The 115343-nt window shown below is 72.7% G+C and carries 89 protein-coding genes, 8 pseudogenes and 1 riboswitch (2 of these 98 cut by a window edge); of the genes and pseudogenes, 52 read left to right on the top strand and 45 right to left on the bottom strand.

The features are described 5' to 3' along the window. Both NEH16_RS06635 and NEH16_RS06630 read left to right on the top strand, forming a co-directional pair. Window positions 1-2214, top strand: partial view of a S8 family serine peptidase gene (locus NEH16_RS06635; RefSeq protein WP_265540060.1) — the 3' portion only. Its footprint begins 378 nt before the window's first position; 2214 of the gene's 2592 nt are visible here — the last part of the coding sequence; the start codon falls outside the window, past its left edge; the stop codon is at window positions 2212-2214. Beyond that, window positions 2214-5129: a VCBS repeat-containing protein gene (locus tag NEH16_RS06630; RefSeq protein ID WP_265540058.1), complete on the top strand. Its 2916-nt coding sequence runs from the start codon at window positions 2214-2216 to the stop codon at window positions 5127-5129. Before NEH16_RS06635 ends, NEH16_RS06630 begins: the two co-directional genes overlap by 1 nt. Before the next feature lie 60 nt (window positions 5130-5189). On the opposite strand, the gene NEH16_RS06625 is transcribed toward NEH16_RS06630, so the two are convergent. Together NEH16_RS06625 and NEH16_RS06620 are read right to left on the bottom strand one after the other, a co-directional pair. Then, entirely contained in the window at window positions 5190-6110 is a 921-nt protein-coding gene (locus tag NEH16_RS06625) for a formylglycine-generating enzyme family protein (protein ID WP_265540056.1), read from the bottom strand. Beyond that, window positions 6103-6984: an alpha/beta fold hydrolase gene (locus NEH16_RS06620; RefSeq protein ID WP_265540054.1), complete on the bottom strand. Its 882-nt coding sequence runs from the start codon at window positions 6982-6984 to the stop codon at window positions 6103-6105. Before NEH16_RS06620 ends, NEH16_RS06625 begins: the two co-directional genes overlap by 8 nt. 229 nt (window positions 6985-7213) lie before the next feature. Between NEH16_RS06620 and NEH16_RS06615 the strand changes: the two genes are divergently transcribed. After that, window positions 7214-7855 (top strand): class I SAM-dependent DNA methyltransferase, encoded by a 642-nt coding sequence (locus tag NEH16_RS06615; protein WP_265540052.1) that lies wholly within the window; start codon window positions 7214-7216, stop codon window positions 7853-7855. Window positions 7856-7871: 16 nt separating this feature from the next. Here the strand turns inward: NEH16_RS06615 and NEH16_RS06610 are convergent, their stop codons facing one another. Then, a complete protein-coding gene (locus NEH16_RS06610; RefSeq protein ID WP_265540050.1) occupies window positions 7872-8150 on the bottom strand; it encodes a metal-sensitive transcriptional regulator in 279 nt (92 codons plus the stop codon). Window positions 8151-8332: 182 nt separating this feature from the next. Here NEH16_RS06610 and NEH16_RS06605 point away from each other — a divergent pair. From NEH16_RS06605 to NEH16_RS06595, 3 genes and pseudogenes are all read left to right on the top strand, one after another. Then, a pseudogene (locus tag NEH16_RS06605) lies at window positions 8333-10233 on the top strand (alkyl/aryl-sulfatase). A 35-nt stretch (window positions 10234-10268) separates the two neighbouring features. After that, window positions 10269-10724, top strand: coding sequence for an SRPBCC family protein (locus tag NEH16_RS06600; protein ID WP_265540048.1), 456 nt, complete (start codon window positions 10269-10271; stop codon window positions 10722-10724). A gap of 31 nt (window positions 10725-10755) precedes the next feature. Next, on the top strand, window positions 10756-12318 hold the full coding sequence (locus tag NEH16_RS06595; RefSeq protein WP_265540046.1) for a phytoene desaturase family protein: 1563 nt from the start codon (window positions 10756-10758) through the stop codon (window positions 12316-12318). An 8-nt stretch (window positions 12319-12326) separates the two neighbouring features. Here the strand turns inward: NEH16_RS06595 and NEH16_RS06590 are convergent, their stop codons facing one another. Beyond that, window positions 12327-13187 (bottom strand): SDR family oxidoreductase, encoded by an 861-nt coding sequence (locus NEH16_RS06590; protein WP_265540043.1) that lies wholly within the window; start codon window positions 13185-13187, stop codon window positions 12327-12329. 201 nt (window positions 13188-13388) lie between these two features. Here NEH16_RS06590 and NEH16_RS06585 point away from each other — a divergent pair, with 201 nt between their 5' ends. After that, the gene (locus tag NEH16_RS06585; RefSeq protein ID WP_265540041.1) at window positions 13389-14075 is read left to right on the top strand and encodes a HemK2/MTQ2 family protein methyltransferase; all 687 of its coding nucleotides are present in this window, start codon (window positions 13389-13391) and stop codon (window positions 14073-14075) included. Further along, window positions 14059-14307, top strand: coding sequence for a CDGSH iron-sulfur domain-containing protein (locus tag NEH16_RS06580; protein WP_073967653.1), 249 nt, complete (start codon window positions 14059-14061; stop codon window positions 14305-14307). Before NEH16_RS06585 ends, NEH16_RS06580 begins: the two co-directional genes overlap by 17 nt. Here NEH16_RS06580 and NEH16_RS06575 read toward each other — a convergent pair. From NEH16_RS06575 to NEH16_RS06545, 7 genes are all read right to left on the bottom strand, one after another. Continuing rightward, complete coding sequence (locus tag NEH16_RS06575; protein WP_073967654.1) at window positions 14255-15487, bottom strand: cytochrome P450 family protein; 1233 nt, start codon at window positions 15485-15487, stop codon at window positions 14255-14257. The genes NEH16_RS06580 and NEH16_RS06575 overlap by 53 nt on opposite strands. Before the next feature lie 10 nt (window positions 15488-15497). Next, window positions 15498-16610 carry a cytochrome P450 gene (locus NEH16_RS06570; protein WP_265540038.1) on the bottom strand — a complete coding sequence of 371 codons (1113 nt, stop codon included), beginning with the start codon at window positions 16608-16610 and terminating at the stop codon, window positions 15498-15500. Between the two features lie 94 nt (window positions 16611-16704). Next, window positions 16705-17331: a GTP-binding protein gene (locus tag NEH16_RS06565; protein ID WP_073967656.1), complete on the bottom strand. Its 627-nt coding sequence runs from the start codon at window positions 17329-17331 to the stop codon at window positions 16705-16707. Next, entirely contained in the window at window positions 17309-17635 is a 327-nt protein-coding gene (locus NEH16_RS06560) for a DUF742 domain-containing protein (protein WP_018105447.1), read from the bottom strand. The genes NEH16_RS06565 and NEH16_RS06560 overlap by 23 nt, the downstream gene beginning before the upstream one ends. 23 nt (window positions 17636-17658) lie before the next feature. Beyond that, on the bottom strand, window positions 17659-18087 hold the full coding sequence (locus NEH16_RS06555; protein ID WP_018105448.1) for a roadblock/LC7 domain-containing protein: 429 nt from the start codon (window positions 18085-18087) through the stop codon (window positions 17659-17661). A 2-nt stretch (window positions 18088-18089) separates the two neighbouring features. Further along, a complete protein-coding gene (locus NEH16_RS06550; RefSeq protein ID WP_265540033.1) occupies window positions 18090-18392 on the bottom strand; it encodes a hypothetical protein in 303 nt (100 codons plus the stop codon). After that, window positions 18389-19573, bottom strand: coding sequence for an ATP-binding protein (locus NEH16_RS06545; protein ID WP_265540031.1), 1185 nt, complete (start codon window positions 19571-19573; stop codon window positions 18389-18391). The genes NEH16_RS06550 and NEH16_RS06545 overlap by 4 nt, the downstream gene beginning before the upstream one ends. Before the next feature lie 395 nt (window positions 19574-19968). Here NEH16_RS06545 and NEH16_RS06540 point away from each other — a divergent pair, with 395 nt between their 5' ends. Continuing rightward, window positions 19969-21186 (top strand): FAD-dependent monooxygenase, encoded by a 1218-nt coding sequence (locus tag NEH16_RS06540; RefSeq protein WP_265540029.1) that lies wholly within the window; start codon window positions 19969-19971, stop codon window positions 21184-21186. Between the two features lie 42 nt (window positions 21187-21228). Here NEH16_RS06540 and NEH16_RS06535 read toward each other — a convergent pair whose 3' ends face one another. The 10 genes and pseudogenes from NEH16_RS06535 to NEH16_RS06490 form a co-directional block, all read right to left on the bottom strand. Then, window positions 21229-21957, bottom strand: coding sequence for an ABC transporter ATP-binding protein (locus NEH16_RS06535; protein ID WP_265540027.1), 729 nt, complete (start codon window positions 21955-21957; stop codon window positions 21229-21231). Between the two features lie 10 nt (window positions 21958-21967). Continuing rightward, window positions 21968-22773 (bottom strand): annotated as a pseudogene (locus NEH16_RS06530) (ABC transporter ATP-binding protein). Beyond that, window positions 22770-24740, bottom strand: a complete 1971-nt coding sequence (locus NEH16_RS06525) for an ABC transporter permease (RefSeq protein WP_265540025.1) — start codon at window positions 24738-24740, stop codon at window positions 22770-22772. Before NEH16_RS06525 ends, NEH16_RS06530 begins: the two are co-directional and overlap by 4 nt. Before the next feature lies 1 nt (window position 24741). After that, window positions 24742-25950 carry an ABC transporter substrate-binding protein gene (locus tag NEH16_RS06520; RefSeq protein ID WP_265547088.1) on the bottom strand — a complete coding sequence of 403 codons (1209 nt, stop codon included), beginning with the start codon at window positions 25948-25950 and terminating at the stop codon, window positions 24742-24744. Window positions 25951-26053: 103 nt separating this feature from the next. After that, window positions 26054-26449, bottom strand: a pseudogene (locus NEH16_RS06515) (roadblock/LC7 domain-containing protein); the annotation flags it as partial. After that, the gene (locus NEH16_RS06510; protein ID WP_265540023.1) at window positions 26446-28806 is read right to left on the bottom strand and encodes a sensor histidine kinase; all 2361 of its coding nucleotides are present in this window, start codon (window positions 28804-28806) and stop codon (window positions 26446-26448) included. The pseudogene NEH16_RS06515 and the gene NEH16_RS06510, both read right to left, overlap by 4 nt. A gap of 490 nt (window positions 28807-29296) precedes the next feature. Next, window positions 29297-31678, bottom strand: coding sequence for an excinuclease ABC subunit UvrA (locus NEH16_RS06505; protein WP_265540021.1), 2382 nt, complete (start codon window positions 31676-31678; stop codon window positions 29297-29299). A gap of 24 nt (window positions 31679-31702) precedes the next feature. Beyond that, window positions 31703-32152 carry a helix-turn-helix transcriptional regulator gene (locus NEH16_RS06500; RefSeq protein WP_073967666.1) on the bottom strand — a complete coding sequence of 150 codons (450 nt, stop codon included), beginning with the start codon at window positions 32150-32152 and terminating at the stop codon, window positions 31703-31705. Between the two features lie 53 nt (window positions 32153-32205). Further along, a pseudogene (locus NEH16_RS06495) lies at window positions 32206-33251 on the bottom strand (hypothetical protein). 90 nt (window positions 33252-33341) lie between these two features. Further along, entirely contained in the window at window positions 33342-34157 is an 816-nt protein-coding gene (locus NEH16_RS06490) for an SAM-dependent methyltransferase (RefSeq protein ID WP_073967668.1), read from the bottom strand. A gap of 194 nt (window positions 34158-34351) precedes the next feature. Here NEH16_RS06490 and NEH16_RS06485 point away from each other — a divergent pair, with 194 nt between their 5' ends. Together NEH16_RS06485 and NEH16_RS06480 are read left to right on the top strand one after the other, a co-directional pair. Further along, window positions 34352-35725: a lipase family protein gene (locus NEH16_RS06485; protein ID WP_265540019.1), complete on the top strand. Its 1374-nt coding sequence runs from the start codon at window positions 34352-34354 to the stop codon at window positions 35723-35725. Window positions 35726-35966: 241 nt separating this feature from the next. Next, on the top strand, window positions 35967-37151 hold the full coding sequence (locus tag NEH16_RS06480; protein WP_374215675.1) for a macrolide family glycosyltransferase: 1185 nt from the start codon (window positions 35967-35969) through the stop codon (window positions 37149-37151). A gap of 74 nt (window positions 37152-37225) precedes the next feature. Here the strand turns inward: NEH16_RS06480 and NEH16_RS06475 are convergent, their stop codons facing one another. Beyond that, window positions 37226-38188 (bottom strand): electron transfer flavoprotein subunit alpha/FixB family protein, encoded by a 963-nt coding sequence (locus NEH16_RS06475; RefSeq protein ID WP_265540015.1) that lies wholly within the window; start codon window positions 38186-38188, stop codon window positions 37226-37228. 59 nt (window positions 38189-38247) lie between these two features. After that, the gene (locus NEH16_RS06470) at window positions 38248-39033 is read right to left on the bottom strand and encodes an electron transfer flavoprotein subunit beta/FixA family protein (RefSeq protein ID WP_093705338.1); all 786 of its coding nucleotides are present in this window, start codon (window positions 39031-39033) and stop codon (window positions 38248-38250) included. A gap of 109 nt (window positions 39034-39142) precedes the next feature. Between NEH16_RS06470 and NEH16_RS06465 the strand changes: the two genes are divergently transcribed. Continuing rightward, a complete protein-coding gene (locus NEH16_RS06465; RefSeq protein WP_265540012.1) occupies window positions 39143-39895 on the top strand; it encodes a TetR family transcriptional regulator in 753 nt (250 codons plus the stop codon). 129 nt (window positions 39896-40024) lie between these two features. Beyond that, window positions 40025-40432: a Zn-ribbon domain-containing OB-fold protein gene (locus NEH16_RS06460; RefSeq protein WP_073966260.1), complete on the top strand. Its 408-nt coding sequence runs from the start codon at window positions 40025-40027 to the stop codon at window positions 40430-40432. A 4-nt stretch (window positions 40433-40436) separates the two neighbouring features. On the opposite strand, the gene NEH16_RS06455 is transcribed toward NEH16_RS06460, so the two are convergent. From NEH16_RS06455 to NEH16_RS06445, 3 genes are read right to left on the bottom strand one after another with little or no spacing between them, the layout of a single operon-like run. Then, entirely contained in the window at window positions 40437-41081 is a 645-nt protein-coding gene (locus NEH16_RS06455; protein WP_164638970.1) for a response regulator transcription factor, read from the bottom strand. Next, the gene (locus tag NEH16_RS06450; RefSeq protein ID WP_265540009.1) at window positions 41072-42304 is read right to left on the bottom strand and encodes a sensor histidine kinase; all 1233 of its coding nucleotides are present in this window, start codon (window positions 42302-42304) and stop codon (window positions 41072-41074) included. The genes NEH16_RS06455 and NEH16_RS06450 overlap by 10 nt, the downstream gene beginning before the upstream one ends. A gap of 14 nt (window positions 42305-42318) precedes the next feature. Next, on the bottom strand, window positions 42319-42993 hold the full coding sequence (locus NEH16_RS06445) for a DedA family protein (RefSeq protein WP_265540007.1): 675 nt from the start codon (window positions 42991-42993) through the stop codon (window positions 42319-42321). Between the two features lie 286 nt (window positions 42994-43279). Between NEH16_RS06445 and NEH16_RS06440 the strand changes: the two genes are divergently transcribed. Together NEH16_RS06440 and NEH16_RS06435 are read left to right on the top strand one after the other, a co-directional pair. Continuing rightward, the gene (locus NEH16_RS06440; protein ID WP_343299506.1) at window positions 43280-46009 is read left to right on the top strand and encodes a cellulose binding domain-containing protein; all 2730 of its coding nucleotides are present in this window, start codon (window positions 43280-43282) and stop codon (window positions 46007-46009) included. 106 nt (window positions 46010-46115) lie between these two features. Continuing rightward, entirely contained in the window at window positions 46116-46625 is a 510-nt protein-coding gene (locus NEH16_RS06435; protein ID WP_265540005.1) for a hypothetical protein, read from the top strand. 72 nt (window positions 46626-46697) lie between these two features. Here NEH16_RS06435 and NEH16_RS06430 read toward each other — a convergent pair whose 3' ends face one another. After that, window positions 46698-47582 (bottom strand): SIS domain-containing protein, encoded by an 885-nt coding sequence (locus NEH16_RS06430; protein WP_265540003.1) that lies wholly within the window; start codon window positions 47580-47582, stop codon window positions 46698-46700. A gap of 186 nt (window positions 47583-47768) precedes the next feature. Here NEH16_RS06430 and NEH16_RS06425 point away from each other — a divergent pair, with 186 nt between their 5' ends. The 21 genes from NEH16_RS06425 (at window position 47769) to NEH16_RS06325 (ending at window position 70765) form a co-directional block, all read left to right on the top strand. Then, entirely contained in the window at window positions 47769-48569 is an 801-nt protein-coding gene (locus NEH16_RS06425; RefSeq protein ID WP_265540001.1) for a DeoR/GlpR family DNA-binding transcription regulator, read from the top strand. A gap of 432 nt (window positions 48570-49001) precedes the next feature. After that, window positions 49002-50012 (top strand): ABC transporter permease, encoded by a 1011-nt coding sequence (locus NEH16_RS06420; protein WP_276104730.1) that lies wholly within the window; start codon window positions 49002-49004, stop codon window positions 50010-50012. Further along, a complete protein-coding gene (locus NEH16_RS06415; RefSeq protein WP_073966252.1) occupies window positions 50009-50959 on the top strand; it encodes a carbohydrate ABC transporter permease in 951 nt (316 codons plus the stop codon). Before NEH16_RS06420 ends, NEH16_RS06415 begins: the two co-directional genes overlap by 4 nt. 52 nt (window positions 50960-51011) lie before the next feature. Further along, window positions 51012-52652: a hypothetical protein gene (locus NEH16_RS06410; protein ID WP_265539999.1), complete on the top strand. Its 1641-nt coding sequence runs from the start codon at window positions 51012-51014 to the stop codon at window positions 52650-52652. A gap of 39 nt (window positions 52653-52691) precedes the next feature. After that, on the top strand, window positions 52692-53867 hold the full coding sequence (locus NEH16_RS06405; protein WP_265539998.1) for a Gfo/Idh/MocA family protein: 1176 nt from the start codon (window positions 52692-52694) through the stop codon (window positions 53865-53867). A gap of 271 nt (window positions 53868-54138) precedes the next feature. Next, complete coding sequence (locus NEH16_RS06400) at window positions 54139-55137, top strand: MBL fold metallo-hydrolase (protein ID WP_265539996.1); 999 nt, start codon at window positions 54139-54141, stop codon at window positions 55135-55137. Between the two features lie 62 nt (window positions 55138-55199). Continuing rightward, a complete protein-coding gene (locus tag NEH16_RS06395; RefSeq protein WP_265539994.1) occupies window positions 55200-56549 on the top strand; it encodes an ATP-binding protein in 1350 nt (449 codons plus the stop codon). Beyond that, window positions 56546-56971, top strand: a complete 426-nt coding sequence (locus tag NEH16_RS06390; protein WP_073966247.1) for a roadblock/LC7 domain-containing protein — start codon at window positions 56546-56548, stop codon at window positions 56969-56971. Before NEH16_RS06395 ends, NEH16_RS06390 begins: the two co-directional genes overlap by 4 nt. Continuing rightward, entirely contained in the window at window positions 56968-57321 is a 354-nt protein-coding gene (locus tag NEH16_RS06385) for a DUF742 domain-containing protein (RefSeq protein WP_073966246.1), read from the top strand. Before NEH16_RS06390 ends, NEH16_RS06385 begins: the two co-directional genes overlap by 4 nt. Then, the gene (locus NEH16_RS06380) at window positions 57299-57913 is read left to right on the top strand and encodes a GTP-binding protein (RefSeq protein WP_265539989.1); all 615 of its coding nucleotides are present in this window, start codon (window positions 57299-57301) and stop codon (window positions 57911-57913) included. The genes NEH16_RS06385 and NEH16_RS06380 overlap by 23 nt, the downstream gene beginning before the upstream one ends. Further along, window positions 57910-59184 carry a cytochrome P450 gene (locus NEH16_RS06375; protein ID WP_265539988.1) on the top strand — a complete coding sequence of 425 codons (1275 nt, stop codon included), beginning with the start codon at window positions 57910-57912 and terminating at the stop codon, window positions 59182-59184. Before NEH16_RS06380 ends, NEH16_RS06375 begins: the two co-directional genes overlap by 4 nt. A gap of 104 nt (window positions 59185-59288) precedes the next feature. Beyond that, window positions 59289-59687 carry a cell division protein SepF gene (locus NEH16_RS06370; RefSeq protein WP_073966243.1) on the top strand — a complete coding sequence of 133 codons (399 nt, stop codon included), beginning with the start codon at window positions 59289-59291 and terminating at the stop codon, window positions 59685-59687. A gap of 9 nt (window positions 59688-59696) precedes the next feature. Further along, the gene (locus NEH16_RS06365; protein ID WP_073966242.1) at window positions 59697-60056 is read left to right on the top strand and encodes a nucleotide pyrophosphohydrolase; all 360 of its coding nucleotides are present in this window, start codon (window positions 59697-59699) and stop codon (window positions 60054-60056) included. 146 nt (window positions 60057-60202) lie between these two features. Then, on the top strand, window positions 60203-60739 hold the full coding sequence (locus tag NEH16_RS06360; RefSeq protein WP_265539985.1) for a DUF6099 family protein: 537 nt from the start codon (window positions 60203-60205) through the stop codon (window positions 60737-60739). Window positions 60740-60782: 43 nt separating this feature from the next. Beyond that, window positions 60783-61706, top strand: a complete 924-nt coding sequence (locus NEH16_RS06355; protein WP_073966240.1) for an LLM class F420-dependent oxidoreductase — start codon at window positions 60783-60785, stop codon at window positions 61704-61706. A 13-nt stretch (window positions 61707-61719) separates the two neighbouring features. Then, window positions 61720-62643: a homocysteine S-methyltransferase gene (gene mmuM, locus NEH16_RS06350; protein WP_265539983.1), complete on the top strand. Its 924-nt coding sequence runs from the start codon at window positions 61720-61722 to the stop codon at window positions 62641-62643. 70 nt (window positions 62644-62713) lie between these two features. Further along, complete coding sequence (locus tag NEH16_RS06345) at window positions 62714-64192, top strand: 3' terminal RNA ribose 2'-O-methyltransferase Hen1 (RefSeq protein WP_265539981.1); 1479 nt, start codon at window positions 62714-62716, stop codon at window positions 64190-64192. Beyond that, window positions 64189-66756 (top strand): polynucleotide kinase-phosphatase, encoded by a 2568-nt coding sequence (locus tag NEH16_RS06340; protein WP_265539979.1) that lies wholly within the window; start codon window positions 64189-64191, stop codon window positions 66754-66756. Before NEH16_RS06345 ends, NEH16_RS06340 begins: the two co-directional genes overlap by 4 nt. 65 nt (window positions 66757-66821) lie before the next feature. Continuing rightward, complete coding sequence (locus tag NEH16_RS06335) at window positions 66822-68054, top strand: arginine deiminase (RefSeq protein WP_265539977.1); 1233 nt, start codon at window positions 66822-66824, stop codon at window positions 68052-68054. 111 nt (window positions 68055-68165) lie between these two features. Next, the gene (gene argF, locus NEH16_RS06330; protein ID WP_265539975.1) at window positions 68166-69167 is read left to right on the top strand and encodes an ornithine carbamoyltransferase; all 1002 of its coding nucleotides are present in this window, start codon (window positions 68166-68168) and stop codon (window positions 69165-69167) included. A 179-nt stretch (window positions 69168-69346) separates the two neighbouring features. Continuing rightward, window positions 69347-70765, top strand: a complete 1419-nt coding sequence (locus NEH16_RS06325) for an amino acid permease (protein ID WP_265539973.1) — start codon at window positions 69347-69349, stop codon at window positions 70763-70765. On the opposite strand, the gene NEH16_RS06320 is transcribed toward NEH16_RS06325, so the two are convergent. After that, window positions 70762-71181 (bottom strand): ATP-binding protein, encoded by a 420-nt coding sequence (locus tag NEH16_RS06320; RefSeq protein ID WP_265539971.1) that lies wholly within the window; start codon window positions 71179-71181, stop codon window positions 70762-70764. The two genes, NEH16_RS06325 and NEH16_RS06320, sit on opposite strands and share 4 nt — an antisense overlap. A 235-nt stretch (window positions 71182-71416) precedes the next feature. Between NEH16_RS06320 and NEH16_RS06315 the strand changes: the two genes are divergently transcribed. Both NEH16_RS06315 and NEH16_RS06310 read left to right on the top strand, forming a co-directional pair. After that, window positions 71417-72244 carry an enoyl-CoA hydratase family protein gene (locus NEH16_RS06315; RefSeq protein ID WP_073966234.1) on the top strand — a complete coding sequence of 276 codons (828 nt, stop codon included), beginning with the start codon at window positions 71417-71419 and terminating at the stop codon, window positions 72242-72244. Beyond that, entirely contained in the window at window positions 72241-74532 is a 2292-nt protein-coding gene (locus tag NEH16_RS06310; protein WP_265539968.1) for a bifunctional salicylyl-CoA 5-hydroxylase/oxidoreductase, read from the top strand. Before NEH16_RS06315 ends, NEH16_RS06310 begins: the two co-directional genes overlap by 4 nt. Here NEH16_RS06310 and NEH16_RS06305 read toward each other — a convergent pair. Genes NEH16_RS06305 through NEH16_RS06295 form a run of 3 tightly spaced genes read right to left on the bottom strand, consistent with a single transcriptional unit; the run spans window position 74519 to window position 77478 of the window. Next, the gene (locus NEH16_RS06305) at window positions 74519-74950 is read right to left on the bottom strand and encodes a hypothetical protein (protein WP_265539966.1); all 432 of its coding nucleotides are present in this window, start codon (window positions 74948-74950) and stop codon (window positions 74519-74521) included. The genes NEH16_RS06310 and NEH16_RS06305 overlap by 14 nt on opposite strands. A gap of 52 nt (window positions 74951-75002) precedes the next feature. Beyond that, entirely contained in the window at window positions 75003-75821 is an 819-nt protein-coding gene (locus NEH16_RS06300) for a PaaX family transcriptional regulator (protein WP_265539964.1), read from the bottom strand. A gap of 4 nt (window positions 75822-75825) precedes the next feature. Beyond that, on the bottom strand, window positions 75826-77478 hold the full coding sequence (locus tag NEH16_RS06295) for an AMP-binding protein (RefSeq protein ID WP_265539962.1): 1653 nt from the start codon (window positions 77476-77478) through the stop codon (window positions 75826-75828). Window positions 77479-77607: 129 nt separating this feature from the next. Between NEH16_RS06295 and NEH16_RS06290 the strand changes: the two genes are divergently transcribed. Both NEH16_RS06290 and NEH16_RS06285 read left to right on the top strand, forming a co-directional pair. Further along, window positions 77608-78735: an acyl-CoA dehydrogenase family protein gene (locus tag NEH16_RS06290; protein WP_265539960.1), complete on the top strand. Its 1128-nt coding sequence runs from the start codon at window positions 77608-77610 to the stop codon at window positions 78733-78735. After that, on the top strand, window positions 78732-79133 hold the full coding sequence (locus tag NEH16_RS06285; protein ID WP_265539958.1) for a RidA family protein: 402 nt from the start codon (window positions 78732-78734) through the stop codon (window positions 79131-79133). The genes NEH16_RS06290 and NEH16_RS06285 overlap by 4 nt, the downstream gene beginning before the upstream one ends. 66 nt (window positions 79134-79199) lie before the next feature. Here NEH16_RS06285 and NEH16_RS06280 read toward each other — a convergent pair whose 3' ends face one another. From NEH16_RS06280 to NEH16_RS06260, 5 genes are read right to left on the bottom strand one after another with little or no spacing between them, the layout of a single operon-like run. Beyond that, complete coding sequence (locus NEH16_RS06280; RefSeq protein ID WP_265539956.1) at window positions 79200-80333, bottom strand: FAD-dependent monooxygenase; 1134 nt, start codon at window positions 80331-80333, stop codon at window positions 79200-79202. A gap of 40 nt (window positions 80334-80373) precedes the next feature. After that, complete coding sequence (locus NEH16_RS06275; protein ID WP_073966228.1) at window positions 80374-80943, bottom strand: GTP-binding protein; 570 nt, start codon at window positions 80941-80943, stop codon at window positions 80374-80376. Window positions 80944-80949: 6 nt separating this feature from the next. Next, window positions 80950-81372, bottom strand: a complete 423-nt coding sequence (locus NEH16_RS06270) for a DUF742 domain-containing protein (RefSeq protein ID WP_079192913.1) — start codon at window positions 81370-81372, stop codon at window positions 80950-80952. Next, complete coding sequence (locus tag NEH16_RS06265) at window positions 81369-81806, bottom strand: roadblock/LC7 domain-containing protein (RefSeq protein ID WP_073966227.1); 438 nt, start codon at window positions 81804-81806, stop codon at window positions 81369-81371. The genes NEH16_RS06270 and NEH16_RS06265 overlap by 4 nt, the downstream gene beginning before the upstream one ends. Then, window positions 81803-84514 carry a sensor histidine kinase gene (locus NEH16_RS06260; RefSeq protein ID WP_265539954.1) on the bottom strand — a complete coding sequence of 904 codons (2712 nt, stop codon included), beginning with the start codon at window positions 84512-84514 and terminating at the stop codon, window positions 81803-81805. Before NEH16_RS06260 ends, NEH16_RS06265 begins: the two co-directional genes overlap by 4 nt. Window positions 84515-84851: 337 nt before the next feature. Here NEH16_RS06260 and NEH16_RS06255 point away from each other — a divergent pair. From NEH16_RS06255 to NEH16_RS06225, 7 genes and pseudogenes are all read left to right on the top strand, one after another. Further along, a pseudogene (locus NEH16_RS06255) lies at window positions 84852-87760 on the top strand (Na+/H+ antiporter subunit A). Beyond that, on the top strand, window positions 87757-88377 hold the full coding sequence (locus NEH16_RS06250; RefSeq protein WP_265539952.1) for a Na(+)/H(+) antiporter subunit C: 621 nt from the start codon (window positions 87757-87759) through the stop codon (window positions 88375-88377). Before NEH16_RS06255 ends, NEH16_RS06250 begins: the two are co-directional and overlap by 4 nt. Further along, window positions 88374-90028: pseudogene (locus NEH16_RS06245) on the top strand (Na+/H+ antiporter subunit D). Before NEH16_RS06250 ends, NEH16_RS06245 begins: the two are co-directional and overlap by 4 nt. After that, window positions 90025-90669, top strand: coding sequence for a Na+/H+ antiporter subunit E (locus NEH16_RS06240; protein ID WP_265539950.1), 645 nt, complete (start codon window positions 90025-90027; stop codon window positions 90667-90669). The pseudogene NEH16_RS06245 and the gene NEH16_RS06240 overlap by 4 nt, the downstream one beginning before the upstream one ends. After that, window positions 90666-91001, top strand: coding sequence for a monovalent cation/H+ antiporter complex subunit F (locus NEH16_RS06235; protein ID WP_265539948.1), 336 nt, complete (start codon window positions 90666-90668; stop codon window positions 90999-91001). The genes NEH16_RS06240 and NEH16_RS06235 overlap by 4 nt, the downstream gene beginning before the upstream one ends. Beyond that, the gene (gene mnhG, locus NEH16_RS06230; RefSeq protein ID WP_073966220.1) at window positions 90998-91351 is read left to right on the top strand and encodes a monovalent cation/H(+) antiporter subunit G; all 354 of its coding nucleotides are present in this window, start codon (window positions 90998-91000) and stop codon (window positions 91349-91351) included. The genes NEH16_RS06235 and mnhG overlap by 4 nt, the downstream gene beginning before the upstream one ends. Before the next feature lie 135 nt (window positions 91352-91486). Continuing rightward, window positions 91487-95542, top strand: coding sequence for a bifunctional nitrate reductase/sulfite reductase flavoprotein subunit alpha (locus NEH16_RS06225; RefSeq protein ID WP_265539946.1), 4056 nt, complete (start codon window positions 91487-91489; stop codon window positions 95540-95542). A gap of 3 nt (window positions 95543-95545) precedes the next feature. Here NEH16_RS06225 and NEH16_RS06220 read toward each other — a convergent pair whose 3' ends face one another. Both NEH16_RS06220 and modA read right to left on the bottom strand, forming a co-directional pair. Continuing rightward, complete coding sequence (locus tag NEH16_RS06220) at window positions 95546-97453, bottom strand: ABC transporter permease (protein WP_265539944.1); 1908 nt, start codon at window positions 97451-97453, stop codon at window positions 95546-95548. A 17-nt stretch (window positions 97454-97470) separates the two neighbouring features. Continuing rightward, window positions 97471-98250: a molybdate ABC transporter substrate-binding protein gene (modA, locus tag NEH16_RS06215; RefSeq protein WP_265539942.1), complete on the bottom strand. Its 780-nt coding sequence runs from the start codon at window positions 98248-98250 to the stop codon at window positions 97471-97473. 175 nt (window positions 98251-98425) lie between these two features. Between modA and cbiE the strand changes: the two genes are divergently transcribed. Together cbiE and cobM are read left to right on the top strand one after the other, a co-directional pair. After that, window positions 98426-99679, top strand: a complete 1254-nt coding sequence (gene cbiE / locus NEH16_RS06210; protein ID WP_265539940.1) for a precorrin-6y C5,15-methyltransferase (decarboxylating) subunit CbiE — start codon at window positions 98426-98428, stop codon at window positions 99677-99679. After that, a complete protein-coding gene (cobM, locus tag NEH16_RS06205; RefSeq protein WP_161206553.1) occupies window positions 99676-100425 on the top strand; it encodes a precorrin-4 C(11)-methyltransferase in 750 nt (249 codons plus the stop codon). The genes cbiE and cobM overlap by 4 nt, the downstream gene beginning before the upstream one ends. Before the next feature lie 17 nt (window positions 100426-100442). On the opposite strand, the gene NEH16_RS06200 is transcribed toward cobM, so the two are convergent. Further along, window positions 100443-101558 carry a cobalt-precorrin-5B (C(1))-methyltransferase gene (locus NEH16_RS06200; protein WP_265539937.1) on the bottom strand — a complete coding sequence of 372 codons (1116 nt, stop codon included), beginning with the start codon at window positions 101556-101558 and terminating at the stop codon, window positions 100443-100445. An 11-nt stretch (window positions 101559-101569) separates the two neighbouring features. Between NEH16_RS06200 and NEH16_RS06195 the strand changes: the two are divergent. Beyond that, window positions 101570-102327, top strand: a pseudogene (locus NEH16_RS06195) (cobalt-precorrin-6A reductase). Here the strand turns inward: NEH16_RS06195 and NEH16_RS06190 are convergent. The 3 genes from NEH16_RS06190 to cobG are packed head-to-tail and all read right to left on the bottom strand — an operon-like array spanning window position 102312 to window position 105830. Beyond that, window positions 102312-103820: a precorrin-2 C(20)-methyltransferase gene (locus NEH16_RS06190; protein WP_265539935.1), complete on the bottom strand. Its 1509-nt coding sequence runs from the start codon at window positions 103818-103820 to the stop codon at window positions 102312-102314. The pseudogene NEH16_RS06195 and the gene NEH16_RS06190 overlap by 16 nt on opposite strands. After that, window positions 103817-104443, bottom strand: a complete 627-nt coding sequence (locus NEH16_RS06185; RefSeq protein WP_018105780.1) for a precorrin-8X methylmutase — start codon at window positions 104441-104443, stop codon at window positions 103817-103819. Before NEH16_RS06185 ends, NEH16_RS06190 begins: the two co-directional genes overlap by 4 nt. A gap of 58 nt (window positions 104444-104501) precedes the next feature. Beyond that, a complete protein-coding gene (cobG, locus tag NEH16_RS06180) occupies window positions 104502-105830 on the bottom strand; it encodes a precorrin-3B synthase (protein ID WP_430523776.1) in 1329 nt (442 codons plus the stop codon). Window positions 105831-105910: 80 nt separating this feature from the next. Further along, window positions 105911-106011: riboswitch (cobalamin riboswitch) on the top strand. A gap of 86 nt (window positions 106012-106097) precedes the next feature. Here cobG and cobN point away from each other — a divergent pair. Then, a pseudogene (gene cobN / locus NEH16_RS06175) lies at window positions 106098-109750 on the top strand (cobaltochelatase subunit CobN). Window positions 109751-109753: 3 nt separating this feature from the next. Here cobN and NEH16_RS06170 read toward each other — a convergent pair. The 3 genes from NEH16_RS06170 to NEH16_RS06160 form a co-directional block, all read right to left on the bottom strand. Further along, window positions 109754-110449, bottom strand: coding sequence for a L,D-transpeptidase (locus tag NEH16_RS06170; protein ID WP_265539931.1), 696 nt, complete (start codon window positions 110447-110449; stop codon window positions 109754-109756). Between the two features lie 80 nt (window positions 110450-110529). Beyond that, entirely contained in the window at window positions 110530-112689 is a 2160-nt protein-coding gene (locus tag NEH16_RS06165) for a SpaA isopeptide-forming pilin-related protein (RefSeq protein ID WP_265539929.1), read from the bottom strand. Between the two features lie 144 nt (window positions 112690-112833). Beyond that, window positions 112834-114069, bottom strand: a complete 1236-nt coding sequence (locus NEH16_RS06160) for a ThuA domain-containing protein (protein ID WP_265539927.1) — start codon at window positions 114067-114069, stop codon at window positions 112834-112836. 398 nt (window positions 114070-114467) lie between these two features. Between NEH16_RS06160 and NEH16_RS06155 the strand changes: the two genes are divergently transcribed. Beyond that, on the top strand, window positions 114468-115343 hold the 5' end (the start) of the coding sequence (locus NEH16_RS06155; RefSeq protein WP_265539925.1) for an RICIN domain-containing protein. It continues 1260 nt past the right edge of the window; the window shows 876 of its 2136 coding nt (coding positions 1-876); it begins with the start codon at window positions 114468-114470; the stop codon falls past the right edge of the window.

Here is a 115343-nt window from a genome sequence, read left to right as displayed (position 1 = left end):
ACCGGCGACCAGGACCTCGTCGACGAACTGGCCAAGCGGTCGGACGTGGCCTCGGTCGTCAAGCGGCAGTCGTTCGAGCTGGACGGCATCGAGACCTCCGACAAGAAGGTCACCGCCTCGCGCGCCGCAGCCCTGGGCACCGACTCGTCCGCCGACGGCACCGACGCCCCGGCGTGGGGCGTCTCCGACATCAAGGCCGACCAGGTCTGGGACCAGTACCAGGACCGCGGCGAGGGCATCGTCGTCGCCAACGTCGACTCGGGTGTGCAGTACGACCACCCCGACCTCGTCGCGAACTACCGCGGCAACAACGGCGACGGCACCTTCACGCACGACTACAACTTCTACGACGCGAGCGGGCAGTGCCCCACGACCGCGCCCTGCGACAACAACGGCCACGGCACCCACACGATGGGCACCATGGTCGCCAAGAACGGCCTCGGCGTCGCACCGAACGCCAAGTGGATCGCCGCCAAGGGCTGCGCGTCCGACGTCTGCTACGACGACGAACTGCTCGCCGCCGGCCAGTGGATCCTCGCGCCGACCGACCACAACGGGCAGAACCCGCGCCCCGACCTGGCCCCCAACATCGTCAACAACTCCTGGGGCAACAAGGACACCAGCACCCCCTTCTACCAGGACATCCTGGCGGCCTGGGACGCGGCGGGCATCTTCGAGGCGTTCGCGGCCGGCAACGACGGTGACGGCGTGACCTGCTCCACGACCCACCCGCCGGGCGCGCAGGCCGACTCCTACGGTGTCGGCGCCTACGACGTGAACGGCAAGATCGCCGACTTCTCCGGCTTCGGCCCCTCACCGACCGACGGCAGCGAGAAGCCGAACATCTCGGCCCCGGGCGTCCAGATCCCGTCCACCTGGCCGGGCAACGACTACAACACCATCAACGGCACGTCGATGGCGACCCCGCACGTCGCGGGCGCCGTCGCGCTCCTGTGGTCGGCGGCCCCCTCGCTGATCGGAGACATCGAGGAGACCCGCAACCTCCTCAACGAGGGCGCGCGTGACGTCGACGACACCCACTGCGGCGGCACCGCCGGCATGAACTACGTGTGGGGCAACGGCAAGCTGGACATCCTCTCCTCCGTCGAGAAGGCCCCGCACACCGCGGCCACCGTCACCGGCAAGGCCACCGACAAGGCGACCGGCAAGGCGCTGCCGGGCATCACCGTGCAGTCCACCGACACGGCCGGCGCGGTCCGTACGGTCACCACGGGCGCGGACGGCACCTACCGCCTGCCGCTGGCCGCCGGCACGTACTCGTTCGCGTTCAGCGGCTACGGCTACGCGAACGGCTCGGCCGCCGACGTCGCCCTGGCCGAGGGCCAGACGCTCACCCAGGACATCGCGCTGACCGCGGTGCCGAGCCACCAGGTCTCCGGGGTCGTCCGGGACGTCACCGGCAAGCCGCTGCCCGGCGCCACGGTCGAGCTGAACGGCACGCCGCTGCCCGCCGCCACCACCAACGCCAAGGGCAAGTACACCTTCAAGAAGGTCGCCGAGGGCTCCTACGGCCTCGCCGTGAAGCCCGCCGCGCCGGTCCTGTGCAACGGCGTCCACACCGGCCCCGCCACCGTCGGCGCCGCCGACCTGACGAAGAACGTGCAGGTCCCCAACCGGGCGGACAACTCCGGCAACGTCTGCACCCCGGCCGCCTACTCCTGGATCGCGGGCTCCAAGAAGGTCGCCCTGTCGGGTGACGAGGACTCCGCCACCGTCTCGCTGCCCTTCTCGGTGCAGCACTACGGCGTCTCGTACTCCACCGCCTCGGTCACCACCGACGGCCTGGTCAACTTCCTGTCCCCGCGCGTCGGTGACTACAACAACACCGCGCTCCCGACCGCCGGCGTGAACGGTGTGAAGGGCGTCGTCGCCCCGCTGTGGGACGACCTAACGCTCGACAGGAAGTCCTCCGTGCAGACCGCCACCACCGGCACCAAGGGCAGCCGCAAGTTCGCCATCGTGTGGAACAACGCGGCTTACGCCGACGGCACTTCGGGCCGCGCCACCTTCGAGGCCGTCTTCGACGAGGCCACCGGCGCCGTGACCCTCCAGTACCAGTCCGTCGCGGACCGGGGCGCCGGCGCCACCATCGGCATCGCCGACCAGTCCGGCACCGACGCCTTCCAGTACTCCTTCAACCAGTCCGTGATCGCCGACGGCACCGCTGTCAGCTTCACCCAGGGAGCGAAGTAATGAGAGCCCAGCACTCCCGGCGGGCGCTCCAGCTCGCCGCCGGCCTCGTCGCGGCGGGCCTCTGCCTGACCGCCGCCCCGCAGGCCCTGGCCGCCGACAGCGGCAGCGGCACGCCGATGAAGCTGACCAGCGCCGAAGCGACGAAGCTCGCCGCCAACGTCACGCTCGACCCGTACGTCAAGGCCGAGGACACCACCGGCGCGCAGGGCAAGGCCACTTCGGACGCGGCGGGCCCGGCGGCCACCGCTGTCGACCCGGCAACCAAGGTCACCATGACCGCGAAGTCCACGCTCGAAGGCGTGCGCGGTCTGGGCGCCACGGTGCCGGTCGGCAAGAAGGGCGACTACTTCTCCGTCAATGCGATGGGCAGCGTCCAGCTCCACGCCGCCGACGGCAGCGAGACCTGGGCCCGGACCAGCAGCTCGTTCTACACGGACTGGCAGGTCAAGCCGCTCCAGGTGTGGCGCGTCGAGCCGTACCCGCCCCAGATCCTCATGGGCTACAACGCGGTCTCGCCCTTCTCGCCGAACTCGGACTCCGGCTACTCCGCCGGTGACCTGACCGGCGACGGCGTCCCGGACCTGGTGTTCTCGGCCAAGGTCGGCAGCAGCCCGTACCCCCGCCCCTTCACGTCCCCGGGCTCCGACCTGAGCACCGGCACCTTCGTGACGGTCCTCGACGGCAGGACCGGGGCCACGGTCTGGTCGAAGCTGTACAACTACGCCTCCATGGTCAAGATCGTGAACGGCACCCTGCTGGTCGCCGACGCGCCCCGGATGAGCGGGGACGCGAAGGTCCCGGCCGCCGCGACCGCCACCCTGACCGGCATCCGCTTCACGGCGGGCGCGGACGGGAAGCCGACCCCGGCCAAGACCTGGACCTTCGACACCAAGGAAGCCCGGTACACCAACTGGGGCGACATCCAGGACCTCGGCAAGGGCAAGGCCGCCGTCTCCTGGAACCTCGCCAAGGCCCAGGGCGTCGACGCACGCGGCCACACCGCCGTGCTCGACACCACCGACGGCTCGGTCACCTGGCGCACCGACAGCGTGCTGTACAGCCGCATCATGCGCCTGGACACCGGCCGCAAGCGGATCGTGGCCGTCGAGCAGGCGGACGTCAACGACGCGGTGCACTACGAGATCGCCGCGTACGACCTGAAGACCGGCCACCGCGCCACCCTGAGCGGCCGCGACAACGTGGTGCCCACCGCGCTGGCGGTCGGTGACCTCAACGCCAAGGCGGGCGACGAGTACGCGGTCTCGGAGTCCTCGTTCGACGAGAACATGGTCATCAACGCCGCCACCCTCCGCGTCGTCAACGGTGACAGCGCGGACAAGGTCCTCTGGTCGAGCACGACCAAGCGGGACCCCGAGAACGGCCACGACGCGCCCAGCACCTGGGGGCTCGGGGTGATCGACGGCAAGCTGGTGGCCTCCGCCCAGGACGACCGGAAGATGAACGACCCGGAGAACCGGGGCAGCCTGCGCTACGCCTCGCTGACGGTCTTCTCCGGCAAGGGCACGGTCGCCTGGCAGTCCAAGGGCGTCGCGGCCTCCCCGATGTTCCAGGACCTCTACACCGACGCCGCGGGCTCCCACGTCCGGGTCATCGACCAGGGCCAGAACATCCGCACGTTCAGGCTGGGCAACGGCAAGGCGGAGAAGATCACGCCGCTCCAGGGCGACATCGCGTACGCCAAGGGCGCCGACCTGAACAAGGACGGCAGGACGGACGTCGTCATGGGCGGCTCGTCCAACGGTGTCTGGGCCTACTCCGGCCCGTCGCTGGTCAACGGCCCGAAGCCGGAGAAGCTGTGGCAGGCCACGGTCCCCGGCGCGGTCCACGACATCGAGACCGGTGACGTCAACGGCGACGGCAAGCCCGAGATCGTCGTCGCGGCCGACACCGCGACGGTCGTCCTCAACGGGAAGACCGGCAGGACGCTCGCCACCATCGAGGCCGGCGAGGGCCAGTTCGTCCGCTCGGTCCAGCTGGCCGACCTCAACGGCGACGGCGAGCAGGACATCGTCGTCCCGACCGACGCGGTACGCGCCTACTACGGCGACGGCCACGCCCTCTGGACGTACAACGCGCCCAAGGAGGCGGGCGACGTGCGCTTCGGCGACACGTCGGTCAACGACGGCCGGGTGTACGCCGCGTACGCGACGCTCAACGCGTACCAGCAGCCCACGCCGGTGACGAGCGCGGTCGCGCTCAACGCCAAGAACGGCAAGGCCCGCTGGTCCGCCGCGCCCAAGGCCCCGGCGACCGCTAGCGGCGGCGTGCGCGGTCTGGACCCGAACCAGGGCGTCTTCGCGTCCAAGGAGATCCCGTACGCGAACGGCCATGCGGTGGTCTACGTGTGGACGGTCGTCGCGCCCATCAACTTCGACGGCCAGGACGCGCTCAGCCCGCAGAACTACTTCGAGATCCGCGACGGCCGCACCGGCGAGGTGCTGCACTCCCTGATGTCGGGCGGCCTGTGGACGCACAACAGCTTCTTCGCCAAGGACGGGGCGCTGTACGAAGCCGGCACGGCGTCGTTCCGGCGGTTCGGGGCGAACGGCGACGACACGACGCAGTTCCTCACTCCGCAGACGTACAACGGCGGATTCGTCACCGGCCCGGGAGGCCGTGAGCTGCTGATCTCCGGTGCCGAGGGCGGCATGTACCTCTTCGACCCGAGCATCCTCGAAACCGAGGACACCTGGGCCAACGCCGTCGGCAGCATCGGCGCGCTCAACGGTGCCCGCAACTACTTCGCGGGCGACCTCGACGGGGACGGTGTGGACGAGGCGATGACCCTCAACGGCGACGACGCCGGCCGGGACCGCGCGGCCGGTGAGTTCGGCGGCGGCTACTTCGTCACCGACAACGGCATCCATCAGGTCACGACGTACAAGCTCTCCTGACCCGGAGAGCCTTCCACCGGGCCCCTGGGACGATCCTCGTCCCGGGGCCCTCGGCATGTGTCACCACACCACCCGGAAGCCGATGTTGCCCGCCGAGCTGTCCACCGTGTTCGAGGTGCGGGCCGCGACGCGGTAGCGGTTGCAGTACGAGTCGTGGCACAGGTACGAGCCGCCGCGCATGGTCCGGCGGTCGTCGGTGCCGGGCTGCCAGGTGTCGGCGGACCACTCCCACACATTGCCGGCCGTGTTGTACAGCCCGAACCCGTTGGGCGCGTACGTGTGGACGGGCGCCGTGCCCGCGTAGCCGTCCTCCTCCGTGTTGCGGGTGGGGAAGGAGCCCTGCCAGATGTTGCAGCGGTGCTCGCCGCCCGGGGTGAGCTCGTCGCCCCACGGATAGCGGGCCCGGTCGAGCCCGCCCCGGGCGGCGTACTCCCACTCGGCCTCCGTGGGGAGCCGGCCACCGGCCCACTGGCAGTAGGCGAGCGCGTCCCGCCAGGTGACGTGGACGACGGGGTGGTCGCCCCGGTCGCGCAGGTCGCTGCCCGGCCCTTCGGGGACGTCCCAGCGGGCGCCGCTCACGCCGCACCACCAGGGGGTCTGCTGCGGGCGCGGCGAGACCTTGCGCAAATGGCCGGGCAGGAACTTCGCGAAGACGTAGCTCCAGCCGAACTCCTCCGCCTCCGTGCGGTAGCCGGTGGCCTCGACGAACGCGGCGAACCGGTCATTCGTCACGGCGTACGCGTCGATGGCGAAGCCCGCGACGCTCACCTCGCGCACCGGCCCCTCCGCGTCGCCCGCGTTCACATCGCGGTCCTCGCTGCCCATCCGGAACGTGCCCCCGGGCAGCTCGACCCGGTCCGCGTACGCCGCCTCCGGCGCACGCGGCGCGACCGGCCCGATGCTCAGGACCGGATCGGCGTCGGCGGCCTCGCCCCGGGACGGGGTGCAGCAGCTCTGCGGGGCGTCGGGGCGGTCACTCATCGTTGCCTTCTTCGTCGGGGAACCGAGGCACCGGGAGATCGTAACCACGGCCGGAAACGGCGGACCCGGCGCCTCGGGAGGGCCCGTCCAGGAACGCCGAAACCGCCCCGAACAGCGCGTCCGGCCGCTCCAGGTGCAGGTCGTGGCCCGTGCCGGGGACGCTCACCGCGTGCGTGTCCGGGCGCCGGCGCAGCATCTCGTCCACCTCATCGGCCGGGATGAAGCTCTGCTCGGCGACGACGAGCAGTGTGGGGCACGCGACCCGGTCCCACTCCTCGCGGAAGGAGCGCCGGGCGTTCTCCGCGAGGGAACCGGTCATCACATCCCGGTCGAACCGCGGCCACCAGCCGCCGTCGCGCTCCACGAGCCCCGCCGCCCAGCCGTCACCGCCCGGGCCGCCGCCGAAGAACGCGGCCGCCGCCTCCCGGGAGGGGAACGGCACCGGCCACGAGTCGAGCCACCGGCCGATGTGCTCGTCCACACCCGGGTTCGGCCCACCGGCCGCCGCCTCCACCAGCACGAGCGCGCCCGGCAGCTCCGGATGGGCGGCGGCCGTCAGCATCGCGGTGTGGCCGCCCAGCGACTGCCCCACCAGGACGGGCCGCTCAAGCCCCAGCTGCCGTACGACGGCGACGACGTCCGCCACGTACGCGGCGCGGGAGACGTCGTCCGGCCGGCGCTCGCTCGCGCCGTGTCCGCGCTGGTCGACCGCGACGACCCGGTGCCGGGGCGCCAGCCGCTCCGCGAGCGCGTCCCACTCGCCCGCGTGTCCGGCGAGGCCGTGCAGCAGGACGACGGGCCGACCGGGCCCGCCCCCGTCCCGGCAGACGAGCCGGACCCCTCCACGTACGACGGTGTGCTCGGTCCACGACATGGCGCCCCCCAGGCGTTCGGCTGCTTCCGACGATCATGCCCGGGGCCCTCCGAGCCGGGGGAGGAGGGTGGCCGGCGACTCGGGCGGTACCCCGGATAATCCCCGGCATGAGTGACCGCATATAACTGCCAGGCGCTCGCCGACTGGTGCTTCGTCGTCCGCTACGACGTCGAGACCCACGCCAGGCTTGCGACGGACCCGGCCCCCTGAGGGCGCTACCCTCGCCGCCATGGCCGAACACGAAGTCCTCTCCGTCACCCGTGCCGCCTACGACGACGCCGCGGAGCTGTACGCGCGGTTGTTCAGCGACTCGTTGCGCGACAGCCCGCTGGACCGGGCCATGCTGGACGTCTTCGCGGAGTCCGTCGGCGCGGGCGGACGGGTGGCGGACCTCGGGTGCGGGCCCGGGTATGTCACCGGTCATCTCGCGGGCCTGGGACTCGACGCGTTCGGGGTCGACGCCTCACCCGCGATGGTCGAGCTCGCCCGCCGGGCCTGCCCAGGACTGCGGTTCGAGGTCGGGGAGATGGCCGCGCTCGGCCTCCCCGGCGGCACGCTGGACGGTGTCCTCTCGCGGTGGTCCGTCATCCACACCCCGCCGACGGAACTCCCGCCCGTCCTCGCCGAGTTCGGCCGCGTACTCGCACCCGGGGGCCACCTCCTCATCGGCTTCTCCGCCACCGACGGACCCGACCACCCCACGCAGTCCTTCGACCACGCCGTCACGACGGCCTACCGGTGGTCGCCCGACCACCTCTCCGGCCTGCTGCGCGATCACGGGCTGACCGAGACGGCCCGGATGGTCCGCGAGCCCCGGCCGGACGACCGGCGCCGGTTCCAGGAAGTCCACCTGCTCGCCCGCAAGGCGTGACGCGGGGAGACGCCCCTCAGGCCAGGGAGAGGAACAGCTTCTCCAGGCGGGCCCGCATCCGGTCCCGGTCGACCACCGGCTGCCCGTCGTCGGTCATGCACTGCTGGAGGCCCGTCGCGATGATGGCGAAACCGGCCCGGTCCAGGGCGCGCGAGACGGCCGCCAGCTGCGTGATCACGTCCTCGCAGTCCCGGCCCTCCTCGATCATCCTGACGATCCCGGCGATCTGGCCCTGGGCCCGCTTCAGCCGGTTGAGCACCGACTTCAGCTCGTCGGCCGCCATGTCCAGCTCCACGGTTCCTCCCAAGTGCGGAGCCCGGTCGCGGCCCCGGTCACGGTGTCATACCCCTAGGGGTATATCCTACCGCGTTGACCTCCCCGTACGGCGTACACCCGCTTGTGGGGCCCGGTACGCCGGGTGAGGGTGGCGGTGCCCGCGCAGCGCGGAGCCGGGCCGTCGCCGCGAGGGAGACCGACATGACGCAGGACACCGACGCCAAGCCCGCCGAGCGGACGGTGGCCCGGGCGAACCAGGCCGTACGGCGCGACTACCCCTTCGACGACACCCAGGACCTGGAGGACGCCCGACGCGGGTTCATGGGCACCGCTCAGGACCCCCTGATCCGCGACGCCACGGGCACCGCCGTATGGGACCTGGAAGCCTACGGATTCCTCGACCAGGAGTGCCCGGACACCGCCAACCCCAGCCTGTGGCGGCAGAGCCGGCTCTGCTCCGAGCACGGGCTCTTCGAGGTCACCGAGGGCATCTACCAGGTGCGCGGCTTCGACCTGTCCAACATGACGATCGTCGAGGGCGACCGAGGGGTCCTCGTCATCGACCCCCTGGTCTGCGCCCCCACGGCCGCCGCCGGCCTCGCGCTGTACCGCGCCCACCGGGGCGAGCGGCCCGTGACCGGCGTCCTCTACACGCACAGCCACGTCGACCACTTCGGCGGCGTACGCGGCGTGCTGACCGACGAGGACGTCGCGGCCGGAGTCCCGGTCCTCGCCCCGCACGGCTTCCTGGAGCACGCCGTCAGCGAGAACGTCTACGCGGGTGCGGCGATGAGCCGGCGCGCCGCGTACATGTACGGCGCCGCCCTCCGGAAGGGGCCCCGGGGCCAGATCGGCGCGGGCCTCGGGCAGACCGTCTCGACGGGCGCCCCCGGGCTGATCCCGCCCACGCTCGACATCACCCGCACCGGCCAGACGGAGACCGTCGACGGCATCCGCATGGTCTTCCAGCTCACCCCCGGCACCGAGGCCCCGGCCGAGCTGAACATCCACTTCCCCGGCTTCTCCGCCCTGTGCATGGCGGAGAACGCCACGCACAACCTGCACAACCTGCTGACGCTGCGCGGCGCCGAGGTCCGCGACCCGCATGTGTGGTCCCGCTACCTCACGGAGTCGGTCAGCCTCTTCGGCGACGTGTCGGACGTCGCCTTCGCCTCGCACCACTGGCCGGTCTGGGACCGGGAGCGGGTGATCTCCTTCCTCCTGGAGCAGCGCGACCTGTACGCGTACCTCCACGACCAGGTCCTGCGGATGCTCAACCAAGGGCTCACCGGGCCGGAGATCGCCGAGGAGATCGTGATGCCGCCGGCCCTGGAGCGGGCCTGGCACACACACGGCTACTACGGCTCCGTCAGCCACAACACCAAGGCGATTTACCAGCGTTACCTGGGCTGGTACGACGGGAACCCGGCGCACCTGTGGCAGCACCCCCGGTCCCGGCGGCCCGGCGTTACGTCGAGTTCATGGGCGGCGCCGGCGAAGTGCTGCGCAGGGCCCGGCAGTCCTTCGCGGACGGCGACTACCGCTGGGTGGTGGAAGTCGTCAACCATGTGGTGTTCGCGGACCCGGACAACGCGGAGGCGCGCGCGCTCCAGGCCGACGCACTGGAGCAGCTGGGCTATGGCAGCGAGAACGGGACCTGGCGCAGCGTCTACCTGATGGGCGCCCACGAACTGCGCCACGGCAGCCTCGGCACCCCCACGGACACGGCGTCACCGGACGTCCTGGCCGCCCTCACCCTGGGCCAGCTGGTGGACTCGGTCGCCATCCGGGTCAACGGCCCCCGCGCCTGGGACGCGGACATCACCGTCCGGTGGGACATCGCCGGCGCCGAACCCCTCACGATGCGGCTGCGCAACGGTGTCCTCACCCATGTCGTGGGCACCGGTCCTGCCGCGGGCGAACCCGACATCGCCTTCGCCCTGACCGAGGCGGACCTGCGGGACGTCCTGGTGGGCGCGGTGCGGCCCGGCGACCTGGCGGCCCGCCCCGGCGTCGAGGTCACCGGGGACGCCGGCCGGCTGGCCGAACTGCTCGGGTACCTCGACGCCCCGGACCCGGACTTCGCGATCGTCACCCCCTGAGCGTCCGGCGCGACCCACGAGAACCTGGAGGACCGATGGCAGTACGGCATCGCCTGATCGAGGCCGCGGTGGCGGACGTCTGGCGCGTCCTCGCCGACCCCGCGCGCTACAGCGACTGGGTGGTCGGGACCTCCGGCTCACGCCCCCGCCGGGGCAACTGGCCGGAGGTCGGCGCCAGCCTCACGTACACCCTGGGCATCGGCCGGTGGTCCGTGCAGGGCCGGACGATCGTCCGGCGGTGCGAGGCCCCGCACATCCTGGAGCTGGAGGCCGACAGCGGGCGGATCGGCACCGCCCGGATCGCCCTGGAGGTGCGGCAGTGGGGCGACAACGCCCTGGTCACCCTGGATGAGCACCCCCTGCGCGGACCGGCGGGCAAGCTCCACAACACGGCCGTCGACGCCGTGATCCAGCTCCGCCACCGCAGCGTCCTCGCCCGTCTCGCGCAGACCGTCGAGGCGGCCCCGAAGGGCACCCGCGAAGCGGTCTGAAGCCCTTCCCACGACCCACCTGGAGGCATCGATGCCGGACGCCGTGGTCATCGGCGCGGGCCCCAACGGGCTCGTCGCGGCGAACCTGCTCGCCGCCGCGGGGTGGAGCGTCGAGGTCCTGGAGGCCCAGCCCGAGCCCGGCGGGGCCGTGCGCAGCGACCGAGGTGTGCATCCCGATTACGTCTCCGACCTGTTCAGCGCGTTCTATCCGCTGGCCGCGGCCTCCCCGGTCATCGACGGGCTCGACCTCCAGGAGGAGGGGCTGCGCTGGTCGCGCGCGCCCCGGGTCCTGGCGCACCCGCTGCCGGACGGGCGGTGCGCGGTGCTGGAGAGCGACGCGCGGGACACCGCCGCGGGGCTCGACGCCTTCGCGGAGGGCGACGGGGCGGCGTGGCTGGAGCTGTGCGACACCTGGGACCGGGTGCGCCGCGATGTGCTGGGCGCCCTCTTCACCCCCTTCCCGCCGGTGCGCTCGGGCGTCCGCCTCGCCGCCCGGCTCCGGGCCGCCGGGGGGCTCCGCCTGGCGCGGACCCTGCTGCTGCCCGTACGCCGCCTGGGCGAGGAGCGGTTCGGCGGCGAGGCGGCCAGGGTCCTGCTGGCGGGCACCGCGCTCCACGCCGACCTCGGCCCCGAGGCGGCCGGGAGCGGCGGCTTCGGCTGGCTGATGTCCATGCTCGGGCAGACCTACGGCTTCCCGGTGCCGCTCGGGGGCGCGGGCGCCCTCACGGCGGCCCTGGTGCGGCGCCTCGAACGGCACGGCGGCGTGCTCCGCTGCGGTGAGCGGGTCACGGAGGTCGTCGTACGCGGCGGACGCGCCGTCGGCGTACGCACCGAGAAGGGCGAGGCCGTGCCCGCGTCCCGTGCCGTGCTCGCCGACGTGTCCGCCCCGGCGCTCTACGGCGGACTGGTCGACGCCCACCACCTGCCCGGCCGGCTCCTGGACGACCTGCGCCGCTTCCAGTGGGACTTCGCGACGTTCAAGGTGGACTGGGCGCTGAACGGCCCGGTGCCCTGGACCGCCGCCCCGGCGGCCACGGCGGGCACCGTGCACCTGGCGGACGGGGTCGACGGCCTCACCCGGTTCGCGGCGCAGATCGCCACGGGGCAGGTGCCGGACCGGCCGTTCCTCCTCTTCGGCCAGATGAGCACCGCCGACGCCACCCGCTCACCGGCCGGCACCGAGGCCGCCTGGGCCTACACCCACGTCCCGCACCGCATCAAGGGCGACGCGGGCGAGGACGGGCTGACCGGGCGGTGGGACCGGGGCGAGCAGGAAGCCATGGCCGACCGCATGGAGCACGAGGTGGAGCGCTGGGCCCCCGGCTTCCGCTCCCGCATCGTGGCCCGCCGCCTGCTGGCGCCCCCGACCATCGAATCCATGGACGCCAACCTGCGCGGCGGCGCCATCAACGGCGGTACGACGGCGGCGCACCAGCAACTGGTGTTCCGCCCGACCCCGGGCACCGGCCGCCCCGAGACCCCGGTCAGGGGGCTGTACCTGGCCTCGGCCTCGGCGCACCCGGGCGGCGGGGTGCACGGTGCCCCGGGCGCGAACGCGGCACGCGCGGCGCTGCGGAAGCGACTGCGGCGCTGACGTGCGCCCTACGCGTCCTCCGCCGCGCGTCCCCCGGCCCCCAGCAGACCCGTGGCCGTGAACTCGGAGCGGGTCAGCTCCTTGCGGGTCGCGAGGGAGACCACCCCCGGGAGTGCCGCCCGCACGGCCTGGACGCCCCGCAGCCAGCCGGGGACGTACACCGACGGCGACCGCCGCTCGATCGCGGCCACCAGGCGCCGGGCCACGTAAGGAGCCGGGTAGGTCCTGCGGGCCGGCGGGGGCATGTGGGCGCGCAGCTCGCGCAGCACGGGGTACTGGTCGGCATCCCGGACCATGTCGGTGTCGATCCAGTTCAGATACGCGATGCCCACCCCGACACCGTTCGGCGCCAGCTCCGCGCGCAGCGAGTGGCACAGGGCCTCCACGCCCGCTTTGGAGGCGCAGTACGCGCTCATCATCGGCGCGGCCCCGATGGACGCCAGCGAGGCGACCTGGAGGTAGTGCCCCCGGGTGTCCAGGAGCTGCGGCAGGAACACCCGGGCGGTGACCGCGCTGCCGATCAGATTGACCTCGATCACGCGCCGCCAGCTCACCGGGTCGGAGTCCGCGAACGGCCCGCCCTCCGCCACGCCCGCGTTGGCGACGACCACCGAAGCGGGGCCCAGCCGTCGGCGCACCTCGTCGGCGACGCGGGCCATCGCCGCGTCGTCGGTGACGTCCACATGCCAGTGCCCGGAGGGCGCGGGGAGCGTGGCGGCCACCCCGGCGAGCGCTTCCTCCTCCAGGCCGAGCAGGGCCACCCGGGCGCCCCGGGCTGCCAGCTCCCGGGCCACGGCCTTCCCGAGGCCGCGCGCCCCGCCCGTCACCACGGCCGTGCGGCCGCTCAGCAGGTGCTTCCGGTCAGTCACGGGACTCCTTCGCGGTGACGGGAGGGCCGGGGTGCCCAGGGCCTGTCCGGCCATGGTCGCCCGGAGGTGCCGGATGTGCGCGGCGGGAGGCCCGGCAGACGGCCTCCCGGGTCGCGGTGGGCGGCGGGTCCGGCCACGCTGGACTGGATGAGGACGCGCCGGTGAGAGCGGGGACCGCCTTCCCCCTCATGGAGGATTCGGATGACGACTACCGCCGCACCGCCCGTCGACCTGGGCCGGCTCTGGACCCTGCCCGGCGTCTACGCCCCGCAGGCCGACACCCACCTGCTGGCGCGGGCGCTCCAGGCCGAGGGCCCGGCCGCCGGCATGGACGTCCTGGACGTCTGCACGGGCAGCGGCGCCCTGGCCCTGCTGGCGGCGCGCAGCGGGGCCCGGGTCTCCGCGATCGACATCTCGCGGCGGGCCGTCCTGACCACCCGCCTGAACGCCGCCCGCGCCGGCCACCGGGTCCGGGTGCTGCGCGGCGACCTCACCGGCCCCGTACTCGGCCGGCGCTTCCACCTGATCGTGAGCAACCCCCCGTACGTCCCGGCCCCGCAGGTCCGCCGCGTCCGCGCCCACGGCCCGGAGGTCGCCTGGGACGCCGGGCTCTGCGGCCGGCAGGCCCTGGACCGCATCTGCGCGCACGCCCACGACGCCCTGCACCCGAATGGCGTGCTGCTCCTCGTCCACTCCGGGCTGTGCGGGGCGGAGGAGACCCTGGCCCGGCTGACCGCGAGCGGCCTGCGCGCGGCGGTGACGAGCCGGTCCTCCGTACCCTTCGGGCCGGTCATGACCGCGCGCCTGCCGTGGCTCCGGGCGCGGGGCCTGCTCGGCCCCCGCGACGACACCGAGGAACTGGTGGTCATCCGTGCCGAACGCCCGTGAACCCCGCCGCCTGACCGTCGAGCCGGGCGGCCCGGTACTGATCGAGGGACCGGTCGAGATCGTCCGGGAGGACGGCTCGACCGTCACCTCCGACCGCTTCGTCGTCGCGGTCTGCACCTGCCGCCGCAGCCGGATGTACCCCTGGTGCGACACCAGCCACCGCCGTCACCGGCGGCCCGTCAGCCCGCCGTCGGGTGAAGGCGGACCGGAAGGGCCTGGTGGCCGTTGCTGATCAGGGACGGGAGCGGGAGCAGGTCCTCGGCGGGGACCGCGAGGCTGATGTCCGGGAAGCGCTCGAAGAGCTGACGCAGGGCCGTCGCGATCTCCAGCCGGGCGAGCGGGGCGCCGAGGCAGAAGTGCACACCGTGGCCGAAGGCCAGGTGGTCCTTGGCGGTACGGGTCACATCGAAGTCGTCGGCCGTCTCGCCGTGCCAGTCGGGGTGGCGGTTGGCGGGGGCGAAGGAGACCAGGATCGCCTCGCCCCGGGCGATCTTCTGACCGTCGGGCAGGGGGATGTCCGAGAGGGCGTAGCGCATCGGGATGTGCTTGACCGCCGGCTCGTGGCGCAGGGTCTCCTCGACCACGTCGTTCCAGTCGGCGCGGCCCTCGCGGAGGTGGGCGAGCTGTTCCGGGTGGGTCAGCAGGGCGGTGATCGCCTGGTCGATCACGTTGACCGTGGTGTCGTAACCGGCGGAGATCATCAGGAGCAGCGTGTCGCGCAGCTCCTCGTCGCTGAGGCGGCCGCCGTCGCCCTCCTCGTCGCGGGTGGCGAGCAGCAGCGAGGTCATGTCGTCGCCCGGCCGCGCCCGCTTGGCGGCGATGAGCTGGTCGAGCGCCCCGTACAGGGCGGCCGTGTTGGCGGTGGCCTCCTCCACGGTGAGCGTGGTGTCGAAGACGCCGTCGACCTTGGAGCGGAAGCCGTCGAGCTGGTCGTCGGGGACGCCCATGAGCCGGCCGATCACCGCGATCGGGAGCGGGTAGGCCAGCTCGGTGCGCAGGTCGACCGGTTCGCCGGCGGGCCGGGCGGCGATGCCGTCGAGGAGTTCGGCGACGACCTTCTCCACCGAGACGCGCAGGTCCTGGATGCGGCGGGCGCTGAACGCGGGGGCGATCATCCGGCGCAGCCGCCGGTGGTCGCCGCCGTACGCGGTGAACATGTTGTTCACCGCCACCCACAGCGCGAGCGGCCAGGTGGCCACCGTCTCGGCGAACGCCGGCCAGTGCGCCCGGGCGTCCTTCGAGACCTGCGAGCTGGTCAGCAGCTCCTTCAGCAGGACCGGGTCGCTGACGGACCAGGCGGTGACCCCGAGGACGTCGACGCGGGTGGCGGGACCGCGCTCGCGCAGCGCCCGGTACTCCGCGTGGCGGTCGGTGCCCGCGGGGTCGAGGACGATGATCGGCTGCTCGGACATGGGGTCTCCTTCAGTGGGAGGCGTGGAAGACGATGGGGAGGGATTCCAGCGCGCGGTGGAACGGGCCCGGGCGCCAGCGCAGTTCGGCGGCCGGGACCGCGAGGTCCATCTCGGGCAGGGCGTCGAGCAGATAGGTGACCGCGGTCTCCGCGATCAGGTACGCGTGCGAGCGCGCCGGGCAGGTGTGCGGGCCGATGCTCCACGCCAGATGGGCCCGGTTGCCCGCGATGCCGCCGGACGCCTCACTGATCGCCGGGTCGTTGTTGCAGCCGGCCATCGAGATCAGGACCGGCTGGTGGGCGGGGAGCAGCACCCCGTCGATGTCCGCCGGATAGGGCGGGTAGGTGATGCAGTAGTTCGCCATCGGCGGGTCGGTGTAGAGGACGGTGTCGAGCGCGTCCCGCACGGTGGAGTGCCCGGCGTGCAGCCCGGCGGAGAACTCCTCGTCGGTGAGGATCTTCAGCTGGGTGTTGGCGATGAGATTGGTCAGCGGCTCGATGCCCGCCCCGTACAGCGTGACCAGCTGGTGGCCCATCTCCTCGTCGGTCAGCTGCGCCGCGTGGCCGAGCAGCCGGGAGGTGATGTCGTCGGCGGGGTGGCGCCGGCGCAGTTCGACCAGGTCGGCGACCGCCTGGCCCAGGATCTCGTTGCCCCGCTGGGCGTCCGTCGCCTCGAAGATCCGGGACATCCCGTCGGCGATGCGCGCCCCGATCTCGTCGGGGCAGCCGAGCAGGGAGCTGAGCACGCGGAAGGCGATCGGCCAGGCGTACTGGGTGAGTACGTCGGCCCGGCCCGCCGTGATGAAGTCCCCGATGGCGGCCTCGGCCAGCTTCTCCACCCGGGCCCGCAGCTCGTGCTGGTCCACGGCGTCGATCGCGGTGGTGTTGGCGGACCGGTAGCGGGCGTGCGCGGTGCCGCTGCTGCGCAGGGCGTTGGGCCGCCACTCCATCATCGGCCGCACCGGGCAGGAGGCCGGCACCTGCTCCTGCCAGACGCGCGGGTCGTGCGGGAAGTACAGGGGGTCGTTGAGGATGCGCCGGGCCTGGAAGTAGCCGATCACCAGGGTGGCCGGGATGCCCGGGGACAGCTCGACGGGCACCAGCGGCCCGTACACCGCCCGCATCCGCTCGTACGCGGCATGCGGGTCGGCGGCGTACTCCGGGTCGTAGAGCGCGACCCGGCCCGAGGGGCCGACGGCAGGGCGGTGCTGGGGGACGTCATGGCGTGGGCTCCAGGGAGAGGGCCGATCGTTGTGCGGCGAGGTATTCCGTGAGCGTGATCAGGGCGTACACGCAGGAGGTGCGGTCCCGGGCGTCACAGGTGGTCAGGGGCGTCTCCGGGTCCAGGGCCAGGGCCTCGCGGATCTCGGCGAGGCCGTAGCCGGGCGCGTCCGGGAACACGTTGATCGCGACCGCGTACGGAATGCCCTGGTCCTCCAGGAGCCCCAGCGCCTCGTGGCTGGCGTCCAGGTCGCGCGTGTCGGCCAGCACCAGGCAGCCGAGCGCGCCGTGGGCCAGGTCCTCCCAGACCGGCTGGAACCGCACCTGTCCCGGCAGGCCGAACAGATAGAGGGCGAGGGCGCCGCCGGCCAGGTGGATGCGGCCGAAGTCCATGCCCACGGTCGTCGTGGTCTTGTCCGGCACCCCGCGCAGGTCGTCCACGCCGACGCTGTCCTCGGTGATCGGCTCCTCCATCCGCAGCGGCCGGACCTCCGAGACGCTGCCGATGAAGGTCGTCTTGCCGACGCCGAAGCCACCGGCGATCACGATCTTGGCGGACTGGGTCACCGTCGCCGGTACGTACGAGACGCCGTTCGCGGCGTCAGACCAGTTCTCGGAGTCCATCGAGCACCTTCTGGAGGAGGTCGTTTCGGGGCTGGTCCCCGGCGGCCGGGGCCGGGCTGGCCAGATGGCCGCTGTCCATCAGGGAGGACACGATGATCCGGACGGTGGAGGGCGGCAGCTGGAGCGCGGCCGCGATGTCGGCGACGGCCAGACCGCCCCGGCCCACCGCGAACAGGCTCATCACCCGCCGCGCGTCGGGCCCCAGCTCACCGGCCGGTCCCGGCGCGGCGACGACCACGCTCTCCAGGCGCACATCCCGGTCCGGGCGGACCCGCCCGCCCGTACGGACGTAGGGCCTGACCATGTCCGGATCGTGCCGTGGGCCGCTCATGCGGCGGGGCCGCCGTCCGGCTGGAGCACCGGGGTGCGCTCCCTGGTGCCCAGCTGCTCGCCCAGGCGGACGACGAGCAGGGCCATGTGGTGGCTGATCAGGCCGACGTCGGCGTGCGGGCCCGTGGTGACGACGGACAGCATGGTGTGGTGCCCGGCCGCGGTGGTCAGCCCGATCGTGGACACGGACTCGATCAGCTGCTGGCGCACGCCCTGTCCGCCGGTGAACTCGTCCCAGGCGCGGCCCGAGGCGCGCAGCGACGCGGTGAGGGCGGCCAGCTTCTCGCCGTCCTCCTGGCTGATGGTGCGCGTCCGCGCCTTCAGCAGTCCGTCGCCGCTCATCAGCACGGCGTACCGGACGCCCTCCACCGATCCGAGCTGCTCGTCCAGCAGCCAGCCCAGGGTGTTCGCGTGCGTGTCCGACATGATCAACGTCCTTCGTCCGTACGAGCGGTGTTCTGGTTGTCCCGGCTGCGGCGGCTGCCCGCCATCCACGCGGCGGCCACCGCGGGCCTGCCCGGCTCGACCTCCGGTTCCGGCCCGGGCCGCGCCCCGGTGGCGGGCCGCGTCCCGCGCCGGCGGACGGTGAGCCCGCTGGCCGTGGTCGCGGGCGCCGGACCGGACGCGGGCTCCTCGGCGGGCGGGGCGGGCGGGGCGGCTGCGGCGGGGGCCGCGGCAGGCGCGGGCGTGGCGGGTGCGGGTGCGGCGGGCTCGGGTGCGGTCCCGGTCATGGGCGGGGCCTCCGGGAGCGGGGCCGGCCGGGGGCCGGCGGGGCGGTGGCCTTCCGGGCCGTGGGCAGCGACTGCGCGGACACCGGCCGGGACGGCCCCGGCGTCGTCAGCAGCTCCTGCGGCAGCACGATGATCGCGCGGGTGCCGCCGTAGAGGTTCGGCGCGGTCAGCTCGACGCGGAAGCCGTACTGGTGGGCCAGGACCGAGGCCACCCGCAGACCCGTCTGCGGATAGGCGCCCAGCCGGGTGATGTCGTCGCGCTGCTCGCCGGACATCACCTCGCGGGCCCAGGTCAGCCGCTCGTCCTCCATCCGCAGACCGGCGTCGTCCACGACGAGGAACGCGGCGTTCGCCCCGTGCTCCAGGGAGACGTGCACCAGGGCGTTGGGCGGCGAGTAGCGCAGGGCGTTGTCCAGCAGCACCGCCAGGGTGTGGACGACCGCCTCCACGGACCGGCTGCGCACCGCGAAGGACTCCAGGTCGGTGTGCTGGACGCGCTGGTAGCCCTCCACCCGGCCCATGGCGGTGCGGACCACATCGGTCAGCGTGGTGGCGGGCCAGCGCCGCGACAGCTTGTCACCGGCCAGGACGCCGTAGCCGGACGCGGTGAGCAGCATCTGCTGCGCCAGGTGGTCCATCTCGACCAGGGTGGCGTACGCGTCGTCCGACACATGGCGCCGCACCCCGGCGCTGATCGTGCTGCTCAGCTTCGCCGCGCGGTGCACGGTGCTGGACGCGAAGGCGCGTACCGCCGCCCGGGCCGTGTCCACCGACTCCTGGCGGGCCTGGGCGACCTGACGCTCCGTCTCCGCCCATACCTGGGTGAGCTGTTCCTCGGCGGCGTTCTGCGCGAGGCGGCCCGTCATGGTGATCGCGGAGCGCACCTGGTTCGCCAGGGCGGTCAGCCCGTTGGCGAGCTGGGTGTGGGCCAGCTGCGGCGGGATGGCCGAATCCAGTTGGTAGGGGCGGCCGGTCTGCGCCTCGGACGCGGCCGCCTGGACGACGCTCTGGGCGATATGCGCCACGTACTGCTCGGCGGCCCGGATCTGCTGGGCCAACTGCTCGCGCTGCTGACGGAATTCTTCGGCCCGCCTTCTCTCGGCGCGGGCCCGGCGCAGGAACCACAGCGAGACGCAGGCCCCCGCCGCCAGCGCGAGCAGGATCAATATCGGTTCGGTCATGGGGTCCTCGCGGAAATCAGGGGGACGGTTCCGCCGGCCGCGCGGGCACCGGCGGGCAGGCCGGGCCACGGTCCGCCGCAGCCGGTCAACCCGCTGCCGAAGCCGGCCGCCGGGTGGGGGGTCGAGCAGTTCACCGGCGAGGGGGACATGACAGAACACTAATCAGAAATGACCAAGGTCCGCACACCGGACGACTGTTGACGATGTATCGGTGGCTGAAAACCACAAGCACCTGGCCGCTCACGCGCCGCACGCCCCTCGCTAGGATTCGGTGCGGGCCGCGACCGCGAAGGCGCGGCCGGCCAGCGCCCGAGCAAGCGTCATACCGCCCCGGCGCCCCGGCGGGAGAGCCGCCGGGCGGACGGCCGGGACATCAAGTGAGTGGAGAGCCAGTCATGCGTGGAGGCAGCATCGCCGTGGTCGGCGGGAGCATAGCGGGGTGTGCCACGGCCCTGGCCGCGTCGCGCGCCGGAGCGGACCGCGTCACCGTCTTCGAGCGCGCCGACGCCGAACTCCGGGACCGGGGCGTCGGAATCGCCCTCCAGAGCGACCGCTACGAGGAGCTGAGAGAGGCCGGATACGTGGCCCCCGAGATGCCCTGGGCGCCGCTGACCCGGCGGGTGTGGAGCGTACGGGACGGAGACGCGCCGCACGGCCGGGGCTTCGGGCAGCAGCCGTTCCCGTTCCGCGCCTACAACTGGGGCTCGCTCTGGAGCGAGCTGCGCAGCCGGGTCCCCGAGGGCGTCGACTACCGCTCCGGCGCCGTCGTCACCGCCGTGGAGCCGGCCGACGACGGGGTGGCGCTGCGGCTCGCCGACGGCCACCAGGAGCGGTTCGACCTGGTCATCGGCGCCGACGGCTACCGCTCCGTGGTCCGCGAGGCCATGTTCCCCGGCATCAGCCCCGAGTACGCCGGCTACATCGGCTGGCGCGGCGCCTCCGAGGACGTCGAGGGGCTGCCGTCGGACGGGCTCGACGCCCACAACATCGTCTTCCCCGGCGGCCACTGCATGATCTACCGCATCCCGGACGGCACCGGCGGCCACCGCCTCAACTGGGTGCTCTACACCACGCCCCCGCAGACCGACGGCCTCCACCCGGACCTGCGCACCCCCACCTCGCTCCCGCCCGGCCGCCTCAACTCCGAGCTGACCGACTGGCTGCGCGCCCTGGTCGCCGACCACTTCCCGCCGTTCTGGGCGGACAAGGTGCTCGGCACGCCCGCCGGGACCACCTTCATCCAGCCCATCTACGACCTGGTCGTCCCGCACTACACGTCGGGCCGGATGGCGCTCGTCGGCGACGCCGCCAGCGTCGCCCGCCCGCACGTCGGCGCCGGCAGCGTGAAGGCGCTCCAGGACGCGACCGCCCTGGAGGCCGCCTGGATCGCCGGGGACAGCTGGAAGGACGTGCTGGAGCGTTACGACGCCGGGCGCGGCGCGGTCGGCTCCGCCATGGTCGCCCTCGCCCGCCGCATGGGCAGCACCCAGGTGGAGAACACCCCGGACTGGTCGGCCATGCACCAGCCCGAGTTCGACGCCTGGTGGCAGGACCAGAACAGCGGCTCCGACCGCAGCAGCGGCTTCGGCGGCCACAGCCTGAAGGTGAGGTAACCCCGGGAGCGCGAGGGGGCCGTCACCGCCCCCTCGCGCCCGTCAGGACGCCGCGGGCGCGAGTTCCAGCGCCGCGTGCAGGGCCGTCGGGTCCTTGCGGGCCTCCGCCCCGTCCAGCCGCAGCGCCACCCGGCCCGACGTCAGGACCGTCAGCGTGTCCGCGCACCCGGCCGCCGTCGCCGGGCTCGGCGACACCAGGAGTACGGCGATGCCCTCGGCGGCCAGCGTCGTCACCAGGTCGTGCACCTGGCGGACCAGGGCCGGGGCCAGGCCCTCCGTCGGCTCGTCGAGGAGCAGCACGCTCGGCGAACCGAGCAGCGCCCGGGCCAGGGCCAGCATCTGCTGCTCCCCGCCCGACAGGTCCGTGCCCCGGTTCCCCCGGCGCTCGCCCAGCCTCGGCAGCAGATCGAGGACCCGCTCGGGCGTCCACACACTCGGCCGCGAGGCGTCGCCCCGGCGCGGCGGACGGTACGAGAGCCGCAGGTGCTCGGCGACGCTGAGGTTGGCGAACACCCGGCGCCCCTGCGGTACGAGACCGACCCCGGCGCGGGCGATCCGGTGCGCGGGCTGCCCCGTGACGTCCCGGCCGTCCAGCCGTACCGTGCCCGCGTCCGGGCGCATCAGACCGGCGACGGTGTGGACGAGCGTCGTCTTGCCCGCGCCGTTGTGGCCGACGACGGCGTGCACCGTGCCGGCGGGCACCGCCAGGTCGAGGCCGTGGAGGACCGTGCCGCCGTGGTAGCCCGCGGTCAGGCCCGTGAGTTCGAGCATCGGGGGTCGGTCATCCTCTCGCTTCGGGGCTGCCGGTGACGAGCTCCGGCACCGTGTTCTGGTACGCGTCGCGGACCTCCGGGTGGGCGAGCGCCTCCGCTGTCGGCCCGGTCACCAGCACCCGCCCGGCCGCCAGCACGGTCACCGACGTGGCGACCTGGGCGACCACCTCGACGTGGTGCTCGACCAGCACGACCGCCACGCTCTCGGGCAGCGCCCCGAGGATGGCGAGCAGCCGGCCGATGTCGCCGTCGGTCAGCCCGGCCGCCGGCTCGTCCAGGAGCAGCAGCCGGGGGTCGCCCGCCAGGGCCGCGGCCAGGTCCAGCATGCGGCGCTGCCCGTGCGAGAGCTCCGAGGCGGGGCGGTGCGCCAGGTGCGCGAGGCCGACCGTCTCCAGGTGCCGCCCCGCCGACTCGGTGTGCAGCCGGTAGCGGGACGGGCTGCGCCAGGCGCCCCGGCGCTTCGGGTGGTGCGCCCATCCGGCCAGCACGATGTTGTCCAGGACGGTCAACTCGCTGATGACGGACGGCTGCTGGAAGCTGCGCGCGATGCCCAGCCGGCTGCGCTTCGCGGTGGACGCCCGGGTGACGTCCGCCCCGTTCAGCGCGATCGTGCCCCGGTCGGGCCGGTCGGTGCCGGCGATGAGATTGAGCAGGGTCGTCTTGCCGGCGCCGTTGGGCCCGATGACGGCGTGCCGGGCGCCCGGGGCAGCCGCAGCGCGACGTCGTCCACGGCGGTGAGGCTGCCGTACCTGCGGGTGAGGTGGTCGAGGTCCAGCACGGGGACCGGCTCCACGGCTTCGGGTGCGGGTGTCATGGAGAGACCTTCCCGGAGGGGGCGGCGGGCACGGGGCGGCCGACGACGGTGCGCAGCCCGGCCAGGCCGCGCGGCAGCAGATACACGGCGGCGATGAACAACGCCCCGAGCAGCAACGGCCCGTGGCCGGGCCAGGAGCCGGCGACCCAGTCCCGGGTGAACACGATCAGCCCGGCGCCGAGCAGGGCGCCGATGACCGAGGTCGTACCGCCGATGACGACCGCGAGCAGCGCGAACGCGGCGATCTCGAAGCCCACGTCGGCGGGGGAGAGGTACTGCTGCACGGTCACCATCAGCGAGCCGCCCACCCCGGCCAGCGCGCCCGCGCAGACGTGGGCCACCAGGAGATAGCGCCCCACCGGGTGTCCGGACGCGCGCATCCGCGCCTCGGCGCCCCGGGTCCCGGTCAGCAGCTTGCCGGCCGGGGAGCGCAGCACCAGCAGGGTGAGGGCGACGGCGACGACCGCGACGACCGCCGCGTACACGTACAGCTCGCGCTCCTCGGTCATGCCCTCGCCGCCCCACAGCGCCCGGGTGGCCGGGAAGCCGACCAGCCCGTCGGCGCCGCCGGTGACGGACTTGACCTGGTTGATCACCGCACTGGTCAGCTCGCCCACCGCCAGGGTGATCATCAGCACGGTCGTGCCCCGGGCGCGGATGACCGCGGGCCCGGTCACCGCCGAGAACACGGCCGCCGCGAGCGCCGACAGGACGATCTGGACCGGGCCCACCGTCCACCCGGCGTCGGCCAGATTGGCGGTGGCGTACGCGCCCACGGCGAACGGGGCGGTCTGCCCGAGCGTGGGCAGACCGGCGTACCCGGTCAGCACGGTGACGCTGACGGCGAGCAGCCCGAGCGCCAGGGCGGACCCGGCGAGCGAGAGGCTGTACGAGTCGAGCACCCCCGGCAGCGCGAAGAGGACGACGAGCAGCACGAGCAGCGGGACGGCCTGACGCCATCCGGCCCCGTGCAGCCGGGAACCGAGCCGCCCGGAGGCCGCCGGAGCGGGCGCCGCCGCCGCGCGCGGCCGGTTCTCCCAGCGGGCGGCGAGGAGCCGGCGCAGCCGGGAGACCGGGTCGGAGGACGGGCCGCGCTCCTCGTGCGCCTCCGGCTCCGTGAAGCGGGAGCGGAACACCAGGACCGCCGCCATCGCGGCGAACAGCAGGTACGGCGCCAGGTCCGGCAGGACCGAGACGCCCAGGGTCTGGACCTCGCCCACGGCGACCGCCGCCGCGAACGTCGCCCACAGCGAGCGGAGCCCGCCGAGGACGACGACCACGAGGGACAGCATCAGCACGTTCTCGGAGGTGCCGGGTCCGGGGCCGATGATCGGCGCCCCGAGCACGCCCGCCGCACCGGCCAGCGCGCCCGCCGCGGCGAGCACCCCGGTGTGCACGGCGCGGGGGTTGTGGCCGGTGGCGGCGAGCATCTGGGGGTCGTCCGCCGACGCGCGTACCGCCGCGCCCACCCGGGTCCGGGTGAGCACCCACGTACCGAAGGCCGCCAGGGCGACGGCCATGGCGATGAAGCAGAGCCGGTACGCGGGATAGCGGTGGCCCAGCAGGTGGACCGAGGAGTCGAGCGCGCCGGGGACGCGCACCGGCAGCTCGTCGGCGCCGAAGAACTGGATCAGCAGGTCCCCGCCGACGAGGGCGATCCCGAACGTCAGCAGGGCCTGCGCGAGATGCCCACGCCGGGCGAGCGGAACCGTGGCGGCGGAGAGCCCCGCCCCGGCGAGGGCCGCGGCCGCCGTTCCGGCCGCGAGCCCGAGGACGAGGCCGCCCCACGTTCCGTCGCTCAGCTCGGCGCCGGTGTAGGCGCCGATCGCGTACAGCATGCCGTGCGAGAGGTTCAGTACGCCGGCCGTGCCGAACGCGAGACTCAGGCCGGCGGCGACCACGAACAGCAGCAGCCCGTAGGCCACGCCGTCCACCGCCGGCACGAGGTGGGCATCGAGCAGATCCATGTCAGCCGCCGAGGGTCGCCAGGTCCTGGACCATGACGTTGGACAGCTGGTTGCCGTCCGGGCGCACCTGGCGCAGGTACCACGTCTGCACCGGGGCGTGCGCCTTCTCGCTGAACTCCCAGTTGCCGCGCGGGCTGTCGATCTGGCCCAGGCTCGCGATCGCCTTGTTGATCGTCTGCGGCGTCACGTCACCCTTCTTCGCGGCGTCCGCGATGGCCTTGTCGAGCACGGCCGCGGCGTCGTAGGACGACATCGCGTACGTGGTCGGCTGGGTGTCGTGCTCGGCGGTCCAGTCGGCGGCGAACTTGCGGTTGGCCGCGTTGTCGAGGTCCGGCGCGTAGTTCAGGACGGAGTAGATGCCCTTGGCGGCCTGGCCCTCGGCCTGGAGCACGCTGCCCTCGGTGACGAAGGCGGTGTAGAGCGGCAGGTCGGCGACGTCGGACTGCGCGTACTGCTTGGCGAAGTCGATCGCGGCCTTGCCGGCGTAGAAGCAGTAGACCGCCTTGGCGTCGGTCTTGGCGATCTCCGCGAAGTACGGCATGAAGTTGGTCGTCTTCGGGAACGGCGTCCACTTGGTCTTGCCGTCGGGGTTGGCGAGCTTGCCGCCGATGCGCTTGAACTCGTCGGTGAAACCGCGCAGTTCGTCGTAGCCGCCCTGGTAGTCCGGTCCGATCGCGTAGACCGGGCCGTCCACCTTCTCCTTGACGTACGGGGCGATGGCCTTGCCCGGCTCGTCGGACATGAAGCTCGTCGTCCACACGTACTCGGGGTCCTTGACCTCGGGACGGGCGTTGGAGCCGAGGAAGGGGATCTTCGCCTGGCCGACCAGCGGCAGCACCGCGTTGACCGAGCCACCGCTGACCAGGCCGGTCAGCACGTCGACCTTGTCCTTCTTGACCAGCTTGGTGGCGGCCGGGACGGCGGTCGGCGGACCGTCGCCCTCGTCGGCCACGATGAGATCGACCTTGTACCCGCCCAGCTTGTTGTCGTGCGTCTTCAGATACAGGTCGAAGCCGTCGCGCAGGTCGGTGCCGACCGGCTTGTAGGTGCCGGAGAGCGAGGCGACCAGGCCCACCTTGACGGTCTTGTCGCCGGAGCCGCTGTCGCTGCTGCATCCGGTGACGGCGGCCAGGCCGAGGGCGAGGGCGGCGGCGCCGACCGGCCGGACGAATCTGCGGTGGCGGGCGCGGCGGGGTATGTCGAAGAACATGAGTGCTCTCATCGGGGGAGTGGTTGGGCAACGGTGTGACCCGACCGCGGAGTCGGCTCCGCGGACGGGTCGGTACGACCGGGGGGACGGCCGGGTCAGCGTGTGGGGGAGGTGTGCGGGGAACGGACCTGGGGGACAGCGAGTCGCCGACCTGGTTGATCAGCTCGGACATCATGTAGCTGACCTCGCCGATGTCCGCGTCCCTGGTGGTCATGACCAGGAGCGAGGCGCCGCTGGAGACGGCCATGGAGAACATGTAGCCGCCCTCCATCGCGGTGAGGCTGTGCTCCACCGGGTCGGTTTCGGTGAGCTGCGCGGCCGCGGACAGCAGGTTCACGACGCCGGAGGCGATGGCGGCCAGCCGGTCGGCGTCGTCGCGCTCCACGCCGGTGTACGCGAGCGCGAGTCCGTCCACGGACACGGCTATCGCCTGGGTGACTTCCGGGATGCGTCCGGCGAAGTCGCTCAGGATCCAGCTCAGGTCGGTGGGTGAGGTCATTTCTTGGTCCGTTCGGTGTCGTCATTGTTGGCGGGACGCCCGCGGGGGTTCGTGCTCCGGCTGATGCCCTGGGCGTAGGCCGCCAGGACGTCGGATACCTGCCGGGAGTCCCGGCGGCGGGGGGTCGGCCGCGGCGCACCGGCGCCGGACCGCTGTTCGGTACCGGCCCGCTTCTCCCGTGCGGGCCACTGCTGGGGCGCGGTGCGCTTGCGGACCGGGAGCCCGGAGGCGCTGACGCCCGCGATGCGCGAGGCCGGCTCGTCGTGCACGGGGTGCGGGGCGGGTGCGTCGGCGGCCTCGGTACGGGCCGGGGCCTCGTGCTCCTCGCGCGTGCCCGGGGCGCCCGCGCGGGCGCCGACGCCCGCGCCGACCGGGCGGCCGACCCGTCCGCGTACGGTGTCCTGCTTCCGGCGGGTGACGACCGTACGGGGCGACTCGAAGCCGTTCTCCGTGGGCGGGGTCGGTTCCTCGGACACCTCGGCCAGCACCTCCTTGGGGAGGGTGACCTCGGCGATGGTGCCGGGGCCCGAGGAGTCGCGCAGCTCGACAACGATGCCGTGCCGGGCGGCGAGGCGCGCCACGACGTGCAGACCCATGGACCGCACGTCCCCGATGCCCGCCTTCGGCTCGCGCAGACCGGCGTTGAGCACGGCGCGGCGGTCCGCCGAGATGCCCACGCCCTCGTCCACGATCTGGACGACGGCCCGGTCCCAGAGCCGCCAGACGGCGACCCCGACCTGGGCGTCGGGCGGGGAGAAGCGCGTGGCGTTGTCGAGGAGTTCCGCCAGGATGTGCGCGACGTCGTGCACGGCGCGGGCGGCGATGCCGATGCCGGCCTCGATCGCGCCGAGGGACACCCGGTCGAAGCGCTCGATCTGCTGGGCCGCCGCCACGATGACGGTGGAGCAGCCGATGTCGGCGGAGCGCACCCGGGCGTTGCCGTAACCGCCCAGCACCAGGAGGTTGTTGGTGTTGCGCTCCATGCGGATCGCGAGGTGGTCCAGCGCGAAGAGCGTCTTCATGCGCTCCGGGTCGGCCTCGTCGCGCTGCACCGTGTCCAGCTCGGACACCATGACGCTGGTCAGCTGGGCGCCCCGGCGGGCGACCCGGACCAGGGTCTCGGCGAACTGCTCGTGCACCCGGGCCTGTTCGGCCGCGAGGCGCACGGCCTCGTGGTGGACGGCGTTGAACGCCTCGCCGACCTCACCGATCTCGTCCCCGCTCGTGGTCTCGACGGGGTTGCCGGTGCGTTCGGCGACCTGCTCGGGCGTGGACCCGCTGAGCGCGCCGGGCTGGGACAGCTCGCTCATGACGGCGGGCAGCCGGGTGTGGGCCACCTCGTGCGCGGCGTTGCGCAGGTCGCGCAGCCGGCGGATCATGACCCGGCCGAGGCGGACGGCGACGAGGACGACCCCGACGAGGGTCAGCAGCACGAGGGCGACCTCGGCGCCGGCGGTCCACAGCAGCCTGGTGCGCTCCGCGTCGACGGTGGCGGCGACCGAGTCGTCGATCCGCCCCTCGACCTGGTGCAGCAGGGTCTGCCGGTCGTCGGACGCCTTCTGCCACTCCTTCGGGGTGACGCCGATCGGCTTGCTGGTGTCCGTGCGGCCGATCCGGTCCTCCAGCTTGCGGGACTCCAGGGCCTTCGGGCCGGACAGGGTGCGCTCCAGCCAGGACCGCCACTCGCTCGGGCCGAGGCTGAACATCACGCCCGTCGACTCGGTGTAGCCGAGCCGGCTCGCGTCGAAGGTGCGCTGGGAGGCCGCGGTGAAACCACCGGCGGCCTGCGCCCTCATGACGGTGATCTGCTGCTGCGCGGTGTGCTCGGCGGCCTCGGAGAGCGCGGCGGCCGCGCGGATGCGGTCGGCGATGTCGGCGTCGACACCGTCGGCCTGCGCGATGCCGTCGCGGTAGCCGTTGAGGTCCGCGATCACGATCCGGTAGCCGAAGGCGAGCGCGGAGATGGTGGTGCTGCCCGAGCGCACCTGGGCCCGCAGGGCGGGGAGTTCGTCGATGAAGCGGTCGATGCGGTCCAGCGCCTCCTGGGCGCTTCCGGGCACCTCGGAGAGACCGCCGGTGCGGCTCTTGAAGGAGGCGATGCTCTTGTCGGTCGCGTCGGAGCTCGCCTGGAAGGCGGACGAGTCCCCCTGATCGGAGACCAGTGCGGTGGCCGCGGCGCGCTCACGTTGCAGCTGGTGAGTTAAATCGGCTGCGCCGGCGGCGACGTCGACCATGTCGGCCAGCCGGTTCGCCTGGAGTGCCTGGTTGGTGGCGGGTGCGAGGGCCAGGGCCGAGAACGTGACCGCGACGGTGAGGGGAGCGGTGACCAGCAGGACGAGGCGGCGATTGATTTTCACTGCGCGGCTCCGTCGCCGGAACCGGGCTTGAGTATCGGTGACACGCAGATACCTGTTAACGGGTTGTGGGGTGTCGGTAGGGACGCTCGTACATCGTGCGCACAGTTACGGATGGGACGGGTGGGGTGGATGGGGCTCGCATTGCGCGGCTTGATCCTATGCCTAGTGCACAACGCCGGATGCGTGCAGCGCCGAAAATTTGCGTTCAGTTCGCTGCGCGAAAGCGGTCGGATTCGGTCAAGTGTGGCTGTCGGGCGTCTGATTGGCCCCAGTGTGCGCGGCTCAACGGCCTCCACACAGGTGCGCCACGTCGGGAGAAGTCGCGTCCGATTAGCGAAGGCGACGATTCGTCACCGCGTCCGCACCGAGGTGAACAGGCCATCCTGAAACGGCACATGACCTCCACGGCACGCCGCCTTGACCTGACGCATGACGGCGCCATGACAGCGCCCGCCCGGCCACCACGGGCCGGGCGGGCGAGGGGAGTTGCTCAGGCGCCCACGTACCGCGCCAGGTGCTCGCCCGTGAGGGTCGAGCGCGCCGCGACCAGGTCGGCGGGGGTGCCCTCGAAGACCAGCGTGCCGCCGTCGTGACCGGCGCCGGGCCCCAGGTCGATGATCCAGTCGGCGTGCGCCATCACGGCCTGGTGGTGCTCGATGACGACGACCGACTTGCCGGAGTCCACCAGCCGGTCCAGCAGCCCGAGCAGCTGCTCCACGTCCGCGAGGTGCAGTCCGGTGGTCGGCTCGTCCAGCACGTACACCCCGCCCTTCTCGCCCATGTGCGTGGCGAGCTTCAGCCGCTGCCGCTCACCGCCGGAGAGCGTGGTCAGCGGCTGGCCGAGGCTGAGGTAGCCGAGCCCGACGTCCACCAGCCGTTCGAGGACCCGGTGCGCGGCCGGCGTGCGCGCGTCACCGGAGCCGAAGAACTCCTCGGCCTCCGCGACCGACATCGCGAGGACCTCGCTGATGTCCCGCCCGCCCAGCCGGTATTCGAGCACCGACGCCTGGAACCGCTTGCCCTCGCACTCCTCGCACACCGTGGCGACGCCCGCCATCATCGCGAGGTCCGTGAAGACGACGCCCGCGCCGTTGCACGTCGGGCACGCCCCCTCGGAATTGGCGCTGAACAGCCCCGGCTTCACGTCGTTGGCCTTGGCGAACGCCTTCCGGACCGGGTCCAGCAGCCCGGTGTACGTGGCCGGGTTGCTGCGCCGCGAACCGCGGATCGCGCTCTGGTCGACCGTGACCACGCCGTCCCGCCCGGCCACCGAGCCGTGGATCAGCGAGCTCTTCCCGGACCCGGCGACACCCGTGACGACGGTCAGCACGCCGAGCGGGATGTCCACGTCGACGCCGCGCAGGTTGTTCGCGGACGCGCCCCGCACCTCCAGCGCACCGGTGGGCTCGCGGGTGTCCGCCTTCAGGGTCGACCGGTCGTCGAAATGGCGCCCGGTGACGGTGTCCGAGGCGCGCAGCCCGTCGACGGTGCCCTCGAAGCAGACGGTGCCGCCGCCCGTACCGGCGCCCGGGCCGAGGTCCACGACGTGGTCGGCGACCGCGATCGTCTCCGGCTTGTGCTCCACCACCAGCACGGTGTTGCCCTTGTCGCGCAGGCGCAGCAGCAGGTTGTTCATCCGCTGGATGTCGTGCGGGTGCAGCCCGGCGGTGGGCTCGTCGAAGACGTAGGTGGTGTCGGTGAGCGAGGAGCCGAGGTGGCGGATCATCTTGACGCGCTGCGCCTCGCCGCCGGACAGCGTGCCGGCGGGGCGGTCGAGCGCCAGATAGCCGAGGCCGATCTCCACGAACGAGTCCAGGGTCTCCCCGAGCGCGGTGAGCAGCGGCGCCACCGAGGGCTCGTCCAGCTCACGGATCCAGGCGGCCAGGTCGCTGGTCTGCATCGCGCAGGCATCCGCGATGCTGATGCCCGCGATCTTCGAGGACCTGGCGCCCTCGCTGAGCCGGGTGCCGTCGCAGGCCGGACAGGTGGTGAAGGTGACCGCGCGCTCCACGAACGCCCGGATGTGCGGCTGGAGGGAGTCCTTGTCCTTGGACAGGAACGACTTCTGGATCTTGGGGATCAGCCCCTCGTACGTGAGGTTGACGCCCTCCACCTTGACCTTGGTGGGCTCCCGGTAGAGGAAGTCCCGCATCTCCTTCTCGGTGAACTTCGCGATCGGCTTGTCCGGGTCGAGGAAACCGGACTCGGCGTAGACCCGGACGGTCCAGAAGCTGTCGGACTTCCAGCCGGGGATCGTGAACGCGCCCTCGGCCAGGGACTTGGAGTCGTCGTAGAGCTGGGTGAGGTCGATGTCCGAGACGGTGCCCCGGCCCTCGCACTCGGTGCACATCCCGCCGGTCCGCTGGAAGGTCGCCTTCACGGCCTTCTTGTTGCCGCGCTCGACGGTGATCGCCCCGCTGGCCTTCACCGACGCGGTGTTGAAGGAGTACGCGCTGGGCGGGCCGATGTGCGGGGTGCCGAGGCGGCTGAAGAGGATGCGCAGCATGGCGTTGGCGTCGGTCGCCGTGCCCACGGTCGAGCGGGTGTCGCCGCCCATCCGCTGCTGGTCCACGATGATCGCGGTGGTCAGCCCCTCCAGGACGTCCACCTCGGGCCGGGCCAGCGTGGGCATGAACCCCTGCACGAAGGCGCTGTACGTCTCGTTGATCAGCCGCTGCGACTCGGCGGCGATGGTGTTGAACACCAGCGAGCTCTTGCCGGACCCGGAGACGCCCGTGAACACCGTCAGCCGGCGCTTCGGGATCTCGATGCTGACGTCCTTGAGATTGTTCACCCGCGCCCCGTGCACACGGATCAGATCGTGGCTGTCGGCGGCGTGCGGACGCGTGCCCTTGCCGGTGGCCCTGCTCATCGTGCCTCCCTGGTGTTCACGGCCTCACGCTAGCGGCGTCCCGGGCAGCGGGGCTTCTCGATTCCTGACCGGCCGCGTCACCTGCTTCGCCACGCAGGACGGGATGCCCGCGGTGGCCTGCGCCGCCTTCTGCCGGTAGACGCTCGGCGCCATCCCGACCAGCTCAGTGAAGCGCGTGCTGAAGGTGCCGAGCGAGGAGCAGCCGACCGCGAAGCACGCCTCGGTGACACTCATGTCCCCCCGGCGCAGCAGCGTCATCGCGCGCTCGATGCGCCGGGTCATGAGATAGCCGTACGGGGATTCCCCGTACGCCTTCCGGAACTCGCGGCTGAGGTGCCCCGCCGACATGTGCGCGCCGCGCGCCAGCGCCTCGACGTTCAGCGGCTGGGCGTAGTCGCGGTCGATCCGGTCGCGGACCCGGCGCAGCCGCGCCAGGTCGCGCAGGTTCTGCGCCGCGTCGGGTTTGCTCGTCACGCTCGAAGCGTACGTCGTGGGGGAGTGCCCCGCCCGGGTATCGCGCCCCCGGATCAGGTGCGGGTGGCCGTGTCGCAGTCCGAGGCGTCCCGGCCGTTCACGCGCTCGTCCATGGAGGTGTCCCGCTCGTACGGGTCGACCTCCGCGGCGCCGTCCGAGGGCCCGGGCTCCTTCTCGAAATCGGGGCGGAAGTAGCCGGTGGTGTTCTCGCAGCCCCCGTTGGCGGCGTCCAGCCGGTACGACGTCAGCGAGAAGGTCCCCGGCGCCGTGATCACCTTGTCGGGGTCGTCCCAGCTCATCACGATCTCCCGGCGGGCGATCGTACGGGCGACCGCGTCGCTGTCCCCGGAGGCCCGCCCGACGGCGTAGACGAAGGTGACATCGGCGGTGATCTCGACCGCGCCCCGCTCGCCCTCCCGGTACCTCAGCTCGCCGCGCGTCTTGACCACGTCACCCGCCAGGCGCGCGTACGACGGGTCGAAGCGGCTGAACAGCAGCAGCGGGTCGTCCTCCCGGGTCGGGGAGTCGAAGGCGTTCGCCAGGTAGTCGCTGATGCCGGGCTGCTTCGTGTTGAGGGCCGCGATCGCCTTCGCTGGCCGTTCCCCGCGCAGCACCGCCGGATCGAGGCCGGCGTCGGAGAGGAAGGCCAGGCTGCTGTCGAGCGCGTCGGACACCTGCTTCTCGCTCATCCACCCGGTCGCCCGCGCCGAGGGCATCCTGATCCCGGCCGTCCCGGCGGCCCAGTGCTCCGCCGGTGACCCCTTGAACGGGTCGTCCGGCGTGGCGGCCCCGGGCGTCGCCGCCGTGGCGCCGCCCCCGCCGTGGAAGCCGAGCCAGCCCGCCGCCCGGCCCGGGACCAGGGCCACCACGAGCAGCGCGACGACGACCACCAGGCCCACCACGTACCCGACCCGGCCGCGCCGCCGGGGCGGCTGGTGGGTGCGCCACCCCGGGGCGGGCCGGTCTCCTCGCGCAGCCGCTGGGTCACCATCCGGGCCCGGGCGGACGGCTCCTCGGGGGCGCCGGGGGTCCCGGCCTCCGCCTCCCGCAGGAAGCGCTCCCACTCCTCGTCCGGTATGGATGACCCGTCCGTGTCCACGCTGTGCCCCCGCTGATCCGTTTTCCGTATCATCACACAGCCCGGTGGCACCGAAGTGCGCACCGGGCTGCCGTGGTTGGGCTCCGGGGGTTACGGCTTGCGGCCGACCGCGACGTAACCCGGGGTGACGATCTCGCCCGTGCCGGGGACCGGCTCACCGAGCTCGGGGTGCCATGCCTCGGCGGCGACGATGCCGGGCTCCACGATCTCCAGGCCGTCGAAGAACGAGGCGAACTGGTCGCGGGTGCGCGGCGCCAGCGTCAGGGTGTTGGCCTTGTACATCTTGTCCACCTCGCGCGCCTCCTCCGGGTGGAAGTCGGCGGTGATCTGCGAGATGACCATGTAGCTGCCGGGGGCGAGCACATCGGTCAGCCGGCGCACCAGCTCGTACGCGCCGTCCTCGTCGCTCACGAAGTGCAGCAGCGCGATCATCGACAGCGCGACCGGCTCGCTGAAGTCCAGGGTCTTGCCCGCGTGTTCGAGGATGGTGTCGACGTTCCGCGCGTCCGCCTGCACATAGTCGATGACGCCCTCGGGCGTGCCCTTGAGCAGCGCCTCGGCGTGCGCCAGCACGATCGGGTCGTTGTCGCAGTAGACGACCCGGGTGGCGGGGGCGGCCTCCTGGGCCACCTGGTGCAGGTTGGGCTCGGTGGGTATACCGGTGCCGATGTCGAGGAACTGGCGGACACCCTGGGTGGACAGCCAGCGCGTGGCGCGGTGCATGAAGGCGCGGTTGATCTTCGCCATGACCGGGACGTTCGGCTCGACGGCCAGCATCTGACGGCCCATGGCCTCGTCCACCGGGTAGTTGTCCTTGCCGCCCAGGAACCAGTCGTACATCCGCGCGGGATGCGGCTTGCTGGTGTCGATGAGCGGGGCGGTGGGGTCGTTCTCCGGTCGGGACATGGCCAACTCCAGGGTGCGGGAGGTGCTGCGGATGATCAGCTCGGGCCCACCTTAAGCAACTCCGTCGCCGAGCAGGGAGAGTTCGGCCGCCGATGAGAGTTACCAATGCGTAACTTACTCATGGGTTACCACCGGTAAGGCCCGCTGTTAGCTTGCGCTCACCCGTACTTCCGGAGCAGAGCGAGGAGTGAGCCTTGAGCCGCAAGGACCGTTCGCGTTCCACCCTTCCCCCACGCCGCGTCCGTCCCTTCCGCGCCGCGGCCGTCGCCGTGACCGCGGCGGCCTGCGTGGCCGCGTACGCCGCGCCCGCGTCCGCCGCCGACGGCACCGAGCCCGTCGTGTCCCGGGGCGTGACCATCCCCGCGTTCTACGACCCGCCCGCCCAACTGCCCGCCGCCAACGGGGCGCTGATCCGCACCGAGCCCCTGCCGCTCGCCCTGAGCCTGCCGGGCCTGGACGGCCGCCCGATGCCGGGCACCGCCACCCGCCTCATGTACCGCACGACCGACTCCAACGGGCAGCCGGCCGCGGTGACCGGCGCCTACATCGAGCCCTCGGCCGCCTGGAAGGGCGGCGGCGCCCGCCCGCTGGTCGCACTGGCCTCCGGCACCATGGGCCAGGGCGACCAGTGCGCGCCCTCGCTGGCCCTCCAGCACCCGCTGGCCGTCACCCCCGAGTCCGTGTCGATCGGCTACGAGACCCTGTCCGTCTACCGGCTGCTGGCGGCCGGTGTCGCCGTCGTCGTCACCGACTACGTGGGCCTCGGCACGACCGACCGCCTCCACACCTACGTCAACCGGGTGGACGAGGGCCACGCGCTGCTCGACGCGGTCCGCGCCGCGCACCAGCTGCCCGCCACCTCGCTGACGGCCGCGTCCCGGACGGGCCTGTACGGCTACAGCCAGGGCGGCGGGGCCAGCGCCTCGGCCGCCGAACTCCAGCCCTCGTACGCCCCCGAGATCCAGCTCGCCGGGACTTATGCGGGGGCGCCGCCCGCCGACCTGACCGCGACCATGAAGGGCATCGACGGCAGCGCCCTGGCCGGGGCCCTCGCCTGGTCGATCAACGGTTTCGCGCAGGCCGACGCCGATCTGCGGGCCGTCGTGGAGGCCAATATCAACGACGCCGGGCGGGCCGCGCTGAAGAACGCCTCGACCATGTGCGTCGGCGACGCGATCCTCGGCTACGGCTTCGCGAAGAGCTCCAAGTGGACGACGACCGGCAAGTCCCTCGGCGAGATCATCGCTGCCGAGCCCAAGGCGCGGGCCGCGCTCGACAAGCAGCGCATCGGCACCCTCAAGCCGTCCGGCCCGGTCCGGGTGGCGACCGGCACCCAGGACGACATCGTGCCGCACGCCCAGGCGCGGCAGCTCGCCGTCGACTGGTGCCGCAAGGGCGGCGACGTCACGTACGACGCCGTCATCCTGCCCAACCTCGGCGACAAGATCCTCACCAACCACATGGTCCCGCTCCTCACCGACCAGGGCGACGCCATCTCCTGGCTGACCGACCGCCTGGCGGGCAAGCGCACCACCTCCAACTGCTGGTCGATGCCGATCCAGCCCTGACCGCACCGCCCTCGCCCGCTCCGGTCCGCGCCCACGGAAAACCCCGTGCGCGCGGACCGGTCCGCGGTTAGGGTCGGCGCATGAACCTCCACCAGCTCTACGGCTGACGGGGCCGGGGCTCGCCCCCGACCCCGTCCGGCACACCGTGTCCACGCGCCCACCGACCGGCCCTCGCCGGGGTGGCGACGCGCCGGTCTGCCGTGTCCGCTTCCGCCGTAGAACTGAAACGAGTGATTCCCCCATGACATCTGTGACACCTCGCCGCGCACACATCGCCATGATCGGCATCCCCGCCGTGAGCCACGTCCTGCCGAGCATCGAGGTCATCCGCGAACTGGTGGCCCGCGGCCACCGCGTCACCTACGCCAACGACCCCGTGATGGCCGAGCGCATCGAGGCCACCGGCGCCACCTTCGTGCCGTACGACTCCGTGCTCCCGGTCGGTGACAGCAGCTGGCCCGACGACCCGATCGCCGCCATGGGCCTCTTCCTGGACGACGCCGTCCAGGCCCTGCCGCAGCTGCGCGCCGTCTACGACGAGGACCCGGCCGACCTGTATCTGTACGACATCGGCGCGTACCCGGCCCGGGTGCTCGCCGAGTCCCAGAACCGCCGCCTGATGCAGCTCTACCCGACCTTCGTCGGCTGGCGGAGTTACGAGAAGGACGTGGCCGCCCAGTTGTGGACGCTGCCCGGGGCCGACGCGTACCGCGCGCGGTTCACCGAGTGGCTGGCCGGGAACGGCGCCACCACGCTGGACATGGACGCCTTCACCGGCCGCCCCGACCACACCCTCGCCCTGATCCCCCGGGCGATGCAGCCGCACGCGGACGACGTGGACATGGACACCGTCACCTTCGTCGGGCCGTGCTTCGCCGGACGCGGCGAGGAGCAGAGCTGGACCCGGCCCGCCGGGGCGGAGAAGGTGCTCCTGATCTCACTGGGCTCCGCGTACACCAACCGCCCCGAGTTCTACCGCAATTGCCTGGCGGCCTACGGCGACCTGCCCGGCTGGCACGTCGTGCTCCAGGTCGGCAAGCAGACGGACCTGGCGGAGCTGGGCACCGTACCGGGCAATGTCGAGGTGCACCGGTGGGTGCCCCAACTGGCCATCCTCCAGCAGGCGGACGCCTTCATCACGCACGCCGGGATGGGCGGCAGCTCCGAGGGGCTGTACAGCGGAGTGCCCATGATCGCCGTGCCGCAGGGCGTCGACCAGTTCATGAACGCCGACAAGCTCGTCGAGCTGGGCGTCGCCCGCCGCATCGACACGGACGACGCCACCCCCGAGGCCCTGCGCGAAGCGCTCACCGCGCTGGTCGACGACCCCGGGGTCGCCCGGCGTTCGGCGCGGCTGCGGGAGGACGCCCGGGCGGAGGGCGGCACCCCGCGCGCCGCCGACCTGGTGGAGGAACTGCTCGGCTGAAACGGGGCCGGCCGGGGCGGTGGGCGGGTTGTCCGCGCTCACCGCCCCGGCCGGGCGCCCCAGTTGACGAGGTATCAGCCCCTGCGGGTGTTGATCTCCTCGGTGAGCTGGGGGACGACGGCGAAGAGGTCGCCGACGACGCCGTAGTCCACGAGGTCGAAGATCGGGGCCTCGGCGTCCTTGTTGACCGCGACGATGGTCTTCGAGGTCTGCATCCCGGCCCGGTGCTGGATCGCGCCGGAGATACCGTTGGCGATGTAGAGCTGCGGGGAGACGGACTTGCCGGTCTGGCCGACCTGGTTGGTGTGCGGGTACCAGCCCGCGTCCACCGCGGCGCGAGACGCGCCCACGGCCGCGCCCAGCGAGTCCGCCAGGGCCTCGATGACCGCGAAGTTCTCCGCGCCGTTGACGCCGCGGCCACCGGAGACCACGATCGCGGCCTCCGTCAGCTCCGGACGGCCCGTGGACTCACGCGGGGTACGCGAGAGGACCTTCGTACCGGTGGCCTGCGCCGAGAAGGTGACCGCCAGCTCCTCCACCGCACCCGCACCGGCGACCGGCTCGACCGGGGCGGAGTTCGGCTTCACCGTGATGACCGGGGTGCCGTGCGTGATCCTGGACTTCGTGGTGAACGACGCGGCGAACACCGACTGCGTCGCCACCACACCCTCCGCACCGGCCTCGACGTCGACCGCGTCGGTGATGATGCCGGAGCCGATCCGGACGGCGAGGCGGGCCGCGATCTCCTTGGCCTCCGCGGAGGAGGACAGCAGCACGGCGGCCGGGGACACGGCGTCGAAGGCGGCCTGGAGCGCGTCCACCTTCGGTACGACGAGGTAGTCGGCGAACTCGGGGGCGTCGGCGGTCAGCACCTTGACCGCTCCGTGCTCGGCCAGCACGTCGGCGGTGTCGGCGGCACCGTTGCCCAGGGCGACGGCCACGGGCTCACCGATGCGGCGGGCGAGCGTCAGCAGCTCCAGGGTGGGCTTGCGGACGGCACCGTCCAGGTGGTCGACATAGACGAGAACTTCAGCCATGGGACTTCAATCTCCTGCGTGTGCGAAGTAGGCGGGGGTGGCGAACGGGATGCCGGGGCTCAGATGAACTTCTGGCCGGCCAGGAACTCGGCCAGCTGCTTGCCGCCCTCGCCCTCGTCCTTCACGATCGTGCCCGCGGTACGGGCCGGACGCTCGGTCGCGGAGTCGACCGCGGTCCACGCACCCGCCAGACCCACCTCGTCCGCGTCGATCCCCAGATCGTCCAGGTCCAGGGACTTCACCGGCTTCTTCTTCGCCGCCATGATCCCCTTGAACGACGGATAACGCGCCTCACCCGACTGGTCGGTCACCGACACCACCGCCGGAAGCGACGCCTCCAACTCCTCCGACGCACTGTCCCCGTCCCGGCGGCCCCGCACCACACCGCCCTCGACCGACACCTGCGACAGCAGCGTCACCTGCGGCACACCCAGCCGCTCCGCCAGCAGCGCCGGAACCACACCCATCGTGCCGTCCGTCGACGCCATGCCCGAGATCACCAGGTCGTACCCGGTCTCCTCGACCGCCTTCGCCAGCACCAGCGACGTACCCAGCGCGTCCGTACCGTGCAGATCGTCGTCCTCGACGTGCACCGCCTTGTCCGCACCCATCGACAACGCCTTGCGCAACGCGTCCTTGGCATCCTCCGGACCCACCGTCAACACGGTGACCTCCGCGTCATCAGCCGCCTCCGCGATCTGCAACGCCTGCTCGACCGCATACTCGTCCAGCTCCGACAGCAGACCGTCGACGTCCTCACGGTCCAACGTCAGGTCATCGGCGAAATGCCGGTCACCGGTCGCGTCGGGCACGTACTTCACAGTGACAACGATCCTCAAGCTCACGCCGGCTCTCCCTGTACCTGGTGGTGTCCTGCGGGAATTCTATGGCACTCAGTACCCTTCGTAAAGGTACCCGGTGCCGGACGGCCGGTTTCGGTGTTACGTTTCCGGCATGACCGAAGACCGCCGGCCGGCCAAGAAGCCCCCCATGCGTGACGTGCTCGCCGAGGCGGCCTTCGCGCTCTTCCTGGAGCGCGGGTTCGAGCGGACCACGGTGGACGACATCGTCGCCCGGGCCGGGGTGGGGCGGCGGTCCTTCTTCCGCTACTTCCCCTCCAAGGAGGACGCGGTCTTCCCCGACCACGAGGGCTGCCTCGCGGACATGACCGCCTTCCTGGCGGACGCCGACGGCACGGACCCGGTCGCCACGGTGTGCGACGGGGCCAGGCTGGTGCTGCGGATGTACGCGGAGAAGCCCGAGTTCTCCGTGCAGCGCTACCGGCTCACCCGCGAGGTGCCCGGCCTTCGCACGTACGAGCTCTCCGTGGTGCGCCGTTACGAGCGGACCCTCGCCGGCTATCTGGAGCGCCGCTGGGCCGACGACCCGGACGCCGGGCCCGACGCCGCGCTGCGCGCCGAGGTGATCGCCGCCTCGGTCGTCGCCGCGCACAACAACGGGCTGCGGTCCTGGCTGCGTTCGGGCGGCAAGGGTGACGCGGGGGCCGAGGTGGACCGGGCCCTGGAGCTGGTGCGCGCGGTGTGGGGCGGGGCGGAGGCGCGGCCCGTCGCGCCCGCGCCTGAGCCGGAGACCGCCGCCGTCTCCTCCGCCGTGAGCGACGAAGAGGTGATCGTCATGGTCGCGCGCAAGGGCGCCCCGATGTGGCGCGTGGTGCAGCACATCGAGTCCGCGCTCGGCACCGCGTAAGGGCCCCGGGGCGGCCCCTTCGCGAGTTCGCGGCACTCAGTGCCTTTACTCCTGGAACTAAGTGCCATACGGTGCCGGTGTGCCGTCGCCGAAGCTGCGGCGCACCGAGTCGAGCGCGGGAGGCGGAACGTGTTCAGTACCGGAACCGACGTGATGGGGCGGCCGGCCCGCGAGGCGGCGGAGGCGCACACCAGCCAGGAAGGGCTCGTCTATCAGGTGTGCCGCTGGTGCCACACCGCCTCCTTCCGCAAACTCCTGTGCCCCGTCTGCGCGTCGAGCGACCTCGAATCCGCGCACAGCGACGGCCACGGCGTGGTCATCCGCTCCAACGTGGTCAACCGCTACTCGCGCATCATGCGCAACGAGTCCCTGGTCCGCTTCCCCGAAGGCTTCGTCTACCGCTGCCGGATCGTGGGCGCGGCCCCGCACCTCGTGAACGTCGGCGACCGGGTACGACCGCTCGGCGGCCGCACCTCCGTGGCCGGCGAGGTCGTACTCGAGGTCTGCGACCCGCCCGGCTCGGCCGGCTGGTACTGAGGGCTCACGCCTCCAGATAGCGCAGCACGGCGAGGACGCGCCGGTTGTAGCCGGTGGTGTGCGCGAGACCCAGCTTGTCGAAGACGGCGTTGAGATTCTTCTCGACGGCACTCAGCGAGATGTGCAGCTTCCGCGCGATGGCCGCGTTGGTGTGGCCCTGCGCCAGCGCCTCCAGGACGGTGTGCTCGCGCGGGGTCAGCCGTGAGAGCGGATCACCGTGCGTGCTGCGGATGACCAACTGCCGTACGACCTCCGGGTCGAAGACGGCCCCGCCCGCGTGGATGCGCTCCAGCGAGTCCAGGAACTCCTCCACCTGCGCCACCCGGTCCTTGAGCAGATACCCGACCCGCTCCGCGTTCTCGGCGAGCAGCCGGGCGGCGTAGTTCCGCTCCACGTACTGGGAGAGCACGAGCACGCCGACGTCCGGCCGCCGCGCCCGGATCTCCACCGCCGCGCGCAGCCCCTCGTCCTTGTGCGTGGGCGGCATCCGGATGTCGGTGACGACGACGTCCGGCGCGTGCGCCGCGACCTGCGACAGCAGCGACTCCGCGTCACCCACCGCGCCCAGGACCTCATGGCCCTCCTCGGTGAGCAGACGGACCAGGCCTTCCCTGAGCAGGATCGAGTCCTCGGCGAGAATCACACGCACGGCAGCTCCGCGGTCACGGTGGTGGGGCCCCCGGCGGGGCTGTGGACGTCCAGCATGCCGTCGATCGCGGCGACCCGGCCGCGCAGCCCGGCGAGCCCGCCGCCCTCCGGGTCCGCGCCGCCGCACCCGTCGTCCTGGACGCACACGGCCAGCACGCCCTCCCTTCGCGCCACGCTCACCACGATGCCCTCGGCGCCCGAGTGCTTGGCGGCGTTGTTCACGGACTCGGACACCACGAAGTACGCGGCCGTCTCCACGGGCGCCGGCAGCTCCCCGGAGACCTCGTACGCCACCCGGACCGGGATCGGGCAGCGCTCCGCGACCCCGCCCAGCGCCTCCCGCAGACCCACGCTGTCCAGCGCCGTCGGATACACCCGCCAGGCGACTTCGCGGAGTTCGGCTAGCACCTCGCCCGCCTCCCGGTGCGCCTGCTCCAGCAGCGCGTCGGCGCGCTCGGCGTCCCGGGCGCGGCGGGCCCGGCCCAGCAGCATCGCCAGCGCGACCAGACGCTGCTGGACCCCGTCGTGCAGGTCCCGCTCGACCCGCCGGCGCTCCCGGTCCACCGCCCGCACCACCGCGGCCCGGCTGGCGGCCAGTTCACCGATGCGCCGCCGCAGCAACTCCCGGTCGTCGGGCCCGAAGCACTCCCGGGCGAGCCGGGCGTCCAGCGAGGCGAGCGAGAACAGCCCCTGCACGTCGAGAAAGAGGAGTACGGAGCCCAGGGCCACCTGGGCCGGCAACTCGCCCCAGCCGAGCGTGCCACGGGCCACGCCCACCGCGAGCAGCCCGGCCAGCACCAGGCCGAACCCGAGCAGCGCGGTCACCACCGCGCACAGCAGCCCGGAGGAGACGCGGCCGGCCAGATAGCGCAGGACCTGCTCGTCGGAGGCGCGGTGCGCGGGGAACAGGTCGCTGAAGAAGGCGGACCGGCGCCACCGCTCCGCCTCGGCCAGCCTTCTGGCCCCGGCGACCAGGAGGCGGTGCGCGGCGACCCTGGTGCGGGGCCACAGCAGGAGCGGCCCCAGGAGGGTCCCGGCCACCGCGAAGTACACCAGCCCGGCGAGGGCCGACGCGCAGCCGAGGAGCGTCCCCGTCACCCGGGACAGCCGGGCTGCCGGGCCGTGACCGGACGTGCCCGGCACCCCGGGGGAGACCTCCAGCACCGCGCCCCGCCCCTCCGCCTCGCGGCCCGGGGTTCTCTCGCCGGGGCCCTGGCGAACCATAGTGCCGGTCCCGCTCATCCGGCACCCCGACGGTGCCTGGCCCGCCCCGCCGCCGCGCGTGACCGGACGCGCACGACGACGTACAGCACCAGCGCCGCCGCGACCAGCAGCAGCACGGTCTCGGAGAGCACGCCGACGTAGTCGCCGACGGTGTCCCACTGGTCGCCGAGCCAGTAACCGGCCATCACCAGGACGGAGTTCCACGCCAGACTGCCCACCGCGGTCAGCCCGAGGAACGTCGGAAGCGGCATGCGTTCCAGGCCGGCCGGTACGGAGATCAGGCTCCGGAAGATCGGCACCATCCGGCCCAGCAGCACCGCCTTCGTGCCGTGCCGCAGGAACCACGCCTCGGTGCGCTCCAGGTCGGCGGCCCTCACCAGGGGCAGCCGTGCCCACAGCGCATGCACCCGGTCCCGCCCGAACAACGCCCCGATCCAGTACAGCACCGTCGCCCCCGCCACCGAGCCGAGCGTCGTCCAGAACAGCGCCGAGGCGAGCGACAGCACCCCCTGACCGGCGGCGAACCCGGTCAGCGGCAGGATCACCTCGCTCGGTAGCGGCGGGAAGAGATTCTCCAGGGCGATGGCCAGACCGGCCCCCGGAGCGCCGAGGGTGTCGATGAGGTCGGCCGCCCAGCCGGCGAAACCTCCGGCGGGTTCCTGGGGCAGAGCGAGTGGGACGGGATGCATGAAGGGGCTCCAGACGGCCGGGAGCCGAGGCACCCTGCCCCGGCTCCCGGCCACGCTAGGAATCGGGGGGCCGCGCCGGTATGAGGGTCGCCGCCGTCCGGGGTGCGGTTTACCGCAAACACCCCCGTCGAGGGTGGCGCGCCCTAGTCATCCGATGAACCTTGCGCGTTCTCTTCTCCCGGAGGGGCGGCGCCGTTACCATCGGGACGCGAAATGGGAGCGCTCCCACATCCGTTCACGCCCTTAACCGCCGTTGTCGGCGGTCCTGTTCGGAGGAGACGTTCCCGTGCGCACAAGCGCAAGACCCTTCGCCGCCCTGGTGGCGGCACTCACCCTCACCGCCGGGCTCTTCGCCGCCGGTGCGCCGGCGTCGGCGCGAGACCATGGCGCCACCGCGTCCGCCCAGGCATCCGATGTGTCCCTCGCGGCGGACACGTACGACTGGAAGAACGTCCGTATCGACGGCGGCGGTTTCGTCCCCGGGATCGTCTTCAACCGGTCCGAGAAGAACCTCGCCTACGCCCGCACGGACATCGGCGGCGCCTACCGCTGGGACCAGGCCGGCAAGCAGTGGAAGCCGCTGCTGGACTGGGTGGACTGGGACCACTGGGGCTGGACCGGGGTGGTGAGCCTGGCATCGGACTCCGTCGACCCGGACAAGGTGTACGCCGCCGTGGGCACGTACACCAACGACTGGGACCCCACCAACGGCGCGGTACTGCGCTCGTCGGACCGGGGCGCGACCTGGAAGGCGAGCACCCTGCCCTTCAAGCTCGGCGGCAACATGCCGGGCCGGGGCATGGGCGAACGCCTCGCGATCGACCCGAACAAGAACTCCGTGCTCTACCTCGGCGCACCGAGCGGCAACGGCCTCTGGCGGTCCACCGATTCGGGCGCCACCTGGTCCGAGGTGACGGCCTTCCCCAATCCGGGGAACTACTCCCAGGACCCGACCGACACCAGCGGCTACGGCAACGACAACCAGGGCATCGTCTGGGTGACGTTCGACGAGCGCAGCGGCAGCAGGGGCAGCGCCACCCAGGACATCTACGTCGGGGTCGCCGACAAGGCGAACACCGTCTACCGCTCCACGGACGGCGGGACCACCTGGTCGCGGATCGCCGGGCAGCCGACCGGATACCTGGCGCACAAGGGCGTACTGGACTCCGACAACGGCTACCTCTATCTGACCCTGAGCGACACCGGCGGCCCGTACGACGGCGGCAAGGGGCGGATCTGGCGGTACACCACCGCGACGGGGGAGTGGAAGGACGTCAGCCCGGTCGCCGAGGCCGACACCTACTACGGCTTCAGCGGGCTCACCGTGGACCGGCAGCACCCCGGCACGGTGATGGCGACCGCGTACAGCTCCTGGTGGCCCGACACCCAGATCTTCCGCTCCACGGACAGTGGCGCGACCTGGACCCAGGCGTGGGACTACACCAGCTACCCCAACCGCTCCAACCGCTTCACCCAGGACGTCTCCTCGGTGCCGTGGCTGACCTGGGGCGCCAACCCGACGCCGCCGGAGACCACGCCCAAGCTGGGCTGGATGACGGAGGCGCTGGAGATCGACCCGTTCGACTCGAACCGCATGATGTACGGCACCGGCGCGACGATCTACGGCACCGAGAACCTCACCAACTGGGATTCCGGCAGCCAGTTCACAATCACGCCGATGGTGAAGGGCCTGGAGGAGACCGCCGTCAACGACCTGGCCAGCCCGCCGTCCGGGGCGCCGCTGCTCAGCGCGCTCGGTGACATCGGGGGCTTCCGGCACACCGATCTCGACGCCGTGCCGGACATGATGTTCACCTCGCCCAACCTCACCTCCACCACGAGCATCGACTTCGCCGAGAGCAGCCCGAACACGGTGGTCCGGGTCGGCAGCGCCGACGCCGCGCCGCACATCGGCTTCTCGACGGACAACGGCTCCAACTGGTTCCAGGGCTCCGAGCCGTCCGGGGTGACCGGCGGCGGCACGGTCGCGGCGGCGGCCGACGCGAGCGGCTTCGTCTGGAGCCCCGAGGGCGCCGGGGTGCATCACACGACCGGGTACGGGAGTTCGTGGTCGGCGTCCACCGGGATACCGCAGGGCGCGACGGTCGAGTCGGACCGGAAGAACCCGAAGAAGTTCTACGGGTTCAAGGCCGGCACCTTCTACGTCTCCACGGACGGCGGCGCGACCTTCACGGCGAAGGCGTCGAGCGGCCTGCCCACCGAGGGCAACGTCCGCTTCAAGGCGGTCCCCGGCACCGAGGGCGACATCTGGCTGGCGGGCGGCGCCGCGACGGGCGCGTACGGCCTGTGGCACTCGACCGACTCGGGGGCGACGTTCACCCGGCTGAGCGGCGTCGGCGAGGCGGACTCCGTCGGCTTCGGCAAGGCGGCGGCGGGCGCCTCGTACCGGACGCTGTTCGTCTCCGCGAAGATCGGCGGGGTGCGCGGCATCTTCCGCTCCACCGACGCGGGGGCCTCCTGGACCCGCATCAACGACGATGCCCACCAGTGGGGTTGGACCGGCGCCGCGATCACGGGCGACCCGCGCGTCTTCGGCCGGGTGTACGTGTCCACCAACGGGCGCGGAATCATGTACGGCGACTCCTCGGACGGGGGCGGCACCGACCCCGGCACCGACCCGGGCACGGATCCCGGCACCGATCCGGGTACGGATCCCGGCACCGACCCGGGTGACGCCGCCTGTTCGGTGACGTACAAGGTCACCAACCAGTGGTCCGGCGGATTCCAGGCCGATGTGACCCTCACCAACACGGGCAGCACGGAGCTGAACGGCTGGAAGCTCGCCTGGACCTTCCCGGACGGTCAGAAGGTCGGCCAGATGTGGAACGCGACGGCCGCTCAGGACGGGGCGAAGGTGACGGCCGCCAACGTCTCCTGGAACGGCCGGGTGGCGCCGGGCGCGTCCGCGGGCTTCGGCTTCACCGGCACACTGACCGGCGGCAACACGGCCCCCGACGCCTTCTCGCTGGGCGACGAGGTCTGCGCCACCGGCTGACGCGGGGCGCGGGGCCCCGCGCGTGGGGGACGGACCTGGCGGCCGGGTCCGTCCCCCGACCCGCTCTTACTGGCCCCGTACAGGTTCGTCGGCCATACTGCCCGCCGTGGAGCAGCGCATAGACCCGAAGACCCAGCCCGCGTACGCCGCAGGGACCGACCCGGCGTACATCCCCGGTCTCACGGCCCCCCGACCCGCGCAAGCGGTGGAGGAGGAGCCGGAGAACACCGAGGAGCCCGCCGTCGCGGACGCCGTCCCCGAGCCGGCCGACGAGGTGCCGGTGGCGCAGGAGGAGGACGAGGAGGAGCAGGAGGAGACCGACGAAGAGGCCGCCGAGGGGCCCTCGTTCGAGGTGAGCGACCGGCGCGGCTCGATCTCGGCCGGGCCCGGGGGCGTCCGGTTCACGCTGGACGACCAGGAGGCGGACTTCGGCTGGGACGAGATCGGCGCGGTCGAGCTGAAGCCGGCCCGCTTCGGCCGCCGGTTCACCGTGACCGTCCACCTGTCGTCCCAGCGCTGGTTCAACGGCGAGGTCGAGGCGCCGTCGCGCGGCAGCCTCAAGGAGTGGACCGAGAACTTCGACGCGATCCTGGACACGCATTTCGAGGAGTCCTGACGGGGACCCTCCGCCTCGAACGCCGGCCGGGCTGAATGTCAGCCCGGCCGGCGTTCGAGGCGCGGTGCGGCATCAGGCGTCCGCCAGGACCACCGAGCGGGTCAGGTGGCGCGGAGCGTCCGGGTCGAGGCCGCGGGCGGTGGCGCGGGCGACGGCCAGGCGCTGGACGCGGATCAGGTCGGCCAGCGGGTCCAGATCGCTCTGCACCCAGCGGGCACCGGTCTCCAGGAGCTGTTCGCGCAGCCCCTCGGGCGCGGCGCCGAACATCCAGGTGGCGGTCGTGTCGGTGGCGATGGAGATCGGGCCGTGGCGGTACTCCATCGCGGCGTACGACTCGGTCCAGGACAGCGACGCCTCCTTCATCTTGAGCGCCGCCTCGTTGGCGAGGCCCGCCGTCCAGCCCCGCCCGAGGAACGAGAACTGCGTGCAGTCCACCAGGCCCTCCGGCAGCGGCTTGGCGAGCGCCCGCTCCGCGTCCCGGACCACGGCGTCGGTGTGCAGACCGAGGTGCGCGCGCAGCAGCGTGAGCAGGGTGGTGGCGAACCGGGTCTGGACGACGGACTGTTCGTCCGCGAAGTCGAGGACGACGACCGCGTCGGCGGCCGTCATCACCGGGGTCTCCGGGTCGGCGGTGATGGCCACCGTGGGCGTGGTGCCGCGCAGCCGGTCGAGGAGTTCGAGGACCTCGGTCGTGGTGCCGGAGCGGGTGAGCGCGACGACCCGGTCGTAGCGGCGGCGGGTGGGGAACTCGGACGCGGCGAAGGCATCGGTCTCGCCCTGCCCGGACTCCTCACGGAGCGAGGCGTATGCCTGAGCCATGTAGAACGAGGTGCCGCAGCCGACGACGGCGACGCGCTCGCCGGCCGCGGGCAGCGCGGCCGCGTGACTCGGTGCCAGCTCCGCTGCGCGGCGCCAGCACTCCGGCTGACTGGCGATCTCGATCTCGACAAATGACACTTTTGCACTCCGTTGTGGTGGTGGGATGCTCGTTTACGCACGCTACCCGCGATGAGCGAGCATTATCAAGCATTCCGCGTGCACGGGGCTTGACTCGCCGGAGCCTTGTGCGACGCTTGCGCCCTGTCCGGTGATCGCGCCCAAGGGGATGGGCGCCCGCAGCCCGGACCTGTGAGGAGAACCGTCTTGTCCAGGGATGCCCGGTGGAACGCACTGCTGGAACTCGTAGGTAAGCACGGCCGGGTGGACGTCGAGGACGCCGCGAAGACGCTGGACGTCTCGGCCGCGACCATCCGGCGCGACCTGGACCAGCTCGCCGAACAGCAGCTTCTCACCCGTACCAGGGGCGGCGCGATCGCCCATGGCGTCAGTTACGAGCTGGCCCTCCGGTACAAAACGGGGCGCAACGCCCCGGAGAAGCGGGCCATCGGCCGCGCCGTCGCCGAACTCGTCGCGGTCGGCGAGGTGGTCGGCCTCACCGGCGGCACCACCATCACCGAGGTGGCCCGCTCGCTCGCCGTCCGCGCGGACCTGGTGGGCGAGGGGGCCGGCGGCGCGTCGGGGCAGCCCACGCTGACGGTGGTGACCAACGCCCTCAACATCGCCAACGAGCTGGTGATCCGCCCGCAGATCAAGATGGTCGTCACCGGCGGAGTCGCCAGGCCCCAGTCGTACGAGCTGACCGGCCCGCTGGCCAGCGGGGTGCTCGGCGAGATAACGCTGGACGTGGCCGTGCTCGGCGTCAACGCCATCGACACCGAACGCGGCGCGTACGTGCACCACGAGGGCGAGGCCAGCATCAACCGGCTGCTCGCCCAGCAGGCCCAGCGCGTAGTGGTCGCCGCCGACTCCTCGAAGATCGGCAAGCGGGCCTTCGCCCGGGTCTGCGACCTCTCCCTGGTCGACTTCCTGGTCACCGACCGGGGAATCGCCCCCGAGGCGTCCGCCCGCTTCACCGAGGCCGGCGTCACGGTCATCGCCGTCTGACCCCTCGCCGTACCCCCAGCGGGCCGCCGCGCGCACACTGCGCGGCGGCCCGCTTCTCCGTGCGCGTCCAAACCGGTTCGAGGCGCCGGACCGTGCGTGAACTGTGCATGTTCACGCACAACCACGCACCAGGGGGCTGGTTTTGACGGAGGAACAGTGCATTCCGGTCCCATTTCGCCGTCGCCAAGCGCCCCTTATGCGGCGATTGCCGTATCTGTGACACCTCGTTGTGCCCCATGGTGCGACTTTTGCCTGCCCATAGATGTTCGTTACCTCTGCGAAATGAACAACTCTTGCCATATGGCCGCACGGTCGTGAACTATGTGCCTGTCGCCGCGAAGGAGCATCGGCCGCGCTTCCCCGAAGCGCGCGCCGCCCTTCACGTATGCGGGACGTTCTCTCGCTCCATCAGCCCTGGAGGTGCCTGTGACGATGGCAAACACGCCGGTCACAGCTGCGCGGCCGCCCGTGCCGCAGCCCCGCGACCCGGAAGACGCGGAACGCCCCGCGGGGAGGAAGGGCAAGAAGAACCGAATACGGCAGCCGCTCCGGCAGCGCCTCAAGCGGGACAAGGCACTCCTGCTCTTCTGCCTGCCCGGCGTGCTGTACTTCGTCCTCTTCTTCTATCTGCCGCTCGCGGGCAACGTCATCGCCTTCCAGGACTACCAGCCGTTCCTGGGCTTCAAGCAGAGCCCGTTCGTGGGGATGGCGAACTTCACCGCGCTGCTGGCCGAGCCCGAGTTCTGGAGCGCGGTGTCCAACACCCTCCAGATCACGGCGATCCAGCTCCTCCTCTACTTCCCGGCGCCGATCGCCCTGGCCCTGCTGCTGAACTCGCTCATCAGCGAGAAGATCAAGCGGTTCATCCAGACCGTCGTCTACCTGCCGCACTTCCTGTCGTGGGTCGTCGTCGTCGCGATGTTCAAGCAGGTGCTCGGCGGCGCCGGTTCGGTCACCACGCTCCTCATGGAGCACGGGGTCAGCATCGGCAACGTGATGACCGACCCGGGGACCTTCAAGTTCCTCATCACCGCGCAGGCCATCTGGAAGGACTGCGGCTGGGGCACGATCATCTTCCTGGCGTCCATCGCCTCGATCGACATGGGCCAGTACGAGTCCGCCGCCATGGACGGCGCCGGCTGGATGCGCCGGATCTGGCACATCACCCTGCCCGGCATCCGGCCGGTCATCCTGATGCTGCTCATCCTGCGGCTCGGCGACATCCTCTCGGTCGGCTTCGAGCAGATCCTGCTCCAGCGCGACGCCGTCGGCCCGGACGCCGCCGAGGTGATGGACACCTATGTCTACTTCCACGGCGTCGTGGACGGCGACTGGGGCATGAGCACCGCCGCCGGACTGATGAAGGGCGTCATCGGATTCGCCCTCATCCTCGCCGCCAACAAGCTGGCCCACCGCTTCGGCGAGCAGGGAGTGTACCGATGAGTCAGTCCGTCGCGACCCGGCTGCGCGCCGCCCGGTCCGGGGCCACGCCCCGCCCCCGCAAGTCCAACGGCCGCCCGCCGTGGATGGAGCGCCCGCACTGGTACGGGCAGGGCGCCAAGGGCCTCGCGCTCATCGTGCTCACCGTGATCGTGCTCTACCCGTTCGTCCTGGCCATCGGCACCAGCCTCGCGGGCCGCGAGGAGCTGAACGCCAACGGCGGCTACGTACTGATCCCGCACCACCCGACGCTGGAGGCGTACCGCGTCATCCTGTCCGGCGGCGTGGTCACCCGGGCCGCCGTGGTCTCCATCTTCATCACGCTGATCGGGACCGCGCTCAGCCTGGCCTGCACGGTGATGATCGCGTACGGCACCTCGCGCCCCGGCACGGTCCTCGCCAAGCCGATCCTGCTGCTCGTGCTCGGCACGTTCCTCTTCGCGCCCGGCATCATCCCGACGTACCTCGCCGTCCAGCAGTTCCACATGCTGGATACGTACGCGTCACTGATCCTTCCGGTGCTGCTGAACGCCTTCAACATCGTCGTGGTCCGCTCGTTCTTCCAGTCCATTCCGGAAGAGCTGTACGACGCGGCGCGCATCGACGGCGCCGGCGAGGTCACGGTCCTCTTCCGGATCGTCCTCCCGCTGTCGAAGGCGGTCCTCGCGGTGGTCGGCCTGTTCTACGCCGTCGGGTACTGGAACAGCTTCTTCAACGCGGTGCTGTACCTCAACGACTCCAGCAAGTTCCCGATCCAGGTGATCCTGCGGAGCTACGTCCTCAACGGGCAGAGCATCAACGCCTCCGCGATGGGCGTCCACTCGATCCCGCCCGCGACCTCGCTGCAGATGGCCGTGCTGATCATCGCGATCGTGCCCATCTTCTGCGTCTACCCCTTCCTGCAGAAGTTCTTCGTCAAGGGCGTCCTCACCGGGGCGATCAAGGGCTGACCCCGCCCGCCCCGCACCACCGCCCCGTACGCCACCCACTTCAAGGAGCCCCATGTCCACCCACCTGTCCCGACGCGGTTTCATGGGCGCCGCGGGAATCGCCGGCCTCACCGTCGCGGGTCTGACGACCCTGAGCGCCTGCGGCAGCGGCGCCACGGTCGGCAAGGGCGGCGCCAAGGCGTCGGCCAAGCTCAAGCTCCCGACGTACGTGGCGGCCCAGACCGCCCCCGCCGACCTCGCCGGCAACGCGGCGGGCCTCGACGCGACCTATCTGCGCTACCCCAAGAAGCTCACCAAGTCCGTTGCGAAGACCCCCGGTGACGGCAGCCGCATCACCGCCCTCACCGAGACCTTCACCACCCCCGCCCCGCCGCAGGCCAAGAACGGCTACTGGCAGGAGCTGAACAAGCGGCTCGGTGCCCGGTTCGACATGACGATCGTGGTGGACCAGGGCGTCGACGCGTACCTCACCAAGTTCAACGCGATGATGGCCGGCGGCGACATACCCGACCTCGTGTGGTTCCCGCCGAACCAGGGCATCCAGCGCGTGCCCGAGCTCCTGGACGCCAAGTTCCACGACCTCACCCCCTACCTCTCGGGCGACGCGGTCAAGGCGTACCCCAACCTCGCGAACCTGCCGACCACCGCCTGGAAGACCGCCGTCGTCAACGGCAAGATCCGCGGCGTCACCGTTGCCTACGGCTCCATGGGCCAGGTCTACGTCGTCAACCAGGACTTCTGGAAGCCGGTCGGCGGCGCCGAGTTCACCAGCGCCGAGGACTTCCTCGCCAAGGGCAAGGAGCTGCTGGACGTCAAGCGCAACAAGTACGTCCTGGAACCGGCGTACGTGAACCACATCGCCCAGTTCGCCCAGTGGTTCGGCGCCCCCAGCGCCTGGCGTTTGGAGGGCGGCAAGCTGACGCACCAGTACGAGACGGAGGAGTACCAGGAGGCCCTGGCCTTCGCCGTCAGGTGCGCCAAGGCCAAGCTCTTCTGGCCGGACCCCAACCTCAGCACCACCATGGAGAAGATGGCCCAGGGCTCCCTCGGCGCCTACGTCCAGTCCTTCCCCAGCTTCCTGGTCGACGCCAAGACGTACGACTTCCCGTTCGGCGTCATCGTGCCGTTCGCCGCCAAGGAAGGCGCCACGCCGCACTACAACATGGGCTACGGCTCCGTCGGCTACACCGCCATCAACAAGAAGGCCGACGACAAGCGCGTCAAGATGCTGCTGCGCGTCCTGGACTACCTGGCCGCCCCCTTCGGTACGGAGGAGCGCCTCTTCCTCGACAACGGCATCGAGGGCAAGCACTGGAACCGCACCTCCGACGGGGACGTCAAGCTCACCGCCAAGGGCAACTCCGAGGCCGTCACCACGGCGATGCCGCTGGCCTTCCTCGCCGCCGGACCCGAGTACATCTACCTGCCGGGCCGGGGCGAGCTGGCCGGAAAGATCCACGGCTGGCAGGAGGACCTGCTCAAGATCGCCCAGACCAACCCGACGAGCGGCCACTTCTCGGACACGTCCACCAGCAAGAGCCCGTCGCTCACCACCGCCATGAGCGACATCCAGCTGGACATCGTCGCCGGCCGCAAGCCGATCTCCGCCTTCAAGGACGAGCTGCGCAAGTGGCGCTCCGGCGGCGGCGACAAGATGCGCGCCGAGTTCGAGGCGTCGCTCGCCGGCAAGTAACCTCCGCCCGCACGACCCGCACCAATCGAAGGGACTCCCGTGTCAGACCTGCGACTCGGCGTCATCGGGCTCGGCCTGCGCCGGTCCATCGCGATGTCGGCCCACCACCCCGGCCAGGGCTCGGCGATCACCGCCGTCTGCGACCTCGACCCGGAGGTGCGCAGCCGCGAGGCCGAGCGCTTCGGCGCCGAGATCGCGGTCGAGGACTACAAGCTGCTCCTCGGCCGGGACGACCTGGACGCGATCATCGTCGCGACCCCGGACGACACCCACGAGACCATCGCCATCGACGCCCTGAGGGCCGGCAAGGCGGTCTTCGTGGAGAAGCCGCTCGGCATCTCCGTCGAGAGCTGCGACAACATCCTGCGCGCCGCGTACGAGACCGGCACCCGGCTCTACGTCGGCCACAACATGCGCCACATGGGCGTCGTCCGGCTGATGCGCGACATCATCGCGCGCGGCGACATCGGTGAGCCCAAGGCCGTCTGGGTGCGCCACTTCGTGGGCTACGGCGGCGACTACTACTTCAAGGACTGGCACGCCGACCGCACCCGCACCACCGGTCTGCTCCTCCAGAAGGCCGCCCACGACATCGACGTGCTGCACTGGCTGGCCGGCGGCTACACGCAGCGCGTCAACGCCCTCGGCGACCTGCTCGTCTACGGGAACCTGCCGCGCCGCGAGCCGGACACCCCGCGCCCCGAGAACTGGCTGCGCGAGTTCGACTGGCCGCCGACGGCCCGCAAGGACCTGCACCACATCGTGGACGTCGAGGACGTCTCGGTGATGAACATGCAGCTGGACAACGGCGTCGTGGCCGCCTACCAGCAGTGCCACTTCACCCCCGACTACTGGCGCAACTACACGGTCATCGGCACCGAGGGCCGGCTGGAGAACTTCGGTGACGGCCCCGGCGACGAGGTCAAGGTCTGGAACACCGGCCCCAGCGGCTACCGCGCCGACGCCGACATCACCTACCGGGTGCCCGAGGCCAAGGGCTCCCACGGCGGCGGCGACAGCCGGATCATGCAGGAGTTCGTCCGCTTCGCCCGCGAAGGGGGACTCACCGACACCTCCCCGGTCGCCGCCCGGATGAGCGTCGCCGCCGGTGTCCTCGCGACCCGCTCCCTGCGCGAGGGCGGTGCGCCCTTCGAGGTGCCGCCCCTCGACCCGGAGCTGATCGCGTACTTCGAACGCGGCCAGGTCCGTTCCTGACGGCTGAGCCAATGGTCCCCGGCGCACCGCTCCACGCGGTCGCGCCGGGGACCTTTCGGCGTCTCTTTTCGGCCATGCTCAGTGGGTAATCGGCCCCTTCCGGTTTGACGGCGCCGTATCCCGTAATAGTGACGAAGCCGGTCCGAAGTGGTCTCACACGGTCACCACCCGGCCATCCGCGCGGCCGGGCAAGGTCTCTTTCCAGCCAATCATGTGCCCATCTGGCCGGGCTCGAACGCGCGACCGGAAACCGGTCGGCATAATCGCGTCCATGTCGATCACGGGTGGGGATGTCGTTGACCTTGGCAGGGGCCTGTACGCCTGGCTCCCGCCCAAGCGTGGCTGGGGGCTGGCCAACTGCGGCCTGCTCGTCTCGCCCCGCGGCGCGCTGTGGATCGACACGCCGTACGACCCCGTGCTCGCCGGCCAGTTCCTCGCCGAGTCCACCAAGCGGCTGCCCGACGGCGTCACCGTCGACCGGGTGATCGTCACGCACGCCAACGGCGACCACTTCTGGGGCGCGGGCGTGCTCCCGGACGCCGAGATCATCGTGACCCGCGAGGCCAGGGAGCACATCCACTACGAGCCCTCGCCGCAGCAGCAGCACGCGCTCGTCACCGGCGGCGACCCGGCCACCCCGCTCGGGGCCTACCTCGCCCGCCACTTCGGCCCGTTCGACTGGTCGCAGACCGAGCCCGTCCGGCCGACCACCTACTTCACCGGCGAGCTCGAACTGAGCCTCGGCGACTACCCGGTGCAGATCACCTCGCTCGCCCCCGCGCACACCACCGGCGACCTGATGGTCCACCTCCCCGCCCAGTCCACCGTGTTCAGCGGCGACATCATCTTCTCCTCGTCCGCCGAGCAGCCCGGCGACCACCCGATCCACTGGGAGGGCCCGCTGAGCAACATCATCGGCGCCTGCGAACAGGTGCTGGCCACCGGCGCCGAAACGATCGTCCCCGGCCACGGACCCGTCCTCGACCGGAACGGCGTCCGCGAGCACATCGCGTACCTCGAGTACATCCAGGAGCGCGCCCACGCCCTGCACGCCGCCGGTGTCCCCTCCATCGACGCCGCCCGCCAGGTCATCGCCGAGGGCCGCTACCCCGGACTCGGCCTGCCCGAGCGGCTGGTGGTCACCATCGGCAGCGAATACCGGCAGCTCGACGGCTCGGAGCGGCGCAGCGTCGTCCAGGTCATGACCGACGTCGCCACGGTCGCACACGAAGTGGAGCAGGTCGGTGAGCCGGCAGGCAGCGCGGGCTGACCGCGCGGCCCCGCCCCGCGCGCACCGGCGGACCGACCCGACGAGAGAAACGCGGTAACGGCATGGCATGGATCGTCGCACTGATCGCCGTCGCCGCCGCGGTGGCGGGATTCACGCGCGCCTACCGGACCGGCCTCCTGGAGCAGCAGGCCGTCACCCGCGCCGAACTCGCCGAACGCCAGGCCAAGGCCGCCGAGGCCCGCACCGCGGCCCTCCTGGACGAGATCCGGCAGCTCGCGCGCCGACGGATACCCGCCGCCGCCCTCGCCCTCTCCCACCCCAGCGCCACCGTCCCCGGCCTGCGCGAGGCGGCCGAGGTCGACGGCGGCGCCGCCCTCCTGCTCACCGAGGCCGTCCAGGCCGCGCGGACCGCCGTCCTGGAGGAGCGCGGACGTGTCGATGCGGCGGCCCGCGCCGCGATGCGCGGCACCTCCGCCAAGATCCAGTCCCTGCTGAACCAGTCCCAGCAGCTGCTGCACGAACTCCAGCACGAGTACGACGATCCGCGCATCCTCCAGCTCGACTTCCGCAACGAACTCGCGCTGCGCCGCACCCAGTCCACCGCCGTCCTGTGCGACGCCTGGCCCGGACTCGCCCGCCAGAACTCACCCCTGGTCGAGATCGTCCTCGGCGCCCAGTCCCGCGTCGCCGGCTACGAGCGGATCAAGGTCTCCAACCACCTGCGCGACGAACGCCTCGCGCTCGCCGCCCGCGCCGCCGAACCCCTCGCCATCGCCCTGGCCGAACTCCTGGCCAACGCCACCGCCTACTCCCACCCGGACACCGACGTCCAGGTCACCGTCCAGCAGAGCGGCGGCCGGGGCGCCTTCCTCGTCGTGGACGACGCCGGTATCGGCATGGACGAGGACGCCCTCGAACGGGCCCGCGCCCTGCTCGCCGGGCCCGCCGAGGTCCTGCTCACCGAGCTGGGCGACCCGCCGCAGACCGGCTTCGCGGTCGTCGGCCGGCTCGTCGTGCAGTACGGCTTCGAGTGCCACATCGAGGCGTCCCCGTTCGGCGGCATGCGGACCATCCTGCGCGTCCCGGCCCACCTGCTCACCGTGCTGGACGAGGACCGGAACCTCTCCGCCCTCGCCCCCGCACCCGTGACGGCCGCCCCCGCCCAGCCCGCCCCGGCCGGAACGGACACCCCCGCACCGGACGCCGCCGAGCCCTCCGGACTGCCCAGCCGGCGTCGGCGGGCGCCGCGCCGCACCCCCGCCACGGCCACCGCCGCCCGGGCCGCCGAGCCGTCCGCCGCCCAGCCCTCCCGTACTCCGGAGGCGGCAGGGGCTTCCTGGGCGGCCCTCCAACAGGGCACCCTCAACGGCAGGAGCGTCACCGGGCGGACCCCCGCACCGGACACCGGCGCCCCCGACCACCAGGACGACCAAGGAGACGACGAGAAGTGAGCGCCCCCAGCCCCACCTCAGGCGACCTCGCATGGGTGCTGACCCCGCTGCTTGAGCTGCCCGGAGTCCAGCACGCGGTGGTCGCCACCGGCGACGGCCTGGTCGAAGGCGCGTCCCCCGGCCTCGACCGCGCCTCCGGCGAACGGGTCGCCGCGATGACGGCCACCCTGCACGCCGCCGCCCGCGCCTTCACGACCGCCTTCACCGACGCCGAGGCCCCGCAACTGGCCCAGACCGTCGTGGAATCGGACCTGGGCTTCGCCATCGTCGTACCGGCCGGGCGCAACACCACCCTCGCCCTGTTCGCCGAACCCGGCGCCAAACTCGGCGACATCGCCTACCAGATGCAGGTCCAGGTCACCGCGCTCACCCGGGCGATGCACGCACCCGCCCGCCAACCGGACACCGCCGCCCGGCCATGACCCCCGGCCCAGCACGCCGTCTGATCCCCGCCTATCTGGTCACCGGCGGCCGGTCCCGCCCCGCCGGCCCCGCCCTCGACCGGCTCGCCGTCCTCGTACGCACCGACGCGCCCGTGCCCGACGACGCCGGAACCCAGGCCCGCAACCTCTGCGACCTGCTGGAACCGGGTGCCCTCACCGTTGTCGAGTGCGCGGCCCACCTGGACCTGCCGGTCAGCGCCACCGTCTTCCTGGCCACGGACCTCGCGGCCACCGGACTACTGCTCACCCGACCGCCGATACCCAGTGCCGGGCAGATCGACAGGTCGCTTGTCGAGAGGCTGCTCGATGGACTCCGCTCCCTCCCCTGACCGGACCGGCGTCGGCTATCTGCCGGCCGCCGCCCGGACCCTGATGAAACTCGTCGTCACGGGTCCCTTCGGCGTGGGCAAGACCACCCTGATCCGCACCCTCTCGGAGATCGCCACCCTCCACACCGAGGAGGCGATGACCCAGTCCAGCACCCGCGTCGACTCCACCGCCGGACTCCCCGACAAGACCACCACCACGGTCGCCATCGACTTCGGCCGCCTCACCGTCCCCGACGACCTCGTGCTCTACATGTTCGGCACCCCTGGCCAGGAACGCTTCCTGCCCCTGTGGGAGGACATCGCGCGCGGCGCCCTCGGCGCACTCGTACTCGTGGACACCCGGCGGCTCGCCGACTCCTTCGCCGTGATGGACATGGTCGAGGAGCAGGGGCTGCCGTACGCCGTCGCGGTGAATCGTTTCCCCGACGCCCCCGCACACAGCGACGAGGTCCTGCGCAAGCACCTCGACCTGGACGACACCACCCCGCTCGTCCAGTGCGACGCGCGTGAGCGGCGCGGCAGCATCGACGCCCTGATCGCACTCGCCGAACACGCGCTGACCCGCATGCCGCAGCCCGAGGACGCCTCATGACCACGTACGCACCGCCGCCGCAGCCGCTCGCGCTGTTCGGCCCGGCCTTCGCGGCCGACCCGCAGGGCCACTACCGCGCCCTGCGCGAGCACGGGCCGCTCGCGCCGGTGCGGATCGCCCCCGACGTCGAGGCGCTGCTCGTCACGGACTACCAGGCCGCCATCGACCTGCTCCGCGACACCCACACCTTCAGCAAGGACCCCCGGACCTGGCAGGCGACCATTCCGCCGGACTCGCCGGTGCTGCCCGTGCTCGGCCACCGCCCCACCGCCCTGTTCAGCGACGGCGCGGTGCACGCCCGCTACCGCGAAGCCATCAACGACAGCCTCGCGCTGATCGAACCGCACATCCTGCGCGCCGAGGTGGCCCGGGTCGCCCGGCAGCTCATCGGCCGGTTCGCCGCCACCGGCAGCGGCGACCTCATCGCCCAGTACGCCCGCCGGCTCCCCATGCACATCTTCGTCACCTGGTTCGGCGCCGACCCCAAGGACGGCGAACGCATCGTGGACGGGGTGGCCGGGATGATGAACTCGGCGGCCGACGCCGCCACGGCCTACGCGGACCTGGTCGACGTCGTCACCCGCCTCGTCGCCGACCGGCGCGCCCGGCCGCGCCGCGACCTGACCTCGTACTTCCTCGCCCATCCGGCGGGGCTCGACAACGACGAGACGGTCCGTCAGATCACCCTGGTCATGAGCGCCGGAAACGACCCGATGACCAACCTCATCGGCAACGCCACGCTCCATATGCTCACCGACGAACGCTACGCGGGCTCCCTGCACGGCGGCGCGATGACCGCCCACGAGGCGATCAACGAGGTCCTGTGGCGCGACCCGCCGATCGCCAACCTGGCGGCCCACTACCCGCGTCACGACACCGAGTTCCACGGCGTCCGGCTGCGCGCCGGACAGCTCGTCCTCGTCTCCTACGCCGCCGCCAACTCCCAGTCCCCGCCGCCCGTCACCGACGACGGGCTCCGGTCCGGGGCCAGTGCGCACCTCGCCTGGTCGGCCGGGCCCCACCGCTGCCCCGCCAAGCAGCCGGCCCTGCTCATCGCGATGACCGCCATCGAACAGCTCACCAGCCTCCTGTGCGACGCGCGGCTCGCCGTGCCGCCCGACGAACTGCTGTGGCGCCCCGGCCCGTTCCACCGCGCGCTGGCCCACCTCCCGATCCGCTTCACCCCGCTGGACACCACCGCGGCGCCCAGCGGAGCCATCACGGTCGCGGACCCCTCGGACGTGATTCCGGCGGCTGCAATCGATTCCTGAGCCGTGTCGCTCGTAGGCCGAACGGGTGAGGGAGGGGACAATCGCCCGATGAACAGTGAGTGCGGCCGGCAGTACGCCGACCGATGTGCGGACGGAGTGGTCCGGTGAGCAGGTACGACAGGTACGACGTCACGGACGAGCAGTGGGAGGGGCTGGCCCAGGTCGTACCGCTGCGCAGCCGCAACGAGTGGCCCTCCCGGGTGGACCACCGCACCGTCCAGGACGAGCCGGAGCCCGCCGAGCAGCGGCGCATGGTCGTGCTGCGGGTCCAGGTGTTCGCCGACGCCCGCGAGGTCGCGGAGTACCTGGTCGCCCAGGTGCCCGTGCTGCTCGACCTGACCAGCGCGGAGGCCGATGTGGCCAAGCGCATCCTGGACTTCGCCAGCGGTGTCGTCTTCGGGCTCGGCAGCGGTATGCACCGGGTGGACCGCAACGTCTTCCTGCTGTCGCCCGCCGGTATGGAGGTCGAGGGCGTCACGGCGGCCGGGGTGCCGGGGGCGTAGGAGCGGCAGGTGACCGAACTCGACGTACGAACCCTCCAGCGGCGGCTGGCCGCCTTCGCGGACGCGCGCGACTGGGGGCAGTACCACACCCCGAAGAACCTGGCATCGGCGCTGAGCGTGGAGGCCGCCGAACTCCTCGAAATCTTCCAGTGGCTGACGCCCGAACAGTCGGCGCGGGTCATGGCGGACCCGGAGACGGCGCCCCGCGTGGCGGACGAGGTCGCGGACGTGCTCGCGTATCTCCTCCAGTTCTGCGAGGCGTTGGGGATCGACGCCCTCGCGGCGCTCGCGGCCAAGATCGAACGGAATGAGTCGCGCTTTCCGGTCCCAGGATCAACGGGCGACGAAGATCGTCACTCTTCGGAGTGATCGACTTGTTCACATTCGATTGAGTGTCCACAGATTTCCGAAATCCTCTGGCGTTTCGGTGCGGTCGCCCTCACTGTGGGTAATGAACGTGGTGAGCGGGTTTTCCGCGGCGACGAGCGGGTTTTCGCATCGAACGGGGGAAGTCGATGGAAGCGGAACGGCTGGTAGCGGTCATCAGGCAGGCGCTGGCGCAGAGCCGGGGCACACCGGACATCATCGCCGAGGCGTGGCAGGCGCAGGCCCTGGCCCAGGCGGTCGGCAGTCGGCTGGCGGCGGACGGTCCGAAGGAGCTGCGGCCCGAGGCGGGCGCCCTCAGCGAGATCGGGGGCGGCACCAGCGGCGCGCTCGACCACCCGGCGGCCCGCGCCGGGGTGGCCCGCGCGGCGCGGCTGACCGAGGTCGCCGATCCCCGCGCGGCCCTGACGGGCCTCGCCGCGCTGCTCGGGGAGGTCGGTATGGCCCTGGTCGGGGTGGCCTGCGAGACCGATGAGCAGGGCCTGTACTGGCAGTGCATGGAGGCGATCGACGCCGCCGACGAGTCGACCGACCGGGTCCGCTCCATGCTCCGGCTCCTGGACGAGCGGGAGCGCGAGCGGCGGGAGGCGCTGGAGCGCGGCCGGGAGCGGGACGGCCCGCACGGGGTGCTGCACGGCCCGGTGGGCCCGGTGACCGGCATTCAGTGAGCGGTGCGCGCGCGGGCGGCGCGCGCGGGTGCAGGATGGAGGCATGGATCTTCGCATCTTCACCGAGCCCCAGCAGGGCGCGAGCTACGACACCCTTCTCACCGTCGCCAAGGCCACCGAGGACCTCGGCTTCGACGCCTTCTACCGGTCCGACCACTATCTGCGCATGGGGCAGGGCGACGGCCTGCCCGGCCCCACGGACGCCTGGATCACGCTGGCCGGACTGGCCCGCGAGACCAAGCGCATCCGCCTCGGCACCCTGATGACGGCAGGCACCTTCCGGCTTCCCGGCGTCCTCGCCATCCAGGTCGCCCAGGTCGACCAGATGTCCGGCGGCCGGGTCGAACTGGGCCTGGGAGCGGGCTGGTTCGAGGACGAGCACAAGGCGTACGGCATCCCGTTCCCGAAGGAGAAGTTCGGCCGCCTGGAGGAGCAGCTCGCGATCGTCACGGGACTGTGGGCGACCGAGGTCGGCAAGACCTTCAGCTATGACGGCACGTACTACCAGCTGACGGACTCGCCGGCGCTGCCCAAGCCGGCCCAGTCCAAGATCCCGGTGCTCATCGGCGGGCACGGCGCGAAGCGCACCCCGCGCCTCGCCGCCCAGTACGCGGACGAGTTCAACATCCCGTTCGCCTCGCTGGAGGACAGCGAGAAGCAGTTCGGCCGGGTCCGGGAGGCGGCCGAGGCGGCGGGCCGCACCCCCGACGACCTGGTGTACTCCAACGCGCTGGTCGTCTGCGTCGGCCGGGACGACGCGGAGGTTGCGCGCCGGGCCGCCGTCATCGGCCGGGACGTGGCCGAGCTGAAGGCCAACGGGCTCGCGGGCTCGCCCGCCGAGGTCGTCGACAAGATCGGGCGGTTCGCGGCGATCGGGGCGTCGCGGATCTACCTCCAGGTCCTCGACCTGGACGACCTGGACCACCTGGACCTGATCGCCTCCCAGGTCCAGTCCCAGCTGGGCTGAGAGCGGGGCAGCGATGACACCGGGGCCCGGCCGCCCGCTGGCCGCCGCACTGGCCGAGGGCACGGTCCTGCTCGACGGAGGGCTCTCCAACCAGTTGGAGGCCCAGGGCTGCGATCTGTCCGACGCGCTGTGGTCCGCCCGGCTGCTCGCCGACGGACCCGGGCAGATCGAGGCCGCCCACACGGCGTACGTGCGGGCGGGGGCCCAGGTGCTCATCACGGCCAGCTACCAGGCGAGCTACGAGGGGTTCGAGCGGCGCGGAATCGGGCGGGACGAGGCGGCCGCGCTCTTCGCCCGCAGCGTGGAGCTGGCCCGCCGGGCGGCCTCCACGGTGGAGCGGGACGTCTGGGTGGCGGCCTCGGTCGGCCCGTACGGGGCGGTGACGGCGGACGGCGCGGAGTACCGGGGCCGCTACGGGCTCACCGTCCGGGAGCTGGAGCGCTTCCACCGCCCCCGCGTCGAGGCGCTGGCCGCCGCCGGGCCGGACGCGCTGGCCCTGGAGACGGTGCCGGACATGGACGAGGCGCGGGCCCTGCTGCGGGTGGCGGGGGAGTACGGCCTGCCGGTGTGGCTCTCCTACACCGTCGCCGGGGGCCGGACGAGGGCCGGGCAGCAGTTGGACGAGGCGTTCGCCCTGGCCCGGGGCCACGACGAGGTGATCGCGGTCGGCGTCAACTGCTGCGACCCCGCCGAGGCGGAGGCCGCCGTGCGGACGGCGGTCCGGGCGACCGGGAAGCCGGCCGTGGTCTACCCCAACAGCGGTGAGGACTGGGACGCGGAGTCGGGCGCGTGGACCGGGGCGGCGGCAGCGTTCACCCCGGACCGAGCGGCGGCCTGGCAGGCGGCGGGCGCCCGGCTGATCGGCGGGTGCTGCCGGGTGGGGCCGGAGGCGATCGCGGGGCTGGCGGGGGTGGGGCGCGGCCGGGAGGCCGGGTGACGCGGGGCCATGCGCGTGCCCCCGGGAAATTGCCTGGTGGGAGGTGGGCGGGCGGATCATACTCAAACGTGTGTTCCTGACGATCAGTACAACCGGCTCCCCGGAACGTCCCGCCACCGACCTCGGGTTTCTGCTGCACAAGCATCCCGAGCGGGCGCAGGCGTTCTCCACCTCCCATGGCACCGCGCACGTCTTCTATCCCGAGGCGTCCGCGGAGCGGTGCACGGCGGCCCTGCTGCTGGAGGTCGATCCCGTCGCCCTGGTGCGGAAGGGGAAGGGCAAGGGCCGGGGCGGTGCGCCCGACGCGGCGCTCGCGCAGTACGTCAACGACCGCCCCTACGCGGCATCCTCGCTGCTGTCCGTCGCGATGAGCACCGTCTTCAAGTCCGCGCTGAGCGGTGCCTGCAAGGCGATGCCCGAGCGGGCTGCGGCCCCCATGGAGCTGCGGATCGAAGTGCCCGCCCTGCCGGCCCGTGGTGGTGCCGAGCTGGTGCGCAAGCTCTTCGGTCCGCTCGGATGGACGCGGGTGGAGGCGGAGGCCGTACCGCTGGACGAGACGTTCCCGGAGTGGGGCGACTCGCGGTACGTACGGCTGGTGCTCGAAGGCGAGCTGCGGCTCGCCGACGCGCTGCGCCAGCTGTACGTGCTGCTGCCGGTCCTGGACGACGCCAAGCATTACTGGGTGGCGCCCGACGAGGTCGACAAGCTGCTGCGCGCGGGCGAGGGGTGGCTGGCGGAGCACCCCGAGCACAAGCTGATCACCAGCCGGTACCTGGCGCGGCGCTGGGGGCTGACCCGGCAGGCGATGGAGCGGCTGGAGCTGGTGCGGCTCGCGGAGGCGGACGACCTCGACGTCGAGAGCGTCGACAACGCCGTGGACGAGCGCTCCGACACCGAGGAGCGGCCGGTGCCGCTGGCCGTGCACCGCCGCGACGCGATCCTGGCCGCGCTCACCGCCGCGGGCGCCGGCCGGGTGCTCGACCTCGGCTGCGGACAGGGGCAGTTGGTGCAGGCGCTGCTGAAGGACCCGCGCTTCACGGAGATCGTCGGCCTCGACGTGTCCATGCGCGCCCTGACGATCGCCTCGCGCCGGTTGAAGCTGGACCGGATGGGGGAGCGGCAGGCGTCCCGTGTGACGCTGCGCCAGGGCTCCCTGACCTACACGGACAAGCGGCTCAAGGGCTATGACGCCGCGGTGCTCAGCGAGGTCATCGAGCACCTGGACCCGGAGCGGCTGCCCGCCCTGGAGTTCGCCGTGTTCGGCTCCGCGCGCCCCCGCACGGTGCTCGTGACCACGCCGAACGTCGAGTACAACGTCCGCTGGGAGACCCTTCCGGCCGGCCACACCCGCCACGGCGACCACCGCTTCGAGTGGACCCGGGCCGAATTCCGGGCCTGGGCCGAGGAGGTGGCCGGACGGCACGGGTACGGCGTGGCGTACGTGCCCATCGGCCCGGACGACCCCGAGGTCGGCCCGCCCACCCAGATGGCCGTGTTCTCCCTCAGCACCACCACCGACGAGACCCAGAAGGAGGCGAAAGCCGCATGACCACCGAAGACACGGGGCGCGCCCCGCACCGCACCCTCCCCGTCACCGACCTCGCCCTCGTCGTGCTCATCGGCGCCAGCGGCTCCGGCAAGTCCACCTTCGCGCGGCGGCACTTCAAGCCGACCGAGGTCATCTCCTCGGACTTCTGCCGGGGCCTCGTCGCCGACGACGAGAACGCCCAGAGCGCCAGCAAGGACGCCTTCGACGTCCTGCACTACATCGCGGGCAAGCGCCTCGCCGCCGGCCGGCTGACCGTCGTGGACGCCACGAACGTGCAGCCGGAGGCCCGGCGCCAGCTCGTGCGCGTGGCCCGGGAGTACGACGTGCTGCCCATCGCCATCGTGCTCGACCTGCCCGAAGAGGTCTGCCTCGCCCGCAACGCCGCCCGCCCGGACCGCGCCGACATGCCCCGCCACGTCATCCAGCGCCACCGCCGCGAGCTGCGCCGCTCCCTGCGCGGCCTGGAGCGCGAGGGCTTCCGCAAGGTGCACATCCTGCGCTCCGAGGACGAGGTCGACCGGTCCGAAATCGTCCTGGAGCGCCGCTTCAACGACCTGCGCCACCTCACCGGACCGTTCGACATCATCGGCGACATCCACGGCTGCCGCTCCGAGCTGGACACCCTCCTCGGCAAGCTGGGGTACGTGGACGGCGCCCACCCCGAGGGCCGCACCGCGGTCTTCGTCGGCGACCTCGTGGACCGCGGCCCCGACAGCCCCGGCGTCCTGCGCCGCGTGATGTCGATGGTGGCCGAGGGGAACGCGCTGTGCGTCCCCGGCAACCACGAGAACAAGCTCGGCCGCTACCTCAAGGGCCGCAAGGTCCAGCTCACCCACGGCCTCGCCGAGACCGTCGAGCAGCTGGAGCGGGAGGACGCCAGGGACCCCGAGTTCCGCAAGCGGGTCGCGGAGTTCATCGACGGGCTCGTCAGCCACTACGTGCTGGACGGCGGCCGGCTCGTCGTCTGCCACGCCGGGCTGCCCGAGAAGTACCACGGCCGCACCTCCGGCCGGGTCCGCTCGCACGCGCTGTACGGGGAGACCACCGGCGAGACCGACGAGTTCGGGCTGCCCGTGCGCTACCCGTGGGCCGAGGACTACCGGGGCAGCGCCGCCGTGGTCTACGGCCACACGCCCGTGCCCAACACCTCGTGGATCAACAACACCATATGCCTGGACACCGGTGCCGTCTTCGGCGGCAAGATGACCGCGCTGCGCTGGCCGGAGCGCGAACTCGTCGACGTACCGGCGGAGCGGGTCTGGTACGAGCCGGTGAAGCCGCTGGAGACCGAGGCCCCCGGCGGCCGGGAGGGCCGGCCGCTGGACCTGGACGACGTGCAGGGCCGCCGGATCGTGGAGACCCGGCACATGGGCCGCCTCGCCGTCCGCGAGGAGAACGCGGCCGCCGCCCTGGAGGTCATGAGCCGGTTCGCGGTCGACCCCCGGCTGCTGCCCTACCTGCCGCCGACCATGGCGCCCACCGCCACCTCGCGCGAGGACGGCTATCTGGAGCACCCGGCCGAGGCGTTCGGCGAGTACCGGGCCGCCGGTGTGGCGAAGGTGGTCTGCGAGGAGAAGCACATGGGCTCCCGCGCCGTGGCCCTGGTCTGCAAGGACGCCGCCGCGGCCCGGGAGCGCTTCGGCACCGGCGACGGCGGGCCCACCGGCGCGCTGTACACCCGCACCGGGCGCCCGTTCCTGGACGACACCGCGCTCACCGAGACGGTGCTCGGGCGGCTGCGCACGGCCGTGACCGCGGCCGGGCTCTGGGAGGAGTGGGGCACCGACTGGGTGCTGCTCGACGCCGAGCTGATGCCCTGGTCCCTGAGGGCGCGCGGCCTGCTCCGCTCGCAGTACGCGGCCGTGGGCGCCGCCTCCGGCGCGGTGTTCCCCGCCGCCACCGGGGCCCTCGCGGCGGCTGCCGCGCGCGGCGTCGACGTGGGCGCGCTCGCGGACCGGCAGCGGGAGCGGGCCGAGGACGCGGCGGCGTTCACGGAGGCGTACCGGCGTTACTGCTGGGGCACCGAAGGGCTGGACGGCGTGCGCCTCGCGCCGTTCCAGATCCTCGCCGTACAGGGCCGCTCCCTCGCCTCCGTACCGCACGACGAGCAGCTGGCCTGGCTGGACCGGCTGGTCGAGCACGACCCCACCGGGCTCCTCCAGGTCACCCGGCGGCTCGTCGTGGACACCGCCGACGAGGCGTCCGTCCGCGCGGGCACCGACTGGTGGCTGGAGATGACCGGCCGGGGCGGCGAGGGCATGGTCGTCAAGCCGCTCGGCGCGCTGGTCCGGGACGCCAAGGGACGCCTGGTGCAGCCGGGGATCAAGGTGCGCGGCCGGGAGTACCTGCGGATCATCTACGGCCCCGAGTACACCCGCCCGGACCACCTGGACCGGCTCCGCGGCCGCTTCCTCGGCCACAAGCGCTCGCTGGCCCTGCGCGAGTACGCCCTCGGCCTGGAGGCCCTGGACCGGCTCGCGGACGGGGAGCCGCTGTGGCGGGTCCACGAAGCGGTGTTCGCCGTCCTGGCGTTGGAGTCGGAGCCGGTGGACCCCCGGCTCTAGACGCCTGACAGAACAGGCTGGCGATTCGCCGGGTGAACGGCGCGCCGCGCGGTGAGGATGTGGGCATGGGATTCCATGTCGACTCCGAGGCCGGGCGGCTGCGCCGCGTCATCCTGCACCGCCCCGATCTGGAACTGAAACGGCTCACGCCGACCAACAAGGACGCGCTCCTCTTCGACGACGTGCTCTGGGTGCGCCGGGCCCGCCAGGAGCACGACGGCTTCGCCGACGTGCTGCGGGACCGGGGCGTCGAGGTGCACCTCTTCGGCGACCTGCTCCGCGAGGCGCTGGAGATCCCGGTCGCCCGGCGCCTCGTGCTGGACCGGGTCTTCGCCGAGAAGGAGTACGGCCCGCTCGCCACCGAGCATCTGCGGGCCGCCTTCGAGGAGTTGACCGCGGCCGAGCTGTGCGAGGCGCTGGTCGGCGGGATGACCAAGCGGGAGTTCCTGGACCGGCACAAGGAGCCGGTCTCGGTGCGCTTCCACGTCATGGACCTGGACGACTTCCTGCTCGGCCCGCTCCCCAACCACCTCTTCACCCGGGACACCTCGGCGTGGATCTACGACGGCGTCTCGATCAACGCCATGCGCTGGCCCGCCCGGCAGCGCGAGACGGTCCACTTCGAGGCGATCTACCGCCACCACCCGCTCTTCACCGGCCCCGAGGCGGGCGCCTTCCACCACTGGTCCGAGGGGCAGGACGACTACCCCTCCACCATCGAGGGCGGCGACGTCCTCGTCATCGGCAACGGCGCCGTGCTCATCGGCATGAGCGAGCGCACCACCCCGCAGGCCGTCGAGATGCTGGCCCGGGGCCTCTTCGACGCCGGCTCGGCCCGGACCATCGTGGCGCTGGACATGCCCAAGAGCCGGGCCTTCATGCACCTCGACACCGTGATGACCATGGTCGACGGGGACACCTTCACCAAGTACGCGGGCCTCGGCATGCTCCGCTCGTACACGATCGAGCCCGGCGAAGGCCCGCGCGACCTCAAGGTCACCGACCACCCGCCCGAGCAGATGCACACGGCCATCGCGAGCGCCCTCGGCCTGGACTCCATCCGGGTGCTCACCGCCACCCAGGACGTGCACGCGGCCGAGCGGGAGCAGTGGGACGACGGCTGCAACGTGCTCGCCGTCGAACCCGGCGTCGTCGTCGCCTACGAGCGCAACGCCACCACCAACACCCATCTGCGCCGCCAGGGCATCGAGGTCATCGAGATCCGGGGCAGCGAGCTGGGCCGGGGCCGGGGCGGTCCGCGCTGCATGAGCTGCCCGGTCGTGCGGGACGCGGTGTGACGGGCGGCGGGGCATCCGTACCGCGAGACGGCTCTGTATAGCGATGCATTGCATCGTATAGAGTTCCAGCGTTACGGTATGCGTCCCCCGTCCGACCCAGGAGCAGTCACCATGGCCATAGACCTCGCAGGCCGCCACTTCCTCAAGGAGCTGGACTTCACGGCCGCGGAGTTCCGCGGCCTGATCGAGCTGGCCGCCGAGCTCAAGGCCGCAAAGAAGTCGGGCACGGAGACGCGGCGGCTGCGCGGCCGGAACATCGCGCTGATCTTCGAGAAGACGTCGACCCGCACCCGGTGCGCGTTCGAGGTCGCCGCCGCCGACCAGGGCGCCTCGACCACGTATCTCGACCCCTCCGGCTCCCAGATGGGGCACAAGGAGTCGGTCAAGGACACCGCGCGCGTCCTCGGCCGGATGTTCGACGGGATCGAGTACCGGGGCGACAGCCAGGCGGCCGTCGAGGAGCTGGCCGCCTACGCCGGGGTGCCGGTCTTCAACGGGCTGACCGACGACTGGCACCCGACCCAGATGCTCGCCGACGTGCTGACGATGACCGAGCACAGCGAGAAGCCGCTGGAGGAGATCGCCTTCGCCTACCTCGGCGACGCCCGCTTCAACATGGGCAACTCCTACCTCGTCACCGGCGCCCTGCTCGGCATGGACGTGCGCATCGTCGCGCCCAAGGCGTACTGGCCGGCCGAGACGGTCGTCGCCGAGGCCCGCGCGCTCGCCGAGAAGTCCGGCGCCCGGGTCACGCTCACCGAGGACGTGGCCGAGGGGGTGCGCGGCGCGGACTTCGTCGCCACCGACGTCTGGGTCTCGATGGGCGAGCCCAAGGAGGTCTGGGACGCCCGCATCGCCGCCCTCGTGCCGTACGCCGTCACGATGGACGTCCTGCGGGCGACCGGGAACGCCGGGGTGAAGTTCATGCACTGCCTGCCCGCGTACCACGACCTCGGCACCGGCGTGGCGCGCGAGATCCACGAGCGGCACGGACTGAGCGAGCTGGAGGTCACCGACGAGGTGTTCGAGTCCGAGCACTCCATCGTCTTCGACGAGGCGGAGAACCGCATGCACACGATCAAGGCCGTGCTCGTGGCGACGATGGCCGCCTAGCGGCCGAGTGCTCGCATGTTCATGCATCCAATTGGGTGAATATGCGGACAGGTGTCTATGATGGTGCCGATTGGTGGGGTTCGAGCTCGCACGCTCGAACCCCCTTTTCGTGCGCGCGACGGCCCCCACCGACCGAAACGCGCCTCCCCCCACGCGTACCACCGAAATGAGACACCGCCGTGAGCCCCCTGCGCCTCCCCGGCCCCCCGCACCGCGTCAAGGACCCGCACCGGCTGATCGCCGAGTCGGGCGCCGACCTGGAGGGCCACGGCCTCAAACGCACCATGGGCCTGTTCCAGCTGGTGTGCTTCGGGGTCGGCGCGGTCGTCGGGACCGGCATCTTCGTGGGCCTGTCCGACAGCGTGGCCGAGGCCGGGCCCGCCGTCGTGGTCTCCTTCGTCCTCGCGGCCGTGACCTGCGTCTTCACGGCGTTCTCGTTCGCGGAGCTGGGCAGCGCGATCCCCGTCTCCGGCAGCTCGTACTCCTTCGCCTACGCCACGCTCGGCGAACGCCTCGCCTTCCTCGTCGGCTGGTGCCTGCTCCTGGAGTACGGCGTCTCGGTCTCCGCCGTGGCCGTGGGCTGGAGCCAGTACGTCAACGAACTGCTCGACAGCCTCTTCGGCCACCAGCTGCCCGCCGCGCTCTCCACCGGACCGGCGGACGGCGGCGTGATCAACCTGCCCGCCGTGATCGTGGTCATGATGGCCGCGACCCTGCTGGTGCGCGGCGTACGGGAGAGCGCGACCGCCACCGCCGCGATGGCCGTCCTCAAGCTGGTCGTCCTGGCCCTGTTCTGCGTCATCGCGTTCACCGCGTTCGAGCGCGGCAACCTCGCCCCGTTCGCCGCCCACGGCGCGGGCGGCGTCACGGCGGGCGCGTCGCTGGCGTTCTTCTCGTACATCGGCTTCGACGCGATCACCACGGCGGGCGAGGAGGTCAAGAACCCCCGGCGGAACATCCCGCTCGCGATCATGATCTGCATCGGCCTGGTCACCCTGCTCTACTGCGCGGTCGCCCTCGCCGCGATCGGCGCGCTCGGCCCGGACGCCGTCTCCGACAAGCCCGCCGCGCTCTCGCTCATCGTCGACCAGGTCACCGGCTCGTCCGTGGGCGGCGGCGTCATCGCCTTCGGCGCGGTCGTCGCCATTGCCTCGGTCGTCCTCGCCGTGATGTACGGGCAGACCCGCATCCTCATGTCGATGTCCCGCGACGGCCTGGTCCCGAGGGTCTTCGAGCGGGTCTCGCCGCGCACCGCGACCCCGGTCGCCAACACCTGGATCGTCGCCGTCGTCTTCGCGGTCCCGGCGGCCTTCTCCTCGCTCGACATGGTGGTGAACCTGACCACCATCGGCACGCTCGCCACCATGGTCGCGGTCAACGCCGCCGTCCTCGTGCTCCGCCGCCGCAACCCCGAGGTGCGCGGCTCCTTCCGGGTCCCGCTCTACCCGCTGAGCCCGCTCGCCGGCATCGGTTTCTGCGTCTATCTGATGTACGGCACCGGCTGGACGACCTGGGTCCAGTTCGCCGTGTTCCTCGCGGTCGGCGCGCTCGTCTACGCGGTCTACGGGCACCGCCGCTCGCGGCTGGCGAACGGCTAGATCGGCGGCAGCCGGAACCAGACCGCCTTGCCGCGCTCGGTCGGGCGGTGGCCGCAGGACGAGCTGAGCGTGCGGATCAGCAGCAGCCCCCGGCCGTGCTCCTGCCACGGGTCCGGCACGTCACCGGGCTCCGGGCGGGACAGATCGCCGGGCGGCGCCGGGTCGCCGTCGTGCACCTCCACCTGGCAGCCCGCCGGGAGCAGCTCGACCACCAGCTCTATGGGGTCGTCGCCCGGGGTGTGCTCCACCGCGTTCGCGACCAGCTCGGCGGTCAGCAGTTCGGCGGTGTCGCTGTCGGCGGGCGCGTCGATGTCCGTCAGCACCGAGCGGATCAGCGCGCGGGCGATCGGAACGGCGGCGGTGGAGTGCGGCAGGGTGATGCGCCAGGAGGGGGGTGGCGGTCCGTCGGGCGGCACGAGGGTTTCCGTTCGGGTGAGCGCGGGGGTCCTGGGCTCAGACGGTTCCGCGCTCAAGACGTGTCGGGTCCAACCTTACGAAGCGGGGCGACGGCGACAAGGGGCTGCGGTCCGGTACAGAGGGGACGTTCGTCACTGGACCCGTGCCGATGTATCGCGTACTCGTGACGGCAGTCACGTAACGGTGATAAATTCGGGGTCAGGCAGCAGCGACGGCTGAAGGGGATACCCCGCCATGAGCCCGTTCACCGGCTCCGCACCGCGTACGCAGCACTGGCGCCACCTGCGGGTCGGCGTAGAGGACGGCGTCGCCACCGTCACCCTCGCCCGGCCCGAGAAGCTCAACGCCCTGACCTTCGGCGCCTACGCCGACCTCCGCGACCTGCTGGCCGAGCTGGCCCGGGAGCGCTCCGTGCGGGCGCTGGTGCTGGCCGGTGAGGGGCGCGGCTTCTGCTCCGGCGGCGATGTGGACGAGATCATCGGCGCGACGCTCGCGATGGACACCGCCCAGCTCCTGGACTTCAACCGGATGACCGGCCAGGTCGTCCGCGCTGTCCGCGAGTGCCCCTTCCCCGTCGTCGCCTCGGTGCACGGGGTGGCCGCCGGGGCCGGCGCCGTCCTCGCCCTCGCCGCCGACTTCCGCGTCGCGGACCCCACCGCCCGGTTCGCCTTCCTCTTCACCCGGGTCGGGCTCTCCGGCGGCGACATGGGCGCGGCCTATCTGCTGCCCCGGGTCGTCGGCCTCGGCCACGCCACCCGGCTCCTGATGCTCGGGGAACCGGTCCGCGCCCCCGAGGCCGAGCGGATCGGCCTGATCAGCGAGCTCACCGACGAGGGCGACGCGGACACGGCCGCCACCGCGCTCGCCCGCCGCCTCGCGGACGGCCCCGCGCTCGCCCTCGCCCAGACCAAGGCGCTGCTCACCGCCGAGCTGGACATGCCGCTGGCCGCCGCCGTCGAGATGGACGCCGCGACCCAGGCCCTCCTGATGCACGGCGAGGACTACGCCGAATTCCACGCCGCGTTCACCGAGAAGCGGCCGCCCGCCTGGCGCGGCAAATGACCGCCCCGGGCACCGGCCCGCACCGGATCGCGGTCATCGGCGGCGGCCCCGGCGGGCTCTACGCGGCGGCCCTGCTCAAACGCCTCGGCCCGGACCGCGAGATCACCCTCTGGGAGCGCAACGCCCCCGACGACACCTTCGGCTTCGGCGTCGTCCTCTCCGACGAGACCCTGGGCGGCATCGAGCACGCGGACCCGGTGGTGCACCGCGCCCTCCAGCGCGAGTTCGTCCGCTGGGACGACATCGACATCGTGCACCGGGGCCACACCCAGACCTCCGGCGGCCACGGCTTCGCCGCCCTCGGCCGCCGCCGGCTCCTGGAGATCCTGCACGAGCGCTGCGCCGGGCTCGGCGTGGACCTCCGCTTCCGCAGCCAGGCCCCGCCCGCCGCCGAGCTCGCCGCCACGTACGACCTGGTCGTCGCCGCCGACGGCGTGCACAGCGCCACCCGCGACGCCCACGCGGAGAGCTTCCGGCCCCGGATCACCGGACACCGCTGCCGCTACATCTGGCTCGCCGCCGACTTCGCCCTGGACGCCTTCCGCTTCGAGATCGCGGAGACCGCGTACGGCGTGATGCAGCTGCACGCCTACCCGTTCTCGCACGATGCCTCCACCGTGATCGTGGAGATGCGCGAGGAGGTCTGGCGGGCGGCCGGCTTCGACGTGCCCGACCCGGCCGATTCGATCGACCAGTGCGCCAAGATCTTCGCGAACGCCCTCGGCCACCGCCCCCTGCGCTCCAACAACTCCGCCTGGCTCACCTTCCGTACCGTCGTCAACGACCACTGGTCGCACGGGAACACGGTCCTCATCGGGGACGCCGCGCACACCGCGCACTTCTCCATCGGCTCCGGCACCAAGCTGGCGGTGGAGGACGCCCTCGCGCTCGCCGCCTGCGTCGAGGAGCAGCCCTCGCTGCCCGCCGCGCTCGCCGCGTACGAGAGCGAGCGGCGGCCCGTCGTGGAGTCGACGCAGCGCGCGGCGGCGGCCAGCCTGCGCTGGTTCGAGGAGCTGGGCACATACGTGGACCAGCCGCCCCGGCAGTTCGCGTTCAACCTCCTCACCCGCAGCCGCCGCGTCACCCACGACAACCTCCGGCTGCGCGATCCGGCGTTCACGGCCGGGGTGGAGGAGGAGTTCGGCTGCCCGCCGGGCACCCCGCCGATGTTCACCCCGCTGCGGCTGCGCGGCCTGGAACTGCGCAACCGCGTCGTCGTCTCGCCGATGGACATGTACTCGGCCACCGACGGCGTCCCCGGCGACTTCCACCTCGTCCACCTCGGCGCCAGGGCGCTCGGCGGCGCCGGGCTCGTCATGACGGAGATGGTCTGCGTCAGCCCCGAGGGCCGCATCACCCCCGGCTGCACCGGCCTCTACACCGACGAACAGGCCGCCGCCTGGGCCCGGGTCACCGACTTCGTGCACACCGCGTCCCCCGGCACGGCGATCGGCGTCCAGCTCGGCCACTCCGGCCGCAAGGGCTCCACCAAGCTCATGTGGGAGGGCATCGACCAGCCCCTGGACCACGGCAACTGGCCGGTGACCGCCGCCTCGCCGCTGCCGTACGCGCCCGGGGTCAACCAGGTCCCGCACGCCCTGGACCGGGCCGGTCTGGACGAGGTGCGGGAGCAGTTCGCCGCCGCCGCCCGGCGCGCCGACGCCTGCGGGTTCGACCTCCTCGAACTGCACTGCGCGCACGGCTATCTGCTCTCCGGATTCCTCTCGCCGCTCACCAACCGGCGCACCGACGCCTACGGCGGACCGCTCGCCCACCGCCTCCGCTTCCCGCTGGAGGTCTTCGACGCGGTCCGCGAGCTGTGGCCCGACGACCGGCCGATGACCGTCCGGATCTCCGCCACCGACTGGGCGGAGGGCGGCACCACCGCCGAGGACGCCGTGGAGATCGCCCGCGCGTTCGTCGCGCACGGAGCCGACGCCATCGACGTCTCCACCGGCCAGGTGGTCCCCGAGGAGCGGCCCGAGTACGGGCGGTCCTACCAGACCCCGTACGCGGACCGCATCCGCAACACCCTGTGCGTGCCGGTGATCGCGGTCGGCGCGATCTCCTCCTGGGACGACGTCAACTCGCTGCTCCTCGCGGGCCGCGCCGACCTCTGCGCCCTGGCCCGCCCCCACCTCTACGACCCGCACTGGACGCTCCACGCGGCAGCCGAGCAGGGCTACACCGGCCCGGGCGCCCCCTGGCCCCTCCCGTACCGCGCGGGCAGCCGCACCCCGCCCACCGGCCGCACCGACGCCCCGAAACCCCGCCTCACTCTGGGCTGACCGGCAGGCACTCGTGGCACAGGCACGGGTCCGGGTGCGGGGCCGCGTGGTGGGTGTTCCGGCCCAGCCGCGCGACCCGCTCCAGGAACTCCGCCCACTCCACCGCCTCCTCCCTCGACCACACGGGCCGGTCCGCGCAGCGCCGGAGCACGGCGGGGGAGTACACCAACTGGGCCCGGAACGTGTGCAGATGGCGGGTGCCGGTGTCGATGGTGATCCAGTGACCGGTGTGCCGGCCGTGGCCGACCGCCGTCAGCTGCTCGTTGCCCATGCCGGGATAGGTGTCGATGACATAGACCTTCGCGCCCGCCCGGAACGCCTTGGTGCCGGAGCGGAACTCCTGGCCCAGCTCCCCGTACCGCCGCCACCGCACGACGTTCGCCGCGACCAGCCAGCGCGGCTCGGGTGCCTCAGCCATGGTCCTGCTCATGGCCCCGCATTCTGCCGCCCCGGCCCCCGCACCGGCAGCCCTATTTCCGGTGCGCGAACTCCGCTCCCGCGTCCCGCAGCCGCTCGTGCAGCGCCCGGAACACCTCGGCCGACCTGGCCCCCGGCCATGCGTCGGGCAGCAGCTCCCCGGGCAGCCCCGGGTCGGCGTAGGGCACCCGGCGCCAGGAGTCCAGCGCGGTGAGGTAGTCCCGGTAGGCCGCCTCCGGGTCCGCCGCCGCGTCGCCGCGCGCCTCCCAGGCCCTGAGCACCGGTTCGTGGCGTTCCAGGAAGTTGTGGTGGAGCCGGGCCACCGCGTCCAGGTCCCACCAGCGGGCGACGGCCTCCCGGGTCGCGGAGAAGCCCAGGTGGTCGCCCCGGAACAGATCGACGTACGGGGCGAGTTCCAGCCGTTCCAGGGTGTGCCGGGTCTCGTCGTACAGCCCCGCCGGGGCGATCCAGACACCGGGGGCGGCGGTGCCGAAGCCGAGCCGGGACAGGCGCGAGCGCAGCAGGTGGCGCTTGTGGCGCTCCGCCTCGGGCACCGAGAACACCGCCAGCACCCAGCCGTCCGCCAGCGGCGGGTCCGGATGGCGGTAGATGCGCCGGTCGCCGTCGTCCAGCAGCTGGCGGGCGTCCGCCGACAGGGCGTATCCGGCCGCCCCGTCCGCCGTGCGCTCGGCGACGAGCAGCCCGCGCCGCTTCAGCCGGGAGACGGACGAGCGTACGGCGGGCGCGTCCACGCCGACGGCCCCGAGCAGCCGGACCAGACCGGCCACCGGCATCGGCCCGTCGCCGGGGGTGCGGCCGTACGCCCCGTACAGGGTGACGATCAGTGAACGGGGGGTGTGCGGTTCGACCATGTGATCATTCTCGGCCCGGCGCGGCCCCGGCCGCACCGGGTTCCCCCGCGCGGAGCCTGAACCGTTGCAGTTTCCCGGTGGCGGTACGGGGAAGAGCCGGCAGGAACGTGATGCGGCGGGGGCATTTGTGCGGGGCCAGTTCCGCCCGCATGAAGGTGCGCAGCTGGTCCGCCGTCAGCTCCGCGCCCTCCCGCAGCACCACGTACGCCGCCACGATCCGGCCGCGCAGCTCGTCCGCCTGCCCCACCACCGCCGCCTCCGCCACGTCCGGGTGGCGCAGCAGGGCCTCCTCGACCTCGGGGCCCGCGATGTTGTACCCGGAGGAGATGATCATGTCGTCGGCGCGGGCCACGTACCGGAAGTAGCCGTCCGCGTCGCGCACATAGGTGTCGCCGGTGATGTTCCAGCCGTGCCGTACGTAGTCGCGCTGGCGTTCGTCCGCGAGATAGCGGCAGCCGACCGGGCCGCGCACGGCGAGCAGCCCCGGCTCCCCGTCCGGCACCGGCACCCCGTCGGCGTCCACCACCCGGGCCTGCCAGCCGGGGACCGGGACGCCCGTGGTGCCGGGGCGGATCGCGTCGTCGGCGGCCGAGACGAAGATGTGCAGCAGCTCGGTCGCGCCGATGCCGTTGATGATCCGCAGCCCGGTCCGCTCGCGCCAGGCGTGCCAGGTCGCCTCCGGCAGGTTCTCGCCCGCCGAGACACAGCGGCGCAGCGCCGACAGGTCGTGCCCGTCGAGCTGGTCCAGCATCACCCGGTACGCGGTCGGCGCGGTGAACAGCACCGAGACCCGGTGCTCCGCCAGCGCGGGCAGCAGCTGCTTCGGGCCCGCCTGTTCGAGCAGCAGCGCGGACGCGCCCACGCGCAGCGGGAACACCACAAGGCCGCCGAGCCCGAAGGTGAAACCGAGCGGCGGACTGCCCGCGAACACGTCGTCGGGCCCGGGCCGCAGGACGTGCCGCGAGAAGGTGTCGGCGATGGCCAGCACATCGCGGTGCAGATGCATGCAGCCCTTGGGCCGGCCGGTGGTGCCCGAGGTGAACGCGATCAGCGCCACGTCGTCCGACGCGGTGTCCACCGCCCGGTACGGGCCCGGCCGGGCGGCCGCCAGCCGCAGCAGGTCGTCCGGGGCCCCACCCCCGTACGCCGTGATCCGCAGCCCGGGCACCTCCGCCTGCGCCAGGTCCTCGACCGACCGCGCGTCGCACAGCGCGTGGCTCACCCGGGCGATCGAGCAGATCGTGGCCAGCTCGGACGCCCGCTGCTGCGCCAGTACGGTGACGGCGACCGCGCCCGCCTTCAGCACGGCCAGCCAGCAGGCGGCGAGATGCGGAGTGGTGGGGCCGCGCAGCAGGACGCGGTTGCCGGGGACGACCCCCAGGTCAGAGGTGAGGACGTGGGCGATCCGGTCCACGAGGTCCCGCAGCTCCCCGTAACTCAGCACCCCGCCGTCCGGCGTGCGGAAGGCGGGGCGGTCGGGGCCGAGGCGGTCGGCTGTGCGGTCCAGGAGTTCGGTGGCGCAGTTGAGCCGGTCCGGGTAGTGCAGCTCGGGCAGGTCGAAGAGCAGCTCCGGCCACTGCTCCACGGGGGGCAGCTGCTCCCTGGCGAAGCCGTCGATGTGCGCTGAGGTTTTCGGGTCCATGGTGTTCGGGTCCATGAAGCATCGCTCCCTTGTCGCCCTTGGAGCGTATCGTTTGGGTGACGGTAGTCAACGGTCCGCGATAAAGATGCTCAGGTGCCACCGATTTGAAAGTCTTTGATCAGATTCGACCAGAGAGGCGCCGGTATGACGGCATTCTCGCTCGATCCGGCACAGACCGCCTGGTGCGAGGAGCTGCGCACCCTGGCCCGTGACCGGCTCGCCCCGCTCGCCGCCGAGGGCGCGCCGGGGCACGTCAACCGCCCGCTGCTCGCCGCCCTCGGCGAGCTGGGCCTCCTCGACCGGCTGTTCGGCTCGGGCGCCCTGGACCTCTGCCTGCTGCGCGAATCGCTCGCCCGGGGCTGCACCGAGGCCGAGACCGCCCTCGCGCTCCAGGGCCTCGGCGCCTTCCCCGTGCTCCGGTCCGGCACCCCCGCCCAACGCGAGCGATGGCTGCCCGGGGTCCGCGCCGGCCGCCACGTCGCCGCGTTCGCGCTCAGCGAGCCCGGCGCGGGCTCCGACGCGGGGGCCCTCGCGCTCGACGCCGCCCCGGACTCCGGCGGCTGGCGGCTGACCGGCGAGAAGTGCTGGATCTCCAACGCGCCGGAGGCCGACTTCTACACGGTCTTCGCCCGCACCACGCCCGGCGCCCGGGCCCGTGGCGTCACCGCTTTCCTCGTCCCCGCCGACCGGGCCGGGCTGACCGGCACCGCCCTGGACATGCTCTCCCCGCACCCGATCGGGGCCCTCGCCTTCGACGGGGTCCGCGTCACGCCCGACGACCTGCTCGGCGGGCCGGACCGGGGCTTCGCGGTCGCCATGGACACCCTGAACCTCTTCCGCCCCAGCGTCGGCGCCTTCGCCCTCGGGATGGCCCGCGCCGCTCTCGACGCCACCGTGGAGCACACCGCGACCCGGACCGCCTTCGGCGCGCCCCTCTCCGCCCTCCAGGCCGTGTCCCACCAGGTCGCCGAGATGGCCACCCGCACCGAGGCCGCCCGGCTGCTGGTCTACGCGGCCGCCGCCGCCCATGACGCGGGGGAGCCCGGGGTGCCGCGCCGGGCCGCGATGGCGAAGCTGTACGCGACCGAGACCGCGCAGTTCGTCGTGGACACCGCCGTCCAGCTGCACGGCGCCCGCGCCCTGCGCCGCGGCCATCTGCTCGAACACCTCTACCGTGAGGTCCGCGCCCCGCGCATCTACGAGGGCGCCAGCGAGGTCCAGCGCACGATCATCGCCAAGGAGCTGTACGCGAACCGGGAGCCGACCGCATGAGCCCGATCCACCGCATCAACCCGCACGAACTCTCGCCCGCCTCCGGCTTCTCGCACGCGGTCACCGCGACCGGCGGCCGGATCGTCTTCCTGGCCGGGCAGACCGCCCTGGACCAGCACGGCGAGGTCGTCGGCGTCACCCTCCCCGAGCAGTTCGCGACCGCCCTCGGCAACCTCCTCACCGCCCTGCGCGCGGCGGGCGGCTCCCCGGCGGACCTGGCCCGGGTCACGGTGTACGCCACCGACGTCGCCGACTACCGGGCCAACGCCCCGGAACTGGGCCGGATCTGGCGCCGGATCGCGGGCCGCGACTACCCGGCCATGGCGGTCATCGGCGCGGCGCGGCTCTGGGACGAACAGGCCCTGGTCGAGATCGACGGCATCGCGGTCCTGCCCTGAACGACGCACGCCCCCGCCGGTCCCGGAGACCGGGCCCGGCGGGGGCGTCACGCGTAACGCCTCACATCAGTACGGCTGCACCAGCACATGGGCCGCGCCCGGGATGCCGATCTTCAGCAGCTCGTCCTCCTCCGGCGTCGTCTCGCCGCCCGTCTCCTGCTTCAGCACCGCGCGCGACATCGCCTGCACCCACATGGCGCGCGGACGGCGACGGGCCTCCCACACGTCCAGGGCCGCGTCGACGTCCGCCTCGGCGTCCAGCGACTCGGCGAGCACCAGCGCGTCCTCCACCGCCATCGCCGCGCCCTGCGCGATGTGCGGGGTGCTCGCGTGCGCCGCGTCACCGGCCAGGACCACCCGGCCCACGTGCCACGGCTCCTCGACCGTCACCTGGGAGATCCGCGAGTAGACGACCGCCTCCGGACCGGTGACCTCGGCCAGCGCCTCGGCGACCGGGCCCGAGAACATCGCCAGCCGCTCCTTCAGCTGCTCGTGCGCGCTCGAAGGGTCCGGCCGGAAGTCCTCGGCCTCGGCGAAGACCGAGCCCAGGTACATCAGTTCGTCGGTGATCGGGGTGAGCAGCGCCTTCGCGGCCTGGCCCGCGGTGCCCATCACGACGCCCCGCACCTGCTCCTGGCGGGGCACGGTGACGCGCCAGTTGGCGAAGCCGGTGTACTGGGGGGCGTAGCGGTCCCCGTAAAGCCGGGTGCGCAGCGGCGAGCCGATGCCGTCGAAGCCGACGACCAGGTCCCAGCGGCCGGACGAGCCGTCGGACAGGGCGACGTCCACGCCGTCGCCGTCGTCGGTGAGCTGGGTGATGGTCGCGCCGAAGCGGATCTTCGCACCGGCCGAGGTGGCCGCCGCGTTCAGCACCCGGGCGAGGGCGGGGCGGGGGATGCCGTTGTTGGAAGGGGCGTCGCCCATGCGCGGCTGCGGTATCTCGGCCAGCGTGTTGCCGGCCGGGTCCGCGATGGTCAGGACCTCCCACTCGAAGCCCGCCGCCAGGCACTCCTCCAGCACCCCGATCTCCCGCATGACGTGCAGGGCGTTCGACGGCTGGATGATGCCGACGCCGAGGGCGTCGAGCTCGTCGCGGAGCTCGGCCACCTCGACGGTGTGGCCCCGCCGGGCCAGGGCGGTGGCGAGCGTCAGCCCGCCGATGCCGCCGCCGTGGATCAGGACGCGCAGAGGTGTTGCCATGTCGGATCTCTCCAGAGCGAGGAAGAAAAGGGGGAAGGGGTCAGCCCACCGCGACGGGCAGGCTCATCAGGTGGTCCACGAGCGCCAGCAGCACGTCCCGGCCGAACGGCCGCTCGCGTACGTCGCCGACCAGCAGCGGCACATGCGGGTCCAGGTCCAGGGCGGCCCTGATCTCGTCCGCGGTACGGGTGTTGTGCCCGTAGAAGCAGTTGATCGCGACGACGAACGGGATGTCCCGGCTCTCGAAGAAGTCGATCGAGGCGAAGCTGCTCTCCAGGCGCCGGGTGTCCGCGATCACGACCCCGCCGAGGGCCCCGTTGACCAGGTCGTTCCACATGAACCAGAAGCGCTCCTGGCCCGGTGTGCCGAACAGGTAGACGACCAGGTCCTGGCTGACCGTGATCCGGCCGAAGTCCAGGGCCACGGTCGTCGTGTCCTTCTGGCCGACGCCGGCCAGGTCGTCCACGCCGATGCTGGCCGTGGTCAGAAGCTCCTCGGTGCGCAGCGGGGCGACCTCGCTGACGGCCCCCACGAGGGTGGTCTTGCCGACGCCGAAACCGCCGGCTATCAGGATCTTGACGGCGGCGGGCGCCGCCTGACTGGTGGTCATCTTGGGTCAGAGTCTCCGGAGTCCGTCGCGAACAGCCGCCAGTACGCCCATGTCGGCGCCGCCGGACGCCCGGGCCACCGACAGCGGTGCCCGGGCGATCAGGAGGCCGGTGGCGACCAGGTCGGCCAGCAGGATCTTGGTCACCGAGATCGGCAGGTCGAGGTCCGACGCGACCTCGGCGACCGCGGCGGGCCGGCGGCAGCGCTCCAGGATCAGCCGGTGCTCCGGCTGGAGCCGGCCCGGGCGGGCCGCCGCGCCGTGCTCGTCCCGCGGATCGTGCGCGGTGGTGAGCACGGTGATGAGGGTGAGGTCGTCCCGGTCGGGAGCCGTCCGGCCGCGGGTGATGGTGTACGGGCGCACCATCGTTCCCGCGGCGTCCTCGCCGTCGTCCTCGAAATCCCCCTGCCCGTAAGGCCAGTGGCCGGTCACGCCCGCGGCCTGTCCCCGGCGCCGAAGGCGTCGAAGTCGTCCCGCGCCGGGGTGCTGAGCTTCTGGCCGACCTGGAGGACGAGGTTGTGCATGGCGAGCGACATGATCTCGGCGTCCACCTCCTGCGAGGCGATGACGGCCAGGTGGGTGCCCTGGCCCGCCGAGATGATGAAGAGCCACAGGTCCGCCAGCTCCACGATCACCTGGTGGACGCCGCCGCCGTCGAAGAGCTGGCCCACACCTCGGGCCAGGCTCTGCTGACCGGTGCAGATCGCGGCCAGCCGCTCGGCGTCGGGCCGCTCGATGGTGCGCGAGTGGCTCACCACCAGCCCGTCGTCCGACAGCAGGACGGCGTTGATGGTCTCGGCCACCGAGTCGACCAGACCGTCGAGGAGCCAGTCGAGATCCTGGCGAGTGGCGGTAGTGCGTGTCATGTCCGTTCTTCTCTCGTGAGGTCGGGCTGCGTCGGCGGCTCGTCGGTGGCGCGGGCTGCGCGGGACCGGCGCTGGAAGGCTCCGATCGCCGCACCCGCGCGGTGCGGTGCGGTCCGGGGCGGCGGGTCCTCGGCCCTGGCCCGCGGCCGGGCCGCGGCGGCCGGCGCGGCCGGGTCCACCCGCAGCTCGTCGGCGAGGCTGGCCTGACGCACCCGGCGCGGCAACGGCGGCTCCCCGAGGGGTGCCCCGGGGGGCGCGGAGGGAAGGCCCGGCCCCGGTACGGGTTGCGGAAGCGGCGCGGGCTGGGCGGGCGGGCCCGGGTGTGCGGCCGGTCCGGGGTGTACGACCGGTTCCGGCTGCGGGGGCAGGGACACCGGGAAGCCGTCCGCGTCCAGCTCGCCCGTCAGATACGTGTCCGGGTAGGGCTGCCGCGGAGCGCCGTACGGCTCCGAGGGCTCCGGATACGCCTGGTGGGCGACCGGGTACTGCCCCTCGGCGGTCATGTACGGCTGCCCGGCGTCCGCGTACCCGCCGTGGTGCGCCGCCTCGTCCTGCCGGGCGGCGGCGCCCCCGAAGACGTCGTCCCGCTGCCCGTACGCGTGCCCGTCCGTACCGGCGTACGGGGCCTCGGGCCCGGGTGAGGGTGAGGGTGCGGGCGCGTCCGGCGCGTGCAGGGCGGTGACCCCGGCGAGCGCCCTGCCCCGGCCCCGGCTGGGCAGCGCGTCGGAGTCCCGGAGCGGGGCGGGGGCCTGGGCAGGCTCCTCCGGCTCCGGCGCGGGGACGGCCACCGGACCGGCGTGCGGGCCGGGAACGGTGAGCGCGTCCGGGACCAGCACGACGACGCGGGTGCCGCCGAACGCCGACGGGCGGAACTCCACCCGCAGCCCGTGCTGGTCGGCGAGGCGCGCGATCACGTACAGACCGAGGCGGATGTCGTCGGCGTGGGCCAGCACGTCCATCCGGGGCGGCCGGCTCATCAGCTCGTTGGCCGCCGCGAGCTGCTCCTCGTCCATGCCGAGCCCGCGGTCCTCGACCTCGATGGCCAGACCCCGGCTCACCTGGGCGGCCCTGACCTCGACGGGACTGGGCGGCCGGGAGAAGGTGAGGGCGTTCTCGATCAGCTCCGCCAGCACATGGGAGACCGGCCCCACGGCCCGCGCCGCGAGCCACGGGGAGCCGTCCAGGTCCAGCACCACCCGCTGGTAGTCCTGCACCTCGCCTTGGGCGGACCGTATGACGTCCAGGAGCGGTACGGGCTTGCGCCAGCGCCGGTGCGGGGAGCCGCCCGCGAGGATCACCAGGTTCTCCTCGTACCGCCGCAGGCGCGCGGTGAGGTGGTCGAGGTCGAAGAGGCCGTCCAGCAGCTCCGGGTCCTCGTGCTCGCGCTCCAGCTGGTCCAGCTTCTTCAGCTGTTGGCCGATGAGCTGCTGGGTGCGGCGGGCGATGCGCTGGAGCAGCCGCTCGAAGCCCCGGTGCTGGTCGGCCTGGTCGACGGCGGCGCGCAGGGCGCTGGTGCGGGCCAGGTCGAGCGCGTGGCCGAGCTGGGCCAGTTCGTCCGTCGTCCCGGCCTCGCCGCCGTCCCCGATCGCCCGGGCCTCGGCCTCGACATCGATGCGTTCGCCCTTGCCGAGCCTTTCGACCACGTCGGGCAGCGCCTTCTCCAGCTCCTCGGCCCGCTCCTGGAGCCGGCTGATCCGGCGGCGCAGGTTGCGGGAGATCCGCCAGGTGAACCAGATGACCGCGACGACGGCGGCGAGGCCGACGACCGTGGTCAGGACCACCTTGATCAGGAGGGAGATGACACTGTCCTTGCCCTCCGCGACCACCACGTCGGTGCGGGCCTCCATCAGCTCGACCAGCTGGGGCGTGAGCTCGTCCATCGCACCGCGCCAGTCCGCCTCCTTCGCGCCGAGGGCGACGGAGCCGGAGGCGTCCGGGTCGGCCGGGCGCAGCACCTGGGTCTCCACCCGGGTCTTGGCCTTCCAGGCGGCGGAGCCGAAGACCTCCTGCCACCTGGCCTTCTCGTCCGCCGGGAGATAGGGGACGACCTTCGTCGTGTACTGGAACGACTGGGCGGAGACGGCCTGTCGGACCTCCTGGAGCTCCGCGGTGCTCAGCCTGCCCTTCGTCCAGCCCCGGGCGAGCAGCGCGTCCGAGCGGGAGATCATCTCCTTGGCCCAGAACAGGTCCACCAACGGCTGCGAGATCGTGGTGATCCGGCCGTTGTCGACATGGCTGAGAGCGGTGAAGAGCCGCAGATCGACGGCGATCAGATCCGTGTAGTAGCGGTACACGGCCTTCTGCTGGTCGTTGTCCCCCTCGTCCACGAGGGCCCGCTGCGCCGGGAGTTGGGTGATCGCGGTACGGGCTTCGCCGACCGCGTCCCGTACCTCGCCGGGGGCGTCGTCGGTGTCGGTGTCGGACAGCGACTGGAAGCTGGTGATCGCCTTGTCGGTCAGCTTGCGCTGCTCGCGCAGGGCCTCGGTGGCGCCTGCCTTGCGGGCCAGCGCCTCGGCGCTGAGCCGCCGCTCCTCCTGGAGGTTGTAGTACACGATGTTGGACGGCTGGCCGGCCTTCTGGGCCAACTGCCCTTGAGCCGCTTGCTTCTGGAAGTCGAGCAGAGTCTGACCACTGGTGACGGCCCAGAGGGCGGCCAGGGCAACACCGGGGACGACTGCCAGTACGAGAAGGGCCGTCCGCAGCGCCATTGTGGTCGAGCTGCTCCGCCGTGACGCGCGCGTGCGCAGGGCATGCTCCTTGACGTGGTACCGACCTCACGGTCGGTCAAATCCGTTGAGAACCAGGACGGATAGATAGTAGTCACAGTGCAAAAAAGAAAAGGAAGTGGGATCACATGTTCAACATCTGGCACGCACATGATCACCATGAAACGGCGGCGCCCCTTCCGATCTGACCGGCCGCCCGGGGTGCGGCGGGTCGGACCGGTGAAGCGGCGCCGGGGATATATCTGTATTTAGTGCCCTCTGTCCGTTCGGTAGCCCCGCACACCCCGCCGCCCGCCGCCGCACCCCGCCGCCCCGCCGTATGACCGCGCTCATCGTCGCCCACTTCGTCCTCGCGGCCTTCGCGCGCCCGCTGGTGCGACGGCTGGGCGCGCGCGCCTTCCTCGTCCTCGCGCTGCCGCCCGCCGCCACCACCTGCTGGGCGTTCACCCGTTGGGAGACGGCCGCCTCCGGCTCCTCGGTGAACTGGTCCTGGGCCTGGATGCCCGACTACGGCGTCTCCGTGGACCTGCGCCTCGACGCGCTCGCCGAACTCATGGTCCTGCTCGCCTCCGGCGTCGGCACGCTCGTCCTGCTGTACTGCGCCTCCTACTTCGGCGACACGACCCCCCGGCTCGCCGGCTTCGCCGGGAACCTCCTCGCGTTCGCCGGCGCGATGCTCGCCCTCGTCCTCAGCGACGACCTGATCTCCCTCTACGTCTTCTGGGAGCTCACCACCGTCTTCTCGTACCTGCTCATCGGATACGACAGCGAGCAGCGCCACAGCAGACGCTCCGCCCTCCAGGCGCTGACCGTCACCACGCTCGGCGGCCTCGCCATGCTGGTGGGCTTCCTGATCGTCGGTCAGCAGGCCGGCACCTACCGCATCTCCGAGATCCTGGCCGACCCGCCCCCGACGACCACCGCCGTCGAGGTCGCCGTCCTGCTCATCCTGTGCGGGGCCCTGTCCAAGTCGGCGGTCTGGCCGTTCAGCCTCTGGCTGCCCAACGCCATGGCCGCACCCACCCCGTCAGCGCCTATCTGCACGCCGCCGCGATGGTGAAGGCCGGGGTCTACCTGGTCGCCCGGCTCGCCCCGGCCTTCGCCGACGTGCCCGGCTGGCGGCCCGTCGTGATCGTCTTCGGCGCCGCGACGATGCTCCTCGGCGGCTGGCGCGCCCTCCGGCTCAACGACCTGAAGATCGTCCTGGCGTACGGGACCGTCAGCCAGCTCGGCTTCCTCACCCTCCTCGCGGGCGTCGGCAACCGCGACGCCGCGCTGGCCGCCGCCGTCATGATCCTCGGCCACGCCCTCTTCAAGGCCCCGCTCTTCCTCGTCACCGGCATCGTGGACCACGCCGCCGGCACCCGTGACCTGCGCAAGCTCTCCGGCGTCGGACGCGCCCTGCCGCACGTCTGCGCCGTCGCCGTCCTCGCCGCCCTCTCCATGGCCGCCCTGCCCCCGCTGCTCGGCTTCGCCGCGAAGGAGTCGGCGTTCGAGGCGCTGCTGCACGGCGACACGGCGGACCGCTGGGCGCTCGGCATCACGGTCGCGGGCTCGGCGCTCACCGTCGCGTACACCGCCCGGTTCATCTGGGGCGGCTTCCTCCGCAAACCCGGGGTCGCCGACACCCCCGTGCACCGGGTCGGCCCGGCCTTCCTCGCCGCGCCCGCCGCGCTCGCCCTCTGCGGGCTCGTCCTCGGCCCCGGCGTCGGCTGGACCGACCGGCTGCTGAGCGCCTACGCCGACGCCTTCCCGGCCCCCGCCCACCCGTACCACCTCGCGCTCTGGCACGGCTGGGGCACCGCCCTCCTCCTCTCCGCCGTCGCCACCGTCGGCGGCGCGGTCCTCTTCGCCGCGCGCGACCGGGTCGCCCGGCTGTCCCGGCGCATCGCCTGGCCCACCGCCGACGGCGTCTTCGGCCAGCTGCTCCTGGGCCTGGAACGGCTCTCCCTCCAGGCCACCGGCTTCGTCCAGCGCGGCTCCCTCTCCGTGTACCTCGCGACGACCCTGCTGGTGATGCTCGCCGGACAGCTCTCCGTGTTCGTCGTGGACCGGCCCTGGGAAGGGGCTTCGGCGCCCCGGCTCTGGGACGTCCCGCTCCAGGGCGCGGTCGCCGCCCTGACCTGTGCGGCGGCCCTGCTCTGCCTCACCGTCAGACGCCGCATGAAGGCCGTGGTGCTGGCCGGACTCACCGGCTACGGGACCGCCCTGCTGTTCGTCGTCCAGGGCGGCCCGGACCTGGCGCTCACCCAGTTCTGCGTGGAAACCGTGTCCATGATCGTGTTCGTGCTGGTCCTGCGGCGGATGCCGGTGCACTTCCAGGAGTCGGTGAGCCCCTGGCGGCGGGCCGTGCGCATCCCGGTCGCCCTGGCCGCCGCCGCGACCCTCGGCGTGGTCGTCTGGGTCGCCGCCGCCGCGCGCACCGCGTCCCCGGCGGGTGCGGCCATGGTCGAGGAGACCGCGCACCACGGCCTCAAGGACGTCGTCGCCACCATCCTCGTCGACCTCCGCGCCTGGGACACCATGGGGGAGTCCGCCGTACTCGCCGCCGCCGCGATCGGCGTCACCAGCCTCATCTACCTGCACCGCCGCGCCGAGGGGACGGCGGCATCCACCGAGGTACGAGGCCGCACCGCCTGGTCCGTGACCGCAGAACCGCTGACCGGGGTGCCGCAGGGCGACGAGGGGGCGCCCGAGCGCGGCTGGCTCGCGGCCGGCTCCACGCTGGCACCCGAGCACCGGTCCGTCGTCTTCGAGGTGGTGACGCGGCTGCTGTTCCACCCGATCCTGGTGCTCTCGGTCTACCTGCTGTTCTGCGCCGAGAACATGCCGGGCGGCGGCTTCGTCGGCGGCCTCGTCGCGGGCCTCGCCCTGATCACCCGTTACCTCGCGGGCGGCCGCTTCGAACTCGCCGAGGCCGCGCCCCTGCAACCCGGCCTCTTCACCGGGCTCGGCCTGTTCCTCTCCACCGGGGTCGCCCTGATCGGCCTCTACGACGGAACGGTCCTGCACGCCTGGACCTACCACGGCCACTGGCCGCTCGTCGGCGACTTCGAGTTCGGCACCCCGGTCGTCTTCGACTGCGGGGTCTACCTGCTGGTCCTCGGCGTCGTCCTCGACATCGTGCGGGCCCTCGGCGCCAAGATCGACCGGCAGATCGAACGCGCCGCCGCCGAGAAGGCCGCCGCCCGCGAGGCCGGACCGGAGACCGGGGAGGCCACCCCGTGACCGTCAGCGCCTCGCTCCTCGCCACCGCCGCGGTCCTCTGCGCGGTCGGCGGCATCCTCATGCTGACCCGGCCCCTCACCCGCATCCTGCTCGGCGCGGTCATCGCGGGCAACGGCATCAACCTGTTCATCCTGTCCGCCACCGGCACGGCCGGCCGCGAACCGCTGCTGTACGGCGTCGACCTCGGCCGGGTCACCGACCCGCTGCCCCAGGCCATCGCGCTCACCGCCATCGTCATCACCCTGGCCACCACCGCGTTCCTGCTCGCCATGGCCTACCGCGGCCACCAGCTGACCGGCACCGACGAGGTCCACGACGACCTGGAGGACCGCCGCATCGTCCTGCGCGCCGAAGTGCTGGACGAGCGCGACGAGCTGCGCGCCCGCTTCCGCGAAGACGGCGACCGCAGCGCCGAGGCCCGCCGCGCCTACCGCGACGAACGCCGCCGCCTCCGGGCCCGGCTGCGCGCCGACCGCGCCCTCCAGGCCCGGGGCCGCGACGCCACCGGCGATCTGTGGCACGACGTCCTGGGCGCGGACCCGGAGGACTACGCGAAGCGCGCCGATGACCCGCGAGGCCCCGGCCCCGACGCCCAGAACCCAGGAGGCACCGGATGAACGCCCTCGTCCCGCTGCCGGTGCTGCTGCCGCTCTGCGCGACCGGCCTGAGCCTCGCCTTCGGCACGCGGCTCAAGCGGATCCAGCGCCTCGTCAGCGTCGCCGTGCTCACCGCCGTACTCGGCCTCTCGATCGCCCTGATGATCGCCGCCGACACGCACGGGCCGCTCTCCGTGCACCTCGGGGACTTCGCGCCGCCGCTCGGCATCACCCTGGTCGCCGACCGGCTCTCCGGGCTGATGCTGACCATCTCCTCCGCCGTCACCCTGTGCGTCCTCGTCTACTCCCTGGGCCAGGGCATGGCGGACCGGGACGAGGAGACGCCGGTCGCCGTCTTCCACCCCGCGTACCTGATCCTGGTCGCCGGAGTCTCGTGCACCTTCCTCGCCGGGGACCTGGTCAACCTCTACGTCGGCTTCGAGATCATGCTCGTCGCCAGCTTCGTCCTGCTGACCCTCGGCGGCACCGGTCCGCGCATCCGGGCGGGCTCCACGTACGTGATCATCTCGCTGTTCTCCTCGATGCTCTTCCTGACCGCCATCGCCATGACGTACGCGGCGACCGGAACCGCCAACTTCGCCCAGCTCGCCGAACGTCTCGGCGGACTCCCCCTGGGCGTCCAGACCCTGATTCAGGCCATGCTGCTGACGGTCTTCGCGATCAAGGCCGCCGTCTTCCCGCTCGCCGCCTGGCTGCCCGACTCCTACCCGACCGCGCCCGCCCCCGTCACCGCCGTCTTCGCCGGACTGCTGACCAAGGTCGGCGTCTACTGCATGCTGCGCACCGAGACCCTGCTCTTCCCCGGCAACCGGCTCGGCGACCTGCTGATGGCGGCAGCCCTCGCCTCGATGATCGTCGGCATCCTGGGGCCGTCGCGCAGACCGACCTCAAGCGGCTGCTCTCCTTCACCCTGATCAGCCACATCGGCTACATGGTCTTCGGCATCGGCCTCGCCACCCGGGGCGCGTACGGCGGCGCGATCGTCTACGTCGTCCACCACATCACCGTCCAGACCACGCTGTTCCTGGTCGCCGGGCTCATCGAACGCCGGACCGGCACCACCGAACTGACCAGGATCGGCGGCATCGCCCGGGCCGCACCCGCCCTCGCCGTCCTCTTCTTCGTGCCCGCGATGAACCTCGCCGGCATCCCGCCGCTCTCCGGCTTCATCGGCAAGCTCGGACTGATGCGCGCCGGTGTCGCCGACGGCGGGGTGTGGGCCTGGATCCTCGTCGTCGGGGCGACCGTGACGAGCCTGCTCACGCTGTACGTGATGGCCAAGGTCTGGAACCTCGCCTTCTGGCGCGCGGCACCCCCGGGCCAGGCCGCCACCGGCACGGTCCTGGAGTCCGACGACGACAGCGACGACGACGATGCCGACGAGGGCCCCGACCGGATGGCCGGCACCGGGGACGAGGGCGTCCGCGTCCGCCACCAGCCCGCCGGGCTCGCCGTCGCCGCGACCCTCCACGGCCACGCCGTCACCACCACCAGCCTGCTGCCCCGCCCGATGACCTGGGCGACGGCCGCCGCGGTCGGCCTCGGCCTCGCCTTCACCGTGTTCGCCGGGCCGCTCACCTCGTACACCGACCGGGCGGCGGCCGAACTCCTCGCCCGCACGCCGTACACGCGGGAGGTGCTGGGCCCGTGAAACGCCTCGTCTCCTTCTCCTTCCGGAACAAGGACCTGCCGCCGTTCAGCGCCGCGTTCGGCGCCCGGCACCGGCGGGTGCTCGACCTCCCGCTGATCGCCTGGCTCACCGTCATCTGGGTGCTGCTCTGGTCGAGCCTCAACTGGGCGAACCTGCTGACCGGGGCCGTCGTCGCGGTCGTCGTCTGCCTGGCCTTCCCGCTGCCCAAGGTCGACCTGGGGCTCCGGCTGCACCCCTGGGGCATCCTGCGCCTCGCCGGCTATCTGCTGTACGACATGTACACCTCCGGCGTGAAGGTCACCCGGCAGATCCACGGCCGGCAGCCGCGCCGGGCGGCCGTCATCGCCGTACCGCTGCGCTGCCGCTCCGACCTGATGCTCACCGCGACCGCCGTCACCGTGTCGAACGTGCCCGACGGCTCCGTGGTCGAGGTCCGCCGCGCCACCGCCACCGTCTTCCTGCACGTCCTGGACGCGGGCGACCCGGCCGAACTGGAAGCCGCCCGGCGCTCCGTGTGGCGCCTGGAGGAGCTGACCGTACGCGCCTTCGGCACCCGCGACGAGATCGAGCGGGTCGCCGCCCCGCCCCCGGACACCCCGCACACCGGCGCCCGGCCGGGAGACCAGGAGGAGCGGCCATGAGCGCCCCCCAGACCGTGGACCGGGTGCTGCTCGTGGCGGCCGTCGTCCTCATCCTCGTCGCCGGCGCGCTGCTGCTCGCGCGCATCTGGCGCGGCCCCTCGATGCTCGACCGGGCCATCGCGCTCGACGTCTGCGCCGCGCTCATCATCGCCGGGCTCGGCGCCAAGTCGGCGTTCGCGCGGGACCCGTTCTACTTCCCGATCATGCTGGTCCTGGCCTTCCTCGGCTTCACCGGATCGGTCGGCATCGCGCGCTTCATCGCCGTACGCGACCGGCCGCCGGGCCGTCCGCACCGGGAGCGGGCCGGGCACGGCGGGGAGGAGGGGCCATGAGCGTCTGGCTCCAGATCCTGGACACGGCCGGCGCGGCGCTGGTGCTGCTCGGCGCCGCGATCTGCCTGCTCGGCGTCATCGGCATGCTGCGGCTGCCGGACGTCCTCTCCCGCAGCCACGCCGCGACCAAACCGCAGGCGCTCGGCATGCTCATCGTGCTCGCCGGGGTGGCCCTGCGGCTGCGCAGCGGCATGGACCTGGCGACGCTGGCGCTGATCGGCTTCTTCCAGCTGATGACGGGCCCGGTCGCCGCGCACCTCGTCGCCCGCTCGGCGTACCGGACGGGCCAGGTCGACCACGCGGAACTGCTCTTCGACGACCTGGACGAACAGCTCACCGAGGAGACCTGAGCGGCCGCTCTTCTCACACCGGCGGACCGTCCGGTGTGCGACGAGCGTTACCGCCCATGATCGGCCGGTGCCACACCGGCGTAACGGCGCTTTCCTACCGTCGGGGCACGATCCGATTCACGGAAGGTCTCCCCGGTGCCCCCACAGAGCTCGTCGGCCGACGCCACTCAGGTCCGTACGGTCTGCTCGTACTGCGGGGTGGGCTGCGGCATGGTCCTCGACATCGCGGCCGGGCCCGACGGACGGCGTACGGTCCTGAAGGCGGCGGGGGACAAGCGGCACCCCGCCAACGCCGGGCGGCTCTGCACCAAGGGCGCGACCACCGCCGACATGCTCGCCGCGCCCGGCCGGCTGACCACCGCCCTGATGCGGCCGGAGCGCGGCGCGGAGCCCGTACCGGTGGGTGTGGACGAGGCGGTCGCGGCCACCGCGCGGCGGCTGCGGGCGGTCATCGACACGCACGGACCGGACGCCGTCGCGTTCTACGTCTCCGGGCAGCTGGGCCTGGAGGCGCAGTACCTCGCGAACAAGCTGGCCAAGGGGTTCGTCCGCACCAACCGCGTCGAGTCCAACTCGCGGCTGTGCATGGCGAGCGCGGGCAGCGGCTACAAGCTGTCGCTCGGCGCCGACGGGCCGCCCGGCTCCTACGACGACCTGGACCGCGCGGACGTCTTCCTCGTCATCGGCTCCAACATGGCCGACTGCCACCCGATCCTCTTCCTGCGCCTCCTGGACCGCGTCAAGGCGGGCGCCAAGCTGATCGTCGTGGACCCCCGGCGCACCGCCACCGCCGACAAGGCCGACCTCTTCCTGCGCGTCAGCCCCGGCACCGACCTGGCCCTCCTCAACGGCCTCCTGCACCTCCTCCACGCCGACGGGCACACCGACCCCGCGTTCATCGCCGCGCACACCGAGGGCTGGGAGGAGATGCCGGAATTCCTCGCGGACTACGCGCCCGAGGCCGTCGCCGCGATCACCGGCATACCGGAGGACGACCTCCGGCAGGCCGCCCGGTGGATCGGCGAGGCGGGGGAGTGGACGAGCTGCTGGACCATGGGGCTCAACCAGTCCACGCACGGCACCTGGAACACCAACGCGCTGATCAACCTCCACCTGGCGACCGGCGCGATCTGCCGCCCCGGCAGCGGCCCCCTCTCGCTCACCGGCCAGCCCAACGCCATGGGCGGGCGCGAGATGGGCTACATGGGCCCTGGGCTCCCCGGGCAGCGGTCACTCCTGGACGACGAGGACCGCGCCTTCACCGAGGAGCTGTGGGGCCTGGCCCCCGGCACCCTCCGCAAGGACGAGTGCGGCCGGGGCACGGTCGAGATGTTCGAGCGGATGGCGGCCGGTGACATCAAGGCGTGCTGGATCATCTGCACCAACCCCGTCGCCTCCGTCGCCAACCGCCGCACCGTCATCGAGGCCCTGGAGGCCGCCGAACTCGTCATCACCCAGGACGTGTTCGCCGACACCGAGACCAACGCCTACGCCGACGTCGTCCTGCCCGGCGCCCTGTGGAGCGAGGCGGAGGGCGTCCTCGTCAACAGCGAACGCAACCTCACCCTCGCCCGCCCCGCCGTCGAGCCGCCCGGCGAAGCCCTCGCGGACTGGCGGCTCATCGCCCGTATCGCCTGCGCCATGGGGTACGAGGACGCCTTCACGTACGACAGCGCCGAGGAGGTCTTCGAGGAGATCAAGCGCGCCGCGAACCCCCGCACCGGCTACGACCTGCGGGGCGTGACGTACGAACGGCTGCGCACCGCCCCCGTCCAGTGGCCCGCGCCCACCGCCGACGGCCCCGACCGCAACCCCATTCGCTATCTCGCCCCGGACGGCGGCGGACCGGTCTTCCCGACCCCGACCGGACGCGCCCGCTTCTTCGGCCGCCCCCACCTCCCGGCGGCGGAGATGCCGGACGACGACTACCCCTTCCTGCTCAACACCGGCCGGGTCCAGCACCAGTGGCACACCCTCACCAAGACCGGCAAGGTCGCCAAGCTCAACCGCCTCAACCCCGGGCCGTTCGTGGAGGTGCACCCCGAGGACGCGGCCCGCCTCGGGCTCGCGGAGGGCGACTCGGTGGAGGTCGAGTCCCGGCGCGGGCGGGCCGTGCTGCCGGCCGTGGTCACCGACCGGGTGGCCCCGGGCTGCTGCTTCGCGCCCTTCCACTGGAACGACCTCTTCGGCGAATACCTCAGCGTCAACGCGGTGACCGCCGACGCGGTGGACCCGGTCTCCTACCAGCCGGAGTTCAAGGTGTGCGCGGTGACGCTGACGAAGGTGGCGGCGGCGCCCGTGCCGCTTCCCGTACCGGCCGTCCCCGAAACCGCCGCCGTCTTCGGCCTGGAGACCACCCCGCCCCCGGTCCTCGCCGAGCACGAGCGCCAGTACCTCGTCGGCTTCCTCGCCGGGCTGCCCCTCGGCGCCCCCGGCGTCCCCGTCCTCCCGCCCGGCGCCCCCTTCGGCGCCGAGCACGCCCGCTGGGTCAACGGCGTCCTGGCCGGCATGTACTCGCGCACCGGGCCGCCCGCCGACGCCCCCGCGCCCGTCCCCGCGCCCGCCGAGCCCCCCGGCCGCGAGGTCGTCGTGCTGTGGGCCTCGCAGACCGGCAACGCCGAGGAGTTCGCCGTCGCCACCGCCGACCGGCTCACCGCCACGGGCCTGCGCACCCGGCTCCTCGGCATGGACGAGGCGGACCCGCGCGCCCTGCCACCGGCCGCCGACCTCCTCCTGATCACCAGCACCTTCGGGGACGGCGACGCGCCCGACAACGGCTCCGGGTTCTGGGAGGCCCTGACCGCCGCCGACCTCCCGCCCCTGGACGGCCGGCGGTACGCGGTCCTGGCCTTCGGGGACTCCTCGTACGACGACTTCTGCGGACACGGGCGCAGGCTCGACCGGCGCCTGGACGAGCTGGGGGCCGTCCGCCTCGCCCCGCGTACCGACTGCGAGCCCGACTACGAACCGTCCGCGCTGAGCTGGCTCGACCAGGTCCTCGCCGGGCTCACCGCCCCGCCCACCGCACCGGCCCCCGCGCCCCCGCCCGCCCCCGCCCCGGTCCGCACCCCCAAGCCCGCCCCCGTCACCGCCCGGCTGGCCGGCAACCGGCTGCTCGGGCTGCCCGGCTCCGGCAAGGAGGTCCGCCGCTTCACCTTCGACACCAGCGGGACCGGGGCCGCCCTGGAGTACGCGGCCGGGGACGCGCTCGGCGTCCACGCCGCCAACCACCTAGACCTGGTGGCCGAATGGCTCTCCGTCACCGGCCTCGACGCCGACGCGGAGATCGAGGTCTCCGGCCTCGGCGGCCTCCGGCTCCGCGACGCGCTCCACACCCGGCTGGACATCACCCGCCTCACCCCCGCCCTCCTCGGCTTCGTCACCGAACGCACCGGCGACCGGGAGCTGAAGAAGATGCTGCGGCCCGACAACAAGGGCGAGCTGGCCCGCTGGTCCTGGGGCCGCCAGGCCGTCGACGTCCTCTCTGAGTACCCGGTCAAGGCCACCCCCGAGGAGTGGGCCGGCCTCCTCAAACCCCTGCAACCCCGCCTGTACTCCATATCGTCCAGCCCGCTCACCGACCCCGACCGCCTCTCCCTGACGGTCTCCGTCGTCCGCTACGAAAACCTCCACGGCCGCCCGCGCGCCGGGGTCTGCTCGCCGTTCCTCGCGGACGCCGAACCCGACACCCGCGTCCCGGTCTTCGTCCGCCGCGCCCCGCACTTCCGGCCACCGGCCCGCCCTGACGCACCGATGGTCATGGTCGGCCCCGGGACCGGCGTCGCCCCCTTCATCGGCTTCCTGGAGGAGCGCCGGGCCCGCCGCGACCCGGGCCCCAACTGGCTGTTCTTCGGGGAGCAGCACCGGGCCACCGACTTCTTCTACGAGGAGGAGCTGACGTCCTTCCTCGCCGATGGCACCCTCACCCGCCTGGACACCGCCTTCTCCCGCGACCAGCGCGCCAAGGTCTACGTACAGGACCGGATGCGCGAGCACGGCGCCAAGCTGTGGTCCTGGCTGCGCGAGGGCGCCCACTTCTACGTGTGCGGCGACGCGGCCCGGATGGCGAAGGACGTCGACCGGGCGCTGCGCGACATCGCCGTCGCCCACGGCGGGCTCGACCCGGAGGCCGCCGCGCTGTACGTGAAGCAGCTCGCCGCCGACAAGCGGTATGTGCGGGACGTCTACTGAGGCTCAGAGCCCCACGAGCGTCACTTCGGTGGCCTTGACGCTGGTCCACACTCGCGCCCCGTCCACTAGGGACAGCTCGGCCGCGGCCTGCGGGGTGATCTCCGCGACCAGGTCCGGCGCCTGATCCGACCCCACCAGCACCCGCAGCCGGCTCCCGCCCGCCGTGATCTCGCGCACCGTCCCCGGCCACACGTTGCGCGGGCTCCCGGTCGGCTTCTCCCGGTGTACGGAGACGGCCTCGGGCGCGATGACCGCGAGCGCGGGCGCCCCGGCCGGCAGCGGGTCGGCCGCGACGAGGCGCCCGCCGCCCGGGAATTCCAGGCCGTCGGCGGTGGCGGTGCCGGGCCAGGCGTTGCGGCCGAGCATCCGGGCGACCCAGGGGGACCGAGGGTGCCGGGTGACCTCGGCGGGCGGGGCGTCCTGGAGCGTGCGGCCGTCCTCCAGGACGAGGACCCGGTCGGCGAGCGCGACCGCCTCCACGGGGTCGTGCGTGACGATGAGGCAGACGCCGCCGAACCCGTCGAGATGGCGGCGCAGGGTGTGCCGGACCTGGGACCGGGTCGTCTGGTCGAGCGCGGCGAGCGGTTCGTCGAGGAGCAGCAGGCGCGGACGGGCGGCGAGCGCGCGGGCCAGTGCGACGCGCTGGGCCTGGCCGCCGGAGACCTGGGCGGGCTTCCGGGAGGCCAGGTGGCCGACCCCGAGCCGGTCCAGCCACTCCTGCGCGGCGCGGCGGGCCTCGGCGCGCGGTACGCCCTTCGCGCGCAGCCCGTACGCGGTGTTGGCGAGGGTGCTGAGGTGCGGGAACAGCGCGCCGTCCTGCGGGACCCAGGCGACGCCCCGGCGGTGGGCGGGCAGGGCGGTGACATCGGTGTCGCCCAGGAGGAGCCGGGCGTGGGCGCGCGGGGTGAGGCCGAGCAGGGCGCGCAGCAGGGTCGTCTTGCCGGCGCCGTTGGGGCCGACGACGGCGATGGTGGTCCCGGCCTCCGCGTCGAGGGTCAGCTCGTTGAAGCCGGTGACCTCGGCGTGCAGTGGCCAGTCCTCCCGTACGGCCTCGGGAGCATCCCCCGAAGGGACGGCGGTCCCGGGCTCCTCGTCGACGACCTCCCGCCTCCGCGTACGCGCCTGCGGCGTCCCCGTCCACCGCCCCCGCAGCGCGAGCAGCACCGCCATGGCGATGACGAGCAGCAGCAGCGACACCGAGGTCGCCGCCTCCGGGCTGTCCTGGAGCAGCAGGTAGACCTGGAGGGGCAGGGTCTGCGTGGTGCCGGGGAGGTTGCCCGCGAAGGTGATGGTCGCCCCGAACTCACCGAGCGCCCGCGCCCAGGTCAGCGCCGCCCCCGCGGCAAGACCGGGCGCCACCATCGGCAGCGTGACCGTGAGGAACACCCGTACCGGCGACGCCCCCAGGGAGGCCGCGGTCTCCTCGTAACGGGGGCGCAGCCCGCCCAGCGCGCCCTCCAGGCTGATCACCAGGAACGGCATGGCGACGAAGGTCGCCGCGAGCACCGCGCCCGAGGTGTGGAAGGGCAGCGTGATCCCGAACCAGTCCTCCAGCCACGGCCCGAGCAGCCCCCGGCGGCCGAAGCCGAGGAGCAGCGCCACACCGCCGACCGTCGGCGGCAGCACCATCGGCAGCAGCACCAGCGACCGGACGAAGACCTTGCCCGGGAAGTCGACCCGGGCGAGCAGCCAGGCCAGCGGCACCCCCAGGACGAGGGAGAGGAGCAGCGCCCAGCCGGAGACGATCAGCGACAGCGTCAGCGCCTGGGTGGTGCCCTGGCTGGTGAGGTGGGTGCCCAGCTCGCCCCAGGAGGTGCGGGCCAGGATGCCGGCCAGCGGCAGCAGCAGGAACGCCACGGCCAGCAGCGCGGGGAGGGCCAGCACGATCGGTGCGCGGGGGCGGCGGTTCATCGTGTTCCTTGTCGACGCTACGGCTGCTGGAAGCCCGCGCCGGTCAGGATCTTCCGTGCCTCGGGCGAGGACAGCCACTTTACGAACGCCTCGGCCGCAGCGCTGTGCTTGCTGGTCTTCAGGGTCGCCGCCGGGTACGAGGCGACGGCGTTCTGCTCGTCCGGGATGTCGACCGAGTCGACCTTGCCCGCGGCCGCGGCGACATCGGTCTTGTAGACGAGACCGGCGTCCGCCTCGCCCAGCTCGACCTTGCTGAGCACCGCGCGCACGTTGGGCTCCTGCGAGACCGGCTTCACGGTGATCTTCTGGGCGTCCAGGATCTGCTTGCTGTAGCGGCCCACCGGCACCTCGGGTGCGGCGAGGACCACCTTCAGCTTGGTGTCGGCCAGGTCCTTGAGGTTCCCGACCTTCTCCGGGTTGCCCTTGCCGGTGGCGATGACCAGGCGGTTCTTGGCGATGACCGTCGGGGTGCCGGTGTCCGACTTCAGGCCGTCCATCGTCTTCGTGTCGGCGGTGACCAGCGCGTCGGCGGGCGCGCCCTGCTTCACCTGCGCGGCCAGCTCCTGCGACCCGGCGAAGGAGAACGTCACCTTCGTGCCCGGGTGCTCCTTCTCGTACGCCGCACCCGCCTCCTTGAACACATCGGTGAGCGAAGAGGCGGCGAGGACGGTGAGATCGGCGGCCGAGTCCTTGGTGGTGTCGTCGTCGTCCCCGCCGCCGCACGCGGTGAGGGGCGTGAGCAGGCCCACGACGACGAGGGCCGCGGCGACGCGCCGCTGAGTGGAAGAGGAATTCATGGAGAGCAGCATGTGCCAAAGAGTATGGGTGATCACATCGCATTTACAGCTTTCCATGGGAAAACACATGGCAGCTGCGGTACTCCCTGGAGGAAGCTCCTAGCCGCCTCCGGGTCGCCCCCGACCGGCCAGTAGAGTGCGGATGCGCCAGCCCCCGAGACCCGAGGTACCGTCCGTGACCCCCGAGCACCCCCGCCCGCCCGCAGTCACCGTGGCCGGGATCGGAGCCGACGGATGGGCCGGGCTCACCGGACCGGCGCGCGCGGCCCTGGCCGACGCCCAGGTCCTCATCGGCGCCGAGCGGCAACTCGCCCTCCTGCCACCGCGGTGCACGGGCACCCGCGTGCCCTGGCCGTCGCCCCTGCGCCCCGCCGTCCCCGGCCTGCTCGCCGCGCACGCGGGCCGCCGCATCGCCGTCCTGGCCAGCGGCGACCCCATGTTCTACGGGATCGGCCGCGCGCTCACCGAGGTCCTGGGCGCCGACCGGCTGCACGTCCTGCCGCACCCCTCGTCCGTCTCCTACGCCTGCGCCCGCATCGGCTGGCCGCTGGAGGACACCGAGGTCGTCACCCTCGTCGGCCGCCCCGCCGCCCGGCTCGCCGCCGCCCTCCACGAAGGCCGCCGGGTCCTCGTTCTCAGCGCCGACGCCACCACCCCGGCTGCGGTCGCCGCACTGCTCCGCGACCACGGCTTCGGGCCCAGCCGCCTGCGGGTCCTGGAACAGCTCGGCGGCGAGGACGAGGCGTGCGCCGAGGGCACGGCGGACACCTGGGACCACCCGGCCGGGGACCCGCTCAACATCGTCGCCGTCGAGTGCCGGAGGGCGCCCGGGGCGCTGCGCCTCGGCGCCGTACCGGGCCTGCCGGACGAGGCGTACGCCCACGACGGGCAGTTGACGAAGCGTCACATCCGCGCCGTCACGCTCGGCGTGCTCGCCCCCGCCCCCGGCGAACTCCTCTGGGACATCGGCGGCGGCTCCGGCTCCATCGCCATCGAGTGGATGCGCGTCCACCCCTCCTGCCGGGCGGTCACCGTCGAACGCGACCCCGTGCGCGCGGCGCGCATCGCGGAGAACGCCGACCGGCTCGGCGTGCCCGGCCTCCGCGTCGTCACCGGCCGCGCCCCCGACTGTTTGGACCAACTACCCGCCCCGGACGCCGTGTTCATCGGCGGCGGCCTCACCGCACCCGGCCTGCTCGACACCTGCCTCGCCGCGCTCCCGCCCGGCGGCCGGCTGGTCGCCAACACGGTCACGCTGGAGTCCGAGGCGCTGCTCGCCGCGCAACACAAGGCGCACGGCGGGGAGTTGACCCGCCTCGCCGTCGCGCACGCCGTGCCGGTCGGCACGTTCACCGGCTGGCGCCAGGCCATGCCCGTCACCCAGTGGTCCGTACGCAAGGCCACGCAACTCCCTGGAGACGACAGATGACCGTGTACTTCATCGGCGCGGGCCCCGGCGCCGCCGACCTGATCACGGTGCGCGGCGCGCGCACGCTCGCCGCCTGCCAGGTGTGCCTGTACGCGGGCAGCCTGGTGCCCCGCGAGCTCCTGGCCGAGTGCCCGGACGACGCCCGCCTGGTGGACACCGCGCAGCTCGACATCGACGCGATCACCGCCGAGCTGGTCGCCGCGCACCGGGCCGGCCACGACGTGGCGCGGCTGCACTCCGGCGACCCCTCGGTGTTCAGCGCGGTCAACGAGCAGATGCGCCGCCTGGACGAGGCGGGCGTGCCGTACGAGGTGGTCCCGGGCGTACCCGCGTTCGCGGCAGCGGCGGCGGCCCTCAAGCGCGAGCTGACCGTGCCGACCGTGGGCCAGACCGTCATCCTGACCCGGATCGCCCAGCGGGCCACCGCCATGCCCGAGGGCGAGGACCTGGCGACGCTCGGCCGCAGCGGCGCCCTGATCGTCCTGCACCTCGCGGCCCGTTACGTGGACCGCGTCGTCGAGGAACTGCTGCCGCACTACGGGGCGGACTGCCCGGCCGCCGTCGTCGCGATGGCCTCACGCCCCGACGAACTCGTCCTGCGCGGCACCCTGGACGACATCGCCGCACAGGTGAAGGACGCGGGAGTCATCCGTACCGCCGTGATCATGGTCGGCCGCACCCTGGGCGCCGAGCAGTTCCACGACAGCCACCTCTACTCGCCCGCCCGCGACCGCCACACCTGCTGACCACCCGCCCGGGCGGGTCACCGTACGGAGCTGCGCCCCACCACGGTCCCCGCCCGGTCGACGCAGATCACGTCCACGGCCACCGGAGCGCCCCGCAGCACCGACAGCGCCTCGTCCCGTGCCGCCACCGCCACCAGATCGCCCAGCGGCACCCCGTGCGCCTGGCACAGCTGGAGTGCGGCGAGACCGGTGTTGGCGACGGCGATGTCGGCGGCCAGGGCCTCGTCGGCGCCGCCGCGCCGGGCCAGCTCCGCCAGGTACGCCTTGTCCACCTGGGAGCGGCCCGAGTGGAGGTCCAGATGGCCGGCGGCGAGCTTCGACAGCTTGGCGAACCCGCCGCAGATCGTGAGCCGGTCCACCGGGTGGCGGCGTACGTACTTGAGCACCGCGCCCGCGAAGTCGCCCATGTCCAGCAGCGCGATCTCCGGCAGGCCGTACTCGGCGACCACCGTCTTCTCCGAGGTGGACCCCGTGCACCCGGCGACATGGGTGTGCCCGGCCGCGCGCGCCACGTCCACACCGCGCCGGATCGAGTCGATCCACGCCGAGCAGGAGTACGGCACCACGACCCCGGTCGTGCCGAGGACCGACAGGCCGCCCAGGATGCCCAGACGCGGGTTCCAGGTGGAGCGGGCGATCTCCTCGCCGTGGTCCACGCCGACCGTCACCTCCACGTCCCCGGACCCGCCGTGCGCCGCCGCGACCTCCGCGATGTGGTCCCGGATCATCTGGCGCGGCACCGGGTTGACCGCCGGTTCGCCCACGTCCAGCGGCAGCCCCGGCAGCGTCACCGTGCCGACGCCGGGGCCCGCCCGGAACACCACGCCCGAGCCCGGCGGCAGCGCCCGCACGCTCACCCGCACCAGGGCGCCGTGCGTCACATCGGGGTCGTCGCCCGCGTCCTTCACCACGCCCGCCGTGGCCCGCCCGTCGCCCAGCTCCTCCACAGCGAGCGCGAACGCCGGGGTCTGGCCCTTGGGCAGGGTGATGGTCACCGGGTCCGGGAAGTCGCCGCTCAGCAGCGCCGTGTACGCGGCCGTCGCGGCGGCCGTGGCACAGGCCCCGGTCGTCCAGCCGGGCCGCAGACCGGTGTGCTTGAGTTGGGCGCCGCGCCCGCCTTTCGCCTCACTCATGGATGGTCCCTGTGCACGTACTGATTCTGGGCGGGACGACGGAGGCCCGCCGCCTCGCCGAGCTGCTGGTGGCGGAGCTGCCCGCCGGGAGCAGGGTCACCAGCTCCCTGGCCGGCCGGGTGGCCCGGCCGAAGCTGCCGCCGGGGGAGGTCCGGGTAGGGGGCTTCGGCGGGGCCGACGGACTCGCGGACTGGCTCCGCTCGCACCGGGTGCGCGCGCTCATCGACGCCACCCATCCTTTCGCCGGGACGATCACCTTCAACGCGGCCCGCGCCGCTGCCGCCGCCCATGTTCCCCTGCTCATGCTGCGTCGGCCCGGCTGGGTGCCCGGGGCCGGCGACGACTGGCACCCGGTCTCCTCCCTGGCCGAGGCGGCCGACGCGCTGCCCGCACTGGGGCGGCGGGTCTTCCTCACCACCGGGCGGATGGGGCTCGCGGCCTTCGCGGGCCTGGACGGGCTGTGGTTCCTGATGCGGTCCGTGGACGCGCCGGAACCGCCGTACCCGGCCCGGATCGAGACCCTGCTCGACCGGGGCCCCTTCACCCTGGAGGGCGAGCGCGAACTGATCCGCCGCCACCGCATCGACGTCCTCGTCACCAAGGACAGCGGCGGCGCCGCGACCGCCCCAAGCTGACCGCCGCCCGCGAGGCCGGGATCCCCGTGGTCGTGGTCCGGCGGCCACCGGTCCCCGAAGGAGGCCCGGTGGCCGGCACCCCGGAAGAGGCCCTGGCCTGGCTTCACCGGCTGACGGATCAGTCCTCCGGGTAGCGGCGCGGCGTCCACACGATCCGCGTGCCGTCGCCCCGCCGCCCCCACCGGGTCTGCGAGGACCCGACGATCAGGATCGTGCGCATGTCCACCTCGGCCGGATCGAGGTCCCCGAGGCGCACGGTCCGTACGCGCTCGCCCGCCCCTCCGACGTCCCGCCCGAGCACCACGGGCGTGTCCGGCGAGCGGTGTTCCAGGAGCAGGTCGCGGGCCTTGCCGACCTGCCAGGTCCGGCTCCGCGAACCGGGGTTGTACAGCGCGAGCACCAGGTCCGCCGAGGCGGCGGCGGACAGCCTGCGCGCGATGACCTCCCACGGCTTGAGCCGGTCCGACAGCGAGATCGTCGCGTAATCGTGGCCCAGCGGCGCACCCGCCCGGGCCGCCGCCGCGTTCGCCGCCGTCACCCCGGGCAGCACCCGCACCGGCACGTCCGCGTACTCCTCCTGCGCCGCCACTTCGAGCACCGCCGTCGCCATGGCGAAGACCCCCGGGTCCCCGCCGGAGACCACGGCGACCCGCCGCCCGCGCCGGGCCAGGTCGAGCGCGAACTCCGCCCGCTCCGACTCCACCTTGTTGTCCGAGCCGTGCCGTATCTGCCCCGGCCGGACCGGCACCCGGTCCAGGTAGGTCGTGTAGCCGACCAGGTCGTCCGCCCCGGCCAGCGCCCCGCGCGTCTCGGGCGTCAGCCACAGCGGACCCGCCGGACCCGTGCCGACGACGGTCACCTCGCCGTCGCCGGGGGCGCGCTCCGGGCGGGCGTCGATCCGGCTCGGCAGAACGGCGACCGCGAAGTACGGCACCGAGTCCGCTTCCGTGTCCGCGAGTTCGCCCAGCCGCTCGCCGGCCATCGTGGCGCGCTCCACATAGCGGGCCTCGGGCAGTCGGCCCGACGCCTCGAACGCGCGGCGCACGGCCGGGAAGGTGCGGCCGAGCTTCATCACCACCGCCGCGTCGGTCGCGGCCAGCCGCGCGGTCAGCTCGTCCTCCGGCAGGGTGCCGGGCAGGATCGTCAGGACCTCCTCGCCCTCCGCGAGCGGGGTCCCGAGCCGGGCGGCGGCCGCGCTGACCGAGGTCACCCCGGGGATCACCTCGGTCGGATAGCGGTCGGCCAGCCGCTTGTGCATGTGCATGTACGAGCCGTAGAACATCGGGTCGCCCTCGGCGAGCACGGCGACCGTGCGCCCCGCGTCCAGATGCACGGCGAGCCGGGCCGCCGCCTCGGTGTAGAAGTCCTCCATCGCGCCCCGGTAGCCGCCCGGGTGGTCCGTGGTCTCCGTGGTGACGGGGTAGACCAGGGCCTCTTCGATGTGGTCGGCGCGCAGGTGCTTCGCCGCGATGGACCGGGCGATGGACCGGCCGTGCCGGGCGCTGTGGTACGCGACGACGTCCGCCTCCGCGATGACCTCCACGGCGCGCACGGTCATCAGGCTCGGGTCGCCGGGGCCGAGCCCGACCCCGTACAGCCGTCCCGTCTGCTGCTCGCTCACGGTCACTCTTCCTCGCTGGCGATGGCGTTGAGCGCGGCGGCGGCGATGGCGCTCCCGCCGCGCCGGCCGCGCACGATCAGGTGGTCGAGCCCCGACGGGTGGGCGGCCAGGGCGTCCTTGGACTCGGCGGCCCCGACGAAGCCGACCGGGACCCCGATGACGGCGGCGGGGCGCGGCGCCCCCTCCTCGATCATTTCGAGCAGCCGGAACAGAGCGGTCGGCGCGTTCCCGACGGCCACGACCGCCCCGTCGAGCCGGTCCCGCCACAGCTCCAGGGCAGCCGCCGAGCGGGTCGTGCCCAGCTCCGCCGCGAGCCCGGGCACGGCAGGGTCGGACAGGGTGCACACCACCTCGTTGTCCGCGGGAAGCCGCTTGCGGGTGACCCCGCTGGCGACCATCGCCACGTCGCACAGGATGGGCGCGCCGGCCCGCAGCGCGGCGCGGGCGCGGGCGACCGCGTCGGGCGTGTAGCCGAGATCGCGTACGAGGTCGACCATCCCGCAGGCGTGGATCATCCGGACCGCGACCTGGCTCACGTCCGCGGGCAGCCCGGCGAGGTCCGCCTCCGCCCGGATGGTGGCGAAGGACTGGCGATAGATGGCCGGTCCGTCCTTCTCGTACTCGTACACAGTGGTGTCGCTCTCTTCTTCGGGGCGGGGGGTCGGTCAGAAAGTGTGGGGAGGGGGATCAGGTGTGAGGGGTACGGGCCGCCGCCACGGCGTCGGCCAGCGCGACGGGGTCGTCGGCTACGCGGACCGGCTCCTCGCGCCGTCCGCCGTCCCGTACGACGGACACCCGGTAGCCGCCGTCCGGTGCCGCGACGACGTCGACCCACGCACCGCGCGGGTGCCCGCACCGCCGCTCGCAACCGGACCAGTGGACGGGCAGGGCGCGGTCCGGCGACCCGGCGCGCAGAGCTGACGCGGCGTCACCCCGCACATTGGCCAGGGACTTCGCGCACCCGGGCCGCCCGATGCACGCCCCCACGCCGGACCACGGCGAGCGGTCCCCGGTGACGAGCCCCACGGCCTCCAACGCGTCGAGCGCGCCGGGCACCCGCTCCCGCCGGACACCGGGCACGACGACTCCGCGCCACGGAGTGAGCCGCAGTTCGCCCGCGCCGTGGTCCCGGGCGAGGTCCGTCAGCGCCCGCCACCGCACCGCGTCCGCCCGCCCGAGCGGCAGCCCGGCGGACAGCGCGTCCGTGTCCCCGGGGCCGGTCACCGCACCGAGCGCCGGGGGAGCCCCGTCCGGCACCGGTACGCTCCCGGGGGCGACGGGCAGCCCGGCGGCGCCCAGCCTCCGTACGACCTCGTCGAACAACGGCCCGGCACCCCCGGTCAGGTCGGCCACCCGCCAGGCGCCGGAGCCGGCCGCCGCGTCCAGGAACGCCGTCGCGGCGAGCAGTGCGGCGCGCGGGGCCTCGTTCCCGGGAATCCGGACCACCGCGTCCAGCGCGCCGATCCGCAGCTCCACGTCCCCGTCCGCCCGCGCCCGGAGCGTCACATCCGCGCCCAGCGCGTCCACGTCACCGCGCCCGTCGTCCAGCGCGAACAGGAACCGCCCCGACAGCCCGGCCGCCTCCTCGCTCGCGCACACCAGCGCGTCCAGCGCGGTCAGCCACGGGCGGACATCGCGCGCGCCGAGACCGTCGAGCCCGGACAGCGGGGAGGCCACCACATTGCGGACCCGCTCATGCCGCTCGGAGGGCAAAAGCCCCATTTCGTACATGCGTGAGGCCAGTTCGCCGCCGCACTCCGCACCCAGCCCGCGCAGCTGCACATTGCCGCGCGAAGTGAGATACAGCTCACCATCGCCCAGCCGCTCGGCCAACTCCCGGAGCCCGTCCGCCTGCTCCCAGGACAGCACGCCACCGGGCACCCGCACCCGCGCCAACGCCCCGTCGTCCGCCCGGTGGAGCCGCAGCGCACCGGGGCAGGCGTCGCCGCGAGCCCGGAAACGGGCGTCGTCGGGCTGCGCGAAACGGGGGGCTGGGGGAGGCATGGCGGCGAGCATACCGACCATCTCATCCGATCCGTATGACCCATCGTCGCGCTCAGGCCCTTACTATGCCTAGCGGCGGACCTCCGGGTCCGTCGTCGCCACAGACGGCGACAGGGGAGGAAGCCCGGTGCGATTCCGGCGCGGTCCCGCCACTGTGAGCCCGGCCCCACCAGGCCGGGCGAGTCAGGAACTCCCTTCCCCGCACGTTCGGCAGGTCCGAGCAGGGGAGCTCTCGACACCGCCCGGGGCGTGGACACCCCGAGGAAGGCCAGACGCCGCATGATCCTGCTCCTGTCGACGTCCGACACCGACCTGCTCAGCGCCCGCGCCTCCGACGGCCCCGTCCGCTACCGGTACGCGAACCCCTCCCGCCTCCCGCTCCAGGACCTGCCCGCACTCCTGGACGGCACCGACCTCGTCGTCGTCCGCCTCCTCGGCGGGGTCCGCGCCTGGCAGGACGGCCTCGACCAGGTCCTCGCCACCGGCCGCCCCGTCGTCGTCCTCACCGGGGAACAGGCCCCCGACGCCCAGCTGATGGCCGCCTCCACCGTCCCGATCGGGATCGCCGCCGAGGCCCACGCCTACCTCGCGCACGGCGGCCCCGCCAACCTGGACCAGCTCGCCCGCTTCCTCTCCGACACCGTCCTGCTCACCGGCCACGGCTTCGAACCGCCCGCCGCCGCGCCCTCCTGGGGCCCGCTGGAGCGCGAGCCCCGCGCGACCCCGGACGGCGCCCCCACGGTGGCCGTGCTCTACTACCGCGCCCACCACATGAGCGGCAACACCGCGTTCATCGAGACCCTGTGCCGGGCCGTCGAGGCCGAGGGCGCGAAGGCCCTCCCGCTGTACGTCGCCTCGCTGCGCGCCCCCGAGCCCGAACTCATCGAGACCCTGCGCGCCGCCGACGCGATCGTGACCACGGTCCTCGCGGCGGGCGGCACCCGGCCCGCCGAGGCGTCGGCCGGCGGCGACGACGAGTCCTGGGACGCGGGCGCGCTCAGCGCGCTCGACGTGCCGATCCTCCAGGCGCTCTGCCTCACCGGCTCCCGCACCGACTGGGAGGGCAACGACGAGGGCGTCTCCCCGCTGGACGCCGCCAGCCAGATCGCGGTGCCCGAGTTCGACGGCCGCCTGATCACCGTCCCGTTCTCCTTCAAGGAGATCGACGAGGACGGCCTCCCTGCCTACGTCGCCGACGACGAACGCGCCGCCCGCGTCGCCGGCATCGCCGTCCGCCACGCCCGCCTGCGCCACATCCCGAACGCGGAGAAGCGCGTCGCGCTCGTCCTCTCCGCGTACCCGACCAAGCACTCCCGTATCGGCAACGCCGTCGGGCTCGACACCCCCGCCAGCGCGGTGGCCCTGCTGCGCCGACTGCGCGAGGAGGGCTACGACTTCGGTACGGAGGAGGTCCCCGGCCTCGCATCGGGCGACGGCGACGAGCTGATCTACGCCCTCATCGAGGCGGGCGGCCACGACCAGGAGTGGCTCACCGAGGAACAGCTCGCCCGCAACCCGGTCCGCATCCCCGCCGCCGACTACCGCCGCTGGTACGCCACACTCCCCGCCGAACTCCGCGAGTCCGTCGAGGAGCACTGGGGCCCGCCGCCCGGCGAGATGTTCGTGGACCGCTCCCGCAACCCGGAGGGCGACATCGTCCTCGCGGCCCTGCGCCGGGGCAACCTGCTCATCCTCATCCAGCCCCGCGCGGCTTCGGCGAGAACCCCATCGCGATCTACCACGACCCGGACCTGCCGCCCTCGCACCACTACCTGGCCGCCTACCGCTGGATCGCCGCCCGCGCCGACGACAACGGCTTCGGCGCCGACGCGATGATCCACCTCGGCAAGCACGGCAACCTGGAGTGGCTGCCCGGCAAGAACGCGGGCCTGTCCGCCGCCTGCGGCCCGGACGCGGCGCTCGGCGACCTCCCGCTGATCTACCCGTTCCTCGTCAACGACCCGGGCGAGGGCACCCAGGCCAAGCGCCGGGTGCACGCCACGCTCGTGGACCACCTGGTGCCGCCGATGGCCCGGGCGGACAGCTACGGGGACATCGCCCGCCTCGAACAACTCCTGGACGAGCACGCCCAGATCGCCGCCATGGACCCGGCGAAGCTGCCGGCCATCCGCGCCCAGATCTGGACCCTGATCCAGGCCGCGAAGCTCGACCACGACCTGGGCGTCGAGGACCGCCCGGAGGACGAGGGCTTCGACGACTTCATCATGCATCTGGACGGCTGGCTCTGCGAGATCAAGGACGTCCAGATCCGCGACGGCCTCCACGTCCTCGGCGCCGCGCCGACCGGGGCCGCCCGCGTCAACCTGATCCTCGCGATCCTCCGCGCCCGCCAGATCTGGGGCGGCACGACGTCCCTCCCGGGCCTCCGCGAGGCCCTGGGCCTGGACGAATCGGCGGCGACCCGCACGGACGCGGACGCGGTGGAGGAGGAGGCACGGGCCCTGGTCCAGGCGATGGAGGACGCGGGCTGGCAGCCCATTCAAGCCCCTGCGGCGATTGAGCAGCGGGGTCCGGGGCAGAGCCCCGAGCAGACGACCCGCACACCGCTCCACGACCTGACCCCGGACGTGGCGGCAATCCTCAACTTCGCGGCCCAGGAGGTCGCCCCCCGCCTGGCCCGCACCGAGGACGAACTCACCCACTGCGTCCACGCCCTCCAGGGCGGATTCGTCCCCGCAGGGCCGTCCGGCTCGCCCCTCCGGGGACTCGTCAACGTCCTCCCCACCGGCCGGAACTTCTACTCCGTCGACCCCAAGGCCGTCCCCTCCCGCCTCGCCTGGGAGACCGGCCAGGCCCTGGCGGACTCGCTGCTCAACCGCTACCGCGAGGACAACGGCGACTGGCCGGTCTCCGTCGGCCTCTCCCTCTGGGGCACGAGCGCCATGCGCACCGCCGGCGACGACGTGGCCGAGGCGTTCGCGCTGCTCGGCGTGCGCCCGGTCTGGGACGACGCCTCGCGCCGCGTCACCGGCCTGGAGGCGATCCCGGCCGAGGAGCTGGGGCGCCCCAGGATCGACGTCACCCTCCGCATCAGCGGCTTCTTCCGCGACGCGTTCCCGCACACCATCGGCCTCCTGGACGACGCCGTACGCCTGGCCGCCTCGCTCGACGAACCCGCCGAGCTCAACCACGTACGGGCGCACACCCAGGCCGACCTGGCCGAGCACGGGGACGAGCGCCGGGCCACCACCCGTATCTTCGGCTCGCGCCCCGGCACGTACGGCGCCGGGCTGCTCCAGCTCATCGACTCCCGCGACTGGCGCACCGACGCCGACCTCGCCGAGGTCTACACGACCTGGGGCGGCTACGCCTACGGCCGGGACCTGGACGGCTGCCCGGCCCGCGAGGAGATGGAGACCGCGTACAAGCGCATCGCGGTCGCCGCGAAGAACACCGACACCCGCGAGCACGACATCGCGGACTCGGACGACTACTTCCAGTACCACGGGGGAATGGTCGCCACGGTCCGCGCGCTGAAGGGGACCGCCCCGGAGGCGTACATCGGGGACTCGACCCGCCCCGAGACGGTCCGCACGCGCACGCTGACCGAGGAGACCTCGCGCGTCTTCCGCGCCCGCGTCGTCAACCCGAAGTGGATCGAGGCGATGCGCCGCCACGGCTACAAGGGAGCCTTCGAGCTGGCGGCGACCGTCGACTACCTCTTCGGTTACGACGCCACGACGGGCGTCGTCGCGGACTGGATGTACGACAAGCTGACCGAGACCTACGTCCTGGACCCGGCCAACCGCGCCTTCCTCGAACAGGCCAACCCGTGGGCCCTGCACGGCATCGCGGAACGCCTTCTGGAAGCGGAGTCGCGCGGCATGTGGGCCAAGCCCGACCCGGCGGTGCTCGAAGCCCTGCGCCAGGTCTTCCTGGAAACGGAAGGAAACCTGGAGGGCGAGGAGTAGGCCCTAGTCGGCGGTCCCGGGCTTCACACCCCAGACGTACACGACGTCATCGAGCGCGAGCAGATCCCACAGCTTCGCCGCGTCGTCCACCGTCAGGTTGACGCAGCCCGCCGACCCGCCCCCGTCGTACAGGTCGCCCGGGTGTCCGTGCAGCGCCTGACCGCCGTCGAAGAACTGCGAGTACGGCATCGGGGCGTCGTCGTAGAGGTCGGAGACGTGGTCGCGGTCGCGCCAGTAGATGGTGTGCCGGCCCGGCCGCGTCTCCTCCGCGTCGCGGCCCGTACGGATGGGCACGGGCCCGAACACGACCTTCTTCCCCTTCTGCACCCACAGCAGTTGGCGGTCCATGTCGACACAGGTCACGCGGCCGGTCTCGACGGGGCAGTTCCCGGCGGCGTTCGGATTCGGCGTGGCCTCGACCACGAGCATCGCGCGGTACGTGCCGAGGTCGGCGAACCCGTCCGGGTGCGGGCGGCCCCGCTCGGTCTGGAAGGCCCGGATGGCCCGGCAGTCGGCGTCGGACTGGCGGCCGTCCACGGGCAGCCCGAGGTGCTGTTCCAGCTGCCGCTGATACGGCCCGGCCGGGGCGGTGCACGCGGCGTCGCGGCCGGCGGACGCGGCCGAGGGGACCGCGGTGCACAGCAGCGCCAAGGCCGCGGCGGCGACGGCGGCACCGGCGAAACGGTGGGGACGGGACAAGGCGGGACCTCCTACGGAATCAACGGGGCCGTGCGTACCGCCCGGCCGCCCACTCGCGGGCGGCCGGGCGGGTGACCGTGTCAGCCGCGAGCGGCCTCGTGCGTGTCGTCCTTGCAGTCCTTGCCCTTGCACGGCTCACCGCGGTCGTTGGCCAGCTCCACGGTGACGCCCTCCTCGCTGTTCTCCTCCGTCACCTCGTACGGGCCCGAGACGGGGTCCGTCGGCAGGACGTAGCCCTCCGGGACGGCGATCTCGCGGAGGTAGTACTCACCGAGCGGCAGGTCGTCGAAGGTGCACTGCCCGTCCTCGTCGGTCGAGCAGCCCGCGTCCGCGAGGGTGTCGGGGTCGGCCCCGCCCGTCTGGAGTCCGGGCACGTCGTTGCTCTCGCGCCACAGCTCGAAGACGGCCCCGGGCAGCGGCTCCCCGTTCTTGGCGTCCGTCTTGTCCAGCGTCAGCGAGCCGGTCACGGGCGGCGTGGGCTCCTCGCTGTTGGCGGCCTCGACCTGGACGCCGTCCTCGGCGTTGTCCTCGGTGAGGGTGAGTGGCCCGAAGACATTGGGGTCGGGCAGCTCGTAGCCGTCCGGGGCCGCGGTCTCGCGCCAGTAGTAGGTGCCCGGAATCGTGGTCGTGGTGCAGACGCCGTTCGCCGGGGTGGTGCAGTCCGAGACATGGGTGTCGGGGTTGATGCCGATCGTCTGGAGCCCCGGGGTGCTGTTGGTCTCGCGCCACAGCTCGAAGTCGGCCCCGGCCAGCGGCTCACCGGTCTCGGCGTCGGTCTTGCGTACGCGGACCTCACCGGTCACCGGAGGCACGGGCGTCCGGCTGTTGACGGCCTCGACCTGGACGCCCTGGTCCGCGTTGTCCTCGGTGAGGACCAGCGGCCCGAAGACGTTGGGGTCGGGCAGCTCGTAGCCGTCCGGGGCCTCGGTCTCGCGCCAGTAGTACGTGCCCACGGTCGTGGTGTCGGAGCAGACGCCGTTCGCCGGGGTGGTGCAGTCCGAGACGTAGGTGTCGGGGTCGGCCCCGTCCGTCTGGAGGCCGGGCACGTCGTTCGTCTCGCGCCACAGCTCGAAGTCGGCCCCGGCCAGCGGGTTGCCGGTCTCGGCGTCGGTCTTCAGCACGCTCACCGCGCCGGTCACGGGCTGCGGGCCCCCGCAGTCCGGGAGGTCACCGTCGAACGGGTAGGCGTGGAACTCGACGCCCGCGTTCTCGCTGGTGTGGGTGAGCGAGCCGGTGGTGAAGAACCTGCCGTTCATGCCGGGCAGGCTCACCGTGGTCATGGACGCCTGCTCGCCCACCAGGACGCTGCCCTGGAACTGCCCGGAGCCGGTGAAGGACGCCGTCGTGGCGTCGGGCAGGTTCCACAGCAGCCGCTCGCGGTACTGGCCGAGCGTGTCGCTGCCGCTGGTGGTGTTGATGACCCGGTTCTCGCCGACCACGTTGACCAGGATCGTCGCGTCGTCGGGGATGCCCGCGAACTCGATGGACTGGCTTCCGTTGGGGGAGTTCGGGTTCACTAGGTCGAAGTCGACGTTGAACACCTGGAGCTGCGACGTTCCGTCGCCGGTGAACAGCGTCCGGTAGCCCTCGTTGACCGCGGTCCCGGTGGGCGTCCGGGTCGTGCCGTCCGGCCGCGCGTAGCACTGGCTGGCCGCCGTCAGCTCGTCGCGCAGGCCCACGTACGGGGCCGTCGCGTCGTCGTCCTGGACGGTCCTCCCGGTGACGGTCCCGGTCAGCGTGCCCGCGTAGCGCACGGTGCCCAGCTCGTCGACGAGGCCGCCCGTCGTGTCCAGGGTCTGCCCGTCCGCGATGGTCACGTCCCCGCCGGCGGCCAGGAAGTCCGAGTCGACGGGCGGCGCGACCCGCGAGCCGACGCCGACGATCCCGAGGTTGTACAGCCCGCCCGCCGCCGCGTCCTTGTTCTGGTCGAAGTCGTCCAGCACGACGACCCGGCCCTCGGCCTCCGCCGCACGCCCCCGGACGAGGAAGTCGTCGCCCACGAAGATGTTGATCGCGTCGTCCCGACCGGCGATGTCCCCGTTGTTGACCGGCGGGAACGGGTCCGGGCAGTCGCCAGGCACGCAGGGCCCGAGCCCGCCGGGCAGGGTGTCGGCGGCGGCCGGGGTCGCGCCGAGGCCGAGGGAGAAGACGGGGACGACGGTCGCCAGGACGGCGCAGGCCGCACCCGTGGCGCGGGCGCGTGAGCGCAGCGCGGCAAGGCGTTTGGGCATGGGTTTCATACCGGCATCCTGGGCGGCCCGCGCCCCCGCTCCGCGCGCGCGACACGAGGCGTTGCGCCGGGCGGCGGGACGGGGCCACCCGGACGGAGGGGCGGTCGCGGCGGGGTCCGCCCCCTCGCCGCGACCGCCCCCGCCCCACCCCGGTCAGGCCGGGCCGGTCCAGAGCTGGTTGCCGCTGCCGTAGCAGGTCCAGAGCTGGAGCCGGGTGCCGTTGGCCGAGCTGGGCCCGGTCGCGTCCAGGCACTTCCCGGACGCGGGGTTCACCAGCTCGCCGGTGCTCCGGTGCTGCCAGACCTGCGCCCCGGAGCCGTTGCAGTCGTAGAGCTGCACCTTCGTGCCGTTGGCGGTCCCGGCCGCGGCGACGTCCAGGCACTTGCCGAGCGCCCGCAGCGTGCCGTCGGTCCCGGCCGTCCACCGCTGGGCCCCCGAGCCGTTGCAGTCGTAGAGCTGGACCGCCGTGCCGTTGGCGGAGCTCGCGCCCGCCACGTCGACGCACTTGCTGCCGTAGCCGGTGATCCGGCCGGTGGCGCCCTCGGGCGGGGTGACCGGGCCGCCGTCCTGCCCGGCGGCCCAGGCGATCTCCTGGAGCAGCAGCTGGTTCTGCCGGTCGCTGGCGAACGTGGAGGACAAGGCGGTGTTCGTCGCGTAGTCCATCGCGTTGTGGCCGAAGTTGTTGTAGACCATCCGGTAGTCGCGGTTCGACCACACGATCGGGTAATCCCCGCTGTACCAGGTCTGGTTGGGGTCGGTGCCGATGGGGAACGTCGAGGGCGCCATGGAGGCGAGGACGTCGATCGCGGGGTTCTTCCGCAGGTCGTTCTGCCAGCTGTACCACTCGCTGACCGACGAGGTGATGGTGGCGGGGAGCCCCGCCGTCGCCGGGTGCCCCGGGTCGTCCACGCGCAGCGTCTCCTGCGTGGGACCCCAGGTGTTGGAGCGGAACGTGCCGGTGCCGAGGAAGGTGTTGTGGTACCAGGGCCAGTCGCTGGTGTCCGTGTTGAACGCGGAGACGTGGAAGCCGACGAACCCGCCGCCGTTCTGCACGTACGACTGGAAGGCGGAGCGCTGAGAGGCGGTGTGGGGGTAGTTGTCGAGGAACATCACCACCTGGTAGCCGGCCAGCTCGCTGCTGTTGAGCCGGCTCCAGTCGGTCGTGGCGGTGTACGTGAAGCCGTGGGCGGCGCCCTGCTGGGCGAACCAGGCGTTCGCCTCGTGGTCGAAGCTGATGTGCGCGGCGTCGTACGTGCCGTCGTAGAACGCCAGCACCCGGAACGTAGCGGCGGCGGGGGCGGCGTGAGCCGGGGCGGCTTGCAGGCCGAGGACCAGGGCGGCCAGAGCGAGTAGCCGGAGCAGGAGTGCGGTGCCGTGTCTGACGCGCATGGGGGACTCCAGAGGTGGGCGGTGGAGCGCGGCGGCCGAGCAGAACCGGAGTCTGCGCGTGTACACGACAGCCCGTCAAGGAGTCTGTCAGGAAACTTTCCTGGCAGAAAATCGCGCACAACTCGAACGCTGCATGTCAGCGCAGCTGACCTGCGACTTCAGAAGGCGTACGAGGGTCCTGCGGTTTCCCGTGATCCCGGGCGGAGTGTCTACAGAAGGTGAAATACCGGCTCATGCAAGGGGGTTGACGGGCGGTCGGCGACGCCTCTAGCTTCACGGCTTGAAATAAGGCGCCGGCCGAGTTCCTGTCATGCACCTGATCCCGCACCCCCACCACGGGAAGGCTCTCCATGCCTCGTCCACCCCATCGCCGCAGACGGCGAACCGCCCCCCTGGCCATGGCGCTGTCCGCCTCGCTGGCCGCCGCCGGGGCCCTGGTCGCCCTCGGGTCGGGGACCGCCGGTGCCGCGACCCCCGGTGCCCTGACGAACACCGGCAACGGCAAGTGCCTCGACGTCACCGACGGTTCGACCGCCGACGGCACGCCCGCCCAGATGTGGACGTGCTACCCCGGCAGCCAGAACCAGAGCTGGACCCTGAACAGCGACGGCTCGCTGACCGCGAAGGGCAAGTGCCTGGACCTGGCCGCGAACGGCACGGCCAACGGCACCGCCGTCCACCTCTGGACCTGCTACGGGAGCGTCGCCAGCCAGAAGTGGCGGCTGACCTCCGCCGGCGACCTGGTCAACACCGCCGCGAACAAGTGCCTGGACATCAAGGACAACAGCAACGCGGACGGCGCCCGCCTCCAGATCTGGGACTGCGCGGGCACCGGCAACCAGAAGTGGAGCTTCTCGGGCGCCGTGGACCCGACCGACCCCAACCCGCCCACCGGCAACAACCCGGACCTCGGCCCGAACACGGTGATCTTCGACCCGTCGATGTCCGCCTCGGCCATCCAGTCCAAGCTGAACAGCATCTTCAGCCAGCAGCAGTCCAACCAGTTCGGCTCCCAGCGCTACGCGGTCCTGTTCAAGCCGGGCACGTACAGCGCGGACGTCAACGTCGGCTTCTACACCCAGGTCGCCGGCCTCGGCCTCTCCCCGGACGCGGTGAACATCAACGGCGCCGTCCACGCGGAGGCCGACTGGTTCCAGGGCAACGCGACCCAGAACTTCTGGCGCGACGCGGAGAACCTGTCGGTCACCCCGAACGGCGGCAGCGACCGCTGGGCCGTCTCGCAGGCGGCACCGTACCGGCGCATGCACGTACGC

It is taken from the genome of Streptomyces drozdowiczii, from assembly GCF_026167665.1.
In the GTDB taxonomy this organism is placed as follows: domain Bacteria; phylum Actinomycetota; class Actinomycetes; order Streptomycetales; family Streptomycetaceae; genus Streptomyces; species Streptomyces drozdowiczii_A.
The sequence above is the reverse complement of the archived record's forward strand: the minus strand, read 5'-3'. Positions and strand labels throughout refer to the sequence as shown.

Excerpts from the sequence above, each read along its gene's own strand:
- cobM (WP_161206553.1), top strand. The coding sequence starts at position 99,676 with ATGACCGTGTACTTCATCGGCGCGGGCCCCGGCGCCGCCGACCTGATC.
- NEH16_RS06385 (WP_073966246.1), top strand. The coding sequence starts at position 56,968 with ATGACCCCCGGCCCAGCACGCCGTCTGATCCCCGCCTATCTGGTCACC.
- NEH16_RS06565 (WP_073967656.1), bottom strand. The coding sequence starts at position 17,331 with ATGGACTCCGAGAACTGGTCTGACGCCGCGAACGGCGTCTCGTACGTA.
- mmuM (WP_265539983.1), top strand. The coding sequence starts at position 61,720 with ATGACACCGGGGCCCGGCCGCCCGCTGGCCGCCGCACTGGCCGAGGGC.
- NEH16_RS06300 (WP_265539964.1), bottom strand. The coding sequence starts at position 75,821 with ATGGTCGAACCGCACACCCCCCGTTCACTGATCGTCACCCTGTACGGG.
- argF (WP_265539975.1), top strand. The coding sequence starts at position 68,166 with ATGGCCATAGACCTCGCAGGCCGCCACTTCCTCAAGGAGCTGGACTTC.
- NEH16_RS06305 (WP_265539966.1), bottom strand. The coding sequence starts at position 74,950 with ATGGCTGAGGCACCCGAGCCGCGCTGGCTGGTCGCGGCGAACGTCGTG.
- NEH16_RS06375 (WP_265539988.1), top strand. The coding sequence starts at position 57,910 with ATGACCACGTACGCACCGCCGCCGCAGCCGCTCGCGCTGTTCGGCCCG.
- NEH16_RS06585 (WP_265540041.1), top strand. The coding sequence starts at position 13,389 with ATGACGACTACCGCCGCACCGCCCGTCGACCTGGGCCGGCTCTGGACC.
- NEH16_RS06600 (WP_265540048.1), top strand. The coding sequence starts at position 10,269 with ATGGCAGTACGGCATCGCCTGATCGAGGCCGCGGTGGCGGACGTCTGG.
- NEH16_RS06360 (WP_265539985.1), top strand. The coding sequence starts at position 60,203 with ATGGAAGCGGAACGGCTGGTAGCGGTCATCAGGCAGGCGCTGGCGCAG.
- NEH16_RS06450 (WP_265540009.1), bottom strand. The coding sequence starts at position 42,304 with ATGGTTCGCCAGGGCCCCGGCGAGAGAACCCCGGGCCGCGAGGCGGAG.
- NEH16_RS06625 (WP_265540056.1), bottom strand. The coding sequence starts at position 6,110 with ATGAGTGACCGCCCCGACGCCCCGCAGAGCTGCTGCACCCCGTCCCGG.
- NEH16_RS06220 (WP_265539944.1), bottom strand. The coding sequence starts at position 97,453 with ATGAACCGCCGCCCCCGCGCACCGATCGTGCTGGCCCTCCCCGCGCTG.
- NEH16_RS06465 (WP_265540012.1), top strand. The coding sequence starts at position 39,143 with ATGACCGAAGACCGCCGGCCGGCCAAGAAGCCCCCCATGCGTGACGTG.
- NEH16_RS06490 (WP_073967668.1), bottom strand. The coding sequence starts at position 34,157 with ATGTCCCGACCGGAGAACGACCCCACCGCCCCGCTCATCGACACCAGC.
- mnhG (WP_073966220.1), top strand. The coding sequence starts at position 90,998 with ATGAGCGTCTGGCTCCAGATCCTGGACACGGCCGGCGCGGCGCTGGTG.
- NEH16_RS06200 (WP_265539937.1), bottom strand. The coding sequence starts at position 101,558 with ATGAGTGAGGCGAAAGGCGGGCGCGGCGCCCAACTCAAGCACACCGGT.
- NEH16_RS06355 (WP_073966240.1), top strand. The coding sequence starts at position 60,783 with ATGGATCTTCGCATCTTCACCGAGCCCCAGCAGGGCGCGAGCTACGAC.
- NEH16_RS06570 (WP_265540038.1), bottom strand. The coding sequence starts at position 16,610 with ATGCGGGCGGTGTACGGGCCGCTGGTGCCCGTCGAGCTGTCCCCGGGC.
- NEH16_RS06160 (WP_265539927.1), bottom strand. The coding sequence starts at position 114,069 with ATGCGCGTCAGACACGGCACCGCACTCCTGCTCCGGCTACTCGCTCTG.
- NEH16_RS06335 (WP_265539977.1), top strand. The coding sequence starts at position 66,822 with ATGGGATTCCATGTCGACTCCGAGGCCGGGCGGCTGCGCCGCGTCATC.
- NEH16_RS06545 (WP_265540031.1), bottom strand. The coding sequence starts at position 19,573 with ATGACCGAACCGATATTGATCCTGCTCGCGCTGGCGGCGGGGGCCTGC.
- NEH16_RS06555 (WP_018105448.1), bottom strand. The coding sequence starts at position 18,087 with ATGTCGGACACGCACGCGAACACCCTGGGCTGGCTGCTGGACGAGCAG.
- NEH16_RS06420 (WP_276104730.1), top strand. The coding sequence starts at position 49,002 with ATGGCAAACACGCCGGTCACAGCTGCGCGGCCGCCCGTGCCGCAGCCC.
- NEH16_RS06630 (WP_265540058.1), top strand. The coding sequence starts at position 2,214 with ATGAGAGCCCAGCACTCCCGGCGGGCGCTCCAGCTCGCCGCCGGCCTC.
- NEH16_RS06620 (WP_265540054.1), bottom strand. The coding sequence starts at position 6,984 with ATGTCGTGGACCGAGCACACCGTCGTACGTGGAGGGGTCCGGCTCGTC.
- NEH16_RS06395 (WP_265539994.1), top strand. The coding sequence starts at position 55,200 with ATGGCATGGATCGTCGCACTGATCGCCGTCGCCGCCGCGGTGGCGGGA.
- NEH16_RS06280 (WP_265539956.1), bottom strand. The coding sequence starts at position 80,333 with ATGGCAACACCTCTGCGCGTCCTGATCCACGGCGGCGGCATCGGCGGG.
- NEH16_RS06235 (WP_265539948.1), top strand. The coding sequence starts at position 90,666 with ATGAGCGCCCCCCAGACCGTGGACCGGGTGCTGCTCGTGGCGGCCGTC.
- NEH16_RS06525 (WP_265540025.1), bottom strand. The coding sequence starts at position 24,740 with ATGGATCTGCTCGATGCCCACCTCGTGCCGGCGGTGGACGGCGTGGCC.
- NEH16_RS06295 (WP_265539962.1), bottom strand. The coding sequence starts at position 77,478 with ATGGACCCGAACACCATGGACCCGAAAACCTCAGCGCACATCGACGGC.
- NEH16_RS06575 (WP_073967654.1), bottom strand. The coding sequence starts at position 15,487 with ATGTCCGAGCAGCCGATCATCGTCCTCGACCCCGCGGGCACCGACCGC.
- NEH16_RS06475 (WP_265540015.1), bottom strand. The coding sequence starts at position 38,188 with ATGGCTGAAGTTCTCGTCTATGTCGACCACCTGGACGGTGCCGTCCGC.
- NEH16_RS06540 (WP_265540029.1), top strand. The coding sequence starts at position 19,969 with ATGCGTGGAGGCAGCATCGCCGTGGTCGGCGGGAGCATAGCGGGGTGT.
- NEH16_RS06615 (WP_265540052.1), top strand. The coding sequence starts at position 7,214 with ATGGCCGAACACGAAGTCCTCTCCGTCACCCGTGCCGCCTACGACGAC.
- NEH16_RS06265 (WP_073966227.1), bottom strand. The coding sequence starts at position 81,806 with ATGACACGCACTACCGCCACTCGCCAGGATCTCGACTGGCTCCTCGAC.
- NEH16_RS06505 (WP_265540021.1), bottom strand. The coding sequence starts at position 31,678 with ATGAGCAGGGCCACCGGCAAGGGCACGCGTCCGCACGCCGCCGACAGC.
- NEH16_RS06535 (WP_265540027.1), bottom strand. The coding sequence starts at position 21,957 with ATGCTCGAACTCACGGGCCTGACCGCGGGCTACCACGGCGGCACGGTC.
- NEH16_RS06165 (WP_265539929.1), bottom strand. The coding sequence starts at position 112,689 with ATGAAACCCATGCCCAAACGCCTTGCCGCGCTGCGCTCACGCGCCCGC.
- NEH16_RS06400 (WP_265539996.1), top strand. The coding sequence starts at position 54,139 with ATGTCGATCACGGGTGGGGATGTCGTTGACCTTGGCAGGGGCCTGTAC.
- NEH16_RS06260 (WP_265539954.1), bottom strand. The coding sequence starts at position 84,514 with ATGGCGCTGCGGACGGCCCTTCTCGTACTGGCAGTCGTCCCCGGTGTT.
- NEH16_RS06595 (WP_265540046.1), top strand. The coding sequence starts at position 10,756 with ATGCCGGACGCCGTGGTCATCGGCGCGGGCCCCAACGGGCTCGTCGCG.
- NEH16_RS06520 (WP_265547088.1), bottom strand. The coding sequence starts at position 25,950 with ATGTTCTTCGACATACCCCGCCGCGCCCGCCACCGCAGATTCGTCCGG.
- NEH16_RS06415 (WP_073966252.1), top strand. The coding sequence starts at position 50,009 with ATGAGTCAGTCCGTCGCGACCCGGCTGCGCGCCGCCCGGTCCGGGGCC.
- NEH16_RS06480 (WP_374215675.1), top strand. The coding sequence starts at position 35,967 with ATGACATCTGTGACACCTCGCCGCGCACACATCGCCATGATCGGCATC.
- NEH16_RS06290 (WP_265539960.1), top strand. The coding sequence starts at position 77,608 with ATGACGGCATTCTCGCTCGATCCGGCACAGACCGCCTGGTGCGAGGAG.
- NEH16_RS06550 (WP_265540033.1), bottom strand. The coding sequence starts at position 18,392 with ATGACCGGGACCGCACCCGAGCCCGCCGCACCCGCACCCGCCACGCCC.
- NEH16_RS06445 (WP_265540007.1), bottom strand. The coding sequence starts at position 42,993 with ATGCATCCCGTCCCACTCGCTCTGCCCCAGGAACCCGCCGGAGGTTTC.
- NEH16_RS06315 (WP_073966234.1), top strand. The coding sequence starts at position 71,417 with ATGAGCCCGTTCACCGGCTCCGCACCGCGTACGCAGCACTGGCGCCAC.
- cobG (WP_430523776.1), bottom strand. The coding sequence starts at position 105,830 with ATGCTCGCCGCCATGCCTCCCCCAGCCCCCCGTTTCGCGCAGCCCGAC.
- NEH16_RS06340 (WP_265539979.1), top strand. The coding sequence starts at position 64,189 with ATGACCACCGAAGACACGGGGCGCGCCCCGCACCGCACCCTCCCCGTC.
- modA (WP_265539942.1), bottom strand. The coding sequence starts at position 98,250 with ATGAATTCCTCTTCCACTCAGCGGCGCGTCGCCGCGGCCCTCGTCGTC.
- NEH16_RS06560 (WP_018105447.1), bottom strand. The coding sequence starts at position 17,635 with ATGGTCAGGCCCTACGTCCGTACGGGCGGGCGGGTCCGCCCGGACCGG.
- NEH16_RS06310 (WP_265539968.1), top strand. The coding sequence starts at position 72,241 with ATGACCGCCCCGGGCACCGGCCCGCACCGGATCGCGGTCATCGGCGGC.
- NEH16_RS06275 (WP_073966228.1), bottom strand. The coding sequence starts at position 80,943 with ATGACCACCAGTCAGGCGGCGCCCGCCGCCGTCAAGATCCTGATAGCC.
- NEH16_RS06285 (WP_265539958.1), top strand. The coding sequence starts at position 78,732 with ATGAGCCCGATCCACCGCATCAACCCGCACGAACTCTCGCCCGCCTCC.
- NEH16_RS06410 (WP_265539999.1), top strand. The coding sequence starts at position 51,012 with ATGTCCACCCACCTGTCCCGACGCGGTTTCATGGGCGCCGCGGGAATC.
- NEH16_RS06380 (WP_265539989.1), top strand. The coding sequence starts at position 57,299 with ATGGACTCCGCTCCCTCCCCTGACCGGACCGGCGTCGGCTATCTGCCG.